A 113303-nucleotide genomic window follows, 5' to 3' on the forward strand; every position below is an offset into this window, starting at 1 on the left:
GGGGCAGCCTCTGGAAAGTCGCTGGCCCAATTACAACAAACCCCCGCTACCATGGCGAGGGTTTGTCAGCAGTCTGAAACCACCGGCGTTTGCCGGTGGTTTTCAGGGTACGCCTGGCTGGGGAGTTACTGGGCCGGCGCGGTGTAGCTCTGGGTCGACATCTCGTCCAGCGCCGGACGGCTCAGGGTGCCTTTGGCCTCGACGTAGTCGACAAAGGACTGGGCGTAGTCGAGGAAGGTATCGACCGCACGACCGTCGTCGGTGACGGTGCCGAAGGTGACGTAGCCATCACGACCACCGCCGGTGAAGCTGTTGGTCACCACCTTGAGGGTGTCGCTGTCGGCCAGTGCCCGCCAGTCGCTGTCATCCCGGCCTTTCACTTCGATGTTGAACAGACGCTCGCCTGCGGCGCGGGTCATGTCGACGTCCCAGCGCAGGCCGGCGGCGTAGGGGTAGGCACCGCTGGAGCCATCCGGGGTGTGGGCAAAGTCCACCGCCTCGTTGAGCACCTGGCGGATCTCGGCGCCGGTCATGGTCAGGTCCACCAGGGTGTTGGCGAACGGCAGCAGGGTGTAGGCATCGCCAATGGTGATGCTGCCCTGGGCGATGTCGGTCCGCACGCCGCCGGCGTTCTGGATCGACACATCGGCGTCCTTGCTCAGGAACAGGAAGGCCTGGGCCACCAGGTTGGGAATGTGGCCGCCGCGGGCTGCGGTGGCTTCGTCACAGCCGGCAATCTCACTGCGACCGCCGGTGCCGGGAATGCGCTCCAGACACAGGTCTTCGGTGGCGGTGCCCACCACCTTGTTGCGGAAGGTGTCGAGCTGGGCGGTGTAGCCGGCCAGGGAGGCGGCAACGGAGGCGTCTTCGGTCACCAGGCTGAGCTGGGGATCGGCGTCGATGGCGGCAAGGATGGCCTGGCGCTCTTCGCCGGCCGGCTCGTACTCGTCCTCGTTGGCGTCTTCGCGAACGAAGCTGTCGCTCAGCAGCAGGTGCGGTACGCCCTCACAGCGGGTGACCCGGCCATCGGCGTCCCATTCCACCGCCAGTTCGCCCACCACCTGGGAGTACTGCCAGGCCTGGGCAACACAGACCCGATCGCCATCGGCGTTGGTGCGCTCGGTGGGGTAGGGGCCGGCCGCGTTGATGTCGTAGGCATCGAAGTCACCGAGCAGGGTGTGGGAGTCGCCACCGATGATCACGTCCACGCCGGACAGTGCTTCCGCCAGCGCCAGGTCGTTCTGGTACTGGTAGTGGGTCAGCAGGATGATCTTGTCGACGCCGTCGGCTTCCAGTTCGTCGATCATCGCCTGGGCGGTGGCGGTCTCATCCAGGAACTCGGTGCTGTCCAGCGGGCTGGAGCTGTTCTTGGTCTTGTTGGCGATGTCGATGCCAATGATGCCGACCTTCTCGCCATCCACTTCTTTCACCGTGTACGGCTGGATGTAGTCGTCCTGGGCGGTGGGAGCCAGCGGCGTGCCGATGGCCGGTTTGACGTTGGCGGCCAGCACCGGGGTGTTGCAGCTGCCGCTGGCGAGCTGGTCGAGGAAGTCCTTGAGGCCTTCGTCGCCGCGGTCAAATTCGTGGTTGCCCAGGGCAAAGGCATCGAAGCAGACCTGGTTCATCAGGTCAGCGTCCGCCTCACCTTCGAAGGAGGTGAAGTACAGGGTACCGGTAATGGCGTCACCGGCGTGCAGCTTGAGCACGTTGTCCAGCGCCGCTTCCCGCTCCGCCAGCTTGCTGGCGACCCGGGCAAAGCCACCGGTCTCGAACTCGGTTTCCTTGCCGGCAATCTCCAGGGTCTGGGAGCCGGCCTCGAGGTGGGAGTGGTGGTCGTTGATGTGCAGGATGTTGAGGGACAGCGCACCGTTGCGATCGTCGTCATCGCTGTCGCTACAGCCGGCCAGCACCAACGCGGGAATCAGTACCCAGGCGGATTGTCGGATCATTTCCATACTCCTGTTATTACGTCGCCAGAAAAAGAAGGGCCTCTGAGGGGCAATTACAGGAGGATCGTGGAGGGATGTGTCAGCGGCGTGATGGCGTGATGTCAGTCTGATGACGGTTGTGTGTCAGCGTCGACCTCAGCCCGGATCTGGCTGGCAGCGAACCCCCGCCGGTGCCGCGGTTGGCACCGGCGGGGCCGGGTTATGCGGAGGGAGGCGGTGTTGCCGGCAGAAACTTCACCGCGATGAACTTGGAGGTGGGCGTGAAGCTGCCCTCGCCGGTACTGTCCAGCGGCACCAGCGGGTTGGTTTCCGGGTAGTAGGCCGCCGCCTGGCCGGCGGGAATGTCGTAGGGAATCAGGCAGAAGTTGCGGATGCGGCGTTCGCGGCCATCTTCCCACAGCGAAATCACATCCACCCGGTCGCCTTCCTGATAGCCCAGCCGGGCCATGTCGTCGGCGTTGATGAAGATGACGTCGCGCTGGTTCTGCACCCCCCGGTAGCGGTCGTTGAGGCTGTAGACCGTGGTGTTGTACTGATCGTGGGAGCGCAGGGTCTGCAGCACCAGGTCCGGTTGCTGGCCGCTGTTGCGGACGCGGGCGTCGAACAGGTCAGCGGGCAGGGCGTGGGCGTGGAAGGTGGCCTTGCCGGCGGCGGTGTTCCAGCTCAGCTCACGGGCGCTGTTGCCCAGGTGGAAACCACCGGGTTCCGCCAGTCGCCGTGCCATGCCTTCAAACCCGGGAATGGTGCGCTCGATCAGCTCGCGAATCCGGCGGTAGTCCGCCGCCAGCGCATCCCAGTCCACCGGCCGGTTACCCAGGGTGGCTTTGGCCATGCCGGCGACGATCGCCGGCTCTGATTTCAGGGTGTCCGCCAGTGGCTCGAGCTGACCATAGGAGGCGTGGATCATGCTGAACGAGTCTTCCACCGTGACCGCCTGGGGAATGCCGTTCTGGCGGTCGATGTCGGTGCGGCCGAGGCAGGGCAGGATCAGCGCATCGCGGCCGGTGACCAGATGGCTGCGATTGAGCTTGGTGCTGATCTGCACGGTCAGGTCACAGCGGCGCAGGGCGTCGTGGGTCAGTTCTGAGTCCGGGGTGGCCTGGGCGAAGTTGCCGCCCAGGGCGATGAACACCCGGGCCTGGCCATCGAGCATGGCGCGGATGGCTTCCACGGTGTTGTGGCCCTGATGGCGGGGCACCTCGATGTCGAAGTTGCTGGCCAGGTTGTCCAGCAGCAGTTGCGGTGGCCGTTCGTTGATGCCCATGGTGCGGTCACCCTGAACATTGCTGTGGCCCCGCACCGGGCACAGGCCGGCACCGGGTTTGCCAATGTTGCCCCGCAGCAGTTGCAGGTTGACGAATTCCTGGATCATCGCCACCGAATGGCGGTGCTGGGTGATGCCCATGGCCCAGCAGATGATCACCCGACCGGCCCGACAGTACATCTTGGCGGCGTGTTCGATATCGATGCGGGAGAGCCCGGACTGCTGCTCGATGTCGCCCCAGTCGGTGGCGTCCACCGCGGCAACGTAGGCCTCCATGCCGTCGGTGTGGGTGGCAATGAAGTCCCGGTCCAGCAGTCCCGGCTTGCCGTTGGCGAGGGCGTCCCGGTCCCAGGCCAGCAGCGCCTTGGCGATGCCGCGGACGGCGGCCATGTCGCCACCCAGGGCCGGGCGGAAGAACGCGGTGTTGAGGGGCTCGGAGTCGTTCGCCAGCATCTCCCGCATGTCCTGCGGGTCCTGGAAGCGTTCCAGACCGCGCTCCTTGAGCGGGTTGAAGCACACCACATCGGCGCCGCGTCGGACCGCCCGGCTCAATGGTGCCAGCATGCGCGGGTGGTTGGTGCCGGGGTTCTGGCCAAAGATGAAAATGGCGTCGGCTTCCTCGAAATCCTCCAGGGTCACAGTGCCCTTGCCGATCCCGATGCTGCTGCCGAGGGCAACGCCGCTGGCCTCGTGGCACATGTTGGAACAGTCGGGGAAGTTGTTGGTGCCGTAGCTGCGGACAAACAGCTGGTACAGGAACGCAGCCTCGTTGCTGGCCCGGCCGGAAGTGTAGAACTCGGCCTGGTCCGGGCTCTCCAGCCGGTTGAGGTGCTCGGCGATGAGGGCAAAGGCCTGCTCCCAGCTCACCGGCTCATAGCGGTCACTGTCGCGGTTGTAGCGCATCGGTTCCACCAGCCGGCCCTGGTGCTCAAGCCAGTGGTCGCTCTGCTTGAGCAGCTCGCTGACCGGGTGGGCGGCGAAAAAGGCCGGGTCCACCGCACGACTGGTGGCTTCCCAGTTCACTGCCTTGGCACCGTTTTCGCAGAACTGGATACGGCCACCCTTGGGATCGTCTCCCCAGGCGCAGCCAGGGCAGTCAAAGCCGCCGTTCTGGTTGGTCTTGAGCAGGGCACGAACGTTCTTGATCGGCTGCTGGCTGTCGAGCCAGTGGCGAGTCACGCTGCGCAGGGCGCCCCAGCCACCGGCGGGACCGTCATAGGGTTTGTGATCGCGTTGGGTCATGGTCGTCTCTCTGTGTGCGTATCGTCGGTCAGGGCGTAGGGGCTGTAGACGCGCGGTTCACCCTGGCGTGACAGGTGAACCAGGTTGAGGTTGTGGCGCCGGGCCCAGTCCACCGCCAGGGTGGAGGGCGCGGAAAAGCTCACCAGGGTGCCGAGGCCGGCGCGTACGGCTTTCTGGATCAGTTCCTGGCTGCAACGGCTGGTGATCACCGCCAGGCCTCCGGGCAGAGGCCGGCGTTGGCGGGCGAGCGCGCCGATCAGCTTGTCGAGGGCGTTGTGGCGGCCGATGTCCTCGCGGCAGGCCACCGCGTGGTTGGCGGCGTCAACAAACAGCGCCGCGTGCAGGGCGCCACTGGTCTGGCCCAGGGTCTGGGCGCTGGCCATGCGATCTCGCAGCGTGAGAAAGCGATCCGCCGGCGGCAGTGGCTGTGGGGGCAGTGGTGCCAGCTCTGGCAGTGCCTGTTGCAGCGAATCGACTCCGCAGAGTCCGCAGCCGGTGGTGCCGGCGAGCTGGCGGCGATGCTGGCGCAGGGCCCACTGGGCCCGGCTGGTGACGGTGATGACCAACTCCAGGCCGTCGCCGGCAGAGCTGATCTGCAGGTCGAGAATGTCATCGACGGTATCAATGAAGCCCTGGCTGAGGCTGAAGCCCACCGCAAAGTCTTCCAGATGCACGGGGGAGAGCATCATCACCGCCTGGCTGATGCCGTTGTAGCTCACCGCCACCGCCGTTTCCTCCACCAGGGGAACCGGCCGGCTGGGGTCGGGCGAGGCACAGCCGCGGTAACTGAAGGTGCGGATGCCGTCCTGGCCCGGGTGACTACGACTGGCAACCCGGTTTTTGTTGTTGTCCGCGTCGTTCAAGGTCGTTGGTCTCTGACTGTCAGTCTGTCTGGGTGTGACCGCTGCCGGGGCGCAATGGTTCACCCCGGCTCGGTTTTGCTTGCATTCAAGCATGCCGTCTCGACCGCCAATGGAAAAGCGTGGGCCATGATTTATGTCAAGGATGGCGGGCAGTGGCGTCTGACAGGACTGTAATGCCAAGCATTGCCCGGGCGCGGTATGTTGGATGAAATCCGTCGAAGTTGTTGCATTGGGAAGGAAAAGCACATGAAAAGGAATCGACTTGTCTTGATGATGGCGGCCTGGTTGCCACTGCAGGCCCTGGCCGACGTCACGGCTGTTACCCTGTATCCGGGACAGGCATCCGTCACCCGGGAAGAGAGCGCTACCCTCAAGCCGGGCGCGGGCACCCTGGAAATCGCCGACCTGCCGGCCGGGCTGATGGAGCGTACCCTGCGGGTCTCCCTGGCGGGCACCGACGCCGCGCTGGTGCGGGATGTACGGGTGGTTCGCAAGCAGACCAGCGAAGCACAGGCCAGCAAACTCCGTGAGCTGCGGGACCAGCTGCAACAGGTCAATGACAGCATTGGGGCCCACGACGACGCCGTTCGCGCCTGGCGCTACCGTCTCGACCTGTTGGACCGCTGGACCAGCGGCGACGGCGAGGTGACCCTGCCGGACAACCTCAACACCACCGCCGACAGCGTGTTTGACCAGGCCCAGAAATCCCTCACCAACATCCGTCGCATCGAACAGGAAAAGCGCGACCTGGTCCGCGAGCAGGACCGTCTCAAGCGTGAGCTGGCGGCGCTTGGCGACCGCCCCCGGGAAGTGGCCCACCTCAGCGTCGGCTATACCGCCGACCGGGCCGCCGATGTTACCGTGAAGCTGGAATACCAGACTCGCAATGCCGGTTGGAGCAGCGCCTACGAGGCCCGTCTCGACAGCGAGGACGAACGCCTGCAACTGATTCACCAGGCGGTGGTGCACCAGAACACCGGTGAGGACTGGAACGACGTTCAGGTCAGCCTCTCCACCGGCAACCCTGCCGTCGGTGGTCGGCTGCCGGAGCCTTCACCGTGGATACTGCAGCCGCGGCCCCAGCCGCAACCGGAGATGCTGAGCAAGTCCATGGTGATGGACAGTGCGGCACCGGCCTCGGCGGAGATGGAAGCCCGTGGCTTTGCCGGCCGTCAGACGGCGGACCTGGTCAGCACCGGACTGACCCAGCAATACCAGCTGGCCGGCACCCTGAGCCTGGCCGATGGTGTGCGGGACCAGCGCCTGACGGTCAGCGAGCATGACCTGGCGGCCCGTCTCAGCCGCCGGGTGGTGCCGGCGTTGTCGAGCCTCGGCTACGTCTTTGGCGAGGCCGACTACCAGGGTGAGGCCACCCTGCCTGCGGCGGAAGTGGCGCTGTACCAGGATGGCCAGTACGTGGGTCAGCACTGGCTTGAGCAGACCGAACCCGGTCAGCCCCTGGCGATGGCTTTCGGCGTCGACGACCGGCTCTCGGTCAAAGTGGTGCGGGAGCAGGACCAGCGGGGCGAGAAGGGCATCCTCAGTGGTCGGCCCTACCTCGAGCGGATGAACCGTTTCGAGATCACCAACGCCCACGACCAGGCGGTCGACATCCGGGTGATCGACCGTTTGCCGGTGTCCCGTCATGACGACATCGAGGTGAGCTACCAGGGCATTTCCGAACCCTACCAGTCGGACATCGACGACAAACCCGGGGTGATTGCCTGGGATCGCCAGATCGGCGCCGGTGAGACCCTGACCCTGAAGGCCGGGTTTGAAGTGAAGGTGCCGGAAGGACAGGAACTGCCGTACCTGCCCTGAACCGGCTGATGACTGTCCCGTCAGCGAAGTCGCCAGACGGGACAGCAGACAATATCAATCGACAAAGAAGGCCTCCCGGTGAGGCCTTCTTTGCGTTTGGGTCAACGCTCGCGGATCACCTGCAGGATCGCCCGCAGGTCGTGGCGGTCCACCCGGCCATCGGCGTTGACGTCGTAGTGCTCAACATCCGCCCGTCCGAACAGATAGGCAAGGATGAAGCGGGCGACGTCGCGGCCGTTAACCCGGCCATCGCCGTTGAGGTCGGCCCGGTCCGCCGGCTCGTCTGCCGCCAGGGTCAGCGACACCAGCACCGGATCATGGTCGGAGGCCCGGTAGGCGTCCGGGGCGTAGTAGCTGGCCTGTTGCTGCGGCGTCTGGAACTCGGTGTTGTAGTCCAGCGCCCGCGGTTCGTCGGCATTGATATGCCAGACCGTGGCGTCGGCAATCTTCGCCTGCAGCGGGCTGTTGGCCAGAGCGTGGTCAAGGTAACCGGCCTGGCCATAGAACACGTAGGAGTAGGCCTGCTCACCGGCAAACCGCGCCACCAGGTCCTGGTAGCCATCGCCGACGAGGCTCTGGATCGGGTCTTCCTTGGCGTAGCTGTTGAGGTCGCCGATCACCAGCACGTCTTCCTCTCCGGTTCCGGTGGCGTCGTTGGCCAGCCATCCGGCCAGTGCCTCAGCGGCCTGGGTCCGCATCGGGTTCCAGCAGCCCTGGCCATCGCCCTGATCGGCGTTGGTACCGTCGGCACCGCGGCAGCCTTTGGACTTGAAGTGGTTCACCACCACGGTGACGCCGTCATCACCGGCGACTGGCACGAAGGTCTGGGCCAGGGGGCGGCGGTTGAGCTCGGCGAAGGCGCCCTCTGCAAGAGTCGCGGCGGCACCCTGGGGGGTTACCCGGTCGCTGCGGTACAGCAGACCAACGGCGATGTCGTCGTTACCCAGCTGCTCCAGCCCCGGATCGATGTAGGCCCAGCTGCCACCGAGGGCGGCGGCGAGTTCGGCAATGGCGCTGGTGTCGCCATAACCGTCGTTCTCGATTTCCATCAGACCGATAATGTCGGCATCCAGGGCGCTGATTGCGCTGACCAGCTTGGCGGTCTGGCGCTGCAGTTCCTCGGCGGTGTCGGCGCCGCGGGCGGTGGGGAAACCACCACCGAAGCCGTCACCATTGAAGAAGTTGAGCACGTTGAAGGCCGCCACCACCAGGTCGCCGCGGTCCGCCAGATCCGGGCCGGCGGGGCGGTTGTTGGCGCTGATGAAGCCGGGGGCGGAACTGGGGTGCAGTCGCCATTCGTCGTAGCGGTAGTCGAGAATGCCGGTCAGGTCGGTGACCTGGTCTCCGGCACGTACGGTCTGGGCGGCGCTCAGTTGCGGTGTCGGGTAGGGCACCAGCGCCGGGTTCTGCTGGTTGCTGCCATCGTCGAGGATCAGACGGTCGCGGGCGTTGAGTTCCGCCACCACCGCGGCGTCGTCACCGGGGGCGACGATGTTGGTGGGAATGAAGTGGCGGTCGCTGCCCAGGGTCAGGCTGCCGTAGCGGGCCAGATCGTAGGTGTCGTTGACGGTGAGCGGGCGGCTGAAGCTGACCCGCATCGACTCATAGGCCTCCGGGGCGTCCAGGGTATCCCAGGGCAGTGCCAGGGTGGCGGCGGCGGGCAGGGTGGCGCTGCCGCAGTCGGCCAGGCCGCTGAGGTCGGTCAACTCGGTGAGGCCGCCGTACTCGGTGATGGACCCGGCCACCCGCACCCGCTGGCCGACGCTCACGCTGGCATCGGGGGCGTAGACAAACAGGCCTTCGGAGCTGAGGGGGTTGTCGTCACGGTCGCTGGCTTCCTCTTCCACGAAGAATCCGCCCAGGCCGCCGTCACCATTGAACACGCCGGTCACCACGGCTTCGATCACCAGGCTGTCGCCAGCCAGCGGGCTGTCGGTGGTGGTGCCCTGAATGGCGGAGATCGGGGTGGCGTCCGCACCGCAGCTCAGGTTGGGCTGGTCCGGATCGCTGCCGTCATCGCCGCCGTCGTCGCCATCACCGTCTCCCACGCCAAGGTCGTCAAAACTGTCCTGGGGGAAGCCGGCGAAGGTTGCCGCGGGATCGTAGGCATCGAACGGGTCGGTGTCGGCGGCGCTGCCGTCGAGGCGACGCAGGGTGGCGTTCTGGGTGCGGGTCTCGCCGCTGCCCCAGGCGCTGCCGGGGTCAACGCCAACCTGGCCCAGGCTATCGGCGACCACGCCACCTTCGAGCAGGGTGATGGCGTCATCGCCATTGAACAGGCCGGCGCCGGTGGTCTGGTCGGCCACCGCCAGGATTGCCGGATCAGCAGCGCTGTGGGCAAAGACAAAGTGACCGCCGGCGGCCACTTCACCCGCCAGATCGATGGTCAGGCCGGGGGTGCTGCTGCCATTGAAGTAGACCTGCAGTTCCCAGGCGGTGAGATCCACCGGGGCGCTGCCAGTGTTGCGAAGCTCCACCGCCTTGTTGTTGCTGGAGCCTTCCACGTACTCACTGATCACCAGGCCGGCGTGGCCTGGCGTCGCCAGCATGCCGCCAATGGCGACCGCAAGCGCGGTCTGTTTAATCGTCATGGTTCTTTCCCTGATTTGTTGACATGAGGTTGACTGGGTGACCCCCAGACGGGGCACCAGTGTGGAAAAGAACTATGACGGGGGAATGTTCATTTTATGACGCTGGCAGCCTACTGCCACGTTTGCGAAAGCTAACTTGCTGACAGGCATAAAAAAGCCCCCGCACGTGGGCGTGGGGGGCAATGGCAACAAAGAATGGAGATAACCAATTGGCAGGAGCTTTGAGGGGCAAAAATTAAAAGAGTTCACTTTCTGATCAACGAATTTTGCCCGCTGGCCGGGGGGAGGGCGTGTGGGTTGAAGATGGTTCGGGTTGAGGGCCGTCCGGGCTTTGCGAGAACATAGCGCCGAACTCATTACCCTGACCGTCCCATGCGCCTGATCCTCAGCCGTAAAGGCTTCGATTCCTCCGCCGGTGGCTGCCCCAGCCCCTGGTTTGCCGATGGCCGCGCCTATGCCCTGCCAATTCCCGATGCCCGCTCCCGCCTGCGCTATCGCGATATTGAACATCAGGGCGTCAACGTTGGCGACCTGGTGGCGGGGCTGACCGGTGATCCTGGCCGTCGGGATGCCGGCGCCCACCTGGACCCGGATCTGATCGCCGATGATTACCCGCGCCAGCAGGGCTGGCGGCCACTGCTGGGCCAGACCGGTACCGCCCAGAGCCACCTGCGCAACCAGGGCGTGGGGGAGGGTGACCTGTTTCTGTTCTTTGGCCTGTTCCGGGCGGCGGAGCAAAGCACTGATGGCTGGCGCTTTGTCCGTGGCGCCAAGCCGTTCCATGGGCTTTGGGGCTGGCTGCAGATTGGCGCGGTGGTCAGCGTCGATGAGCTGGCGCCGGATGCCTGGCCCTGGGCGCGCTATCACCCCCACCTGCAACAGGCCACGGATCGCAACAACACCCTTTACCTGGCCGCCGAGCGCCTGCGGTTGCCGGGGCTGGACACTGACATCGCCGGCGCCGGCACCTTTGCGCGGCTGCAACCACAGCATCGGCTGACCGCTCCCCAGGCGCCGTCCCCAACCCACTGGCGGTTGCCCCGGGCGTTCTTCCCGGGCCCTGAGCAGACGCCGCTGAGCTATCACTACAACCGGGACCGCTGGCACCTGGCCGACGACCACTGTGACCTCCGCTGCGCCGCCCGTGGCCAGGAGTTTGTGCTGGACACGACGGCCTATCCCGGGGTGCAGGCCTGGCTTGCCGAGCTGTTGACCAGAGGCAGCACTGATTGACTGGAAAACTGAACCATGATTCACTTCATTCAATAAAGTGAATCCGGGTTCATGGCTTGCTGTGCCCGGAGGCTCCAAAACAACAACCGCATCAGCGAGGAGACCCCCATGAGCCAGCACCTTGGCGACCTGCTTGCCTCCCGGGCCGCACTGACCCCGGACCATGTTGCCGCCATTGGCGATCAGCAGCGTTACTGCTTCCGGGAACTGGATACCCGTGCCAGCCAGTGGGCGGGCTACCTTCACCAGCAGGGACTGAAGCCCGGGGACCGCATCGCGATTCTCTGCAAGAACAGCGAACAGGTGGCAATGGCCCTGTTCGGCGCCAGTCGGGCCGGGGTGGTGGTGGCGCTGTTGAACTGGCGGCTGCAGCCCCAGGAGCTGGCCTACATTCTCAACGACTGCGGCGCGGACACCCTGGTCTATGACCGGGAGTTTGCTGACATGGTCACCGCCCTGGCGCCGCAGGTGGGGCTGTCGCGGCAGCTGGTGGTGGATCGCCAGCGCGATGATGATGACTTTGAGCAGGCCCTTGCCAGCGCCGGTGGAGAACTGCCCGGGCACGACCCTGACCCCGACCAGGTGGCGGTCCTGATGTACACCTCCGGCACCACCGGACGGCCCAAGGGGGTGATGCTCACCCATCGCAATCTGTACGCGGCGGCGGAGAACTGCTGCTTCACCATCGGCTGGCCGTTCCAGGCCCGCTACCTCACGGTCACCCCGATGTTCCACATCGCCGGCCTGATGCCGGTGTTTGCCAACGTGCTAACCGGCAGTGCCACGGTCTACCTGGCGGATTTCCACCCGGTCACGGTGTGGGAAATTCTGGAGCAGGAACGCATTACCCACTTTCTGGCGGTGCCGCAGATGCTGGAAATGATGCTGCAGGCACCGGGTATCGGCGAGCGCGACCTCAGCTCGCTGCGCTTCGCGGTGTCCGGGGCGTCGGCGGTGCCGTCAGCACTGATCGCCCGCTACGCCGAACTGGGCATCTCGATCTACCAGGTTTACGGTGCCACCGAAGTGGCCGGTTCCGCCAGCTTCTGGATGCCGGCCATGGGTATGGACGTGGTGGCCAGCGTCGGGCCTGGGGTGATGGCCGGCAGCCTCAAGATTGTCGATCCGGACACCGGCGCAGCGCGGCCAGCGGGGCAGGTGGGGGAGATCTGCTTCGGCGGTCCCCAGGTCTTTGCCGGTTACTGGAACAACCCGGACGCCAGCCGCACGGCCATCGTGGACGGCTACTACCACACCGGTGACCTCGGCTACCTGGACGACCGCGGCTTTCTGTATGTGGTCGACCGGCTCAAGGACATGATCATAAGTGGTGGTGAGAACATCTACCCGGCGGAACTGGAAGCGGCGCTGATCCAGCATCCGGAGATCGTCGAGGTGGCGGTGGTGGGCCGTGCCGACGAGCGATGGGGGGAGGTGCCGGTGGCCTTTGTGGTACGCCTGCCGGGCAGCCAACTGGATGAGACGGCGGTGATCGAGCATTGCCGGAGCCAACTGGCGGCCTTCAAGAGCGTCAAGGCGGTGGTGTTTGCCGACTCGCTGCCCCGCAATGCGTCGTCCAAGCTGCTGAAGCACCAGCTTAAAGCCCAGCTGGAAACGGCTGAACCCGCCTGAGGGGAAGCGCCCGGGTTGGCATTGGGGGCCATTGGCCGCTTCGGACATCCGCCGGATAACGGGATGAGACCTGGTTCAGATTTTCGGCAACCGCTATGGGTTGTCGCGTTTGGCGTCATGATCGTTTAATAAAACCGCAACCTGAGGGCGGTACGTTTTTCTGGTCTAGACCAGATTGGCGGACCGCCGTCATTGCGTCAGACAACGATAACAACATTGCCGACCAAACAGGGGAACCCCATGTCTCATCCCTCTCTCCGCCCATCGCCCTGGCGATGGCTGGCGCTGGCCGCCCTGGCACTGACCGGGAGCGTCCAGGCCGACAGCTACCTCTACATCACCAACTCCACCAACGAAACCGTCCAGGTCCGGGTCAATCACTACGGTGATGACACCCTGGCCGAAGGCAGTGAGTGGCGTCAGGAAGCCCAGGAAATCGCGCCTTACGCCACCGCCCGGGTGCTGGCGTTCAACCGTTATGAAGGCCTGAAGAGCGGCAAGACCTACCGCTTCGATACCCAGTTGATTGGCGCCGACTCGGTGGTAACACTGGAACAGAAGATGCGCGGTACCTGGTACGGCAGCACCATCGAGCACAGTGCCCAGGGCAGTGATTTCAACGCCCCATGGCAGGCGGACCGCAGCATCCACCGTTACGATACCCAATACGATGGCCTGCCCAGCCGGCTGGGCTTCAAGGCCAAGTTCACCGGTGGTTACGACGACTTCTACTACACCGTGCGCAATCAGAACCTGGCGGAGCCGCGTTCCGGTGAGGATGCCCTCAAGGTGCTGAGTTACAACATCTGGGCGTTGCCGCTGCTGGCCTCTAACATTGGCGACCGGTTGCAGGAAATGCCAGCGGTACTGCAGGGATACGATGTCCTGCTGTTACAGGAGGCGTTCGATGCCGCCAGCCATGACCTGCTCGATGCCCTGGCCAGTGAGTACCCCTACCAGACCGAGATCCTCGACAAGCCCGGCTTCAATATCCATAACGGTGGGGTGGTGATTGTCAGCCGCTTCCCCATTGCCGCGACCGACTACCTGGTGTTTGATGACTGCACCGGCACCGACTGCTTTGCCGACAAGGGGGTGGTCTACGCCGAGGTAATCCGTGACGGCAAGGCCTATCACGTCACCGCCACCCACACCGCGTCGTTCGACAGCGATGAGGCCCGGGCACTGCGGCAACAGCAGTTCCGCCAGATCCGCGCGCTAGTGGACGACAAGCAGGTACCCGCCTTCGACGCGGTGATGATGGGCGGTGACTTCAACGTCAACAAGCTCAAGTTCCCCGGTGACTACCAGCAGATGCAGGCCAACCTCAAGGCCACGGCGCCGCCGTCCACCGGCTACAGCCGTTCCACCTATGATCCGACGGTGAACCAGAACGCTGAGGGGGCACTGTCCCTGGGGGTGGAATACCTGGATTACGTGGTGGTCAGCAACACCCATCGCCAGCCGCTGAGTGCCCGCAATGACGTCCGGGTGCCACGGTCGGATTCGGCGGATCTGTGGGGTGTGTGGGACCTGTCGGACCACTTTCCGGTCCTGGGCGACTTTCAGTTCTGATGCGCCGCTGGTATCTGGTCACCGGGGTCTGCGCCAGCCTGGGGCTGGGCTGGTGGGCGCTGTCCGGGGCTGAATCGGCCGTTGCCGACGCCGGCGCCACGGTCGCGCCGGTAACGGCTGGTGCCGCTGCCGTGGCGCCGGCACAAACCGCGCCCGCGGTAGCGGCGGCGGAACAGCCGGTGGTCGCCCGTGCCGGTGAGGACGAAGCGGCCGCCAGCCAACGGCTGCGCCGACAGCAGGACCGGGCCTACTGGCATCAGCGGCTGGACGGCTACCGTCAGCCCGGAGGCAACCTGCAGCAGTTCTTCGCCGAGCTGCTGGCCCAGTGTGGTGGTGAGCCGGACCTGTGCCAGGCCTTGCTGGAACAGCGGCTGGCGGAGTACCCGAACCAGGCCTTCGCCGACCGTCTGCGCCGTATCCTGGCGCGCCAGCCGGCCTACCAGCAGACCATGCAGTCGCTGGTGATGTCCACCGAGGTGCCGGCGCAAACCCGATACCAGCGCATTGATGCCTTGCGGGAGCAACACTTCGGGGCCCAGGACGCGGAGCTGCTGTATGGCCAGGAGCGGGCCTGGGCGGACTACCAGTTCGGTTTCCAGACGTTACTGGCGGAAGCGCCCTACCTGTCGCCGGCTCAGCGTCTGCAACAACTGCAGGCCCTGCGCCAGCGCAGCTGGCAGGATTACCCCCAGGCGCTGGCGCAACGTGAGGGTGACCAGGCCCGGTACCGGCGGGAGCGCGACCTGCTGCTGGCCGGGGTGGATGATCCGGACGAGCGTCAGGCGCTGGTGGCCGGCCTGCGGGAGCAGCATTTCGGTGCCGAGCGTGCCCGGCGGATGGCGGCCCGCGACCACCAGCTGGCGCAGCAACAGGCGCAGCAACAGCATTACCAGCAGGCGCGGGAGGCGTTGACGAGGGAGATGACCGCACTCAGGGGGCAGATGTCCGACAGCGTCTGGCAACAGCAGTACCAGCAGCGGCTGCAACAGTTGCGGGAGGAGGCGTTTGCGGAGCCTGATGGCGGGACACCCTAGCGGGCAGGGGCGTGAGGCTGTGATGTGGCTCAGGATCGACTATCTTTGTCTGTAGGGCAGGGAAGCTGGCCCGGTAGCTGTGCGGCCATCCGCCAACCCCGGTCGCGTCCCTGAAAGTCACGTCCTTGAAAGTCACCCTCGACAGGAGTATCCCGCACATGTCCATCAGTGATCACGCCCTGGATATCGACTTTCCCCAGTTCAAGTCCCGCATCCTCGATTTGCGCAAGAATGACCCGGCCTTCCGCCAGCTCAGTGACGACTACGACCGCCTCGACAAGAAAATCCGTGGCCTGGAAGTGCGCGAGGTGCCCACCGACGACCAGCATTTCAGTACCCTGAAGATGGAGCGCGCCAGCCTCAAGGACCGGCTCTACCAACAGCTCGCCAAGGGAGCCTGATCACCACCGCCGTAGCCTGGACACTAAGCGTCGGCTGCGGCGGATTCCTCCTGAAATTGCGCCCGCGCCTGCAGGATCTGTGGCAGGCAGCGGAAGAACACCTCCACCAGCTCCGGATCGAAGTGCCGGCCGTTTTCCTCTCGGATCAGTGCGCTGGCATCGTCGATGCTCCAGGCCTTCTTGTAGGGGCGCTCGCTGGTGAGAGCATCGAACACATCGGCCAGCGCCACGATGCGGGCCTCGGTGGGGATGTCGGTGCCGCTGAGGCCGTAAGGGTAGCCGCTGCCATCCCATTTCTCATGGTGGTAGAGGGCAATGTCCCGGGCCATCCGCAGCAGCCGTGAACCGTCCTCGCCAATGATGCGGGCGCCGATCTCGGCGTGCTGGCGCATGATCTGCCACTCGTCCTGGTCCAGCCGGCCCGGCTTCAGCAACACCGCATCGGGAATGCCGATCTTGCCAATGTCGTGCATGGGGGCGGCGTTCAGCAGATCGTCGGCGTAGTCTTCGCTGAATCCGGCCTCGCGGGCAATCAGTTGGGAGAACAGGCTCATGCGGATGACGTGGAGGCCGGTTTCGTTGTCCTTGAATTCGGCGGCCCGGCCCAGGCGCTGGACGATCGACAGCCGGGTCTGGTGCAGTTCTTCCATCCGCACCAGCGACAGGTGGTTGCGCACCCGCGCCTGCACGATGGCCGGACTCACCGGTTTGGTGAGGTAATCCACCGCACCCAGTTCAAAACCCAGAGCTTCGTCCTCCACATCCGACAGCGCGGTCACAAAGATCACCGGGATGGCAGCGGTGGCGGCCTCGGCCTTGAGCCGGCGACAGACGTCGTGGCCCGACAGCCCGGGCATCATCACGTCCAGCAGCACCAGGTCCGGGGCCTCGCTGGCGGCCAGTTGCAGCGCGCGTTCGCCATCGCGGGCGAACAGCAGGCGATAGTCGGCGGCGAGGATGTTCTTCAGTACCTGCAGGTTGGTGGGCTCGTCGTCCACCACCAGTAGCGTCTTGCGATCAGTCATCGTCGGTCAGGGCTCCGAGCCGGGTGGTCAGGTGCGTTGCCAGAATCTCAGCGGCGGTGTCGGGTTCAAAGCCATCGATGGCTTCCTCCAGCGCAGCTGCCACCTCGGCGGGCAGTTGCGGAAGCAGTTGTTGCAGGCTGTGTTCCGGCAGCTCGCCCTGGTTCAGCTGGCGAATCAGCGGGCGCAGGGCGTCGATGTCCAGGTCCGGGCCAGTCTGGTCAACGGACGCGGTTGCTTCCGGTTCGGCCGGCGCGCTGTCCGCCACTGCCGCCTGTAATACGTCAAGGTGTTCGGAATAGCCCACCGGGTCGACGCTGCGGTGCTGGCGCCGATCGTTTTCGGCCCGGGTCAGCCAGCCCGCCAGTGCCGGCAGGCAGAGATTGCCGGCCAGGCCCTTGAGGCGATGCAGGGTGGCCAGGCCGTCGTCGGTATCCTCGGCGCGGTCGCCGGGTTGCGCAAGTGCCGCGGCCAGGGCCGCAGGCTGGTTGTCGGCATCCGCCAGGAAACGCACCAGGGCCTGATGGTGCCTGGCGTGGCTGCCCCACAGTTGGCGGCCCCGATGGTGGTCAATGACCGCCGTGGAGGCCGCGCCCGGGGTGGCCTCCGGTGCTGGCGTGGTGCCGCTGTCGAGCGCCAGCACTCGGGCAATCTCCCGGGTCAGCGCGGCCCGTTCCAGTGGCTTGCTGGCGAAGCCGTCCATGCCCGCCTCCCGCGCCAGTTGACGGTCCTGTTCCAGCACACCGGCGGTGAGTGCCAGGATCGGCAGGTGAGGGTGACCACCACGGCGCTCCCAGTCGCGGATACGGCGGCAGGCCTGGTGGCCGTCCATCACCGGCATCTGGACATCCAGCAGCGCCAGGTCGAAGGTGCCGCTCTGGGCTTCGGCTACCGCGTCGACGCCGTTGGCCACGGTGACGACGGTGTGGCCCTGGGGTTCAAACAGCGCTTCCAGCAGGGCGAGGTTCTGGGCCACATCGTCGGCCGCCAGAATACGCAGCGGCGGCAGGGTGACGGCGTCCGGCTCGGCCTCGGAACTATCCGGAGAGCGGTCCGGGTGCTGACCAGGGGGCAGCGGCAGTTCCACGGTGAAGCATGATCCCACCCCGACCTTGCTGGAGACGTGGATGTCGCCATCCATCAGCTCCACCAGCTGGCGGGCGATGGTGGTGCCAAGACCGGTGCCGCCAAACCGGCGGGTCATGCTGGAGTCGGCCTGGGAGAAGGGTTCGAAAATGGTGTCCAGGCGGTCCGGCGGAATGCCGATGCCGGTGTCCGCCACGGTCAGGATCACGCCCTTGCCGTTGGTGCCGGGGGCCACGGTTACGGTGACCCTGCCCTGTTCGGTGAACTTGACCGCGTTGCTCACCAGATTCAGTACCACCTGCTGTATCCGCAGGGCGTCGCCACGAAAGTCCTCCGCCAGCCCGCTGCGGTAATCGAGCACCAGGTCGATGCCCTTCTTGTCGGCGGCCAGCTTCTGGGTGGCGATCAGCTGCTCGCAGGTCTGACGCAGGGAAAAGTCGCGGATCTCCAGTTCGGTGGAACCTGACTCGAACTTGGCGGTGTCGAGGATGTCGTTGAGCAGAGCCAGCAGCGAGCGGGCGGAGTTGCGCACCACTTTCAGATTCTTTGCCTGGTTGGTGTCGAGCGGGGTCTCCTGCAGCAGGTCGGTGAAGCCAATGATGGCGTTCATCGGGGTGCGGATTTCGTGGCTCATGTTGGCCAGGAACGCGCTGCGGGCCTCGGCAGCCTGTTCCGCCTGCTCCTTGGCCCGGCGCAGGTCGGTCTCCATGCGGTAGCGCTCGGTGATGTCGGTGAGGAAACCGACAAAGGTGCTGATGCCCCCGAGTCGGGATTCACCGATCGCCAGGCGGATAGGCACCTCGTGGCCGTCTTTGTGGCGGGCGAACACTTCCCGCCCGGAGCCGATGATGCGGGCCTGGCCGGTGCGCAGGTACTGCTTGAGGTAGCCGTCGTGGGCCTCGCGGTGGGGCGACGGCATCAGCATGCTGACGTTCTTGCCCAGCACCTCCACCTCGCGGTAGCCCAGGATGCGTTCGGCGGAGTGGTTGAAGGACAGGATGATGCCGCGGTCGGAGATCTTGATGATGCCGTCCACCGCGGTGTCGAACATCGCCCGCAGCTCGCTGGCGGATTCCTCGCTGCGTTTGAGCAGGGCGCGGTAGCGCACCAGCGCGTTGAGTCCGGCGATCAGCATGCTCAGCAGTACGGTGACGGCACCGATGGTGACCGCCAGGGTGTAGTGGTTGTGGCTGCCAGCGATGTGATCCGGGTCGGCCTCACCGACAAACCGCGCCGCTTCCATGGCGGTGTAATGCATGCCGGCGATCGCCAGCCCCATCACCACCCCGGCGATCAGGCGAATGGTGTTGCCCGGCAGTGCCAGGCGCTTGCGCAGGCCGAAGCTGATCCACAGCGCCAGGGTTGCAAGGCCGGCGGCCACCACAATAGACAGCGCAAACAGCCAGGGGTCGTAGCGCAGCGTCGGGCCCAGGGTCATGGCGGCCATCCCCAGGTAGTGCATGGTGCCGATGCCCAGGCCCACCGCCAGACCGCCAGCCAACAGCCGTTGCCAGCTGAAGCTGTGGCGGGCCAGCATGGTGAGGGTGACCCAGGAGGCCAGCACCCCGGGTACCGCCGATAGCAGGGTGAGCCCCGGGGTGTAACTGACCGGGGTGCACAATTCGAAGGCCAGCATGCCAATGAAGTGCATGGACCAGATGCCAGCGCCGAGGGAACCGGCGCCGGTCAACAGGTGCAGCCGCTCCATCCTCCGAGACGTGCTGCGTTTGGCGGCCGCGGCCAGGGTCAGAGCCATATAGGCGGAGCTGACGGCGATCAGCAACGACAGCGTGACCAGCCAGCCGTCGTAGTCGCCAATCAACAGCATGGAAGGGTCCAGGTCGCTGACCAGGAAATAGTCTGAAATGGTCACAGCTAGCGAATCCAGTACCGGTGTGCAGCACCCCCAGAACAGCGCGGGGCATGCCGGTGGGGAATTTGGATTCAGAGTATGTCAGATACTTGCAGGCGGCAATCAGTGCCTACCGAAGGGTTGTTGGACACAACCAGATGGGACACCGGGAAGACGGGGCGAGGATAAAGCGCCGGGTCTGGCAGGAAGACGCAAGCGCCAGCCCGGCGGTAGTGATCGCAAATCGGTCCGAGGCTCCCTAGAACTGGAAGCGCATGCCCACACGGGCGGTGTCAAAGTCCGGCCCGTCGTTGGTGACCTGGCCGTTGAAGTCTTCCTCGTCGATCTCGACGTTATAGCGGTTGTACTCGGCAAAGGCTGTTAACTGGTCGCTGATGCGGAAGTCGGCGCCGGCGCCGACAAAGGGGCTGAGTTCATCGTAGGTTTCGGACTGCTCGAAGGCCTCCACGTCCAGGGAGTAGGCAAACACCCCGGCGCGGCCGTAGATGCCGAACGTCTCGGTCAGCGGCAGGCGGGCGCGGGCGGCAATGCCTAGGCCCTTGAGGTCGCCGTTGACCTCGTCATCCTCGCCGAACTCGCTGAAATCCAGATACTCCGCTTCGGCGGCAAACCAGTCGTTGAACTGGTAGCCGAGGGTGCCGGCGAAGAAGTCGTTGTTGTCCTCGAACTCGCCGCCGTGGGCCTTGAACCAGCCGTAGCTGCCGCCGAGGTAGAGCCCGGAATCGTTGCGCTTGTCCGCCAGCGCGGGCGCACTCGCCACCGAGGCGGACAGGATGGTGGCACACATCAGATGGGTACGGGTTTTCATGGTGAAATCTCCCTTACTCTGGTCAGGCTTGCGGGCCGTTGATCGACCCGATTGCCTGATACGGTAACGGATTCCCCGCCGCGGGCGGGTTACATCACCACTAACGTGTTGTCATCAAACGGAAAGGCGGTCGTCCAGGTCGATCCGGAAGCGCTCCTGGGGCCAGCGCACCTTGGCCTGCCCCGCCAGGTAATCTGCCTCCGGGTCGCGGTAGCCGACGGTCATCACCACCACGCTGCGCAGGCCTCGCCCGGACAGCCCCAGGGCCTGGTCGAGGGCGGCGGGATCAAAGCCCTCCATGGGGGTGGCGTCGACCCTGGCCATCGCCGCGGCCGTCAATGCCAGCCCCAGGCCCAGGTAGGCCTGCCGGGCGGCCCACTGATGCCTGGCCTGGTCGTTGTCGAAACCATTAACGGTGTCTTTGATCATCTGGCTGTAGTCGTCCAGATCGGAGACCGGAATCTGACGGGTGTCGGCGGTGAGCTGGATCAGCTCGTCCACCTGACGATCCCCCACCTGGTCCCAGATGGCAAACACCAGCAGGTGGGAGCCTTCGGTGACCTGTGGCTGCGGGATGGCCTGCTGGTGCAGTTGTGACCGCAGTTCCGGGTCCGACACCACCAGTACCGAGTAGGGTTGCAGGCCAAAGGATGAGGGCGCCAGGTGGGCGGCATCGACGATGGTGTCGATGACGTCATCGGCAACCTGGCGATGGTTCATCCGTTTGGCGGCGTAGCGCCAGTTGAGGGCGCTGATCAGGGTGTTGCGGGCGTCCGCGGTACTGGCCAGGGTGGCTGGACGGATATCGGTGGTCATGGGTTCGCTCCTGCGCTGTGTGATCGATGGGGCACAGCTTGTCGCGAACCCGGCCGGCGATGTACCCCGGTTCTGGAAAAACGGTTTTTACGGAGCGGCAACGGTGGCTGCAAGCTCGGTCTTGAGAAAATCGATGAACAGCCGTACCCGCTGGGGCAGGTGGCGACGGTCGGGATAGACCGCATAAATGGTGCGGGAGACCGGTTCCGGCTGCAGATCCAGCGCCACCAGCTCGCCACTGGCCAGCTGTTGGCTGACGTAGCCCCGGGGTACCAGCACAATGCCCAGACCGTGGCAGGCCGCTTCCACCAGCATCAGCGAGTTGTCGGAGACCAGCGGGCCGCTGACCGCCACGGTTTGTGCGGTTTCACCTTCACCAAACTGCCAGTGCTGGCTGTCCTGACTGAGGCTGAAAATCAGGCAGCGATGCTGGCCAAGCTCCTCCAGAGTGGTGGGTGTTCCGTGGCGGGCCAGGTAATCCGGGGCAGCGACCAGGCAGCGCGGCATGGTGCCGACGGCGATAGCGACCAGCGCGGAATCGTCCAGGCTGGCGGTGGCGCGGATCGCCAGGTCCACCCCTTCGCTGATCAGGTCGGTCATGGCGTCGCTCTGGCGCAGACGAACCACCAGCTCCGGATGGGCTTGCTGGAATCGAAACAGCACCGGCGCCAGGATGGTCAGCGACATCGACACCGGGCACGCCACCACCAGCTGGCCGCCGGCGCGGTCGTCCTGGCGCAGGTCGTCCATGACCCGGGCGGTGTTGCTGAGCACGCCTACGCAGTAGTCATAGAACGACTGGCCTTCCTCAGTAATGCTGATGGTGCGGGTGTTGCGGTTGACCAGGCGGGCGCCGGTCCAGTCCTCCAGGAACCTGACGTATTTGGAGATGACCGCGTTGGAACAGCCAAATTCCTCGGCCACAGCGGTGAACGAGCCGAGTTCAACAATGCGCTTGTAGTATTCCAGGCCTTTGAGGCGATCCATGGTGATTCCTGGCAGTGGGGCGAAGGCCTGAGTTTCTCACAGATAAAAACTGTTTTTCCAAACTGCGGGGCGATAACCGCACCTGCGGACAGGACAATGGCGCCATCATTCATTACTCAAGGAGCCTGCCATGCTGGCCAATGCCGCTGTTCCCATTCCCCGTCCCGATCCCGTGGCCTACCTGCTGTTGCTGATGGTGGGGGGGATGATCGCGTTGACGCTGCCGCTGGCCAAACTGGCGATGACGGCCGGGCTGTCGCCGCTGGCCTATGCCTTCTGGCAGGCCTTGGGGGGCGGCGTGCTGTTGTGGTTGTGGAACGGTCGGAGCGCCACCCGGCCAGCCGGAACCTGGCGCTACTGGCTGGTGAGCGGGCTGACGGCGATCGCCATTCCCAATGCCCTGGCGTTCATTGTGGTGGGCCACGTTGGCTCGGGACTGACCGCCACCCTGTACGCGCTGCCCTCCCTGGCGACCTACGCCCTGTCCCTGCTGTTGCGGCTGGAGCGGCTCAGTGCCCTGCGCACCGTGGGGCTGCTGTTGGGGGTGGCGGGCTGCATCCGCATCATGTCGCCGGACACCGACGGTGTCGGCAGCGATGACCTGCCCTGGTTGTTACTGGGCCTGCTGGTGCCACTGTCGCTGGCGTTTGGCAATGTTTACCGCTCCGTGGCCTGGCCCCAGGGTGCCAGTGCCAGTCAGTTGGCGCCGGGCATGCTGCTGGGGGGCGCGCTGGTGCTGGGTGTCGGGTTGGTGGTGACCGGCCGGGTGTCGGAACTGTGGCTGCCGAGCCTCGAGGTCGGCGCGATCCTGGCGGTGCAGGCAGTGCTGGCCGCGCTGACGTACCGTGCCTTCTTCGAGTTGCAGCGGCGCTCGTCACCGGTGTTCCTGAGCCAGATCGGCTTTGTTATTGCGCCGGCGGGTTTGGTACTGGGCATGCTGTTCTTTGATGAACAGTTTGGCGCCGCGGTGTGGCTTGGCGTGGGGATCGTCCTGCTGGGTGTGTTGCTGGCCAACTGGAAGAAGTGATGGCAGGGGCTTCTCGCTTTCCCATCTAATATAACAAATAGATCTATGCTTAGATCAAAAAACTAGGATAGGATGAAGGCATGACCATAAATTAACCGCTACAGGGATGCGTCCATTGCCTGTGGCGATTTAGCCATCGACAGGAGAGCGGGTCATGTCGCATCCGGAAGTCACTCACTTTTTCGACGAACCCACCAACACCTTCAGCTATGTGGTCCGCGACCCGGGCAGCCGGGCCTGCGCGATCATCGACTCGGTACTGGACTTCGACTACGCCGCCGGTCGCACCGATGTGCGCTCGGCGGACGCCATCATCGAGTTCGTCCGCTCGCAGCAGCTGGAAGTGGCGTGGATTCTGGAAACTCACGTTCACGCCGACCACCTGTCGGCGGCCCCTTACCTGCACCAGGCCCTGGGCGGCAAAACCGGTATCGGCGAGCACATCGTGGATGTGCAGGCGATCTTCGGCAAAGCCTTCAATGCCGGCACCGAGTTTGCGCGTGACGGCAGCCAGTTCGACCGCCTGTTCGCGGAGGGCGATGCGTTCAGCATTGGCCAGCTTCAGGGCCGTGTACTCCACACCCCGGGCCACACCCCGGCTTGCCTGACCTATGTGATCGGCGATGCCGCCTTTGTCGGTGACACCCTGTTTGCGCCGGACTCCGGCACCGCCCGCTGTGATTTTCCCGGCGGCGATGCCCACACCCTGTACCAGTCGATCCAGAAAGTGCTGGCGTTGCCCGATGACACCCGCGTCTTCCTCTGCCACGACTACAAGGCGCCGGGGCGCGACCAGTTCCAGCATCAGACCACGGTGGCGGAACAGCGGGCCCGCAACATCCATGTCGGTGAGGGCATCAGCGAGGACGACTTCGTCCGCATGCGCACCGAGCGGGACGCCACCCTCGACATGCCCCGGCTGATCCTGCCCTCGGTGCAGGTAAACATGCGGGCAGGGGAGATGCCGCCGCCGGAAGACAACGGCCAGGTCTACCTCAAAGTCCCTCTCAACCTGTTTTAGGAGCCTGCGATGAAGATCCAATACCTCGAACCCACCGTGGCGATTGCCGACGCCCTGACCCCCGCCGATCTGGATGAGGTCAAGGCCCAGGGATTCCGCTCGGTTATCTGTAACCGTCGTCCCGGTGAGGCGGACGACTACCCCGGCGCGGATGCCTTCGAGCAGCGGGCCAGGGCACTGGGCCTGGCTTGGTGCTGTGTGCCGGTGGCACCGGGAGAGTACAGCGAGGCCGATATCGAGGCTTTTGGCCAGGCGCTGGAGCAGTCGCCGTCGCCAGTGCTGGCGTTCTGCCGCACCGGACGTCGGGCGGTGCACCTGTGGGCCCAGAGTCGGGCCCGCCAGCCCGGTTGTGACATTCCCGGGTTGCTGGCGAAAGCTCACGAGGCTGGCCACGACCCGCAGCCGATCCGGGCCATGATCGAGGGCTGAGCCGGCCGGAAACAACGGCAGATCAGGAACACGCGGGGCAGGGAAGTCCAGTTCGATGACAGCTGTCGTCCCAACAACGGTGTCCCGATAACAGTGTCCCGACAACAACGCCAAACAGGGGGAACACACGATGTCTGTACCAGAACACACCAGTCACGACCACGATGTGGTGATCATCGGTGGCGGCTCGGCCGGTATTGCCACCGCCGCCAGCCTGCTCAAGCGCCGGCCGGGACTGGACATTGCCGTACTGGAGCCCAGCGGGGACCACTATTACCAGCCGGGCTGGACCATGGTCGGGGGCGGCGTGTTCGACGTTGCCACCACCTGTCGGAGCACCGCCAGCGTGATGCCCCGGCACTGCCACTGGTACCGCCAGGCGGCCACGGCGGTGGAGCCGGAGCTGCGACGGGTCACCCTTGGCAATGGCGACACTTTGGGTTACCGGCGGTTGGTGGTGGCACCGGGACTGGTGCTGGACTGGGATGCCATCGATGGCCTCAGTGACACCCTGGGGCGGAACGGCGTGACCTCGAACTACCGCTACGACCTGGCGCCCTACACCTGGTCGCTGGTCACCGGCCTGAGTCGCGGCAAGGCACTGTTCTCGCAACCGCCGATGCCCATCAAGTGTGCCGGTGCGCCGCAGAAGGCAATGTACCTGTCGGCAGATCACTGGCGTCGTGAGGGCTGCCTGGAGAACATCGAGGTGTCGTTCCACAACGCCGGTGCGGTGTTGTTCGGGGTGCCGGACTATGTGCCGGCGCTGCAGCACTACATCGACCGCTACGGCATTGATGTGCACTTCCAGGAGCGCCTGGTGGCGGTGGACGGCGATAACAGGGTGGCGCATTTCCTGCGCAACGGTGATGACGGCGAACAGGCGCTGGAGCGGCCATTCGACCTGCTGCACGTGGTGCCGCCCCAGCGGCCGCCGGCGTTTATTGCCGAATCCGGCCTGGGTAACGCCGACGGCTGGCTGGAGCTGGAGCCGGATACCCTGCGTCACGCCCGCTACGCCACGATTTTCGGGCTGGGGGATGCCAGCGCGACCAGCAACGCCAAGACCATGGCGGCGGCGCGGAAACAGGCGCCGGTGGTGGCGGAGAACCTGCTGGCATCGCTGGATGACCAGCCCCTGCCGGCGGCCTATCTGGGCTACGGCTCCTGCCCGCTGACGGTGGAGCGGGGGCGCATCGTGCTGGCGGAATTCGGCTATGGCGGGCAGTTGCAGCCGACCTTTCCGGGTTGGGTCAACGAGGGCACCCGCGCCACCCGCCGGGCCTGGTGGCTGAAGGCCAAACAACTGCCCTGGGTGTACTGGCACGGCATGCTCAAGGGCCATGAATGGTTTGCCCGACCGGCGAAGCGGTCGGCGCACTGACGGGAGATCAACGAATGCTGCAGCGCCTGGCGCGATCCCTGCCCCTCCTGGGCTGGCTCAAGGACTACAACGGCTCGGTGTTCGCCAGCGATGCGCTAGCGGCGGTGATCGTGACCCTGATGCTGGTGCCCCAGGCCCTGGCCTATGCCCTGCTGGCCGGTTTGCCGCCGGAGGTGGGACTGTATGCCAGCATGCTGCCGCTGGTGGTCTATGCGTTGCTGGGCACCAGCGCCACCCTGGCGGTGGGGCCGGTGGCGGTGGCGTCGCTGATGACGGCGTCGGCGCTGGGGGGCATTGCCACCGTGGGCACGCCGGAGTATCTGGGGGCGGCGCTGGTGTTGGCGACGTTGTCGGGGCTGGTGCTGTTTGCCATGGGGTTGCTGCGGCTGGGGTTCCTGGCCAACTTTCTCAGCCACCCGGTGATCTCTGGGTTCGTGACCGCCTCCGGCCTGCTGATTGCCGCCAGCCAGTTGGGGCAGATGCTCGGGGTTTCCGGCGGTGGACACAACCTGCTGGAGATGGGCCATAACCTCTGGCAGCAATGGCCCCATACCAATCTGGCCACCCTCGCCATCGGGGCCGGGGTACTGCTCTATCTCTATTTGTGCCGGCGATCCCTCAAGGCGACGCTGGTTCGCTTGGGCGTGCCGGCCCGTGGCGCCGACCTGGCGGCCAAGGCGGCGCCGGTGTCGGCGGTCATCGTCACCACCGCGCTGGCATTCGTTCTGGACCTGGGCAGCGCCGGCGTCAAGCTGGTGGGTGAGGTGCCCGGCGGCCTGCCCAGCCTGGCCTTACCGTCCCTGGACGCCGATACCTGGTCGGCGCTGGTGCCGGCGGCGGTGCTGATCAGCCTGGTGGGCTTTGTGGAATCGGTGTCGGTGGCCCAGACCCTGGCGGCCAAGCGGCGCCAGCGCATCGACCCCAATGCCGAACTGATTGCCCTTGGCCTGGCCAACGTCGGCGCCGGTGTCAGTGGGGGTTCACCGGTGTCTGGCGGTTTCTCTCGCTCGGTGGTGAACTTTGAGGCCGGCGCCGCCACCCCGCTGGCCGGCGCTTTCACCGCCCTGGGCATTGCCCTGGCGACCCTGACCCTGACCGACCTGCTGGCGTTCCTGCCCAAGGCGACTCTGGCCGCCACCATCATGATCGCCGTCAGCACGCTGATCGACCTGCCGGCGATCCGCCGTACCTTTGCCTACTCCCGCACCGATGGTGTGGCGATGCTGGCGACCCTGGTGCTGACTCTGGCCCACGGGGTGGAAAGCGGCATCCTGGCGGGGGTGGGACTGTCGATCGGGCTCTACCTCTATCGCACCAGCCGACCCCACTGCGCGGTGATTGGCCGTATGCCCGGCAGTGAGCACTTCCGCAACGTTGAACGCCACCAGGTAGAGACCGATGAACGGGTGCTGATCCTGCGGGTGGATGAGAGTCTGTATTTCGCCAACGCCCGCTACCTGGAAGAGACAGTGATGGCGCTGGTGGCAGAAAGGCCCAGCCTCAAACACCTGGTGCTGGCCTGCCAGGCGGTGAATGACATTGACGCCTCGGCACTGGAGAGTCTGGAAGCCATTAATCGCCGGCTGGAAGACGCCGGCCTGAAACTGCACCTGGCAGAAGTAAAGGGGCCGGTGATGGACCGGCTCAAGCGCACACCTTTTTGTGAGGAACTGACCGGCCAGGTTCACCTCAGCACCTTCGATGCCTGGCAGCGCCTGACCAGCCCGGCGCTGGCGGTGGTCAGCAAGACTCAGTCGGCGACGGGATACTCCAGCACCACCGGCGGATTGTCCGGCCGGTAACGGTCGGTGCAGGTACTGGCGTTGACATAGAGACTGCCACTTTCCCGGTGCTGGCCGTAATGCTCGTGGATATGACCGAACAGCACCAGCGGCACCGGGCGTTCCAGCAGCCGGGCCCGCAGCGCCTCGCAGCCGACCTGGCCACCGCCGAAGTGTTCATTGACCCGATCCAGGATGCCGTGGGGCGGGCCATGAACGATCAGCACATCGGTGTGTTCGGGGATCTGCGCCCATCGTTGCGCCAGGGCGTCGCCACGGGGCAGGTTGAAGGCCCAGTCGTGAAACTGCGGAGTCCAGGGGGTGCCCCAGAAATGCACGCCGTCGATGGTAACGCCGCTGTCCTGCAGGTAATGGGCCGCGGTGACCCGGCGGCGGGCTTCCTCGGGGTGGTCCTGGAAGCACCAGTCATGGTTGCCGGCGATGAGGATCTTGTGGCGGTGGGGCAGGGTGCCCAGCCAGTCATTGAGGTCTTCGAGCTCTTCCAGGGTTCCCACACCCAGGCTGTCGCCAGCGTGGATCAGCACGTCGCCGTCCGGTATCGACTCGATCTGCCGGTGCAGGCTGTGGGTATCGGAAATCACGGTCAGTCGCATAAAGCTTCCCTGTGTAGAGGTCGACATACGGAGGCTCCGTAGAAAAAAACAACGTACCATAGCCTCTGGGGATTGCCAGACAGACTGTGGGAAGGGCTGTGAGCGGAGCGTTGCAAAGAGGTTTGGGACGAGCGTGCGTGAGGCGGTACCTCAGGATTTTGGGGCTGCTGGCCTGTGGCTGCCTGAGCGCTCCGGTACTGGCCGATTGTGCGGCCAGTGCCCGCACCGCGCTGGAACACGCCTACTGCGAAGTGGTGGCAGCGGGCGGAGGCCAGAGGCTGCCACGGTTCGAGGACTTTCGCCGCAACACGCCGCGGGTGCAGGCGCTGTTGCTGAAACGACCGGCCCGGCGGGTGGGCGTCGCAGTGCCGGAGGGGGCGGGGAATGCCCCGACAACCAAGCCGGCCGATGTGCCGTCGGCTGCCACCGCTGTGCCGTCTTCGTTACCCGCGAAGCCGGCACCGGTCCCGGACCCGCAGAGCGAGCCGGATTCGCCAGCCGAGCCAGTGACCCCGGGGCTGGCCCGGTGCCAACTGGCCGGTGATCGCATCGACTGCCCGAACCGCCGTTTCCAGCTGGCCCGCAACCAGCCCAATCACCGTCTGGCCGAGGGCGTGCTGGCAGCGGGGAATCGTCTGGGGCTCGCCACCTACCAGGGTGATCCCGACGACGAAGCCGCCCTGCGCCGCTATCTGTCAGACGCCTATGATCGCTACATCCACAAGATGCTGGGAATTGGCCTGGGCGGGGTCACCCTCAGCTTCACCGAGTTCTACCACGGCTATCACCGTCACTGGGCGAGTGGCGTGGAGTATGCCCAACGCCTGGAACACACTTTCCAGCTGCTGAAACAGGACAAGCGCACCCGGGCGGTGCCGGCGCGCCTGTCGGCGTCGTTACCCGAAGACCTGGCCTTTTGCGACACCATCGCCGCAACCGTGGTGGTGTGCGATGGCGGCAGTGAAAACTGGGTATTCGTCGCTCCCTGAGCCGGTTGTAAAAGTTCTGAAAGACATGCTTTTTCTTGCCTCCCCGTTCTGATAGATTCTCGTTTCCTTTTTGTAATGATAATTATTATTGATTGTCGAGGGTGACGAACGATCAGTAACGGAGGATCCAGATGTCCATACACCACTCCATGCCCACCCGCCGCACGGCGTTATCGATGGCGATCTCCCTGTCTCTGGCGGGCCTGCCAACCTTCGCCCAGGCCCAAGCCCAGACTCAGGACGGCTCTGCCCGGAGCGGGGCGGAGGCTGAAACCGTAACCCTGGCCCCGGTGGAGGTGACCGCCGAGGGCCAGCGCCGCAGTACCGAAGGCGTCGACTCCTACACCACCGGCGTGATGCGTACCGCCACCCCGCTGTCCCTGTCTGTCCGTGAGACACCCCAGTCCGTCAGCGTGGTGACCCGTCAGCAGATTGATGACCGTAAACTGGATGACATCACCGACGTGGTGAAAACCGTCACCGGTCTGCACAGCCGCCAGTACGACACCTCCCGTGCCGCCTTCAACGCTCGTAGTTTTGATATCGACAATCTGATGGTGGACGGTGTGCCCACCAGTTGGCGTTCCGGCTGGTCCGCCGGACAGACCCAGCGTGCCATGGCGATCTACGATCATGTTGAAATCGTCCGTGGTGCCACCGGTCTGACCACCGGCTTCGGCAATCCCGCCGCCGCCATCAACCTGGTGCGCAAGCACGCCGACAGCCGTGAACTGACCGGCGAGGTGTCGGTGTCAGGCAGTCGCTGGGACACCTACGGTGCCACCGCCGACGTCAGCACGCCGCTGAACCGCAGTGGCAGCGTTCGCGGGCGGGTGGTTGCCAGCCACGAGGAAGGCGACTCCTACCAGGACCTGCTGGAGAACAAGCGCTCGGTGGTGTATGGCGTGGTGGATGCCGATCTCACCGACGCCACGGCTTTCAGTCTTGGCCTGAGCTATCAGGATAACGCGCCCACCGGCTCCACCTGGGGTGGCCTGCCGACCTGGTATACCGACGGCACCCGTACCGACTGGGGTCGTTCCAAGACCACGGCGGCGGACTGGACCAAGTGGGCCTCCACCGAAACCGCCTACTTCACCACGCTGACCCATCGCTTTGACAGTGGTTGGGCGGTGGAAGCCCGCTACGACCGTTCCGAAACCGACGGTGACCAGAAACTGCTGTACCTGGGCGGCGCACCGGACCGGCAGACCGGCCTGGGGCTGCGGGCGTCACCCTCGCGCTACGACACCGAGCGGGTGCAGGATACCCTGACCCTGGCGGTGAACGGTCCGTTCGAGTTCGGCGGTCAGCAACACGAGGTGGCGCTGGGCTACATCTACAGCAACATGGATTTTGAGGCTGTGAACTACGCCCGTACCGGTACCGATCCCGGTGATTTCAATCGCTGGGATGGCAGCTACCCCGAGCCGGCCTGGGGCGCGACCAGCGTCAGCGATGCCCGTGAAACCACCGAGCACAGCGTCTACGCGGTGACCCGGCTGTCGCTGTCTGACCGGCTCACCGCCATCCTCGGCGGCCGCTTCGCGAGCTATGACATTGAAGGCATGAACTGGCTGGGGCCGTTCGAGTACGAGCACAGCGACGTGGTGACCCCCTACGGCGGTCTGGTGTTCGACATCAACCGGGACATCTCGGCTTACGCCAGCTACGCCGACATCTTCAACCCCCAGGATGCCACCGACATTAATGGCGATGCCCTCGATCCGAAGAGCGGCGAAACCTACGAGTTGGGGGTGAAAGGCACGTTCTTTGATGATCGCCTCAACGCCTCGCTGGCGCTGTTCCGGATTGAGCAGGACAATGTGGCGGCGGAAGCCGGCACGCGGGAGAACGATCAGGGCATGCAGGTGCCCTATTACCGCAGCCAGGACGGTGTGGAGAGCGATGGCTACGAGATCGATCTGGCCGGTCAACTGGCACCGGGCTGGGAGGTCAGCGCCGGCCTGTCGGTGTTCTCCGCCCGCGATCAGCAGGGTCAGGAAGCCAATACCGAGTTTCCCCGCCGCTCCTTCAAGCTGTTCACCCGCTACCAGTTCCAGGACGCCCTGGCGCCGCTCACAGTCGGCGGTGGCCTGACCTGGTTCAGCGAGGGCTACAAGGAAACCAACAACCCGGTCACCTCCGAGTCCGAACGACTGTCCCAGGGCACCTACCGGCTGATCAGCCTGATGGCCCGTTACCAGTTCGCGGCCAACCTGACGGCCCAGGTCAATGTCGACAACCTGATGGACGAGAAGTACTACAGCCAGACCGGCTTCTACAACCAGCACTCCTTTGGCGAGCCGCGCAATGTGACGGCGACGCTGAAGTACCGCTTCTGAAAACGGTTCTGCTGAATCGGGCACCTGCACGCGGCGTTTGCGGCGAGCCGGTGCCCGCCCGCTTATCGGTAGACGGGAAAGTCCCGGGTCAGGGCGGCAACACGGTCCCGGACCCGGGCCACGACCTCGGCGTCTTGTGGCCGGTCCAGCAGGTCGGCGATCAGCTCGCCCACTTGCCGGCTTTCCGCCTCCCCGAACCCCCGGCTGGTGATTGCCGGAGAGCCCAGGCGGATGCCTGACGTCACAAACGGTTTCTCGGGATCATTGGGAATGGCGTTCTTGTTGACGGTGATGTGAGCCTCGCCGAGCAGGCGCTCCGCCTCCTTCCCGGTAATCTGCTTGGCCCGCAGATCCACCAGCATGACGTGACTCTCGGTGTGACCGGAGACGACCCGCAACCCGCGTTGGACCAGCGTATCAGCCAGCACTGCCGCGTTGCGGAGCACCTGTTGCTGGTACTGTTTGAAATCCTCGGTCATGGCTTCCCTGAACGCCACCGCCTTACCGGCAATCACGTGCATCAGCGGGCCACCCTGAATGCCGGGGAAGATGGCGGAGTTGATCTTTTTCTCGAACTCCTCGCGCATCAGGATCACCCCGCCCCGTGGGCCGCGCAGACTCTTGTGGGTGGTGGTGGTGACAAAGTCGGCGTGGGGGACCGGGTTGGGATAGACGCCGGCGGCCACCAGGCCGGCGTAGTGGGCCATGTCCACCATATAGTAGGCGCCGACCTCCCTGGCAATGCGGGCGATGCGTTCGAAGTCGATGTGCAGGGCGAAGGCGGAGGCCCCGGCGATGATCAGCTTCGGCTTGCTCTCCCGCGCCTTGCGCTCCAGTTCCTCGTAGTCGATGTCTTCATCGGCGTTGAGGCCGTAGCTCACCACATTGAACCATTTGCCGCTCATGTTCAGCGCCATGCCGTGGGTCAGGTGACCGCCTTCGGCCAGGTTCATTCCCATGATGGTGTCGCCCGGTTCCAGCACTGCGAAGAATACCCCCTGGTTGGCCTGGGAGCCGGAGTTGGGCTGGACATTGGCCGCCTCCGCGCCGAACAGGGCTTTCGCCCGGTCAATCGCAAGCTGTTCCACCACGTCCACATGCTCGCAGCCGCCATAGTAGCGCTTGCCCGGATAGCCTTCCGCGTATTTGTTGGTGAGCTGGGAGCCCTGGGCGGCCATCACCGCCGGTGACGTGTAGTTCTCCGACGCGATCAGCTCGATGTGATCTTCCTGGCGCTGGTTTTCTTTTTCGATGGCCTCGAACAGTTCGGGGTCGAGACGATCCAGGCGGTAGTGTTCCCGGTCAAACATAGTCAATCCTCAGAAAAGAATCCCGGCGCAGGGCCGGGATCAAAGCGTGACAGCAAACTTGGTCAACCGGCGATCAGTTCGCCTGTTCGCGCAGGGCCGTGGCGGCGGCAACCATGTGCTCAAGAGCCGGGGTTACCTCCTGCCACTGACGGGTTTTCAGGCCGCAGTCGGGGTTTACCCACAGGCGATCGGCGGGAATCCGCTCGGCGGCCTTGGTCATCAGTTTGACGATCTGCTCCACCGTGGGAATGTTCGGGGAGTGGATGTCGTAGACGCCCGGACCGATTTCATTCGGGTACTCGAACTCCTCGAACACATCCAGCAACTCCATGTCGGAACGCGAGGTCTCGATGGTGATCACATCCGCGTCCATATGGGCGATGGCCTCGATGATGTCATTGAACTCGGAATAACACATGTGGGTGTGGATCTGGGTTTCGTCACTGACGCCGTTGGCGGTGATCCGGAACGATTCCACCGCCCAGTCGAGGTAGCCCTGCCATTCGGACTGGCGCAGTGGCAGGCCTTCACGCAGGGCCGCTTCGTCGATCTGGATGATGTTGACACCGGCGGCTTCCAGGTCCTGGACTTCCTGCCGCACGGCCAGCGCCAACTGCAGGCAGGACTCGCTGCGGGGCTGATCGTCACGCACGAAGGACCAGTTAAGGATGGTCACCGGACCGGTCAGCATGCCCTTCATGGGCTTGTCGGTGAGGGACTGGGCGTACTTGATCCAGTCGACGGTCATGGCCTTGGGCCGACTGATATCACCAAACAGGATCGGCGGCTTGACGCAGCGTGAACCGTAGGACTGTACCCAGCCAAACTGGCTGAACACATAGCCTTCGAGCTGCTCGCCGAAGTACTCGACCATGTCGTTGCGCTCGGCTTCGCCGTGAACCAGCACGTCCAGACCCAGCTTTTCCTGCTCACGCACCGCATGCTCGATCTCGGCCTTCATCTGTGCGGTGTAATGGTCGACGCTGATCTCCTGCTTCTTGAACGCCAGCCGGGCCTTGCGGATGTCCGGGGTTTGCGGGAAGGAGCCGATGGTGGTGGTCGGGTACAGCGGCAGCTTGAGGTGGGTGCGTTGCCTGTCGGCACGCTCACCGTAGGGGCTCTTGCGCTGGCCCAGTTCGGCGGTGATGTTTTTGACCGCCGCCTTCACCGCCGGGTTATGCACCCGCTCAGAGTTATTGCGGCTCTCAATGGCCGCCTGGTTGGCTGCCAGTTCATCGGCGACGGCGGCGTAGCCCTCGTTGAGGGCGCGGGTCAGCACCGTCAACTCCGCCAGTTTCTGTTTGGCGAAAGCGAGCCAGCTGCGGATGTCGTCATCCAGCTTGGCCTCGCTGTCCAGGTCCACCGGCACATGCAGCAGGGAACAGGACGGAGCCAGCCACAGTCGGTCACCCAGCTTCTCGGCAATCGGCGTCAGCCATTCCAGCGCGGCGTTGAGGTCGGTCTTCCAGATGTTGCGACCATCGATGGCGCCAACGGACAGCACCTTGTGGGATGGCAGCCAATCAACCACTTTCTCGATCTCCTGACGACCACGGACCGCATCCACGTGCAAACCCGCCACCGGCAGGTTGCAGGCCAGTTGCAGGTGATCCTGCAGGGTGCCGAAGTAGGTCGCCAGCAGCAGTTTCGGCTGGGTGGCTTTCAGGGTGTGGTAGGCCGACTCCAGCGCGTGTTTCCAGTCGGCATCCAGCTCGGTCACCAGGGCCGGCTCATCGATCTGTACCCACTCGGCGCCCGCTGCCGCCAGTTTCTCCAGCAGCTCGCTGTAGACCGGCAACAGCTTCGGCAGCAGGTCCAGGCGGTTGGAGCCGTCCTTTTCCTTGCTCAGCCACAGGTAGGTCACCGGACCGATAATCACCGGTTTGGCATTAACGCCAGCGGCCTGGGCTTCCGCCAGTTGGCTCAGCAGGCGCTCCGCATTGAGGGCAAAGGTGGTCTCCGCGGTGACTTCCGGCACGATGTAGTGGTAGTTGGTATCGAACCACTTGGTCATCTCACCGGCGTGGACGCAGTTGCAACCGCTGTCGTTGGCGGAGCGCCCGCGGGCAACCCGGAAGTAGCTGTCCAGCTCGCTGCCTTCAAGGCCCTCAACCCGGGAGGGCAGGTTGCCCAGGGTAAAGCTCATGTCCAGCACCTGGTCGTAGAGCGAGAAATCACCCACCGGCACCAGGTCCAGCGCCGCCTGGGTTTGCCAGTTAGTGGCACGCAGTTCCTTTGCCAGGGCAAGCAGCTCCGCCTCGGAGCTCTGACTTTTCCAGAATGCCTCCTGGGCAAATTTCAGTTCGCGCTTTGCGCCGATGCGCGGAAAGCCCAAATTATGAACCAACGCCATGATCGTCACCTTTTCCATGAATAGTTTGATAGGCGAGAAGCGTAGCGAGGTTTATAAATGAGGAAAAATGGTTTATTTTCACTATTTCATTAATTCTGTTCATGGATGGTTATGCTCGAACGCAATCACCTCAGGGTCATTCAGGCCGTCGATCATCACGGGTCGGTGACGGCCGCGGCCAAACAGCTGCATCTCACCCAGTCGGCGCTGAGCCATACCATGCGCAAACTCGAACTCAGCGCCGGTACCGCGATCTGGCTGCGGGAAGGGCGGCGTTTGCGATTAACCCAGGCGGGGGAGTTTCTGCTGGATGTGGCCAACCGTCTGCTGCCGCAGCTTGAACATGCCGAGGCCAAGCTCAGGCAGTTTGCCGAAGGTGAGCGCGGAACCCTGCGTATCGGCATGGAATGCCACCCCTGCTATCAGTGGCTGCTGAAGATCGTCTCGCCGTTTCTGGCGGCCTGGCCGGACGTGGATGTGGATGTGAAGCAGAAATTCCAGTTCGGTGGTCTGGGCGCTTTGCAGGATTTCGAGATTGATCTGCTGGTCACGCCGGACCCCTTCTACCGGCCCGGGCTGGTGTTTGAGCCGGTGTTCGATTACGAGCAGGTGCTGGTGGTGCCGGCCGATCATGCCCTGGCGACCCGGGAGCATGTCATTGCGCAGGATCTGCGCACCGAAACCCTGCTCACCTATCCGGTGGCGCTTGATCGGCTCGATGTCTACACCCGTTTTCTGAACCCCGCTGCCGTCGCCCCCAGGAGCCATAAGTCCATTGAGACAACGGACATCATGTTACAGATGGTGGCCGGTGGCCGGGGCGTCGCGGCACTGCCCCGGTGGCTGGCGGAGGAGTACTGCCAGAAGCTGCCGCTGGTTGCCCTGCGCATGGGACCGCAGGGGGTCGATAAACAGATCTTCCTGGGGTCCCGCGAAAGCGACGGTGACACCGAATACCTGCAAGCCTTTATCCGCCTGGCTCGCAGTTTTGATCTGACCGACGCCAACGGCCCTGTCTGAGTTCGAGAACGCCCGGTGACAGGCACTCATGCTGCGCTTGTCAGTATTCTGGGTGTGATTGGCAGTCAGAAGCTTTGGACGTCTGCTGTCTTGTGCCCTTTTTGTAGGATTCGTTGATGGCGAATGCCATGGTTAGGGCAAATACAAAAACGGTCAGAGTATCCAGATGCCTGCTCTCAAGAAATTCGTGCGAGAGAAAGTTGGCCAAAAAGAGCAGCAAGAAGGATATCGCGATGTACTTTATGAAAATCAGCAGCGTTGTTCGGTTCTCAGTGGTCATACTCTGCGTGCTCGGGGAGAGTGGCTGAAAATTGTCCCAACCTAGCAAAAGCTTGCGCTGACTGCCTACCTGTCAGTTCCTACAGTGGCATCAGCGCTATTGAGCGTTTGGTAAGCATCAATCGGCAGTTCGAACGCTTCCTTCACCTCTTCCTGACTGCTCTTGTGAGGAGAGCCTGTCGGTGCGTTCGCGATCAGCAGGCCCGGGAGCCTCCAGACGGCAACCATCAATCGCAATTAATAATCATTATTGATTGTGTTTGTGTAATGTTATAACGTTGTTTTTCAGCGAGCATGCAGATGAGGATTTGTTCAATGAAACCGAATATTCACCCCAAATACCGCGACGTCTTGTTCCACGACACGTCGTCGGATAGCTACATCGTGATTGGCTCGACGCTCCAAACCGAGCGCACGGCGGAGTACCAAGGAAAAACCTACCCCTATATGACGATCGACGTCTCCAGCGCATCGCACCCGTTCTATACCGGGAAACAGAGGGAAGCTCAGTCCGAGGGCCGTATTGCCCGGTTTAGGAACCGCTACAAGCGCAGGGAGATGCAATAATGCAAGTACTCAGTTCATTGAAAAGTGCCAAACTACGGCACCCGGACTGCCAGGTTGTTAAGCGTAGGGGGCGCCTGTACGTGATCTGCAAGTCCAACCCCCGCTTTAAAGCTGTTCAGGGAAAAACCCGGAAGAAACGCTGACAGTTTTCATGCCAATGCTGATACGCCGCTCCGGGCCGTTTGCCAACCGGTCGCCGCCAGGCGTTTCAGTACGCATCAATCGGCAGTTCGAACGTTTCCTTCACCTCTTCCATGACGATATAGCTCTTCGAGTTCTTGACCCCGGGCAGCTTGAGCAGCATGTCGCCCAGCAGGGCGCGGTATTCGGAGATGTCGGTGATCCTGGCCTTGATCAGGTAGTCGGCATCACCGGACACCAGGTGGCACTCCAGCATGAACGGCAGGCTCTCGACCGCCTCGTTGAACTTCTCGAAGGCGTCGCGGGACTGGTAGGAGAGCGAGATCTCAACGAATACCAGCATGGAGTACCCCAATAGCTGGGGGTTCAGGCGGGCGTAGTAGCCTTCGATGTAGCCGTCGTTCTCAAGGCGTCGCACCCTCTCCACGCAGGGGGTGGCGCTGAGCCCGACCCGCTCCGCCAGTTCCACGTAGCTCAGGCGGCCGTGCTTCTGCAGTTCCAGCAGGATTTTCCGGTCCAGGCGGTCCAGGCCTTTCTTGCGGCGACCTTCCGATATCGGCATAACGTCATCCTCGGTAGTGAGTGGCTAGTGACTGCACGGGACGCTGGCAGGCAGTGATTACCACTGATTCTGGGTTGGATTGCAGCTTTTATCGCTGAATACGTCCGTAATAAAACAAATAGCCATGGCGTGGGCAAGCTAGAATTAGGGTCGGAAGATCGATCCGTGCCATCGCGGCGCACTGATCCATCCACCGCTGATCCATCCACCGCTGATCCATCCACCGCTGATCCATCCACCGCTGATCCATCCACCGCTGACCCACCCACCACAGAAAGAGAGCGACATGTCAGAGATTCAACGCGTGCACTCCACCGACAGAATGAGCCGCATCGTCAAACACAACGGTACGGTCTATCTGTGCGGGCAAACCGCCGGCGACGCATCCTGGGACATCGAGAAACAGACCGAAGAATGCCTGAAGAAGGTGAAGGGCCTGCTGGAGGAAGCCGGCAGCGGGATGGACCGGATGCTCTCCGTCACCATCTATATCCGCGACATGAAGGACTTTGCCGCCATGAACTCGGTGTGGGATGCCTGGGTTCGTGAGCTGCCCAAGCCTGCCCGTGCCTGTGTCGAGGCCCGCATGGCGCGTCCGGAAATCCTCGTCGAAATGACGGTGGTTGCCGCTGCCAACGACTGATCCGGTGCCGAACCGCGACGTCACCCGCCGTCGCGGTTCGGGCCCCTGAATCTCCTGCGACTTCCTTTCTACCTTTCTCTCTTTCTTCCTGTCTTCCACCCCGTCCTGACCGGTTCTGTCCTGCCAAAGGTTGCCTACCGTCGAACGAAGCCTCACGCCTGCCTGGGCGATACGGCCGTGACTGGAGACGGCTGGCTATTGGTCATTATCTGGCAAAGTGGTTAAATCTTTATTTTTTTAATTTTTCAGTATTTATCCCTGTTTTTGGTCAAATAAAGCAGACTTTTACTGGTCAATATTCATTACCATCAGCTGATAACGAGGTTTGATATTGCAGTGCCCGCTGGGGCGGAAGGAGAGAGCAGCTATGAAGATCGTTGTATTGGGCGGCGGCGTCGCCGGAGTCTCGACGGCCTGGTACCTGGCCCGGTCCGGGCATGAGGTGTCAGTGATTGAACGGCGCTCAGAGGTGGCGGATGAGACCAGCTATGGCAACGCGGGCATGCTTTCCTACGGCTACACCAGTCCCTGGGCCGCACCGGGCGTGCCTTTCAAGGCGATCAAATGGGCGATGCAGGACATGGCGCCGATCCTGATCAGCTCGTCATCGTTCAACCTGCGGACCGCCCGCTGGATGACCAAGATGCTCGGCCAGTGCACCGAGCAGGCTTACCGCATCAACAAGGAGCGGATGCTGCGGATCTCACAGTACAGTCGCACCTGCCTGAACGAACTGATCCGTCAGCTGCCGCTGGCGTTCGATCATCGCGCCAAGGGCACCATCGAGCTGTTCCGGGACCAGGCGAAGATGGACGCCATCGGCGCGGACCTTGAATCGCTGAAACAGTGCGGTGTCCGCCATGAGGTAATTGGCCCGGCGGACTGCATTCAGCATGAGCCGGCACTTGCCAATGTGCGGGAGAAGTTCGTTGGCGGGCTGCGCTTCCCGGAAGACGAGACCGGGGACTGCAACCGCTTTACCGCCGCCCTCGCTGAGCAGTGCCGGGCCATCGGCGTCGAGTTTGTGTTGGACACCACGGTCGAACGGCTCAACCGGGATTCGAACCGCATTGCCAGTGTTCATACCTCCCGTGGGGAGGTTACCGCCGACGCCTTTGTGGTGGCGCTCGGCAGCTATTCCTCCGCACTGCTGAATCCGGTGGGGTTCGATCTGCCGATCTATCCGATCAAGGGCTACTCCCTGACCCTGCCCATTGTTGACCCTGCCAGGGCGCCCCAGTCCACGGTGATGGATGAGTCGTTCAAGGTGGCGGTTACCCGTTTCGATGACCGCATCCGGGTGGGGGGAACGGCGGAAATCGCCGGGTTTGACCTGAGCCTGGATCAGAAGCGCCGGAAACCGACGGAGTTTGTGATTCAGGATCTGTTCCCGGGCGCCGGTGACCTCAGCAGGGCCGAGTTCTGGTGTGGTTTGCGACCGATGACGCCGGACAGTGTGCCGGTGGTTGGGACGACGCCGATCGCCAATCTGTTCACCAATACCGGCCATGGCACCCTGGGCTGGACCATGTCCCAGGGCTCCGCGCGGCTGCTGTGTGACGTGGTGAACGGGCGGCAGACCGAGATCGATACTGACGGCCTGTCCATTCACCGGTACGTGAACTGAGGCTTGTAGCGCGGAATCTCCCAATACCCTGACCGGTTGGTCAGGCTCCCGGAACAACAGAAGGTGTATCCCATGGCCAGGCCTGTAACGGCGAACATTGACCTCGGCAGCATTCGGCACAACTTCCAGTGTGCGACGTCGTTACGTCCGCAGGGGCGGACCCTGGCGGTGGTCAAGGCGGATGCCTATGGCCATGGGGTGGCGGAGGTGACCGGTGCGCTGGCAGATCTGACCACCGCGTTTGCCACCGCCTCGATCGAAGAGGCGCTGGCGATCCGGGCCGTCGGACTGCCGCATCCGGTGCTGCTGCTGGAGGGCTTTTTCGACGCCGAGGAATTGCCGGAGATCTCCCGTCAGGGCTTCTGGAGCGCCATCCACCATGACTGGCAGCTGCAACAGCTGGAGCGGGCGGTGCTGCCCTCGCCGATCTCGGTCTGGCTGAAAGTGGACACCGGCATGCATCGCCTCGGGTTTACCCCGGCGCAGGCGCTGGATGCCTTCCGCCGCCTGCAGGCGCTGCCTCACGTGGACCGCATTGTGGTAATGAGTCACCTGGCCAACGCCGATGTACCCGACTCGCCAGGCATCTCCGTGGCAGCGCAGCTCGCCCGGCTACCGCGTGAGTTTACCGAAGCGGGCGTCGAGCTGAGCCTGGCCAATTCCGCCGGTGTGCTGGCTCATGAGCTGGCGTGCCGGCAATGGCAGCGCCCCGGCATCATGCTGTACGGCGCCTCGCCACTGGCGCAGCAGAATCCCCACAGCCGCCAACTGCAGCCGGCAATGACACTGACAAGCCGGATCATTGCCACCCGCTGGGTGGAGCCGGGGGAGCAGGTGGGTTACGGCGGCCGCTTCATCGCCAGTCGCCGCTGCCGGGTTGGCACCGTGGCCATCGGCTATGCGGATGGCTACCCGCGCCAGGCGGTCGAGGGCACGCCAGTGCTGGTGAGTGGCCAGCGTACCGGCATTGTGGGGCGGGTCTCGATGGACATGCTGACGGTGGATCTGACCGACCTTGCCGATTTCACCAAAGCCGATGTCGGGACCGAGGTGGAGCTGTGGGGCAAGAACCTGCTGGCCACGGAAGTAGCCAGCGGCTGCGATACCATTCCCTATCACCTGTTTACCGGGGTGACGGCGCGGGTGCCTCGGGTTTACAGCGGGAACCGATGCCCATAGGCGGCTGCTTCCGCCTCAAAGTTTGGTGGGGTTGGGGGCATCGCCATACACCGCAACCGGGTCGAAGCGTTTCTCACGTTCAACGAATTCCAGCTTGTCTGAGTGTGTTCTGTCTCCTGCAACCGGCACTTTCCGGTAGAAACAGGAGTGGTAACCAACATGACAGCTGGCACCCGAACCCGCCACGCTGACTTTCAGCCACACCGCATCCTGATCGTCGTCAATCCGCATTTCAACAACCCGCTGTACCAGGCCGCTGGTTGCACCTTTGTGCCAGAGCACTTCACGGCTGCGGCTCCAGTAGTGGGCCTCGCCGGTAGCAATGGTTTTCTGCAGAGCCTCTTCATTCATGTATCCCAGCATAAGCACTTCGCCAGTGTCGGCTTCAGTTGTTACGCAGGTAATGAGGCCATTGGCGTCGAACCTGGGGGCCAGTTCCACCCCTTCCTCGACCTGTTCGATGGAGCGTCTGGTCGCAAACGTTACCGTATCCGGTGTTGGTGCCTGAGTGGCAGTTGGGGCGGTCTTCATGGTGGCGTCTCTCAAAATGGTGTTGTTAACAGGGAGCGGAAGGCCCTTCCGGGGTTTCAAGAAATTCAATGGCCTGACCTGACGGGCTGCCGACAAGTTGTTCATCGCGCACAACCGCCTGGCCGCGGACGACGGTATGGATGGGCCAGCCTGTGATGGTTTTGCCATGGTAAGGTGTCCAGCCACTGCGACTGGCAATCCAGCGGTTCTCAATCGTTCGTTGTGCGGCCAGATCGACCAGCGTCAGATCGGCATCGTACCCAACCGCGATGCGTCCTTTACCCTCGATCCCGAATACGCGCGCCGGCCCGGCACTGGTCAGATCGACCAGTCGCCGCAGGCTGAGGCGACCGGCATGAACGTGATCCAGCATCACCGGTAACAGGGTCTGGACGCCCGTCATGCCGCTGGGGGATTGCGGATAGGGTTGTGCCTTTTCCGCCAGGGTGTGAGGCGCATGATCACTGCCGATTACATCCACGATGCCCTCGCGAATCGCCTGCCATAACGCCTCCTGATGGCGCTGTTGCCGAACCGGTGGGTTCATCTGCGCCAGGCTTCCGAGGCGCTGGTAGCACTCGGGTGCGGTCAGGGTCAGGTGATGCGGTGTCACTTCCACCGTTACCCGGCGTTTGTGCCGCGCCAGGTATCGCAATTCCTCGGCGGTGGAGACATGCAGAACATGCAGGCGACGCCCTGCCTCCTCGGCCATGGCCACGATGCGTTTTGTCGCCAGCAGCGCAGAGTCGACGTCTCGCCATTGCGGGTGCTGGCAGACATCGCCGCTGGCTTCGACAATCGATTTGCGCTGCCGCAGCCGGGCCTCGTCTTCGGCATGCACGGCCAGACGCCGGCGTCCATGTCGCAGAATGCGGCGCAACACCGCGTCGTCGTCCGCCAGCAGGTCGCCAAACGAACTGCCCATGAACACTTTGACACCGGCACACCCGGGCAGGGCCTCCAGTCGCTCAAGCTGGCCGGCGTTGACTCCGGAACCGCCGATGTAGAATGCGTAATCACACCAGCTCCGATCCTTGGCTGCGTCCAGTTTGGCCTGCAGATCCGCCTGCCCCAGTGTCAACGGGTTGGTATTCGGCATCTCGAAAACTGCGGTGACACCGCCCAGTACCGCCCCCCGGGTTCCGGCTTCAAGATCTTCCTTGTGGGTCAGGCCCGGCTCGCGGAAATGGACCTGGCTGTCAATCACGCCCGGCAAAATGTGCAGCCCCTGCGCCTCAATCGTCGACCTGGCGGTCCATCGGTGCCGCAGTGATCCGATGGCCACAATGCGGCCGTCGCGGCTGGCGATGTCTGCCGTTTCGGCGCCATTGGGCGTTATGACCGTGCCGCCGACAACCAGAAGGTCGGCGTGCTGTTGCAGGGGCTGTGTCGCTGTGCTCATGGTGACGGTTCCCGGTCCCGACTCAGAATTCGTTCTGGATAAGCTTGTAACCACGCACCAAGTCGTTATTGGTTCGTGCGACATCTTCGGAAAACTCGCTGGCGGACACGGAAACCTGGGGCAGGGAGGTTAGATCGGTGCTTTTGCCGATCTGCGTCGTGGAACGGACATAGAACCCCGGGGGCAGGTGGCAGCCATCCACCACGGCGTTATGACGCACCACACAGCGGTCCTCCACCGTACAGTTGAAGAGCACGCTGTTGAATCCGATAAAGACGCCGTTTCCGACCGTGCAGGGGCCATGCACGATGGCCCGGTGGGCGATGGAGGTGTGTTGCCCTATGGTCACTCTGGCGCCGGACTTGGAATGAATGACCACGCCATCCTGGATGTTGGAGTGTGCTCCGATCACAATCGGGTCGATGTGCCCATCGCCATCCATTTCATCCGCACGTATCACGGCATAGGGCCCAATAAAAACATTGGCCTCAACGATAACCAATCCACACAGGATGGCGGTGGGATCGACAAAGGCATCGGGGTGAACCTGAGGCAGGTCGCCGCGAGGGTTCTTGCGAATCATCCGGGGGTTCCTTGATCGTGTGATTTTCAGAGTTCACGTCTGGCGCGCTCGAACCAGTCGAGCGTCCTCGCACGCTGTTCATCGCCATACAGCTGGACGAACTTGGCCGTCATGTGATCTGTTGGCGTATTCAGCGCCCTGATTCGCGCTTCGATAAAGGGGCGTGTGAGTCGCTGGTCACAGATCACCGTGATGCAGTGTCGCCATTCTTCGTAACTTTGAGGGATCATCAGGCGTTCTCCTTATGGGTGGGCTGCGATGGCATTTGTCACGTCTCGGCATTGCCCGCGCCGACTATGGCCACATCCTGACGCTCAGGATGGTTCATCCCTGCAGGTCTCCGGCCCGATGCCAACGCGCGCCTTCGGGGGTGTCTTCAATCAGCGCACCGTTCTGGTCCAGCATCGTTCTCAGCGCATCTGCACGGGCGAAGTCGCGCTGATCACGGGCCTCCTGCCGCTGGCGGAGCATCGTCTCAATACGCTCGGGTGACAGTTGGTCGGCGTCGGATTCGGCGTGTTTTCCACGTAACTCACGGACCGCCTGGTGTGCGGGGCGCTGCAGCAAACCAAGCATGGCTGCCGACGACCGGAATGTGCGCGCCGCCGCCTGTGCCAGCTCATCCGTTTCGGCGGCTTCCAGCCGATGGCAAAGTTCATGCAGCCGTTTCAGGGCCCGGGAAACGTTCAGGTCATCCCGCAGGGCGGCCACAGCCTCTGGGTCGGGCAGAGCTGGACCCTGTCCGTTGCCATCAGCGGCTCCCCTGATACTCAGCACTGGCGGCGGCAACGGCGTCATGAGAGTGCAGGCTTTCCAGGTGGCGAACGTGGGTGTGGAGGTTGTCGTAACGGCCGGACAGTGCGCTCTGGATGCGCCGTGCGGCATCCTCCACATACATCAGGTTCTGGCCATTGAGCGAGGCAAAGGCCTGCTCATCCACTCTTTTGACTGCGGTCTGGACCGGCGTTGCCAGGATGGCCTCGATCTGATCAATGAGCGCCATCAAGCCGAAGTCCCGGGCCGAGGCGGGAATGTTCACGCTCACGCTGGCTTCGCTGCGCTGGCTGTGGGGCGTGGCAAGCGTGGCATGCTGTTCCAGCCATACCGCCACATCCTCACTCTTGAGCCCGGTGTCTTCAGGAAAGGCGCTTCTGAAACCATCGGCGATCAGCTGCCGGGACAAGGCCGCCGAGCAGGGGCAGGTTGAGGAGTACTCCACCTGGACGGATGCGCTCAGTGAAAACGAACCCCGTTCCAGCCTTGCTTCAAGCTGAACCGGATACGCTTTCCAGCCCGCCAGATCCGATGAACGCAGTGCCGGGCGTCGGCTGAGGAGACTGAATTCCAGGGCCACCCGTGCGCCATCGGTATGGCAGTCCTGATGGCTATCAATCATCCGTTCCAGCAGCGCCCTGAGATCTCCGGGAGCCACGGTCTCCAGACGCGATGTTTGATCAAGCATGCTGTAGATGCGTGACATGTGGATGCCTTTCACGGTCACCCCCGGCAAGTTGACCAGCGCGTCCACAACGGCGTGAACCGGTCCCGGGCAGCCAGGTTCAGACAGCTGCAGGGGCAGATCAATCCGGCTCATCCCGACCCATTCCAGCGGGGTGCGGATTGGCGACGTTTCGTTGCTGGCAACATCGGGCAGGTCTTTGTTCATGCTAAAGCTGTTGCGATCTCATGGAGGTAAACGGCTGTTCAGTATCCGCGGGGCAGGGCGGTAGAGGGTCGCAGGTGACGCTGCTTGCGGCCGAGCCTCGACCGCCCTGTGCTGATCTGATGTCAGGCTATAAGTGTTATGTTATAACATTTCCTTGTGTTTGGAAACCCACCGCCCTTTATTGGCGCTCCCTTAGTCGGTCAGCGAATCCGCCGGGCCAGACAGCCGTTACTCCAGAATCGTCAGTCCGCCTTGGCTGATCGTTACGCTGGCGGTTGCAATCTCGCGTTCCACGTTGCTGGCTTCCCGCAGGCACTGAGCACGGAACAGCTCCGCTTTCTCGGGATTTTTCGCTTCCTGGTTCAGGCGACGACGCAACCACAACAGAACGTCGAGTGGCCGCTCGGGTGCGCCGTTGTGGTGGCAGGCATCGCGCAGCGCCAGAGCCGCGGCGATAAAGTGCCTCAGTTGCCTGATCGTGGTATCCCTGAAGACCAGCGGCAGGCTTGCGATCGCCAGTTCCGAGCGTGCATTCTCATAGCGCTGGGTGATGGACTTTGGGGCGGAATCTGATCGCCCGCAGCGTTTGGCATCCATGGTTTGATCCCTGTTACTGAAGAGAAAATTTTGGCAGCCTCGGCACACTACTTTTTGAGAATACTAATGTACATGAAAATCATTAACATCAATACTGTGGCAGCTTCGCTTCGGCAACCGCTGTCGGCGCTCCGGCCAAAATGAGCGCTACGGCGTTATTGTTCAATTCAACAAAGGAGAGATTTCCATGGCGACGACGATTCACAGTGTCAGAGCAGAAAACCAGAGCGGCGATCTTGCGCGTCATGATCAACTGGCATGGAAGCTGGCCGAGCTGGCCACTCAGGCCAAGTCACAACCGCTTGATGCGGCGTCCGTCGAAATGGCGAAAAACCGCATCATTGACAATGCCGCTATTGCCCTCGGTGCCGCCAATGAGCGAGCCGTGGTGGTGGCTCGTGGCGAAGGGCGGCTGGTTGCTGGTGCCGGCAAGGCCACAATCTGGGGGCTGAAAGGGGGCTTCCATCCGTTGGCGGCGGCGTTTGCCAATGCCGTGGCGGTCCGCTTTCTGGACAATGATGACACGTATCTGGCGGCGGAATACTCCCATCCAGACGACAACATCTCGCCCGTTATTGCGGCGGCTCAGCAAGCGGGTGTGTCCGGCGAGGATCTACTTCGTGGCATCATCGTGGCGTATGAGGTGCACGTTGCCCTTGTTGGTACCGGTAACGGCACCGGCATCTGTCTGCACAAGCACAAAGTCGATCACATTACCCATATTGCGGCGGGCACTGCGGCGGGCATTTCATCCATGCTGGGGCTGTCCACGGAGCAGGCGTATCACGCCATCAACTTCGCTGTGCACAACGCCATTTCCTCACGTCAGTCGCGTAAGGGGGATATCGGTGCTCAGAAAGAATTCGTACCGGGCTTTTCCGCTGAAATCGCACTCAAAGCCGTGCATCATGCGATGCACAATCTGAAAGGACCGAATCCGGTGTATGAGGGGGTGGACAGCATCATCCGCCGCTTCCTGGATGGCCGGGACAACCCCGAGGCGGTGTACAGGGTTGAGCTGAACGATCCCGCCCAGGCACCGATGCGCAATATCCTCAAAACCTACCCTAAACAGCACGCCTTCGAATACCAGGGACAGGCGATCATTGACCTGGCGCTGCAAATGCGTGAGCAACTGCCACGGGATGCCAGCGGCAACGTCGACATGGCGCAAATCGCAAACATCGTGCTTCAAACCAGCCACCATACCCATCATGTGATTGGTACAGACGCGAATGATCCACAGAAGATCGATCCCGATTCGCCGCGTGGCACGCTCGACCACAGCATAATGTTCGCGATTGCACGGTGTATCCAGACCGGAGAATTCCACAAGGACCGCGCCTACCAGATGACAGCGGATGAGAAGGTCGCTCTACGCAGCCTGATGATGAAGATCGAGACCCGGTTTGATCAGCACTGGGAAGATCTCTATCACGATCAGGACCCCAATGTTCAGGCATACGGCGGCCGCATGACGATCACCACCAAAGACGGCGAGACGATCACCGACGAAAAAACCCGTGCCAATGCCCACCCTGGTGGCGATACCCCATGGCAGCGCCCGGACTACATCGCCAAGCTTGAGGATTACACGGCAGGCCTTGTAAGCGATGCCGAGCGCAACCGGTTCCTGGCACAGGTCGATCGACTGGAGCAGCTGTCAGGCGAGCAACTGATGGAGGTGAACCTGGTCGCCGATCAAGCCAGCCTGATTGTCCCTGAGACCATCGGAATTCTTGACCCGCAGTAGTGCTGCGCGGAGTTACCACCGCTACCCGGCCAAGTCCCGCAAACTGGGTGGATGACCGCTCAGTTGCGGGCAGCGTGGCCTGACATCGCCATATCTGCGCAGTCAATCCGCCGGCAGGCCTGAGAAAATCATTGTTAATCGAACTTACTTGTTAGTTTAAATGCTAAAAGTTATCATTACCGTCTCGTCATAACGATGTGGTAGTCCCCATGGTCCCTGGCCACCCCAATTCCCACGACAGCTGTGCTCTGAATCCAGGCCGAGAGATAGAAACCCTTTATCGGGAGCACCAGCCCTGGTTGCGGAACTGGCTCAGGGGCAAGCTTGGCTGCCCCGCCGATGCCAGCGACCTGAGCCAGGACAGCTTCCTCCGCCTGTTGACCGTGGACCTGTCGTTGTTGCAGGAGCCCAGGGCCTACCTGCTGGTCATCGCCAACCGGTTGATGATCAATCGCCATCGGCGCCGGCAGCTTGAGGCAGACGTTCTGCGCCAGGTCGCCCACACCGTTGAGACCCAGAATCAGCAGGGGCCGGCAGAAATCGTCGCAGCGCGGGATCTGCTGCACCAGGTGCTGATGATGCTTACCGAGGAACTGCCGGACAAACCCCGTAAGGCTTTTCTTTGGGCCCGCACCGAGGGCATGAGCTACCGCGAGATAGCCGAACGCCTCGACGTATCCCAGAGCAGTGTCAAACAGTACATTGCCAGGGCCCTGGTCCACTGCCACGCCCGCCTCTACGATGACTTCCGGGATCACGGCCAATGAGTGAGATGAATACCATCCGGGAGCAGGCCGCCGAGTGGCTGATCTATCTCGATGCGGGCGGCCCCGGCGATCTCAACCGGGACCCGGGATTCCGCGAGTGGCTCGAGCAGGACCCCAGACATCCGCGCGTGTTCCAGCAAATGCAGCAACTGTGGTCGGGGGCCAGCCCCGTGCCTTCACCATCTCGCCTTGGGCGGGCGTTTGGCACTGTGGGTCTTTGCCTGCTGCTGGCTGTCTGTGGCGTGCAACTGCCCTGGCAAACCTGGCGGGCGGATTACCGCAGCGACGTTGGTGAAGTGGTCAGCTATCAGCTTGCCGATGGCAGTCGACTCACGCTGAATACCAACAGCGCCGTCAACGTGGACTTCGAGCAGGGCCGGCTCCACATCGAGCTGATCCGGGGCGAGGTGTTGGCGGATGTGGAATCGGACCCCGAGCGCCCGTTTGTCGTTGCCACCAGCAACGTGTCGGCGGAAGCCCTTGGGACGCTTTATAGTGTGCAGCACCACGACGACCACAGCCGGGTCACCGTGTACGAATCACGGGTGCGGGTGACCCGCCCGGGCACCAACGAATCACTGCAGCTGTCGGCTGGACAGTGGGCCAGGGTGGGCGTCGACATCCAGTCCGGCACTGGAACCTTGCCCGCCACTCCGGACTGGAGTCGTCATCAGTTGATCTTCAACGGCGCATCCCTCAAGAGCGTGGTTGAGCGGCTGGGGCATTATCATCCCGGCGTGCTGATGTTGAGTGACGCTCTGGCCTCTGGCTCCCGACGCTTCACCGGGGCGCTGCCCACCGATGACAGTGAGGCGGCACTGGCGCTGCTCGCCGCGTCACTGAAGATCGACATCGGCGGCTTGCCGCCCTATGTCGTGTACCTGGACGAAGCCCCCTGAAAAAAATTGTGGGTCGTGACTGCCCGATTCTCTGCCCCGATTGTCATTACCGGTAAAAACATCACTGAATGACAATCAGGAGCATTCCGATGCACAAAGCCAGACCCCTCCATGCCGCACTATTGGCCCTTGGTCTTGGCATGGCGACACCCGCCATGACTCAGGCCCAGGATGCCACGGTCCCGGTCAACATCACCGCCCAGCCCCTGGATCAGGCAATCACCCGCCTGGCCGAGCAGACCGGCCTCAATATCGGCGGCGATGCATTCCTGCTGGAGGGGCGGACCGCGGCCCCCCTGAGAGGCGACTACACCCCTGAGCAGGCGTTACAGAATCTGCTTCAGGGCACGGGTGTGACCTATGAGCGAACCGGCAGCAACTCGGTTCTGCTGAAGCCGCAGGTGCAGGGCAGTGACGAGGTGTCCTCGCTGCCACCGGTGCAGATCTCCGCGGCCACTGACGTCAATCCCACCGACACCCTGGACTACGGCCGGGCCGAACTGGAAACACTGCAGCCCCAGGACATGAAGGATCTGTTCAGCGAAGAATCATCGGTGTCCGTTGGTGGCCCGATCGCCATAAACCAGAAGGTGTACGTGCGCGGTGTTGAGGAAACCGCTATGGCGGTGTCCGTGGACGGCGCCCGTCAGAACAACAAGGTGTTCCACCACAACGCCACCAACCTGATTGATCCGGCACTGCTCAAGGCGGTGCGGGCTTCCGCTGGCGTGGCCCCGGCCGACGACGGCCCCGGCGCCATTGGTGGCAGCCTGGTGTACGAAACCATTGACGTGGATGACGTACTGGCGCCGGACCGCACCGTTGGTGGTTTCGTGGATGGACGATACGCCAGCAACGGCGAGGTACTGACCACCTCCGGCTCTGTTTATGGTCGGGCCGGCGATGTGGAGCTTCTGGGCTATGTGAAGCATATGGACGGCGATGACTACGAGGACGGCAACGGCGACACCGTCAACTACTCCACGCCGGCCCTGCTCAGCGGCCTGGTAAAAATCGCCTACGAGAACGACAGGGTCGGCCGTTTTGAACTCAGCCATGAACAGGTGAACGACGACTCTGAACGACCCTACCGCGCCAACTTTGGGGGCCTGACGGCCGGCCGCCCGGTACCGGAGTCCCGGGAGTACGACCTGACCCGCACCAACACCGTGTTCAACTACAGCCGTGATCGCGGGGAAGGTCTCTGGAACCCGAAGTTCACCCTGGCACAGAACGAAACCGACCTGGAAACCCGGGAGGTCCCCCTCACCGCGCCTGACGTCACCCTCGTCTACAACGGCATCACCGGGAGTGATTCCGCCAGTGTCGAGAACCTGTTCCATACTCCGTTCGCCACGATCTCCACCGGTGTCGATTATTACGACGATTCTGCCATTTTCCGTTTTGCCGGAGACCCTGATCTGGAGGAAAGCGCCGAGAATGTCGGCGCCTTTGTTCAGCTTCGCCAGCCCGTGGGTGACTGGCTGTTCCTGTCCTATGGTGCGCGATACGATCGCCAGCAATTTACCGGTGTCGATGGCTCCGACCATGACGATTCCGGCGTCAGCGCCAACCTCTCCGGTGAGGTCTTCCTGAACGAGTACGTTTCCATCAACGCGGGCTACTCCGATGTCTGGGGTGGTGTGGCGCTGGCGGAAAACTTCATCCTCAACGGCGCCTGGGCCTACGGCGACGTCAAGCCCGTGGAGTCCAGCAACTACACCGTTGGCCTGCGAGCCCAGGCAGACGGCTTCTTCGGCGAGTTCAATGTCTATGAGACCCGCATCGAGAACGGCCGTACACCCAGCTGGGGTGGTGGCCCCGATCAGTTCGCCGACTTCGACATCGAAGGCTTTGACGTGGCCGCCGGCTACCAGCACGGGCGGGGAGCGCTGTCCGTCAAATACTCCGACATCCGGTCAGAGAAGGATGGTCAGGAAGCCACTTCCTATGACGGCAACTACTTCACCGTGCCGCTGGGCAAGATCATTACGGTGAATGGCTCTCTCGCCTTGCCGTCAGCCAAAGCCAGCCTTGGTATGAGCGCCGAGGTTGCGCTGGAAAACGAGGTGGCCGGCGGCGACGCCAAGCAGCAAAGCTACCAGGTAGTGGATATCTACGCCGACTACCGTCCTGTCGAGGCGCTGACCCTGCGGCTGTCCGTCGACAACCTCACCGACGAGGCCTACACCGACCGGGCCAGTTACGGGCATGAATTTCCCACCGTGGTAACGCTTCTGGAGCCGGGCCGTTCGTTCGCCCTGAGTGCACGGTATACGTTCTAGCGCAAAGCCAGACCGCAAAGCGGCGCCTTGCGGGGCGCCGTTTTTCATTGGGGCTTACTTACGGCAAGCAGACGTTTTGGGGTGGAGTGCAGGGTTTTTCATTGTCGGAGAATCTAGCTGCGGGGTCGAGTTCTTGGCCCGACAGTGGCAGTGGGCAGGAAGAAAGCGGGATTGGTTTGTCGGTAGAGGTGTGATTCGTTGCGTGCCGTAAGCTGGCACTGAAGAATCCATGGCTTTCGCTGGCGAGGGGCGTTTTGCTGGAGGTCTGGGAAAACATGGTAAGAATGGCCCGCCCGAGAGGATTCGAACCTCTGACCTCTGCCTCCGGAGGGCAGCGCTCTATCCAGCTGAGCTACGGGCGGTTATCTGGATCATTCAAGCTTCGACTGTTGGCAGCCTGGCTCAGCTTGCGGCGCACTGGATGGAGCGCTTGGCGCTCCCCCTTCAGGGGCCAGTCCCTTGCGCTGCATCGCAAGGGCCGCTCCAGCGGACGAAAGCTGCGCTTTCGTTGATTCCGCTTCCGCCCAGCTGAGCTACGGGCGGAAGAAATGCCGTGGTTGGACGGCGATTTCGAGTGCGCAATCATACGTGCGTGAGCGGGGTCTGTCCAGCCCCTGCGGTGGGTTATCGCAGCGGCAGTTCTTCCGGGTCGAGCTGAACGTGGCGTTCGCCGTCGCTGATGCCGATGCTGCCATCCTGAATGGTGATCTGCAGGTGCATGGAGCGGGCGGCGAGGGCGGCCAGTTCGGTGCTGGTGTCCTGGGGGAAGTTGTAGAGCGCCAGGTTGTCGAAGCGGGTGAGCTTACCGTGGATCTTGTCCCACCACAGCGGCACGGCGCGACCGCCGTAGGTGTAGAGAATCACCCGGTCGGAGCGGCCGCAGGCCTTGCGGATGCGGCTTTCGTCGGGCAGGCCCAGGTCGACCCAGAGCTCGATCTCGTCACTCAGGCTTTTCTGCCACAGGTCCGGTTCGTCGTCGGTGCTGATGCCCTTGGTGAATTCCAGGGTGTCGCTGGCGTTGAGGGCAAAGGCCACCAGGCGCAGCATCATCCGCTCTTCGGTTTCGGACGGATGCAGGGCGATGGTGAGCTGGTGATCGGCGTAGTGCGATCGGTCCATGTCGGCAATGTTGAGTTCTGCCTTATAGATGGTGGCCTTCAGTGCCATGGTCGGTTCCTTTCCTCAATGTTGGCCCCAAACGGGACTCCAGTGTACACCCGATAACGGTTTTTGCGGATGTTCGCGCCTGATCGGCTCGAGATGTCCGCCGGGTCGATGCCCTTCAAGCCCTTGCGGGGCAAGGGTCATTCGCCTCGCGTATGGGGCTGTGTCGTTATTTCGATTGCCCGTATGGGTAAGAGCTGACTAACTTCGTGTGCATCGCATCCGCCGCTGAAGCGCGGATGTACCGTTTTTAAAACTCAATAACAGCGACGGAACACGCGATGAAAAAACTGATGACTGCTGTGCTCGGGAGTGTCGCCCTGGCGGCTGCCCCGATGGCCGTATCGGCCGAAACGACCCACGAAATCAAGCTTGCCTACGATGCCGACCCGGTCACGCTCGATATCCACGAGCAGCTCTCCGGCGGCATGCTGCAACTGTCCCACATGGCCTTCGATCCGCTGATTCGCTGGACTCAGGAGTTTGAGTTTGAACCTCGCCTGGCAGAGAGCTGGGAGCGGGTGGACGATCGTACCATGCGCTTTACCCTGCGGGACGGCGTGCAGTTCCATTCCGGCAACGAACTGACCACGGAAGACGTCAAGTTCACTTTCGATCGCCTCAAAGTCAGCCCGGATTACAAGGCCATCTTCCGGCCGTTCAGCGAGCTGCGGGTGATCGACGAGCACACCTTTGAGCTGGTCACCGACGAACCCTATCCGCTGGTGCTCAATGCCGCAACATACATCTTCCCGCTGGACAGCGAGTTCTATACCGGTGAAGACGCCAACGGCAACGACAAGGCTGCGGTGATCAAGCATGGCAATTCCTTCGCCTCCCGCAACATGTCCGGCACTGGTCCCTATCAGGTGGTTGAGCGCCAGCAGGGCGTGAAAGTGGTGTTTGAGCGTTTCGACAACTACTGGGACTCCGAATCACCGGGCAACGTTGACCGGGTGGTGCTGACGCCGATCAAGGAAAACAACACCCGGGTTTCCGCGCTGCTGTCCGGTGGTGTGGACTTCATCGCCCCGGTACCGCCGACCGATCTGGAGCGTATCCGTCGTGACAGCAACACGGATCTGGTGACCATGAGCGGTACCCGCATCATCCTGTTCCACCTCAACCAGTCCCGGGTTGAGGCGTTCCAGGACCCCCGCGTGCGTCAGGCCATTGCCTATGCCATCAACCAGGAAGGCATTGCCGCCCGCATCATGAAGGGCTTCGCTACCCCGGCGGCGCAGATGTCACCGGAAGGCTACCAGGGCCACAACCCCAGCCTGCAGCCGCGCTATGACGTTGAGCGGGCCAAGGAGCTGATGGCCGAGGCCGGCTATGAGGATGGCTTTACCGTCACCATGATGTCGCCCAACAACCGCTATGTGAACGATGACAAGATCGCTCAGGCGGCAGCGGCGATGCTGGCGCGGATCAACATCAAAGTGGATCTCAAGACCCTGCCGAAAGCCCAGTACTGGCCGGAGTACGATGCCCGTGCTGCCGACATCATGCTGATTGGCTGGCACGCCGATACCGAGGACAGTGCCAACTTCTTCGAATTCCTCACCATGTGCCCCGATGCCGACTCCGGTCGCGGTCAGTACAACGCCGGCAACTACTGCAACGAAGAGATCGACGCCCTGGTGGAACAGGCCAACGTCGAAACCGATCTCGACAAGCGCACCGCGCTGCTGCAGGAAGTGGAACAGCGTCTGTACGACGATGCCGCCTTTGTGCCGCTGCACTGGCAGGATCTGGCCTGGGCTGCACGCAAGAACGTGCGCATCGAGCCGATCCTCAACGTCATGAACTTCCCTTACCTGGGCGACCTGGTCGTCGAGTAACGGGAACCTCCCGACCCGCTGGCCCGTTGGGGCTGGCGGGTGAGTCCACTGCCGGAATTTCAGATCCATGCTAGCGTTTTTGGTTCAGCGCATTTCCCAGGCGATCCTGGTGATGTTCGTGATCAGTGTGATCAGCTTCACCATTCAGGACGGCCTGGGCGATCCGCTTCAGGAACTCGTGGGTATGTCCGTCTCCGATGAGGAACGTGACGCCCTGCGGGAAGAGATGGGGTTGAACGATCCCATGGTTACCCAGTACCTCCGGTTTGCCGGCAATGCCCTGCAGGGCGACCTGGGGGTCTCGTATTTCTATGGTGAGCCCACCATGGATGTGATCCTGCGTCACCTGCCGGCCACCTTGGAGCTGGTGATTGCCGCCAGTCTGATGATCATCTTCCTGTCGGTACCGATTGGGGTCTACGCTGCCATCCGGCCCAAGGCGTGGCTGTCGAAATTCTTTATGGGGGTGAGCACCGTCGGGATCTCGATTCCGGTGTTCCTGACCGCCATCGTGCTGATCCAGCTGTTCTCCATCGGGGTGCAGGTGACGGTGTTCCCGGCCGATACCGGCTGGGGCCAGTGGCTCAACGAGTTTTTCTCCACCGATGGCGGAATGCCGTCCTACGGTCGTGGCGATGACCTGGCCCATCTGTTCGGTACCTGGGAATCCAATTTCTTCAGCCAGACCGGCTGGGCCCACATTTTGCTGCCGGCGGTGTCGCTGGCGTCGATCATGCTGCCGCTGTTCATCCGTCTGATTCGCGCAGAGATGATGGAAGTGCTGCAAAGCGACTACATCCGCTTTGCCCAGGCCAAGGGCATTGCCCCGGCGCGGATCAACTTCCTTCACGCGCTGAAGAACACCATGCTGCCGGTTATCACCGTCGGCGGGGTGCAGATCGGCATCATGGTGGCCTACACCATTCTCACCGAGACCGTGTTCCAGTGGCCGGGTGTGGGCTTGATGTTCCTGGAGGCCATCACCCGCAGTGACATTCCGCTGATCGTTGCCTACCTGATGGTGGTGGGGCTGATCTTCGTGATCACCAACACCCTGGTGGACCTGATCTATGGCCTGGTGAACCCCACCGTGAAACTGACAGGTAAGAAGGCATGAGTGCAGTAACCGCGTCCCGCTGGGAACGCTTCCGTGACTCCTATCTCTGGTACAGCTTCCGTCGCGACAAGGTCGCCATCGTCAGTCTGGTGGTGTTTGTGGCGATGGTGGCGGCGGCCTTCCTGGCCCCGGTGCTGGCGCCCACCGATCCCTACGACCTGGCGCAGATCGACATCATGAACTCGGAGCTGCCGCCGGCGGGGCTGGCCGGCAGTGATCCGGCGTTCCCGCTGGGCACCGACGCCCAGGGCCGGGACCTGATGTCCACCATTCTTTACGGCACCCGGGTGTCGCTGCTGATCGGCTTCGGCGCCGTGGTGCTGCAATCGCTGCTGGGCATTCTGTTCGGGCTGCTGGCGGGCTACCTGGGTGGTCGGGTCGACGCCATCCTGATGCGCATCGCCGACGTTCAGCTGTCGTTCTCCACATTGATGGTGGCGATCATTGTCGGCGCCATCTTCAAGGCCAGCTTCGGCAACCTGATGTTTGGCGAAATCGCCATCTATCTGCTGATCCTGATCATCGGCATCGCTGAATGGCCGCAGATCGCCCGCACCGTGCGCGCCTCGGTGCTGGCGGAGAAGAAAAAGGAATATGTCGATGCCGCCAAGGTGATGGGCTTCGGCACGCCGCGGATCATGTTCCGTCATATTCTGCCCAACACCCTGTCGCCGATCTTCGTCATCGCCACGGTGCAGATCGCCAATGCCATCATTTCCGAGGCGGCGCTGTCGTTCCTCGGCCTGGGCATGCCGGAGACCCAGCCGTCGCTGGGCTCGCTGATCAAATCCGGCTTTGACTACATCCAGAGCGGGTCCTGGTGGATCACCCTGATCCCCGGTCTGGTGCTGGTGGTGCTCGTGCTGGTCATCAACCTGTTGGGTGACTGGTTGCGGGATGTGTTGAACCCACGGCTGTACAAGGGGTAACCATGGCACTGCTGGATGTAAAAGACCTTGATGTCCGCTTCGCGGTGCGCGGCGGCGACCTGCAGGCGCTGCGCAAAATCAGCTTCTCCCTCGACAAGGGGGAGCGGCTGGGCCTGGTGGGGGAATCCGGTGCCGGCAAATCGGTGGCGGCGTTCTCCATCCTCAACCTGATTGCCAAGCCCGGCTACATTGCCGGGGGGCAGATCCTGTTTGAAGGGCAGGACCTGGCGGCGATGAGCGACAAACAGCTGCGCAAGATCCGTGGCAATCGCATCGCCATGATCTTCCAGGACCCGATGATGACACTGAACCCGGTACTCACCATCGGGACCCAGATGGTGGAGGCGCTCAAGGCCCACCGTCGCATCAGTACCCGGGATGCCCGCGCCATCGCCCTGAAGAAACTGCAGATGGTGCAGATCCCGTCGCCGGACAAGCGCCTGGACCAGTACCCCCACGAGCTGTCCGGGGGCATGCGCCAGCGGGTGATCATCGCGATTGCGCTGCTGCTGGACCCGGAGATCATCATTGCCGATGAGCCCACCACGGCGCTGGATGTGACCATTCAGGCCGAGATCATGGCCTTGCTGCTGGAACTGTGTGAGCAGGAAAACGTGGCGCTGATGCTGATCACCCATGACCTCGGGGTGGTGTCCCAGGTGACCCAGCGCATGCTGGTGATGTATTCCGGCCGAATCATCGAACAGGGGCCGACCCGGGAGATCATCAACGATCCCCAGCACCCGTACACCCAGGGCCTGATCAACGCCCTGCCGCAGATGGGTGAGCCCGGGGCCCGGCTGTACCAGATTCCCGGCTCGATGCCGTCACTGAGTCGGGTGCCGTCCGGGTGTCCCTTCAATCCCCGCTGTCCGTTTGCGACCGATCAGTGTCGTACGTCAATGCCGAACTATGTCCATTCCGGTAACGTCGACGTCGCCTGTTATGAGGTGGCCAAGCTGATTGAACAGGAGCAGTCCCTGCAGGAGGAAGACCGGTGAGTACGGCCCAGGAAACACTTGTTGATATTCGCGGGCTGGAGAAGCGCTTCGACCTGTCCGGCGGGCTGCTCGATCAGCTCCGGTTCCGCAATGGCCGCATTGAGCGGCACCAGGAACACGTTCATGCCATTAACGGCGTGGACCTGAGCGTCACCCGGGGCGAGGCCCTGTGTGTGGTGGGGGAGTCCGGTTGCGGTAAGTCCACCGTGGCGCGGACGGTGATGGGGCTGCTGTCGCCGTCGGCGGGGGAGATCCATTACGATGGCAAGCGTATCGACGATCTGGATCACAAGGCGGTACTGCCGTATCGCCGCAAGATGCAGATGATCTTCCAGAACCCCTATGCCTCGCTGAATCCACGCATGACCATTCGCCAGACCCTGGAAGAGCCGATCCGGTTCCACCAGCCCGAGCTGTCAGCCAGTGGGGTGGAAGACAAGGTGGCCGAGGTGATGCAGTCGGTGGGCATTGATCCGGACTGGGGCAAACGCTTTGCCCATGAGTTTTCCGGCGGTCAGCGCCAACGCATCTCCATTGCCCGCGCGCTGGCGGTGGACCCGGAATTCATCGTGGCCGATGAGCCGATCTCTGCGCTTGATGTGTCCATCCAGGCCCAGGTGCTGAACCTGATGATGGATGCCCAGGAATCCCGCGGTCTCACCTATCTGTTCATTACCCACGATCTGGCGGTGGTGGAGCACTTTGGCACCCGGGTGGCGGTGATGTACCTGGGACGGGTCTGTGAGCTGGCGGACACCGCCACGCTGTTCAGCTCGCCCCGGCATCCCTACACCCAGGCGCTGCTGTCGGCGATCCCGCGGCTGGAAGACGACCGTCCCAACCATATCCGCCTGCATGGCGAGGTGCCAACGCCGGTGGAACTGCCCAGTGGCTGTGTCTTCCATGGCCGCTGTCCGTACGCCAATGACCGCTGTCGTCAGGAGATACCGCAGTTGATCGCCACCGACGGTGGTGGTCAGGTAGCCTGTCACGCCGTTGAAGAAGGACGCCTTTAGCCCCGCGCTCGGCAGTGAACTATGCTGCTGAGAAGCTCGTAGGGTGGGTGCTCAGAGGCGTCCCTGTCGGGCGCAGGTCTTGATTGGTTAGAGGACATCATGGAAGTACGCTGGTTGGAGGATTTCCTGGCGCTGGCCAGGACGCGTCATTTCTCCCGTGCAGCCGAGCTGCAGCATGTAACCCAGCCGACGTTCAGCCGACGGATCAAGCTGCTGGAAGAAACCATGGGCACAACCCTGGTGGACCGCCAGACCCTGCCGTTGTCGCTGACGCCGGCTGGCGAAGTGTTTCGTGAGATGTGCGAGCGGGTTACCCGCGATGTGCGGGACACCCGGGAACGCATCGCCCAGTTGGAGTCTGAGGCCTCCAACCGCTTCAGTGTGGGCGCGACCCAGGCGCTGTTCTCCCATTTCTTTGCCGGCTGGCTGGCGGAAACCGGTCTGGAAGAGCGCCTGCAGTTCAACCTCAAAGCCACCAACTGGCTGGGGGAGGACTTCTTTGATGCCCTCGACAGCGGCGACTGCGACCTGGTGCTGTGCTACTGGCACGATCAGCTGCCCTGGCAGGAGCGCTGGGACAGCGACTATTACCAGTGGCTGACCCTGGCCAGTGAGTGTGCGGTGCCGTTGTCGGTGGCGGATGACCAGGGCCAGCCCCGGTTCACCCTGCCGGGCACCGAAGACCAGCCGGTGCCGGTGATCGCCTACCATCCCCGGGGCTTCATCGCGCCGGCGGTGGCCGCCCGGACTGCCGCCAGTCGCCCGCCGGCCCATCTGTTGCCACTGAACGAGAGCGCCCACTCTTCCAGCGTGAAGACCCTGGTGGCCCAGGGTTTTGGCATGGGCTGGCTGCCGCATCGGGTGACCGAAAAAAGTGAACACTATGGCCGGCTGGTGCGCGCCGGCGACGAACGCTGGGACATCGCCTTGGAAATCCGCCTGGTGCGGCTGAGAACGCCCCGCAGCGACGGCCTCGCCACCCTTTGGAACGAACTGGAAGACCACTATGCCCGAACAGGAACGCCACGCCCGACAATGCCTGCATCTTGAGACGCTGCAGCAGCGTTACAGCGACGCCCTTGAGAGCCACGGCTACGATGCCCTGCTGATCGCCTCCGGTGCCGCGCCCATGCGCTACGCCGACGATCACGGGTATGCCTTTCAGGGGTTTGGGCCGTTCGTGCACTGGACCGGCCTGACCGATGTGGAACACAGCTGGCTGCTGATTCGCCCTGGCCGCCAAGCGTTGCTGCAGCTGTATACCCCGGTGGATTTCTGGCACGCCACGGCCTCGCTGCCGGACGAACCCTGGGCCCGGGAGCTGGAGCTGACCGCCTCACCGGAGCGCCGGCCACCGGCACTGGACGGCCTTGGCCAACTGGCGGTGATCGGCGATCCGGCAGCGCTGACGGATCTGCCGGGGACGCACAATCCTGCCGACCTGCTGGCGGATCTGGAAGCCACCCGGATCCTCAAGACCGGTTACGAAATCGAATGTCTGGACCTGGCCAATGCCCGTGCTGCCGATGGTCATCGGGCGGCACGCGAGGCCTTCCTGGCCGGAGCCAGTGAGTTTGAAATCAGCCTGGCCTACCAGCAGGCCACCGCGCAGCGGGAAGTCGAGGCGCCGTATCACAGCATCATCGGCCTCAACGACCATGCCGGCATCCTGCATTACCAGTACTACGACACCGTGCGCCCGCAACAGCCCCGTAGCCTGTTGATTGATGCCGGCTACCGTTTCCGTGGCTATGGTTCCGACATTACCCGGACCACTGCGGCGCCGGGGGAGGGCATGTTCCAGGCTCTGGTGGCGGGGGTGGAATCCCTGCAGAAACGCCTGTGCGATGCGGTGGTGCCGGGCATGGACTTCGTTGAGCTGCACCGCAAGACCCATCTGGGGCTGGCGGCGCTGTTGTCTTCCGCCGGTCTGGTGCGAGGGCTGGATGAGGAAACCCAGGTCGCCGAAGGCATTACCCGGGCCTTCTTCCCCCACGGCCTGGGCCACATGCTGGGAGTGCAGGTGCACGATGTGGGTGGCCGGCCGGTGCCGCCGCCGGAGGACGCGCCGTTCCTGCGTCTGACCCGCCGGCTGGAGCCGGGCATGGTGGTGACGGTGGAGCCGGGGTTGTACTTCATCCCGTCGCTGTTGAAACCGGTGATGCAGGGACGGCTGGGGAGCCAACTCGACCACGGCTTGATCGATGAACTCTGGGGCTGCGGTGGTATCCGCATCGAGGACAATGTGGAGGTGACAGACAATGGCGCGTGCAACCTGACCCGTCGCCATCTGCCCTGATGCTGCCTTGCCTTGCCTTGCCTTGCCTTGTCATGTCATGTCATGTCATGTCCGGCGGCTGGGGGGCATTCGCTGCCTGCCGGTCACCGCAGGGCGATTTGAAAAAAGCAGTCAGGGCAAGGGGTTATAGAGGCGCTGGAAAACGTTCATTTTTCGGGCAGAAAAAGCTTGCATTCGGGCATGTGAATAACAATAATTATCACTAAGTTTGATCGTCCCGAGAGTTTTTGACTATGTACGTTTGCCTCTGCCACGGTGTGACCGACCGCGACATTCGCGAAGCTGCTGAGAACGGTGTCAGTTCCATGCGCCAGTTGGGCAAGGAGCTCGGGGTCGGTCGTCAATGTGGTCGCTGTGCCTGCCACGCCCGGGAAATTCTCCGCGAAATCAATACGCCGGACTACCTCGCCCTCGCCGGTATGCTGGCCCAGCCTGCCTGAGTCCGGTTACCCCCGCCGCAGCTTGCCTGGCTGGGGCACTTGCCTTTCCGGCGCCTTCCTAAGTTGCTGAAACCTCTCTGATTGAGACGTATTTTCTGCTGCGATTTTTTATTGCGGTGGTTCGGTCTATCCTGAGTGTTCAGGCCGATCATGAGAGAGAGGAGACCCCGGCAATGAAAGGTGACAAGAAGGTCATCCAGCATCTGAACAAGGTGCTTTGCAACGAACTGACTGCAATCAACCAGTACTTCCTCCATTCCCGGATGTATAAGGACTGGGGCATCACCAAGCTGGCGGCAAAGGAATACGAAGAATCCATCGACGAGATGAAGCACGCCGATGCGCTGATCGAGCGGATTCTGTTCCTCGAAGGCCTGCCCAACCTGCAGGACCTCAACAAGCTGCTGATCGGTGAGAACGTCGAGGAAATGTTGGCGTGTGACCTCAAGCTGGAGCAGACTGCCCACGAGGATCTGATCGAAGCGATCACTTACTGTGAGCAGGTGAAAGACTACACCAGCCGTCAGCTGTTCCGCTCCATTCTCGACAGTGAAGAAGAGCACATCGACTGGCTGGAAACCCAGATGGAGCTGATCAGCCAGATGGGCATCCAGAACTACGTCCAGCTCCAGTCCAGCGCGGCGGAGTAAGGATCTAGTGTCCCGTCTGGTTAATTCGTTGACTTACTGAGCCGCTGACAACCCGAAGGGCTAGGCGTGCTGGTGACGGTTTGGTGGTTCCAAATCGAGACAGTACAACGACGCTATTCGGGTTGTCAGTGGCGCCCGAAGGGCTTGTCTCTGAGGGCTCTGAGCCTGTGTTGCCACTGTTTGATGTGGAACCACCACATCGGCACAGCGGCGCCTTGGTCAGAACCCTCAGAGACAAGCAGTCAGTTAACGAATTAACCAGACGGGACACTGGGGGCCGTTTACTGCCCCTTTACGCCCGGGCCGACACTGTCAGCCCGGGCGTTTTCGTTTCAGATGGCGGCTTGCTCCCGGTCACATCGTTTCTTCGAGTGCTTTCTGTTCGAACGCTCCTTGTTCGAGCACTTCCTGTTCGACACTTCCTGCCCTGCACGGCCCGGCAAATACCGCTAGAATGGCGGCTCCGATCACCCATGCCCTTCCGGGCAAGCCTGGAGACCTGCTGAAATGGATCTGTCCTGTTTCAAAGCCTACGACCTGCGTGGTCGTGTGCCCGAGCAACTGAACCCCGAACTGGCGGAACGTATCGGCCGAGCCTATGTGGACGTCACCGGCGCCCGTCGGGTGATCGTTGGTTACGATATCCGGCTGTCCAGTCCGGCCATCGCCGAGGCCCTAACCGCTGGCCTGGTGGCGGCCGGCGCCGATGTCTATGACATCGGTCTGGGCGGCACCGAGCAGGTGTACTTCGCCACCAGCCACTATGGTATGGACGGCGGCATCATGGTCACCGCCAGTCACAACCCCAAAGATCACAACGGCATGAAACTGGTGGCTGCGGAGTCCCGGCCTATCAGCTCCGACACTGGCCTCAATGACATCCGTGACCGGGTAGCGGGCGATTTCGAGGATGCGGCGGAGCGGGGCAAGGTGCAGTCGCTGGCGGTGATGGCGGACTACGTTGCCCATCTGCTGGGGTACATCGACACCGGCTCACTGGCGCCGATGAAGATTGTGGTCAACGCCGGTAACGGCGGTGCCGGGCTGGTGATCGACGCGCTGGAAGCGAGCCTGCCGTTTGAGTTCATCAAGGTACACCACCAGCCGGACGGCGCCTTCCCCAACGGCGTGCCCAACCCGATCCTGGAAGACAATCGCGCCGCCACCGCCGAAGCGGTGATCGCCCACGGCGCGGCCATGGGCATTGCCTGGGATGGCGACTACGACCGCTGCTTCTTCTTCGACGAGAACGGCCGCTTCATCGAGGGCTACTACATCGTTGGCCTGCTGGCGGACCAGTTCCTGCGCAAGACCGGCGGCGGCAAGGTGATCCACGATCCGCGGCTGACCTGGAACACCCTCGACCTGGTGGCCAGCGCCGGCGGCGAGGCCATCGAGAGCAAGACCGGCCACGCCTTCATCAAACAGCGGATGCGGGATGAGGATGCGGTTTACGGCGGCGAAATGAGCGCCCACCATTACTTCCGCGATTTTGCCTACTGCGACAGTGGCATGATCCCCTGGTTGTTGGTGGCGGAGCGGCTGTGCCAGTCCGGCCAGACCCTGTCGTCACTGATTGATGCCCGCATTGAGGCCTACCCGGCCAGTGGTGAAATCAATCGCACCATCGACAACCCGCCGGCGGTGATTGCTGCGATTGAGCAGCAGTATGGCGCCGACGCGCTGTCTGTCAGCCACGTCGATGGGCTGAGTGTGGAATTTGATCGCTGGCGCTTCAATCTGCGTATGTCCAACACCGAACCGGTGGTACGGCTGAACGTGGAGGCCCGTGCCGATCGCGGGTTGATGCAGGCCAAGACCGACGAACTGCTGGCCGCCATGGAACGACTGAACGGCGAAATCGGTCAGGCCTGAGTCATCGGCGAGAGTGGCCTGTCCCCCGGTGAGTCTGGGTGGCGCCCTGGTTCAGCCCTGGATGCTGAACCAGGTCTGGGCGATGCCATAGCCCCAGACGCCGAGCAGGGTGAGGGCCAGCAGGCCGAACACCAGCTGGTGGCGGCCGCGCCGCTCGGGACTGGCGCTGGCCACCCAGCGCAGGTACATCAGCCCGATGAAGCTGGCGAATACCGCCAGACTGGCGGCCGCAGGGATCAGCAGCCAGCCCGGATGGACCGGGTCGTTGGCCTGGCCCTGCTGACCGAGCAGGGCCATTGAGCCCACCAGCAGCGCCAGTGCGCCGAACTCAACCAGCAGCAGGCGTTTACGCCAGGGCGATGGCTGGGGCGGGGACGTGGCCTGATGCCGGGAACTGATCTGGGACATGGTTGGCTCCATATTTCCGTGACTGTTGGTTTTTTTGCCAGCCCGCAATCGCTATAATGCGCGGCAGAATATTATAACGCTCTGATGCGAGGTGCATTGTGAAGATGAAGAACGTTCTGGCGAGCGCACTGGCTGTCGTGCTGCTCAGTCTGGGTCTGTCAGCTGGTACCGCCCTGGCAAGTGTCGAAGACGATATCCGTGCGCGTATCGCGCCGGTGGGCGAAATCTGCCTGCAGGGTGATGATGAGTGTGGGGCGGCTCCCGCACCCGCGGCGTCTGCCAGCTCTGGCCCACGTTCCGGTGATGCAGTTTACAATGCTGTGTGCACGGCCTGCCATGCCACGGGTGCCGCCGGTGCTCCGGTTGTGGGTGACGCTGGTGCCTGGGGACCTCGCATCGACAAGGGGCTGGACACCCTGATTGGCCACGCCATCAACGGCTTCAATGCCATGCCGGCCAAGGGCGGCTGCGCCAGCTGTCCGGATGAAGAAATCCAGGCTGCCGTTGAGTACATGGTCGAGCAGAGCAAGTAACAACGGCTCAATCGGCCTGCCCGGTGCGGGCCGAAGTTAGCTGGACAAAAAAGGGGTCGGAACCAACGTTCCGACCCCTTTTTTGTTGTTTTGGTTTTCACGTTCCGGCGCTTTTTCGTTTTACCCCTCAAGATCCCCGAGCAGTGCGCTCAGGGTGGCTTTGCCCTTCTTCTGGTTGGCTTCCTGATCCAGGTCGCCGGTGCCTTCCCAGATCACGTCCTCTTCCGGCAACTCATCGAGGAAGCGACTGGGGATGGTCTCGATCTTTTCGCCGTATTGCTTGCGCTGGGCGGCGTAGGTCAGGCTCAGGGTTTCCCGGGCGCGGGTGATACCGACGTACATCAGCCGGCGCTCTTCCTCAATGTTTCCTTCTTCGATGCTGGCGCGGTGGGGCAGGATTTCTTCCTCCAGGCCCATGATGTAGACGTGGGGGAACTCCAGACCCTTGGAGGCGTGCAGGGTCAGCAACTGGACCTTGTCGCTGTCGTCCTCTTCCTCGCGTTGTTCCATCATATCCCGCAGGATCAGTTTGCTGATGGCATCTTCGATGCCGAGTTCATCCGCCGTGCCCTTACCGTCGTCCAGCATGCGCTGGATCGAGTCCACCAGGTACCAGATGTTGGCCATCCGCCGTTCCGCCTGCTTGGGGGTGTTGGCGTGTTGATGCAGCCACTCCTCGTACTCGATGTCGGTGAACAGCTGCTTGATCACCGGAATCGGGTCTTCCTCGTGGATGCGGCGGCAGATGGTGTCGACCCAGTGGGCGAAGCGCCGCAGCCGGTCCAGGCCCTTTTCGGTGACGTGGGTCTCCGCCCCCATGTCGCCCAGTGCGCGGAACAGGCTGACATTGCGGCTTCGGGCGTAGTGGCTCAGCTGCTCGAGCGTGCGTGGGCCGATTTCCCGGCGGGGGACGTTCACCACCCGCAGGAAGGCGGCGTCGTCGTCCGGGTTGACCAGCAGTCGCAGGTAGGACATGGCGTCCTTGATCTCGTTCTTGGAGAAGAACGACTGGCCGCCGGAAATGCGGTAGGGAATCTGGTAGGCCTGCAGTTTCATCTCCAGCAACCGGGCCTGGTGGTTGCCCCGATAGAGCACCGCGAAATCCCGCCACTCCAGGCCCTGCTTGAGTTTCTGGTCGATGATCTCGGTGGCCACCCGTTCCACCTCGGCATCCTCGTTGCGACAGCGCAAGACGCGGATTTCCTCGCCAATGGTGTGGTCACTCCACAGTGCTTTTTCAAACTCGTGGGGGTTGTTGGCGATGACGGTGTTGGCGCAGCGCAGGATACGGCTGGTGGAGCGGTAGTTCTGCTCCAGTTTGACGATCTTCAGGCTGGGAAAGTCCACCTTGAGCTGCGCCAGGTTTTCCGGCCGGGCGCCGCGCCAGGCGTAGATGGACTGATCGTCATCGCCCACCACGGTAAAGGCGGCGCGGTCGGCTACCAGTAGCTTGACCAGCTCGTATTGGCAGATGTTGGTGTCCTGGTATTCGTCCACCAGCATGTAGCGGATCTTGCGCTGCCACTTGGCGAGAATGTCCGGGTACTCGCGAAACAGTTGCACCGGCAGCAGGATCAGGTCGTCAAAGTCCACCGCGTTGTAGGCCTTGAGGTACTCGGTGTACTTGCCGTAAATCAGGGCGATCCGCTGTTCGCGCTCATCCGCCGCCCGGCTCAGCGCGTCGCCGGGGCGGCGCATGGCGTTCTTCCAGTTGGAGATGGTCATCTGAACCTCGCCCACCTCGTCTCCGGCCTCAGCGCTGCCGTCGCTCATCATCAGGTCCTGCAGCAGGGCCTTGGCATCTTCGGCGTCGAACAGGGAAAATCCGGGGTGATAACCCAGGTGGGCATGCTCCTCGCGGATCATGTTCAGTCCCAGGTTATGGAAGGTCGAGACGGTCAGCCCCCGGGCCAGCTTGCGGTCTACCAGCCGGGTGACCCGCTCCTTCATTTCCCGAGCGGCCTTGTTGGTGAAGGTGACCGCAGCGATGTGGCGTCCGGGAATGCCCACTTCCTCAATCAGGTAGGCCATCTTGCGGGTGATCACGCTGGTCTTGCCACTGCCTGCGCCGGCCAGAACCAGCAGGGGGCCGTCGACGTAGTGAACCGCTTCGCGCTGACGGGGGTTGAGCTTGGACACAGGGCACCTGGGGAGTGAAAACGGGATCGGATATTCTACACCAGCCTGGGTTGCTGTACCTTGTTCGGCTTTCAGCTATTCTAGATAGGGAGTTTCCGAAGGTCCTGGCTGTTGCTGTCCCGCGCCTGTCGGAGCATTGAACTGCCATGGGAACGGATCATCCGGTATGACACCGCCACAAGAATCTGCCAGCGCCAGCCAGGTACGCATTCTGGTGCTCACCCCCGAGCACGTAGAGTTCCGTTGGTACAGCGCCCTGCTGGATCGCGAGCCGGAACTGGAGGTGGACCTCACCTGGTGTCCCGATCTGGTGGACTGCGAGGACCTGCTACGCAACGCCCAGTTTGACATCATTCTCTGGGATTGCGTGTTCCATGGTGGGTCCGGCGAGGCCTTCCTGCAGTATCTGGCCGTCTCCGGCCACGACCGTCCGGTGCTGGCCATCAGCGCCGACCACGCCGCCGACCGAGCCCCCGAACTGTTGCGCCATGGTGCCGCCGACTACCTCTGCAAGAGTGAGCTGAACCAGTGGTCCCTGGGTAGGGCGGTACGCTGTCTGTGGTATCGCAGCCAGCTTGGCCGGGCGGAACAGGGCCAGCTGCGGCGGGAAGTGGCCAGCGGCTTCATCAACCGGGATCTATTTTTCGATCGCCTGCAGCAGGCGTTGCTGCGGGCCGAGCGGGGCCGCCACCGGCTGGCGCTGTTGCACATCAATCTTGACGACTTCCGCACCCTGAACGAGTCCTTCGGCTACCAGAAGAGTGACCAGTTGATGCTGAAACTGGCGGAACGCCTGCGCAGCAGCCTGCGGCGGGTGGATTCGCTGATGCGTATCGGCGGTGACGAGTTCGCCATCATCATCGAAAAGGTGGAGGATTCGCTGGATGTGACCCAGGTTATCCGCAAGGTGGTCAGCAGCCTGGATGAACCGCTGACCGTCGCCGGCCAGACCGTGATGGTCAGTGCCAGCGTCGGCGTCGCCACCTACCCGGAAGCCGGGGAAACGCCGGAGAACCTGCTGCGCCGGGCCAATCGGGCGATGTTCGAGGCCAAGCGTGATCCCGGCACCAGTTACCGCTTCTACGACCAGCAGCTGCACATCAGCGCCGGCTACCAGTTGCGGCTGGAAGCGGACCTGCGCAATGCCTTGCGGGGTCAGGAGCTGGAGCTGTACTACCAGCCCCGTATCGACCTGGCCACGGAAGAAGTGCGGGGAGTTGAGTGCCTGATCCGCTGGAATCACCCGGAGCGGGGGCTGGTACGGCCGGATGAGTTTATTCCTGCCGCAGAGCGCAGTGGTCTGATCGTACCGATCGGCTATTGGGTGATTGAGCAGGCCTGCGAACGGCTGAAACAGGCGACGGACCTCGGCCACCCGGGGCTGGTGTTTGCGGTTAACCTGTCGTTCCGCCAGTTCCATGACCGCAAGATGACCGAAACCATCTTCCGCATCATCTACAACGCCAACGTCGACACCAGCCTGCTGGAACTGGAGCTGACCGAAAGCGCGATGATGCACGATCTGGACTACGCCCGCCGTTGCCTGCGGGAGCTGAACCAGCTGGGTGTCAGCTTTGCCCTCGATGATTTCGGCACCGGTTTTTCCTCCCTCAGCAACCTCCAGCACCTACCCATCTCGCTGCTCAAGATCGATAAATCCTTCGTCCAGGACCTGGGCCACACCGCCGATGCCGAGCACATCATCCGTGCCATCATCAGCCTGGCCCACAGCCTTCAGATAAGCGTGGTGGCGGAGGGTGTGGAGACCGAAGGACAGCTTGAATTCCTGCGTCAGCAGCACTGTGATGAGATCCAGGGTTACTATTTCGCCCGCCCGATGCCCTGGGACGACCTGGTCAAATTCCTGCAGAACCAGAGCCAAGCGGCTTGCCTGCAATCATAACGCCCTGTATTTTTGCGCTTTGGTTTTGACGCATCAGTAGAGGTGGCATGAACAGTATTTCCCAGCGCATTGCCGACGAACTCGGAGTCCGTGAACAGCAGGTCGACGCCACGGTGGCCATGCTGGACGAGGGCGCAACCGTGCCTTTCATCGCCCGTTACCGGAAAGAGGTGACCGGCTCTCTCGACGACGGCCAGTTGCGAACCCTGGAAGAACGGCTGCGCTACCTGCGGGAGCTGGAAGACCGCCGCGGTGCCATCCTCAAGAGCATCGACGAGCAGGGCAAGCTCACGGACGAACTCAAGGCGGCGATCGCCAGTGCCGACACCAAGAACCGCCTGGAAGACCTCTACCTGCCCTACAAGCCCAAACGCCGTACCAAGGCCCAGATTGCCCGGGAAGCGGGCCTGGAGCCGCTGGCGGACGCCCTCTATGACGATCCTGCCAACGAGCCCGAGGCCCTGGCGGCAGATTACGTCAACGCCGAGGCCGGCGTGGCCGATACCAAGGCAGCCCTCGACGGTGCCCGCTATATCCTGATGGAGCGCTTTGCCGAGGACGCCGAACTGCTGGGACAACTGCGGGACTTTATCTGGCAGCAGGGCCAGCTCAAGGTGACGGTGGTGGAAGGCAAAGAAACCGAGGGTGCCAAGTTCCGCGATTACTTTGACCATGTCGAACCGCTGAAGAAGGTGCCGTCCCACCGGGCCCTGGCGATCCTGCGCGGGCGTAACGAGGGCATCCTGACCTACAGCATTGTGGTGGGTGAGGGCGAAGACGACCGCCGTCAGTCGCATCCGGCCGAGCAGCGTATCGCTGGCCACTGGAACATCCGTGACAACGGCCGTGCTGCCGACAAGTGGCTGTCGGACGTGGTGCGCTGGACCTGGCGGGTGAAGCTGTCGACCCAGATTGAAACCGACCTGATGGCGCAGGTGCGTGAAACCGCCGAAGCCGAGGCCATCAACGTCTTTGCCGCCAACCTCAAGGATCTGTTGCTGCTGGCACCGGCTGGTCCCCGTGCCACCCTGGGCCTGGACCCGGGACTGCGTACCGGGGTCAAGGTGGCGATTATCGATGGTACCGGTGAGGTTGCCGGTCACGGCGCGATTTTCCCCCATGCCCCGAAGAACCAGTGGGACCGCTCCATCGAGCAACTGGCTGCCTGGTGCAAGCAGTACAAGATCGAACTGGTGGCCATCGGCAACGGCACCGCCTCGCGGGAAACCGAGAAGCTGGTGGCTGACCTGATCAAGCGTTACCCGGACCTCAACCTGGCCCGTATTGTGGTGAACGAGTCCGGCGCCTCCATCTACTCCGCATCCGAGTTCGCCGCCCGCGAGCTGCCGGACCTGGACGTCACCATCCGTGGCGCGGTGTCCATCGCCCGCCGCCTGCAGGACCCGCTGGCGGAACTGGTGAAGATCGAACCCAAGTCCATCGGCGTGGGCCAGTACCAGCACGACGTATCCCAGGTGCAGCTCGCCCGCAGCCTGGATGCGGTGGTGGAGGACTGTGTTAACGGCGTTGGGGTGGATCTCAACACCGCTTCGGTACCGCTGCTGGCGCGGGTGTCCGGTCTGAATCAGACCATTGCCCAGAACATCGTCGATTTCCGCAGTCGCAACGGTGTGTTCCGCAACCGCAAACAGCTGATGGAGGTCAGTCGCCTGGGCGCACGTACCTTCGAGCAGGCTGCCGGCTTCCTGCGCATCGCCACCGGCGATAACCCGCTGGACCGTTCGTCGGTGCACCCGGAGGCCTACGGCGTGGTGGAGGCGATTGCCGCCAAGAGCGGCCGCGACGTCGCCAGCATCGTCGGCGACTCGGCGTTCCTGCGCAGCCTCAAGCCGGAAGAGTTTGTCACCGAGCAGTTTGGTCTGCCGACGGTGAAGGACATCCTTGCCGAGCTTGAGAAGCCCGGACGTGACCCACGGCCGGAGTTCCGCTTCGCCAGCTTTGAAGAAGGGGTGGAAACCCTCAAGGACCTCAAGGCCGGGATGGTGCTGGAAGGCACCGTCACCAACGTCACCAATTTCGGTGCCTTTGTTGATATCGGCGTACACCAGGACGGTCTGGTGCACATCTCGGCGTTGTCGCACCAGTTCGTCAACGACCCTCGTGAGGTGGTGAAGGCGGGGGATATCGTCAAGGTCAAGGTGATGGACGTGGACATTCCCCGCAAGCGTATCGCGCTCTCCATGCGGATGGACGACCAGCCCGGAGAGAAGAGCCAAAGCGACAGCCGTGGTAGTCGCAACGCCGGTCGTGGAGCACAGCCGCGGCAGGGTAAGGGCGGTCGGGACCAGAAAGCGCCCCAGGGCGCGATGGCCGGTGCGCTGGCCCAGGCCCTGGCGTCGGCCCGCAAAGGCAGCTAACTCAGGGAGCCGGCGTGGCCGGCTCCAACGTATTCAACCCCGGTCTGCGGTCCGGGGTCAGCAGGAGTGATTCATGGGGGATTCCCGGCACCAGCTTTTCCGCCAGTTCACCGCCGGCCAGTGGCACGGCTTCCGTAAAGGGGTTGAAAAGGAAGGATTGCGGGCGGACGCCCGGGGCTTTATCGCCCAGACTCCCCACCCACGGGCGCTGGGTTCCACCCTGACTCACCCGCGGATCACCACCGACTACTCCGAGTCCCTGCTGGAGCTGATCACCCCGGTCTGCGACAGTACCGAGGCGCTGCTGGAATCGCTGTGGGAAACCCACCATTTTGTCCACCAGCACCTGGGGGACGAGGTGTTCTGGGCCGCCAGCATGCCCTGCGAGCTTGACGGTGACCCCAGCATTCCGATTGCCGAGTACGGCAGCTCCAATGTTGGTCAGCTCAAGCACGTCTATCGCCAGGGGCTGGCGGTACGCTATGGCCGGATGATGCAGAGCATCGCCGGTGCCCACTACAACCTGTCGTTCCCGGACAGCTTCTGGCAGCAGTGGCAGCAGGCCCTGGGCGACGGGCGTTCGCTGCAGGACTTCAAGTCGGACCAGTATTTCTGGCTGGTGCGCAACTTCCGCCGGCGCAGCTGGTTGCTGATGCTGTTGTTCGGCGCCTCACCGGCACTGGATGCCAGCTTCGTGGACGGTGTCAGCCATCACCTGGAGCGGTTTGACGATCACACCTGGTTTGGGGCTGATGCCACCTCTCTGCGGATGGGCGATCTGGGTTACCACAACAACGCCCAGGCATCCCTCAACATCTGTTTCAACGAGCTGAAGACCTACACCAACACCCTGGCCCAGGCCATCCGTACTCCCTGGCCGGCCTATGAGAAGATCGGTACCCGCGACGGCGACCGATTCATCCAGATCAACACCAGCATCCTGCAGATCGAGAACGAGTACTACAGCGCCATTCGTCCCAAACGCACCACCGAGCGCGAGGAAAAGCCAATACAGGCGCTGGATGCTCGTGGCGTGGAGTATGTGGAGGTGCGCTGCCTCGATCTGGACCCGTTCTCGCCGTTGGGGGTCAGCGCCGGTCAGCTGGACTTCCTGGACCTGTTCCTGCTGGATTGCCTGCTGTCCGACAGTGGCTGGATCGATGACGACGAGTGCGTTCACCTCGACGACAATTACAAAGACGTGGTCAGCCGTGGCCGCGACCAGAACCTCAACCTGGCCTGCCGTAACCAGCCGATGCCACTGATGGATGCCGCCCGGCGTCTGGTGGACGGTCTGGCGCCTTTGGCTGAACAACTGGATCAGTGGCAGGGCGGCGACCGGTACCGTCGGGCCCTGGCGGAGCAGGCGGACAAGCTGACCGACACCGGCCGGTTGCCGTCGGCCCGGGTGCTGGCGGCCATGCGTGAAGAGGGGCTGGGGCACCGTGACTGGGTAATGGCGATGTCGCAGCGGCACCAGGCGGCTTTCCGTTCGCAAGCCCTGGCGCCGGCGACCCAGCAGGCCTATGAGCGGATGACCGAGGCGTCACTGGCGGAGCAGGCGGCAATCGAGGCGGCGGAAACGCAGTCGTTCGAGGACTACCTGGCGGAATACCTGTCAGATCGGTAATGCACTGATTTTGAAGTTCTTTAAAGAGCGTCGCTGATGCCGTTCGGTACCCCGGTCACGGTTGCAGCGGACCTGGTACACAAAAAATGAACAGCTGTTTGTCAACACCCGTAACCACTGTTAGCTTTTGTTACATCGTGTAGTAAGTCTTTCCCAGTCCACACCTCATCAGTGGCTGGCTCAGGCGATGACAGGAGGCGGACATGGCAAGGGATATCAAGCTGGGTTGGGACGTTGAGTCCCTCAACAAGGCGTATCGTCAGGGCAGCATGGCGGCGGAGATGGGCATGCCGCGGGAGCGTTGCCCTTACCGCGGGGACGTGGTGATTGCGGCCTGGGAAGCCGGCTGGGAAGACGCCACCGAGGCCGCGGCTGAAGCAGCGGCGGCCAGACAGGACGATTTCTTCTCCCGCATCGCCTGAACCACCGCGCTCATCCAGGCGCGGAACCGGCCTCTCAGAGGTTCTCTAGCGCTGAACCACGAACGTGGTGAAGATAACGTCGTCAATCCGGGTGCCCGTCTGCTGCTCGTCCAGCACCGCGTTGATGCGGCTCAGGGCTTCCGCCCGCAGGCTGTCCTTGCCTTCGGCCGAGGTCAGCTGATCCAGGTCTGACTGCTCTCCAAACAGCATCACCAGTTCGTGCCGCAGCCTTGGCATGTGGGTTTCCACGGCCGGCCGGGTGTTGGCGCTGGATGCCCGCAGGGTGATCTCCGTTTTCAGGTACTTCAGTTTCCGGTCCGGTGTGCCCACGTTGGTGACGAACGCCGGCTCCATGGCGATGTAGTCGGTGACTTGGGCGGCTTCCTCGCCTTCCTCTTCATCGTCGGCGGCCCAGGCCGGCGTCAGAGCCGTCGCCATCAGGCTGAATGCAAGCAGGGTAAAGCGAAGAAATGACATAACGTTCATAGGCTTGATGTTCTGTAGCGGTTGCGGTTAAGTGGCCAGCACAACGGGTGCGGACAGCATAGCAGGCTGCCGGTTTGCTTGCAGCAGCGTGTCTGGGCGAAGTTTGGGCGGTTGTGGATCTTATCAGCGGGTTGCCGGTCATACCGGCTCGCGCGCCCGTGGTCTGACAGTTACTTCGAGAGGATGGAACGTTTGAATCGTCGATTGGTGTTTTTCCTGGTCTTTGTGGTGTGTGCCGGTCTGCTGGCGACCGCTTTCTACATGGAACACGTGCAGGGACTGGAACCCTGTCCGCTGTGCTGGATGCAGCGCTTTGCGTTTATGGCGGTCGGGCTGGTGAGCCTGGTGGCTGCACTGCATAACCCGGGCCCCCTGGGTGGCCGCATCTATGGCCTGTCGCTGGCTGTCGCCGCCGGTGGTGGTCTGGGGCTGGCAGGGCGCCAGCTGTGGCTGCAGAGCCTGCCGGCGGATCAGGTGCCTGCCTGTGGCCCCTCGGTGGATTACATGCTGGAGGTGTTCCCGCTGGGAGAGGTGCTGGCGATGGCGATCCGCGGTACCGGCGACTGTGCCGAGGTGGTGTGGCGCTTTCTGGGCCTGAGCATTCCGGGCTGGACGGCACTGTTCTTTGGTGTGCTGGTCATCGTTGGTCTGGTGATGCTGGTGCGTCCCGGACAGCGCTGATCTGGCTCCGCCAAAAAGGTCGTTTGCTATCCAAATTTTGCAGTTGCTACCCCGGCGCGGCTTGGGGTAACTTGATTTGCACGGGCCACCGTTATTGGCGGCTCGGCCCGTCTGTGCTGAAAACAACAATCAATTGCAGCAGCAACGGAAGAAGTCACCGGGAGGCGTCATGTTAGAGAATTGCCGCAATGCCAAGGAGCGTTGGGGAGGGGTCAGCGAGCTGATCGACCGTTGGCTCAAGGAGCGACAGGAGTTGATCGTCCATTACTGCGAGCTGTCCGGAGCAGACAGTGACGCGCCTACCGAGGCGGTAGTGGCCAAGTTTGTGCGGCTTTGCGAGATCCTGGTGGACTATGTGTCGGCCGGCCACTTTGAGGTCTATGAGCAGTTGATCCACGAGGCCAAGGAGTTTAACGACGGCGGCCTGGAGCTGGCGGCCAAGCTCTATCCCAGACTGGAGCAGACCACTGAGGTGGCACTGAATTTCAATGATCGCCTGGATGGCGGTGAACTGACGGACACCGAGGTGCGGGAGCTGTTCAGCGAACTGTCCCAACTGGGTGAGACTCTGGAAAGCCGGTTTGAAATGGAAGACGTGCTGATCGAGCAGTTGCACAACGTTCATGCCGATCAGGTGATGTCTTCGTCCGCCTGAGGCGGGAGTGGCCGGCAGCCAGGGACTGACTGCCGGTGAGATAGGCTGGAGTGCGGGTCCGGATCAGGACTCCGGATTGATTTCCAGCAGTTCCACGTCAAAGATCAGGGTTTCGTTGGGACCGATGGCGCGGTTGCCGCCCGGGCCGTACGCCAGATCTGACGGGATATACAGCTTGTAGCGGCTGCCTTCCGGCATCAGCTGCAGGCCTTCGGTCCAGCCCGGGATAACCTGGTTCAGACCGAAGGTTACCGGCTCGCCGCGCTCGCGGGAGCTGTCGAACACCTCGCCTGAGATCAGTTCACCGGTGTAGTGCACCTTGACCTTGTCGTCGGCGGTGGGCATGTCGCCTTCAGCGGCTTCAACCACTTCGTACTGCAGGCCGGATTCGGTGGTCATCACACCGTCACGCTCGGCGTTTTCCTTGAGGAACGTTTCGCCGGCGGTCTTGTTGTCTTCCGCCAGTTGTTCCATCTGCGCAACCTGCTCTTCCTGCATCTGCTTCTGGTAGTCCATCAGCGCCTGCTGGATCTCTTCGCGGGTCATCCGGTTGACATTTTCATCGCCGGCGTGGCCGTGCTGGATACCCTGAAGGAACTGATCCATCTGCAGGTCCGGCAGATCATTGCGCATGCGCTCGCCCAGCACCAGACCCATGCCGTAGCTGACTTTCTGGTGGTTGTCGTTCAGCTCGGGCTCCGGTGCCGGCTGGTTGGCGGCGGTACAACCGCCGAGGATGCCAGCGGTCGCTACGGCGATTAGCGTCTTCTTCATTGGATCGTCCTTAGTGTTGATGCATCGATGATGAATGATGACGGAAAAGGTAACCGGTTCAGCACTCAGATGCCACTGAACGGACGTTAATCGTTTGCCGTGGTCAACAAAGCTGAGAAGTGAGGGCGAGCCTCTCTGAACCTGTTAGCCATCCTTGGCCGTCAGCTATCCTTGCCCGGGCTCAGGGCGAAGGGGGCGTGATAGGGGGATTGCCAGTCGGTTTCCGGGTCGCCGGACGACAGGTTGGGCAGCCCCTGGTTGGGTTCGACCGCGAGGGCATTCCAGGGCCCTTTCTCCGGTGGAGTGTCGGCGTAATGCCAGCCACCGTCGCTGTCCTGCCATTTGAAGATCACATCCGGGCCGTCCAGTGGTACCGGAGATGGCACCAATCCTTCGAAGGCGGGGATCTTTTCGTCGGGGGATTCGGTTGCATCCGTGCTGGCGACGGTCTCCGGGTCGGTGATGCCGAAAAAAATCAGCAGCAACAGCAGCCCAAGAGCCGGAAACGCCAGTCTGATCAGCCATCGCATTATCATGGCCTGCTTGCTCCGTTGGGGGAGAGCCGGAAAAAGTGCCGGCTCAGTTCCGCCAGCCGTCGCTCGGTCTCCGTATCCTGTGGTTCCGGGGGCGCCGCCTTGCGGAGATTGTCCCGGATCAGTTGTTCTGTTGGCGCGGCGCTGGCGGTGGTGGCGAGGGTATGGTGAAACACCAGGGCCAGCTCCATTCGTTCCGCCTCCAGCTCGGCGCTGGCCACTTTGCTGCGCAGGCTGGCGATTGTGCTGTGCTCCCTGGGCAGCTGTTTTCGCAGCTGTCGCAGGGGGGCGGTCACTTCGGTGCGCCACTGCAACACCACTGCTGACTCGCTGGTGAAGGCCTGGCCCAGAGACGCTTGCCAGGCCGCGGCCAGCAGCCGGGTGACACTCCAGCCTCGGCCCTGGAGCGCCAGGCAGTGCTGTTCAACCGCCGGAATTGTCCAGGCCGCCAGCGCAAACCGCCATAGGGGATTGTCCGGTTCCAGGGTTGCCGGCAATGGCGTCCATTGTGCGGTCATGCGGTGCCCACGGCGTTGGTGCGATGGCTGCCGGCTGGGACCTTGATGATCGCCAGTGTTCTGGCATTCAGCGGGTTCCTGATAGAATGCCGGCATGCTTACGATAACAGATCTCAGTTTACAACGCGGCGGCGTCTGGTTGCTAGAGAGCGCCAATCTGACCGTTCAACCTGGCGACCGGGTCGCCATTGTGGGTGCCAATGGTGCCGGAAAGTCCAGCTTGTTCAAGCTGTTGCTGGGCCAGTTGAGTCAGGAGCAGGGGGATGTGTCGCTGCCTGGCGGCTGCCGCATCGCTCACATGGCCCAGGAATTTGAGGCCAGCGAGCGCTCGGCCCGGGACTTTGTCCTCGATGGCGATCTGGAGCTGCGGCGTATGGAAGCGGAGTTGGCGGCTGCCGAAGCTGCCAGTGACGACCATGCCATCGCCCGGCTACACGGTGAGCTGGATCTCTATCAGGCCTGGGATGCTCCCCGGCGCGCCGAAAGCCTGATCCGTGGCCTGGGCTTTGCCGGCAGTGATATCGAGCGTCCGGTGTCGGCGTTCAGTGGCGGCTGGCGGATTCGCCTCAACCTGGCCCAGGCGCTGATGCGGCCGTCCGACCTTTTGCTGCTCGACGAGCCCACCAACCACCTCGATCTGGATGCCTGCCTGTGGCTGGAGGGGTGGCTGCGCCGTTACCCCGGTACCCTGCTGTTCATCTCCCACGACCGGGATTTCATGGATCGGGTGGCAACCCATGTCGTGCACTTTGAGCGCAAGGGGCTGAACGCCTACAGCGGCAACTACTCGGCATTTGAGCGGCAGCGCAGCGAACGCCTGGCCCAGCAGCAGGCCAACTACGAACGCCAGCAGTCCGAGATCGCCCAGATTGAGCGCTTTATCAGCCGCTTCAAGGCCAAGGCCAGCAAGGCCCGTCAGGCCCAGAGCCGGGTCAAGGCGCTGGAGCGGATGGAGAAGATCGCACCGGCCCACGTCGATTCGCCGTTCAGCTTCCAGTTCCCGGTGGCGGACAAGGTGTCCAGCCCGTTGCTGTCGATCCGACAGGGCGAAGCCGGCCATGGCGATCGGGTGGTGTTGTCCGGTCTCAATCTGTCCCTGCTGCCCGGCTCCCGGGTGGGCCTGCTGGGCCCCAATGGCGCCGGCAAGTCGACGTTGATCGATGCATTGCGGGGGGAGGCGACCCTGCTGGCCGGGGAACGCAACCCCGGCGAGAACCTGGCGGTGGGCTACTTTGCCCAGCACCAGCTGGAGGCGCTGGATCTGGACGCCAGCCCGTTCCTGCATCTGCAGCGGCTGGCGCCAACCGCCTCTGAGCAACGGATCCGCAATTTCTTGGGTGGCTTCAATTTCCATGGCGATGAGGCGTTGTCGCCGATCCGGTCGTTTTCCGGGGGGGAGAAAGCGCGGGTTGCCCTGGCGACCATCGCCTGGCAGAAGCCCAACCTGCTGTTGCTGGACGAGCCCACCAACCATCTCGACCTGGAAATGCGCCAGGCCCTGACCATGGCGTTGCAGGACTTTGATGGCGCCATTGTGGTGGTCTCCCACGACCGCCATCTGCTGCGGAACACGGTGGATGAGTTCTGGCTGGTCAACGACGGCGGCGTGACGGAATACGACGGTGATCTGGAGGATTACGAGCGCTGGCTGGCCGAGCGCCGCAAGGACGATGGCGAGCCACCCAGACGTCAGGCCGAGCCGGACCAGGCTGATGCATCACCGGTGCTCGCCGGCCTCAGTGCCGACGAGCGCAAGGCCAAGAAGCGGGCCGAGGCGGCGCTGCGGCAGCAGATCAGCCCCTACCGCAAGCGTCAGACGACGCTGGAAAAGCAGATGGAAAAACTGCAGCAGACCCTTGCTGAACTGGAAGCGGCCCTGTCCCAGCCCGAGGTGTATGAGGCCGAGAACAAGGACCGGCTGAAAACCCTGCTGGCCGAACAGGCCAGTTGCAAGGCCGATCTGGACGAGGCCGAAGCGGAATGGCTGGACGTCAGTGAGACCGTTGAGACGATGGAAGCCGGGTTGGTGTAACCCGGCAATCCGCTTCGGTGCTCACGCCAGAATGAGCTGCAGGTCCTGGCGGGTCAGGTAGTCCCGTTCATTCTCCAGGTCCGCCCGGGTCAGTGGACGGTCTGCCAGCCAGTTGTCCGGCAGTGTCAGGGTCAGGCTGTTGGCGTCGGCGCTGAGTCGGAAATCCGGCGGCGGTTCCTGATTGCGGGGGTGCTGGATCAGCACCGCCAGCCGGATCAGCACGCACAGATAGCGCAGACGGCCATGGTCATCCGGGTCGGCGTTCTCGAACACCGCCGACGAGAACTTGCGGCGGTGACCCCGAACCAGGGTGGCCAGTTCACGCTGGAACTGCTGGGTAAAGCCCGGCAGGTCGGAATACTGCAGCAGGTAGGCGCCGTGCTTGTGGTACTGGCTGTGGGAGATGGTCAGGCCAATCTCGTGCAGGCGACAGGCCCAGCGCAGCACGTCTTCGTCGTTGTCACTGTTGATCTGCCAGCTGTCGGCAACCTGGCGCCAGGCGGCGATGGCGGTCTCCTCGACGGCGCGGCCATGGTCCTGGTCAACGTGGTAGCGTTCCTGCAGCGCCTGAATGGTGCGCTCGCGAACGTCCTCGTGCTGGATACGGCCGACAATGTCATACAGCAGGCCTTCCCGCAGCGCGCCCTCGGCGAAGCGCATTTCCTCAATCCCCAGCGATTCGAACGCCGCGTAGAGAATGGCGAAACCGGCCGGGAACACGCTGTGGCGTTCCGTTCGCACGCCCAGCTCCGACAGCCGTTCCACCCGGCCCATGTCCACCAGCCGCTTGCGCAGCTCCCGCATGGCCTTGAAGGTGATGGTGCCGTCGGTGATGCGCAGCGCTGCCAGAGCATTGGCAATGGCCTTGATGGAGCCGGAGGAACCGACCGCGCTGCTCCAGCCCAGGCGCCGGTACTGGCTGCGGATGTGCAGCAGCTCCTGGGCGGCGTGGGTGATGGCGCGATCCATCTGCCGGCGACTGATGCGGCCGTCGGCGAAGTGGCGGTTGCGGAAAGACACGCAGCCCATGTGGAGGCTTTCCAGCTCCCGGGTTTCAAAGCGTTCACCGATAATGAACTCGGTGCTGCCGCCGCCAATGTCGATCACCAGCCGTCGGCCGGCGTCATCGGACAGGGTGTGGGACACCCCCAGGTAAATCAGGCGGGCCTCTTCGCGGCCGGCGATGATCTCGACCGGAAAGCCCAGTACCTGCTCGGCACGGTGGATGAAACCGGCGGCGTTGCGGGCCACCCTCAGGGCGTTGGTGCCGACGATCTGCACGGCCGAGGCGGGCATGCCGCTGAGTCGCTGGGCAAAGCGGCTGAGGCAGTCGAGGGCCCGCTGCTGGGCGGCTTCGGTGAGATTGTTGTCGGCATCCAGGCCGGCTCCGAGCTGGACCTTCTCACCCATCTTCTCAAGGGTTCGGATTTCGCCGTGCACCAGGCGGGCCACGACCATGTGGAAACTGTTCGACCCCATGTCGATCGCGGCAATGACATCGGGTTCGGTGGCGGTATCGACGGCCATCACGGCTGACTACTTCCTCTTGCCGGCTTGGAAAGGCGTGGGGCCAGGGCGGCCCCGGGGCAGCGGGATACCGGAAGGTTCCCCTAGCGACATCGAATGCTGCGACAACTATAAGGCAATGCCCGGTGGCTGTCAGTAGTCGCTTTCCATGATCCGGCGATAGTCGGCCCCTTCACATCCGGTTGAGCAATCGCGTAAAGTAATAACTAATCTCGTCGGTGGTGCTGGCCGTATTGGTCCGGTGTTCACCGCAGGTAAGCCGGGGCCGTGGCAAGGCCATGCGACCCCGTCCAAATCAGTCCATAGCGTAGCCCCAGGCTGGCCGACGTCGGCTTCATGGGGACAGATGCGCCGTAATCAGGAAAAGGCAATGAGCGGAAATATCGTAAATGTGACCGATGCGTCTTTCGAGCAGGAAGTACTGCAGGCCGATACGCCGGTACTGGTGGATTACTGGGCCGAATGGTGCGGTCCCTGCAAGATGATCGCGCCGGTGCTGGAAGAGATTGCCGATGAGTACGACGGCAAGCTCAAGATCTGCAAGCTCAACATTGATGAGAACGAGCAGACTCCGCCCAAATTCAACATTCGCGGTATCCCGACCCTGATGCTGTTCAAGAACGGCAACGTCGATGCCACCAAAGTGGGCGCCCTGTCCAAGTCACAGCTGGCAGCCTTCCTCGACAGCAACCTCTGATCGGTCTGTCGAACCCGACAAAGCCGCCCCTGAGTCGCTTCACGGGCGGCTTTGTTGTGTCTTGGCGGCAGCCATTGCGGGAGTGAATATGACCATTGCCGGACTGTTGCTGGCCGGAGGGGAATCCCGGCGCATGGGCGGTGACGACAAGGGCCGCCTGGCCTGGCAGGGGACCCCCATGGCAAGCCGGGTGGCGGCCACGATGACGGCGGTGGTGCCGGCGCTGATTGTCAGTGCCAACCGCCATCCGGCGTTCTATCGGTCGCTGGGGCGGTGGCTGGTTTCCGACCCGCCAGGCCTGCGCTGGCAGGGACCGCTGGCCGGGCTGCTGGCAGGGCTGGAGTGTGCCCGTCAGGAGGGCTTTGCGGCGGTGCTGGTCTGTCCCTGCGATACGCCCACGGTGACGCCATCGCTGCTGGCCCATGTGCTGGCGGCCTACCACGAGGCCCCCGAGCGGCCGCTGATGGCGGAGGTGGACGGCCGCGTTCACCCCCTGCACGGGGTGGTGCCGGTGGCTCTGGCGGACGATCTGGCGGCGTACCTGGCAACGGGCGAACGCCGGGTGTTCCGTTTCTTCCGCCAGCACGGCGGGCGGCAGGTGAACTGTGACGTCTTTGCGTCCCAGTTCACCAATCGCAATACACCGGATGACTTATGCTAGTCGTCGCCAGGATCGCTCTGGTGCCAGCGGGCACCGCGTTCGCGGTCGCTGTCTTTCTGCTCCACCCAGTGCTCGCCATCGCGGGTGAGCTCTTTCTTCCAGAACGGCGCTGACGTCTTCAGCGCATCCATCAGGAATTCGCAGGCCGCAAAGGCATCCGCCCGATGGCTGCTGCTGACCCCCACGAAGACGATCTGCTCGCCCAGCGTCAGGGTGCCAACCCGGTGGATCACCCGGGCGCTCTGGATGTCCCAGCGCTCCCGGGCGTCGCCAATCAGCCCGTGGATCACCTGTTCGGTCATGCCGGGGTAGTGTTCCAGGAACAGCCCGGTGACATTGCTATGGTCGCCGTAGTCCCGCACCAGTCCGGTAAAGGTGGCGATTGCACCGGTGGCGTTGCTGGTCTGGCGCAGCTGTTGAAGCTGTTCTGCGGCGTCGAAGTCGGCGGATGCCACCAGGACATGGTCGGTCATGGCTCAGCCTCCGGTGACCGGTGGAAAAAACGCCACCTCGTCCCGGTCCTGCAGGGGCGTGGCGTTCTTGGCCATGGCCTGGTTAACGGCCGCCAGTACCGGCCGCTCGCCGGTCAGCAATTGCCACGGCGCTCCCCGCTCCGCCAGACGCTGTTTCAGTTCCGCCAGGGTCAGGTTGGCGGGGATGGTCACGGTTTCCTGTTCGGTTCCCAGCTGCTCCCTGAGGCGGGCAAAGTAGTGCACGGTGATGGTGACGTCGGTCATCGGTTCACTCCAGCAGGTCGGCAAAGCTGTAGTAGGTGATCAGGTCGCCCTCCGCCACCGTGGTGTGCTCGGGCACCACCGCCAGGCCCTCAGCCCAGCAGGCGGAGCTGAGCATGCCGGAACTCTGGTTGGGGTAGACCACCACCTGCGGCTGACCGTCCTTGAGTTCCTTGCGGGCCCGCAGGAATTCGCGGCGGATGGACGGCACGTCGACGGCAAAACCGGCCGGTAGTGACTGCGCAGAGATCGGATCACCGCTGCGTCCCTGGCGCCGATGCAGGTAAGGCAGGGCCAGCACCAGGCCCGTCACCAGCACGGCGGCCGGGTTGCCGGGCAGCCCCAGCACCGGTGTGCCGGCCAGGTGGCCGTAGGCCAGCGGTTTGCCCGGTTTGATGGCCAGTCGCCACAGCGACAGTTCACCCTGATCCTCGAGAACCGCGCGAATGTGGTCTTCCTCGCCGACCGACACACCGCCGCTGGTGATGATCAGGTCGGCCTCCGCCGCCGCCTCGGTGAGGGCCTGCTCGGAAAAGGCCCGATCGTCCGGCAGGGTCTCGCAGCGCACGACGTTACAGCCGGTGCGCGCCATCAGTCCCAGCAGGGTGAAGCGGTTGGAGTTGTAGATCTGTCCCGGGGCCAGCGCCTGGCCGGGCTCCACCAGCTCGTCGCCGGTGGTGAACACCGCCACTTTCAGGCGCCGATACACGGTGACTTCGGCAATGCCCATGGAGGCCAGCAGCCCCAGCTCCTGGGGACGCAGGCGTACGCCGGCTGCCAGGGCGGTATCGCCCTCGCGCAGATCCTGGCCGCGGCGACGGATGTTCTGTCCCGGCTCCAGATCGGCCAGCAGGTAGACCTGGCCATCGACCCGTTCGGTGCGCTCCTGCATGATCACCGCATCGGCGCCCTCCGGGACCTCCGAGCCGGTGAAAATGCGCGCGGCCGCCCCTTCCGGCAGCGGTTCCGGAGCCTGGCCGGCGGCAATGCGGCCACGCACCGGCAGCGCGCGACCGGCCACCAGGTCGGCGGTGCGCACCGCGTAACCATCCACCGCACTGTTGTCGGCGGGCGGAACATCGGCCGGTACCTGCTGCGCCTCGGCCAGTACCCGTCCGAGGGCGTCGGCCAGGGGCAGGGTTTCGGTGTCTGTTACCACTCCGGCGTCGGCAAACAAGTGCGCCAGGGCGTCGTCAACGGAGGTCAGATTACCGACGGCCATCAGCGCACCGCCTTGTCGCCGATGACTTCCTGCAGCCGCTGCACCGGGCGGTCCGGTTTGCGCTGCAGCAGGCCGACGAAGTTGCAGGGCTTGTGGGTGGCGGTGAGCTGATCCCGCAGGATGCCCTCCCAGCCGGTACGGCAGGCGCCGGTGGAGCCGGGCAGGCAGAAAATCACGGTGTGGTTGGCAAGGCCACCAAAGGCCCGGGACTGTACCGTGGAACTGCCGATGTCGGTCTGGGACAGCCGGCGGAACTCTTCGCCGAAGCCGTCGATGGTCTTGTCCAGCAGCGGCATCACCGCCTCTGGCGTGCTGTCACGCTCGTGGAAGCCGGTGCCGCCAGTGATGATCACGGCGTGAATATCCGGCGCCGCGACCCATTGGGAGATCAGCGCCCGCACCAGGTAGATGTCGTCTGGCAGGATGCGACGGGCGATGAGCTGGTGGCCTGCGGTCAGTACGCTGTCTTCCAGGTACTGGCCGGAGGTGTCCTGCTCGACGCCGCGGCTGTCGGACACGGTGAGTAGGGCGATGTTAAGGGCATGGTTGCCGGCCTGGGTATGACTGGTCATCCGTCACATTGCTCCGAAAGTTGGTTGAGTTCCCGGCCTATTGGCCTTGTCGTAACCGTTGGCTTGCCTTAAGCTCTCAGTATCCCGATCACAGGGCGGGATTGGAAGGGCTGGTATTGACCCCGGTTGTTGCTATAATGATCAACGATTTGAGGCCGCCAGTACTTGACATTGCACAACGACCTGGTGAAAGATCACTCAGTCTGACGGGCTGACATCTCTCTCAGCCTCTGGCCTTTAGCTCCATTTTCTTTATTTTTGGCCCCTGACATGGCCGGGACGGCCAGTTTCGTACCCCCTGTCCCCTCTAACCCTGATTATTTCCATTCTTGAATGCCTAACAACTTATGAATCTTACTGAACTCAAGCAGAAATCCGTGCCCGAACTGCTCGATATTGCGCAGGAAATGGGTCTCGACAACCTGGCTCGCTCCCGCAAGCAGGATGTCATTTTTTCCATCCTGAAGAAGCACGCCAAAAGCGGCGAAGACATCTACGGTGATGGCGTACTGGAGATTCTGCAGGACGGTTTCGGCTTTCTGCGCTCGGCGGACGCCTCCTACCTGGCGGGCCCGGACGACATCTACGTCTCTCCCAGCCAGATCCGTCGATTCAACCTTCGCACCGGTGACACCATTGCGGGCAAGATCCGGCCGCCGAAGGATGGCGAGCGTTACTTCGCGCTGCTGAAAGTCAGCGAAATCAATTTCGACAAGCCGGACAACGCCCGCAACAAGATTCTGTTCGAGAACCTGACGCCGCTGTTCCCGGAAGAGCGTCTGGCGCTGGAAGCGGGTAACGGCAGCACCGAGGACCTGTCATCGCGGGTTCTGGATCTGGTGTCGCCCATCGGCAAGGGCCAGCGGGGGCTGATCGTATCACCACCCAAGGCCGGTAAGACCCTGCTGATGCAGAACATCGCCCAGTCCATCACCCGCAACAACCCTGAATGCCATGTGATGGTACTGCTGATCGATGAGCGTCCGGAGGAAGTCACCGAAATGCAGCGCACCGTGCGCGGCGAGGTGATCGCGTCCACCTTTGACGAGCCGCCGGCGCGTCACGTTCAGGTCGCCGAGATGGTGATCGAGAAGGCCAAGCGGCTCGTAGAGCACAAGAAGGACGTGGTGATCCTGCTGGACTCCATTACCCGTCTGGCCCGTGCCTACAACACCGTGATTCCGTCGTCTGGCAAGGTGCTGACCGGTGGTGTAGATGCCCACGCCCTGGAAAAACCCAAGCGCTTCTTTGGTGCCGCCCGGAATGTGGAAGAGGGCGGCAGCCTGACCATCCTGGCCACGGCGCTGGTGGATACCGGTTCCAAGATGGACGAGGTGATCTACGAGGAGTTCAAGGGCACCGGTAACATGGAAGTGCACTTGGACCGTCGCATTGCCGAGAAGCGAATCTACCCGGCGATGAACATCCGTCGCTCCGGTACCCGTCGTGAGGATCTGCTGATGGCCGAAGCCGATATCCAGCGGGTGTGGATTCTGCGCAAACTGCTGCACTCCATGGACGACGATACCGCAGCACTGGAGTTCCTGCTCGACAAGCTGCGGGAAACCAAGACCAACGACGAGTTCTTCCTGTCGATGAAGCGTCGATAAGACCGTCGGCGGTTCTGCCGCAACAGCTTGATTTTGAGATGAGATGGGGAGCTTCTTGTTGATACGGGGCTCCCCATTCTTGTTTTACCGACACCGTTTTTGATTCGCTGGCTGTCCCCGACCCAAGCCCAACCCGGAGCCTGACATGAAGTACCGCGACCTGCGTGATTTTATCGAGCAGCTCGAACAGCAGGGTGAGCTGAAACGCATCCGTACCGAAGTTGATCCCTATCTGGAAATGACCGAAATCTGCGATCGCACCCTGCGGGCGGGCGGTCCGGCGCTGTTGTTCGAAAACCCCAAGGGCCACCGCATGCCGGTGTTGGCCAACCTGTTCGGCACTCCCAAACGGGTGGCCATGGGGATGGGGCAGGACAACGTCACCGCGTTGCGGGAGATCGGCAAATTGCTGGCGTTTCTGAAGGAGCCGGACCCGCCCAAAGGGTTCAAGGACGCCATCGAAAAGCTGCCGGTGTTTCGCCAGGTGATGCGGATGAGCCCGAAGGTGTTGCGGTCGGCGCCCTGCCAGGAAGTGGTGATTGAGAAGGATCAGGTCGATCTCTACCAGATCCCGGTCCAGCACTGCTGGCCCGGCGATGCCGCGCCGCTGGTCACCTGGCCGCTGGTGATCACCCGCGGTCCCCACAAGGAGCGCCAGAACCTGGGTATCTACCGTCAGCAGCTGATCGGGCGCAACCGCTTGATCATGCGTTGGCTCAGCCATCGGGGCGGCGCGCTGGACTTCCAGGAATGGCAGCAGGCGCATCCCGGTAAGCCGTTCCCGGTCACCGTGGCGCTGGGGGCTGATCCGGCTACCATTCTGGGGGCGGTGACGCCGGTGCCGGATACCCTGTCGGAGTATGCCTTTGCGGGGCTGTTGCGCGGTGGCCGTACCGAGCTGGTGCAGGCCGGCGTGGGCGATTTGCAGGTGCCCGCCAGCGCCGAAATTGTGCTGGAAGGCTACATCTACCCGGATGATATGGCGCCGGAAGGGCCATTCGGTGATCACACCGGCTACTACAACGAAGTGGAGCAGTTTCCGGTGTTCACCGTGGAGCGTATCACCCACCGCCGTGACCCCATCTACCACAGTACCTACACCGGCCGGCCGCCGGACGAGCCGGCCATTCTGGGGGTGGCACTGAACGAAGTGTTCATTCCCATCCTGCAGAAGCAGTTCCCGGAGATCGTTGATTTCTACCTGCCCCCGGAAGGCTGTTCCTACCGGCTGGCGGTGGTGACCATGAAGAAGCAGTACCCCGGTCATGCCAAGCGGGTAATGATGGGGGTATGGTCGTTCCTGCGTCAGTTCATGTACACCAAGTTCGTGATCGTTACCGATGACGACGTCAATGCCCGGGACTGGAACGATGTTATCTGGGCCATCACCACACGGATGGACCCGGCCCGGGATACCACCCTGGTGGAAAACACCCCCATCGATTACCTGGACTTTGCCTCCCCGGTGGCGGGCCTGGGTTCCAAGATGGGGCTGGATGCCACCAGTAAGTGGCCGGGCGAGACCGACCGGGAGTGGGGTACCCCCATTGAAATGACCGCGGAGGTCCGCCAGCGCGTAGATGAGCTCTGGGACGAGCTGGGTATTGACGTCGTGGCCAGGGATGGCAGCGGATTATACTGACATGGCTGACATGACGGGGGCGCGGTTTCGCGTTACCCTGCGCCCCGCCGACTTGCGGTACCACGTCGCCCACGGAGAGGATCTGCTGACGGCGGCCACCCGGGCCGGCATTGCGGTACCCGCGGCCTGCCGCAACGGGGTGTGCGAGCTGTGCGAGGCACGGCTGCTGTGCGGGCAGGCGCGAAACACCCGCAACCAACAAGACATTGCCCCTGGCTCGCGGCTGATGCTGTGCCGGACGGTGGCGCAGGGGCCGCTGGAACTGGAGATTGACGCCGTTATGGCAGCAGGACAGAGCAAGCCGAACACCATGCAGGTCTCGGTGGTGGACATCGAACCCATCAGTCACGACGTCTACCGGGTCACCCTGAAACTGCCCCGGCGGCGGGAGCTGACCTTCCACGCCGGCCAGTACCTGTCGTTGCAGGTTCCCGATGCCGAGCCCAGCTACTTCTCCATCGCCAGCAGTCCGTCGGCCAGCGACATCGAGCTGCACATCCAGGTGTCGCCGGACTGGGGCTCTTCCCAGCGCATTATCGATGCCCTGAAAGCGTCCGACACGGTGACCCTGACCCTGCCCCACGGCAAGGCCTGTCTCGCCGCCGTTCCTGAACGTCCGTTGCTGCTGGTGGCGGCCGGTACCGGGTTCGCCCAGATGAAGAGCCTGGTGGACTACCTGCGGGAAAATAACTGCCAACAGCCGGTACGGCTGTACTGGGGGGTACGCCGCCACGAAGACATGTACCTGCGCACGCTGGCCCAGCAATGGCATGAAGAGTGGGCGCCGTTGAGCTTTGTGCCGGTGGTGGGTGACAACGAGGACAACGACTGGGCCGGTCACCATGACCAACTGGTGCGGTCGGTGCTCGCCTCCGGAGCGGACTGGCAGAATGTGGAAGTGCATGCCAGCGGCTCACCGGCGATGGTGTATACCCTGCTGGACGCCCTGCTGGACGCCGGGTTGCCACAAGACGCCTTCTTCTCCGACGTGCTGGAATACGCGCCGCGTTAGTACCGGGCGGCGCGCCCTTCTTTCAGCCTGGTGGTTTACGCCTTGGGCATCGGCAGGTCGGGCAGGCCGCTGTCTTTCACCAGCCCCTGCATCAGCAGCTTGACGCTGGTCTCGTCCTCGCCCATGTGGGCGTTGAGACGGCTCAGTTCCGCCATGGTTTCGCGGCTGCGACGCAGTCGCAGGCTGGTTTCAAAATACTCCCGGGCTTTGCCCCAGAGCTGGTTGCGCAGGCTGAGTCGGCCCAGCGCCAGCAGCAGTTCGGCGTTGTTGGGGCGGTCCTGTAACCAGCGTTCCGCCGCCAGCAGCTGTTCATCGGGCTTGTCACCCTGGAGCCGGCCATAGAGGTTGATCAGCTCGTCGCTCCAGTGATTGCGCAGTACCTTGCGCAGCAGGGTTTCGGCCTGGGCTTCGTCACCCAGCTCCGCCAGCAGTTGGGCGTATTCGCGGATGGTCTGCTCATCCCGGCGGACGCTGCCGGGCACTTCATCCCACAGCCGGGTCAGCGGCGTGAGTGAGCCTTCACCGGCTTCCGCTGACTGCCGGCGGCAGTCGGCCGCGGCCTTCTGCATCAGGTTGTGCCAGATGGTACGCTCCAGTTCCTCCCGCTCATCGTCGTCCACCAGCCCGCGTTTGCGCAGCTCTGGCAGCAGCTGGGACAGCTCGCGCCAGTCCTCCAGGCGGACGTAGGTATTCTTGAGCAGTTTCAGTACGAATGGGTGATGGGGTGCCTGCTTGCGCAGCCGTACCAGGGTGGCCAGAGCCGGCTCGAGACGGTTACCCGCCAGTTGCAGCTGGGCCTGGGTGATGCCCACGGCCATGTCTGATCCCGGGGTGCTGTCGAAGGCCTGACGCAGCAGTTCATCAACATTGTCGTGGTCGCCGGACTCGAAGGCCGCCTGGGCCGCCGCCAGATAGTTGATCAGTGGGGTATCGGCGTGGCTGGCGGAGGCTTCCAGCAGCTTGCGGGCCCGTGGCCAGTTGCCCTCGGCCAGGGCCAGTAGGCCCTGGGTGGTGCGACGGCGGGCGCGGCGGGCGTTGCCCTGGGCCAGCCAGCCGGTAACCAGGCTGGTGCGGTGAAACAGCCGTCGACTGAGGTTGGCCAGCATCAGCAAGGTCGCCACCAGAACCACCAGCAGGAACAACCCAACCCAGAAGTTGGTCTCGATCAGCCGGTTGCCCAGGCTGATGCGAATGTAGCCCAGGTCGTACTGGATGCCCATGCTGAGGGCGGTCCCCAGCAGCAGGGCGAACAGGATCAGCAGCAGGTAGCGGATCATTGGCCGTTGCCTCCCTCGCTGTCTGCCGACTCACTGCTTTCGGTGTTCAAGCGGCCGGACAGGCGGGCCTTGAGCAGCGCCAGGGATTCACTGATATCCGGCAACTCGGGGTCGACCTGTTTGCCTTCCAGCTCGGCCAGGGTGTCCAGCAGCGCGGTGATGCGGTTGTCGGTGCCATCGTACCACTGCTCGAGGGCGCCTCGGGCCTTGGCCAGGGCGCGGTCATACAGCACCTGGTTGCCCCGCAGCACCGCCAGTTCCGCTTCTTCCAGCATCAATTGCATGTTGAGGCGGGCGTAGGCGGCCTGTTCCGGCGACATCAGGGGCTGTACCGGCTGGTCCAGGCGCCGGTAGGAGACGGCGTTGCCCACAGTGGTCTTGACCTGTTGCCAGGCCCGGGCCCAGATGCCGGGATCGCCGGCGGCCGGGGTGGCCGGCTGGTCCTGGAACAGCGCAGGCCCTTCGCCCTGATAGAGTGTGTCGTCCGTCAGCTCCTGCATGCTGGCGATGGCGGCCTCCAGGGTGAGGTAGAGTCCGGTTCGATCAACGTCGCTGATGGCCTTGAGGGCCAGGACTTCCCGGGCCAGCTGCTTGCGGATGGTGAATACGCCGACGTCATCGGATTCCCGCAGCACCTTGTCGGCCTCGTTGAGCGCGGCCAGGGCGCCGCGAATGTCCTTCTCTACCTGCAGCCGCTGATTGGCAATGCGCATCAGGTATTCGGCTTCCGCCAGCAGCCAGTCGGTGCGGGTACGGTTGCCGGTGGCCAGCAGTTCGCGGGCGTTGTGGTCAATCTGGCGCTGGAAGGTGGCGAGCTGGCTTTGCTGGTTGCTCAGGCGCTGTTCCAGTGACTGCAGCCGGTCGGCCTGGCGGTCAGCGCCGGCGCCATAGCGCTGATCCAGTTGCTGATCGCTCTGTTGCAGTTCGCCCACGGTCTGTTGCAGTTGCTGTCGCCACTGCCACTGCTGCCAGTTCCAGACCGCCAGGGCGACCACAAGAATGAAGGTGAGCAGGGCCACCAGCCACAGCGGCCAGAGACGCTGACGCGGGCTGGGGGTGGATTCCACGGGCGCGGGCAGTTGGCTGTTTGAGTCAGTCACAGGCTTCCTTACTTGCTTGTCAGGCCCCGCTGGTGGGGCAAACCCGATTACCGGGCCGGAATGTCGGTATCCGGTGCGGTCGGGGCCAGATGCTGGGCAACGGCGGCAATCACCTGGTGGTCACTCAGCTCCGGGGGGATGCACAGGTTGTGGAATCCCGCCCGGGCTGCCTGATCGGCCACCCTCTGCACCGGCACAACCAGCAGTCGCTGGTACAGAGTATGGTCACTATTCTCACCCAGCGCGATGAAATTGTTCAATGTTTCTCCAGACAGCAGCACCACGGCATGAGGGTCGAAGTCCCGCAACAGGGTGTCCAGCTGCTGACCGGCATCGGCCGGACACTGGCGCCGGTACAGCGCCAGCGGTGTCACCTGGGCGCCCCGTTGCTGGAGGGTATCCCGCAGCAGCTCACGGCCGTTTTCGCCCCGGGCAAGCAGGACTTTCTGCCCGCTCAGCCGGGCCAGTTCCGGCAGCGCCAGCAGCGCTTCACTGTCTACCCCGGTGCTGGGCCAGTGAGGCTGGAGCCCGGCCTGCTGCAGCACCCGGGCGGTACCCTGGCCGACACCGTACCAGTGCAGGCCCAGTGGCAGCTGTGGCCACCAGGTGTCGATCAGTGCCAGTAACTGGCGGGCGGCGTAGGGGCTGACCGCGATGACGTGGTGGAACTGGTCGAGATTCTGGATCGCGGTCCGGGTGGCCGCGGTGTCCGGCAGCGGCAGTCGCTCCAGCAGGGGCAGGGCGCGGGCCTCGGCACCGGCGGCGTGAAACGCCGCCACCAGCCGGTCGGCTTCCGGCTGCGGTCGGCACACCAGCACCCGGCACCCGCGCAGGGGCGACTCAGCGTGGGGTGTGGCCATAGATCTCGGCCAGAATCCGGTCTGCACCCAGCCGCAGCAGGTCTTCGGCCAGTTCGCGGCCGAGGCGTTCACCCTCGCCACGGGGCGCCCGACCCTCGGCGCGGAGAATCTCGGTGCCATCGACGGAGCCCACCAGGCCGCGCAGCCACAGGGTGTCATCGTCTTCGAGCAGGGCATAGGCGGCGATGGGGACCTGGCAACCGCCTTCAAGGCGGTGGTTGAGGGCCCGCTCGGCGCGCACCCGGTCGGCGGAGTCCGGATGGTCGAGGGGCGCCAGCAGATCGATCAGCTCCTGGTCGTCGAGGCGGCACTCGATGCCGAGCGCGCCCTGGCCCACGGCCGGCAGCGACACGGTGTCCGGCATGGCGTTGCGGATGCGATCTTCAAAGCCCAGACGCTTGAGGCCGGAGCTGGCCAGGATGATGGCGTCGTAGTCGCCGGCGTCGAGCTTGGCCAGGCGGGTGTTGACGTTCCCCCGCAGGGTCCGAACCTGGAGGTCGGGGCGATGGGACCGCAACTGGGCTTCCCGGCGCATGCTGGCGGTGCCGACCACGGCGCCCTGGGGCAACTCCTCCACCGAGTTGTAGTGATTGCTGACGAAGGCATCGGTGGGGTCTTCCCGTTCACAGATCGCCACCAGACCGAGGCCTTCGGGGAATTCCATGGGCACGTCCTTCATCGAGTGCACCGCGAGATCGGCACGACCGTCGAGCATGGCTTCTTCCAGCTCCTTGACGAACAGGCCCTTGCCGCCAATCTTCGCCAGCGGCACATCGAGGATCTTGTCGCCCTGGGTCTTGATGCCCAGCAGCTCGACGGTGATGTGGTCGTGCAGGCGTTCCAGTTCCGCCTTGATGAATTCGGCCTGCCACAGCGCCAGGGCGCTGTTGCGGGTTGCAATGCGTAGGGTGCGTTTAGCCATGGTTGAATCGTTCGCCAAGTCGGTGAAAAGTTGCCGACAAGGTTAACGCGTTGAGTGGCAAATGTCCCGCCATCCGCGGCCGCGGATTTCGCCTCAGAGGCCGGCTCCGTCACCGTCCTGCAGGCGTTCGCGCACCGCGCTGGCATGACGCCGGCTGACCGGCAGGCGGGTGTCGTCCGTCAGCCGGGCGAACCAGTGGCCGCGACCGTCCCGCACCAGGCCCTGCAGGTAACGCAGGCCCACCAGGGTGTGACGATGGATCCGCAGTAGCCGTTCCGGGTACCCCTGTTCCAGTTCCTTGAGGGTGTGGTCGGTCACCGTTTCGCCGCGGTCGTGATGAATGGTGACGTATTTCTGGTCGGCCTGGCAGTAGTGCACCTGGTTGATGTCGATCAACTCGGTACCGCGGTGGGTTTTTACCGCCAGTTGGCCGGCATCGTCGTCCTGGCGTTGTTGCAGTGCCCGCAACTGCACCCGGTTGACGCGACCGGCGCGGGCCAGGGCATCGGCCAGCGCCTGTTGCCGTACCGGTTTGAGCAGGTAGGACACCGCCTGGACGTTGAAGGCATCAATGGCGTAGTGGTCAAAGGCGGTGCAGAAGATCACTGCCGGCGGATTGTCGAGGTTGCTGAGGTGTTCCGCGGCTTCCAGCCCGTCCATGCCGGGCATGCGGATATCCAGCAGCACCACGTCCGGGGCCAGTTCGGCCACCCGGGCGAGGACGTCGTGGCCGTCTGCCGCTTCGCCGCAGACGTGGAACCCGGGCAGGGCGTCCACCAGGCGGCGCAGCCGGTCGCGGGCCAGGGGTTCGTCGTCGGCAATCAGAAGGCGTTGGTCGGTGGTCATGGCGTTGTCATGGTCAGGGGGTTCGGGTGGATCGGTGGCTGGGTACCCGCTGTCGGGGCAGCCTCAGGGTGACGGTATAGATGTCGTGCTGGTGGCTCTGCTTGAGCACCGCCGTTTCGCCGAACAGCGCCTGCAACCGGGCCTGGATGTTGGCCAGCGCCATGCGGTTGCCGTCGTGGCGGCTCTGGTCGGTCTGGGGGCGGGGGTTCTGTACCAGCAGGTAGGCGAACTCGCCGCGCTGGTAACCTTCAATGCGCAGGGTGCCGCCGTCGGGGCAGGGCTGAATGCCGTGGTAAATGGCGTTCTCCACCAGCGGCTGCAGCGTCAGTGGCGGAATGGCCTGCTGGTCGAGCTCCGGGGCCACCTGCCAGTCGACGGTCAGGCGATCGCCGAGCCTCAGCCCTTCCAGCATCAGGTAGTTGCGACACAGGCCCAGTTCCTCGGACAGGCTGATCAGCCGGTCCTGGGCCTTCAGGCTGGCGCGGAACAGTTCTGACAGGTCCAGCACGGCGTCTTCCGCCAGGTCCGGCCGGCTGCTGATCAGGCTGGCGATGGTGTTCATGCTGTTGAACAGGAAGTGCGGGTGGATGCGGGCCTGCAGGGCCGCCAGCCGGGCCTGCATCTCGGCCTGCTTCTGTTGCTGCCACTGGGCCTGCAGGTAAAAGTAGCGCAGCGCCATCAGGGTGATGATCAGTGCCGCCAGCAGCTTCTTGCCGATGGCCATCCAGCCGTTGACGCCGGGTTCCGGGTGCAGCATGTTGTCGGCGAACAGGCTGAAGATGAACACGTCGGCGAGCACGATCAGGGTGATCAGGGTGCTGGCGCGGGCCACCGACAATCGGGCCAGCAGGCCCCGCAGCGGGCAGATAATGGCGGCGCTGGTGAGGGCGGTCCACTGCACGAACAGCGACAACAGGCCAAAGTAGTTCCAGTCGATCCAGGTGTTTTCACTGTGCATCACCGCCAGCAGCAGCACCATCAGCTCGCTGCTCACCAGCAGCAGGAACACCGCCCGCACCCGACACAGGTCGGGGACGAAAAAATCATTGACCGGGTCATCCCGGCGGGGCGTGGCTCGGCGTTGCCGTTGGCTCATGGGCATCCTGTCGCTGTCGGTTCCTTGTTCGCTGGCGCCCGGGTGGGCGAGCGGTCCGTCGAGAGTGCTATAATCCCCCGATTTCACCCATGTCCGCAAATGCCGGGCCCTCTGCAGGAACGAGAGACCATGACGGATTCCAACACCACCTCCGAGAAACCCTGGGGCGGTCGCTTCAGCGAACCCACGGACGCTTTTGTTGAACGGTTCACCGCCTCGGTCGGTTTTGACCAGCGGCTGTACCACCACGATATTACCGGGTCCATCGCCCACGCCACCATGCTGGCGGAAGTCGGCGTGCTGACCGCCGAGGAGAAAACCCAGATCATCGAGGGGCTGGAAGCGGTCAAGGCCGACATCGAAGCTGGCGAATTCCAGTGGTCGGTGAGCCTGGAGGACGTTCACATGAACGTCGAGGCGCGACTGACCGACCGTATCGGCGTCACCGGCAAGAAACTCCATACCGGCCGCAGCCGCAACGACCAGGTCGCCACCGACATCCGCCTTTACCTGCGTGACGAAATCGACGTCATCGCCGAGGAACTGCAGCGTCTGCGCGCCGGTCTGCTGGATCTGGCGGAGCGGGAAGCCGACACCATCATGCCCGGCTTCACCCATCTGCAGACCGCCCAGCCGGTCACCTTCGGCCACCACCTGCTGGCCTGGTACGAGATGCTGGTCCGGGATGCCGAACGGCTGCTGGACTGCCGCAAGCGGGTCAATGTGATGCCCCTGGGCGCAGCGGCGCTGGCGGGCACCACCTACCCGATTGATCGCAGCATCACCGCCCGTCTGCTGGGCTTCGACCGACCCACCGAGAACTCCCTGGATTCGGTCAGTGATCGCGATTTCGCCATCGAATTCTGCAGTTTCGCGGCCCTGCTGATGACCCACCTGTCCCGCTTCAGCGAAGAGCTGGTGCTGTGGACCTCGGCCCAGTTCGACTTCATCGACCTGCCGGACCGCTTCTGCACCGGCTCATCGATCATGCCGCAGAAAAAGAACCCGGACGTGCCGGAACTGGTCCGTGGCAAGACCGGTCGCGTCAATGGCCACCTGATCAGCCTGCTGACCCTGATGAAAGGCCAGCCGCTGGCCTACAACAAGGATAACCAGGAAGACAAGGAGCCGCTGTTCGACACCGTCGACACCGTCAAGGGCTGCCTGAAAGCCTACGCCGACATGGTGCCGGCGATTGTCGCCAAGGCCGACAACATGCGCGAAGCCGCCCGCAAGGGCTTCTCCACCGCCACCGATCTGGCGGATTACCTGGTGAAAAAAGGCGTACCGTTCCGTGATGCCCACGAAATCGTTGGCAAGGCGGTGGCGTTCGGGGTGGCAGAGTCCCGCGACCTGTCCGAGATGACCCTGGCGGAGCTGCAGAAATTCTCCGACATCATCGCCGAGGACGTGTTCGAGGTGCTGACCCTGGAAGGATCGGTCCAGGCCCGGGATCACCTCGGCGGCACCGCGCCGGACCAGGTCCGGGCCGCGGTGGCACGGGCACGCCAGCAGCTGGGCTGAGCCCGGACTGCGGGTGCGGTATCGGCCGCTGGCGCCCGTCAGCCGCCGATACGGCCGGTTTCCAGGTCCACCACCGCCGGCGTCAGGTCGGCCAGGGGCCTGGGTCGATGCAGGCGGTAGCCCTGGCCGAAGTGAATGCCCAGGGCCCGAATCCGCCGCAGGGTGTCGTCGTCCTCAATGAACGGCGCCACCGTTGCCTTGCCCGCGCCTTCGGCGATCTTGTGCAGGGCCTCCACCATCACCTGCTGGACCGGGTCCCGCTCCAGCTGCTGCACCATTTTCTGGTCAAGCTTGATGATGTCCACCGGCAATCGCGCCGCCAGGGTGTAACTCTCCACCGATGCACCGGCGCCGTCGAGGGCAACCCGACAGCCGAGCTCGTGGAGCGCATCGCAGAGCACGGCCACCTCATCCGGGTACTGGGTGGCGTGAGCCTCGCTGACTTCCAGACAGAAACTCTGATTGGGAAACGCCGAGGCCGCCAGCTGGGTCTGGAGGAATTCGGCAAAGCCGTCGTCCAGCACCGAGGCCAGTGACAGGTTGAAGCCACAGTACTTCAGCCGCGGCTCCAGCAACCGGTGTCGGCCGAGCCAGTCCAGGGTCTGGCGAATCACCTCGCGGTCGATGCGTTTGGCCAGATCAAAGCGTTCCGCCACCGGCAGGAAGTCCCCCGGTCGCAGCAGGCCGTCGCCGTCCGGGTTCTGGAATCGCGCCAGGATTTCAATGTGATCGCCCCAGGTGACGCTGCTGACCGGACGCAGTGACTGGTATTCCAGCACCAGGGTGTGCTGGTCCAGGCACTGGTGGATGTGGCTGAGCAGGCGTCGGGCCTCGGATTCCTGCAGTGCCTCGGAGTCGGCGTAGGCCGCGTGCAGGCGGTTGCGGCCCGCCACCTTGGCGGTGTGGCACAGGTCTGCCGCCTGGGACAGCAGATCCTTGGGTGCTTCTGCCAATCCTTCCCCCATCAGCAACAGGCCGGCGCTGGCGGTGGTGGACAGCTGCTGACCCTGCCATTCAAAGACAAACTCTTCGATCAACTCGAGGATGTTGGCGGCCACTTTGCGGGCCTCCGCCTCGGCGCAATTCTCCAGCAGCAGTGCAAAGGTGTCGCCGGCCAGGCGGGCGAGGGCGTCCCGCTGCCGCACCTTGAGTCCAATGGCGGAGGCCAGCTCCCGCAGGTAGCGATCGCAGGTGCCGCTGCCGGCGGTGTCGTTGAAACTGGTGAAGTGGTCGAGGTCAAGGTAGAGCAGGGCGCCGCCCTGGGCATGGCCGCTTTCCAGCCATTTGCCGGTGCGGGCGAGGAATTCCCGCCGGTTGAGCAGTCCGGTGATGGGGTCGTGGCTGCTGAGATAGGCCCGCCGCCCGCCACTGCGAACCTTGTCGGTAATGTCGCGGGCGACATGTACGGCCCCCAGGGTTTCGCCGTCCCGGCTGCGCAGCAACTGGTAATGCACTTCAAACACCGGCGCGCCACTGTGGCGGGTGGTCAGCGGCATTTCCACGGTGAAGCCTTCGCGTTCGAAGGTGCGATGCCAGAGTCGCTCCAGCAGTCGGCGGTCGTTGGGCCAGGCCTGCAACAGTTCCGCCAGGCTGTCGCCCACTTGCGGCAGGCATTCATAGGTCGCCTCGAAATGATGGCGGTAGGCGTCGTTGCAGCAGATCAAACGCAGCTCGCGATCCACCGCCACGACCAGGTCCTGGCTGGCGCCGAGGATGGCGCCGAGCAGCTCCCGGGCTTCGTTGGCGGCGCGTTCCTGCTGCTGGGTGGCTGTCTGGTCCACCAGGGTGCCGGCCAGACGCACGACCTGGCCGTCCTCGTGAAAGGCGCGGCCGGTGAGCCGGACCCGACGCAGATTCTGGCGGGCGGTGATCAGATCAAAGGTGTGGTCGAAGCCCTGCCCGGTGCGGATGCAGCGGCGGAACAGGGCGCGTACCCGGGGCTGGTTGCCCTGGCAGTAGAACAGCGCCTGTTCGGGGGTGATGTCGCAGCCCGGGCGCAGTTCCAGCAGGCTGAACAGACCTTCGCTCCAACTGACCTGATTGCTGGCCAGGTCCAGTTCCCACAGCCCCAGCCCGGCCGAGGTTTCCATCATCTGTAGTAGCCGCGGGTCCAGCTGCAGGCCGTCCCGCCACACAATGCGGGCATCGGCGGGCTGGTCGGCGTCACGCTGCTCCAGGCGGAGGGCGACTTCGGCGGTAAAGAAGTAGCCGTCGTTATGACGCAGGGTAATGGTGACCGGATGGCCGAGGCGGAACTGGTGACGATGACCGCTGGCGAAGGGGTCGTCCTGGCGGGTGGCAATCAGGCGGCTGACCGGGCAGTCGCGCAGGTCGCCGTGGCCATAGCCCAGCAGGACTTCGGCGTCGGCATCGGCGTAGGTGATGCGACCGGTGTCATTGACCCGCAGCAGGCCACGGCGACCGCTGGTGTCCTGCGGGTCGCTGCGGTAGCGGCGAATGTAAAATTCTTTCACGGCGTCGGCTCCTCCGGAGGGCAGAGGTTTCTTTCTTATTCTGAATTTGCCACGATGCAGTCATCATACTGATTCCAGTCCCAGAAAGAACCTCTCCCGCGGAGATACCGTGACCGCCCACACACGCCCGATCGCGCTCGACTTTGACGAGGGCATAGACCGCAAGACCCTGCGCCGGTTGCGGGACCGGTTTCTGGTGGTCAATCGCGCTCGCTGGCAGCGGGCGCATTCGGCGCTGACCTACCGCCAGCAGGTGGTGCTGGATATCCTGCCGCTGGTGTTTCACCTCAACCACCCGTCGCTACCTGGTTACCTGGACCGGGACTGTCCCTATGGTCTCAGCCATTACCAGCCGGGTGACGAGGCGCTGGGAGCGGCCCAGCGGCTGGCGCGGTCGTTTGCCTACCGCGATACCGGCAAGCGTCGCCCCGATCTGCACGGGTTGTTCCTGATGGGCAGTCCCGGCTCGCTGGGGCATTCGGTGGCCAGCGATCTGGATGTCTGGCTGTGCCATGACCCGCAGCTGCCGGCGGGGGCGGTGGCCCAGCTCGAACGCAAGGCCGAGGCGGTGTCGGCCTGGGCCGAGAGTTACGGTGTCGAGCTGCATGTCTTTGTATTTTCCGCCGACGACTGGCGCCAGCGCCAGCAACGGGCGGAGGTGACCGGCGAAAACTGCGGCAGCGCCCAGCACTACCTGTTGCTGGATGAGTTCTACCGTACCGGCATTCACCTGGGCGGGCGTTATCCGCTGTGGTGGCTGGTACCGGTGGCGGACGAGCCGGACTATCAGGCCCGGCTGCGGCAACTGGTGGACTGTCGCTTCATCCGTGCGGACGAATACATCGATTTCGGTTCGGTGCCCCGGATTCCGGAGGAGGAGTTCCTCGGTGCCGGGGTCTGGCAGCTCTACAAAGGCATCGATTCGCCCTGGAAGTCGATTCTCAAACTGCTGCTGATTGAATGCTACGCCAGCCACCGGGACGCCGGCCCGCTGGCGCTGACCTTCAAGGCGGCGGTCTACGGCGGTGAGACCCGGGCCGATTACCTTGATCCCTATGTGTTGCTGTACCAGCGCCTGGAGCAGTGGCTGCTGGCGGAAGAGGCGCCGGACCGCCTCGAGCTGGTGCGGCGCAGCCTGTACCTCAAGGTGGGGCTGCCGCTGACCCGCACCGAACACAGCGCCGAAGGCTGGCAGGGCTGCCTGCTGAACCGGCTGGTGGCGGCGTGGGAGTGGGATCGCAAGACCCTGTCGTTCCTCGATAACCGCCAGCGCTGGCGGGTGGAGGACGTGATCCAGATGCGGCGGCTGGTGGTCAACGAGTTGACCCACAGTTATCGGCTGCTGTCGCGCCTGGCCCGGGACCACGGCAGCGCCGCGGCCATCAGCCAGCGTGACATGAACCTGCTGGGCCGCAAATTGTACGCGGTGTTCCAGCGCAAGGCCGGCAAGGTTGAGCTGATCAACCCCAACCTGGCGCCGTCGCTGGAAGAAGAGAACCTGTCGTTCCACCACGCCTCGGAGCAGGGTGGTAACGCCAACGGTGGCTGGCGTCTGTACCGGGATCTGGAGAACCCGGCCGACGCCTTCTGGCAACCGGTCATCCGGCGGGCCCAGAGTCTTACCGAGCTGGTGCTGTGGTGTCACTGCAATGGCCTGCTCTCCCGTGCCACTCGTCTGAATGTCCGGGCCGGGGAGACCGCCGCCAGTGTTGCCGAAACCCGGGAAATGCGGGAGGCGCTGGAGGCGGCCCTGCCAGTGCCGCTGCAACCGCCATCGCGGGAGGCGCTGCAACGGCCGGCCCGTCCGGCACGGCTGGTGCTGCTGGTGAACGTGGCGCTGGACCCCCAGGCCCGGCTGACCGAACGGGGACTGCACAAGCTCAGCAGTCGCAGCGATTCGCTGGGCTTCAGTGGGGGCCGTGAAAACCTGGTCCAGGGCATCGACCAGGTGACCTTCAATACCTGGCACGAGGTCAGCCTGCAGCATTACGCTGCCGGCGACACCCTGATCCAGTGCCTGAAGAACGTGCTGGCGATGGTGGCGGCGACACCGGAAGCGATGCCGGAACTGACCGTGCACAGCGACAGTTCCGGCCATGGCCCGATCATCGCCCGGCGAGTGTCGGCGCTGTTTGCTGATGTCATGCGTCAGTTCTTTGCCGGTGGCCTGGGGCCGCACCCGCTGCGCTACGTCATCGAGGTGGACCGGCGTTACTTTGTATTGCAATTCAGTGACCGCGAACCCGGTTTCACCGTGGTGGACAGTGTCGAGGCGTTGCTGACGCATCTGGGCAGTCCGCAACCGGGTTATGTGCCGGTGGTGTTCGATCGCCAGGCACTGCTGGACGACCCGGCGCTGCGCGCTGTGTGCCAGGCCAGCGAGCCGGAATCGGTGCAGGTGTTCTATCAGGTTCAGGGGCGCCGGGTGCGGTTGTGGGTGGTGGATGAGGTCGGGTCGCTGTTCCACTGGCAGCAGGCCTTTGTTTCCCGTCGCCAGTTGCTGATGCCGTTGTTGCGTTTTCTCGATACCCTCATTGAGCGTCGTCAGTTGCGGCGTTCGCTGGGCGGATTTGGCGATATCTCCGGTATCCGCTGCTACGAACTGGTGGCCCGGGATGGCCAATGGCTGGCGGAGCGGCGCCAGGTGTCGGCCGACGAGCCCGCCCGCCGGGTGCTGGAGGTGCAGGCGGTTGGGGTGCGCCAGGATGGTGCCGGGCTGGCCTTCGATCTGTACTGCAACGACCAGGAGTTCGCCGCCCAGGAATATGGTGACCGGCTGATGGCCGCGGTGGCCCACTACATTCGCTCGCTTCGTCCCAGCGGTGAACCCTACCCGGTCTATCTCAATGACGTGCACCTGCCCCATGACCTGGAACCCATGGCCTATCAGCAGGATCTGCAGACCTGTCAGTACCTGTCCTACCGCCACCGGCTCGAGACCGAACTCAACCGCGCCCTGGGCAATGCCTGACCTCGCCCCGTGATGGCGGACTCAGGTATACTCGATTCAATTTGCAACTTAGGGGTGGCCGTCAATGAGGCTTCAACGACTTGCCATGATTCTGCTGCTGTTCACCGCCCTGATCGGCTGTGGCCAGAAAGGCGCCTTGTACCGGGACGCCGGGCCTGAACAGGCGCCCGCGGCGGCGGCAGAGCCGGCCGATCGCGACGGGCGCCAGCGCTGACGCCGACCCCGCAACCTGTCAGGACTATCGATGGATCATTTCAACTACCGCAACGGTGAGCTGTTTGCGGAAGACGTGGCGGTGGCCGACCTGGCCGAGCGCTTTGGCACCCCCGCCTATATCTATTCCCGCGCCACCCTGGAGCGCCATTACCAGGCCTATCACAAGGCCCTCGGCGATCGACCGGGGTTGATCTGTTACGCCGTCAAGGCCAACAGCAATCTGGCGGTGCTGAACGTGCTGGCACGACTGGGTGCCGGTTTTGACATCGTCTCTGCCGGTGAGCTGGAACGGGTGATCCGTGCCGGCGGTGATCCGGCCAAGGTGGTGTTCTCCGGGGTGGGCAAGCAGCCCTGGGAGATGCGTCGGGCGCTGGAAGCCGGGGTGCATTGCTTTAATGTTGAATCCGACACCGAGCTGGATCGTCTCAACGTGGTGGCGGCGGAGCTTGGCGTCAAGGCGCCGGTGTCACTGCGGGTCAACCCGGACGTGGACGCTGGCACCCACCCTTACATTTCCACCGGGCTCAAGGAAAACAAGTTCGGTATCGATATCACCCAGGCGCCCGCGGTATACGCTCGCGCTGCGGCCATGAGTAACCTGGAGATCATCGGGGTGGATTGCCACATCGGCTCCCAGCTCACCACGGTGGCGCCGTTCCTCGACGCCCTGGATCGGGTGCTGGCGCTGGTGGACACGCTGGCGGAGCAGGGCATCCACATCCGGCATCTCGATATGGGCGGTGGCCTGGGGGTGCGGTATCAGCAGGAGCAACCACCGGAGCCCTACGAGTACGTCAGCCAGCTGGTTGAGCGTCTGGGTGACCGGTCGCTGGCGCTAGTGCTGGAGCCGGGGCGGTCGATTGCCGCCAACGCCGGCATCCTGGTGACCCGGGTGGAATTCCTCAAGCGTACCGAACACCGCAATTTTGCCATCATCGATGCCGCCATGAACGACCTGATCCGGCCGGCCCTGTACAGCGCCTGGCAGGACATCGTGCCGGTGCACCAGCGCGAGGATGAGCCCGAACAGCAGTGGGATCTGGTGGGGCCGGTGTGTGAAACCGGCGATTTCCTCGGCAAGGAGCGCCCGCTGAAACTGCGGGACGGCGACCTGTTGGCGGTCCGCTCCGCGGGCGCCTATGGTTTTGTCATGAGTTCCAACTACAACACCCGTAACCGGCCGCCGGAGCTGATGGTGGACGGCGCTGATGTGCACGTGGTGCGGCGCCGGGAAACCCTGGACGACCAGCTGGCGCCAGAAAGCTGCCTGCCGGAGTAAACGGGATGAGCCAGAATCGACGGGGGCCGCGTTCGCCCCTGATCACGTTTACCAAGATGCACGGTCTGGGCAACGACTTCATGGTGATCGACGCCATCAGCCAGCCGTTCCGGCTGCGCCCGGAAATGATCCGCACCCTGGCGGACCGGCATTTCGGGGTCGGTTTTGACCAGCTGCTGGTGGTCGAGCCGCCCGGCCAGCCGGACGTGGATTTCCGTTACCGCATCTTCAACAGTGACGGCTCGGAAGTGGAGCAGTGCGGCAATGGCGCCCGCTGTTTTGCCCGCTTTGTGCGTGACCGCCGGCTCACCAACAAGAAGGTGATCCGGGTCCAGACCGCCAAGGGCGTGATCGAGCTGCGGCTGGTGAAAGATGGCCTGGTGGCGGTGGACATGGGCGTACCCGAATTAGAGCCGGCTGCGATTCCGTTTGTGGCGGACAGCCGTCAGCACACCTACCCGGTGCGGGTGGGCGAGCAGACCGTGACCCTCAGCGCGGTGTCCATGGGCAATCCCCATGGCGTGCTGCTGGTGGATGACGTCGATACCGCGCCGGTTGCCACCCTGGGGCCGGCACTGGAAAGCCACACCTGTTTCCCGGCCCGCGCCAACATCGGTTTCCTGCAGATTGTCGATCGCGGCCACGCCCGTTTGCGGGTTTTCGAGCGCGGCAGCGGCGAAACTCTGGCATGTGGCAGTGGCGCCTGTGCCGCGGTGGTCGCCGGCCGGTTACGGGGGCTGCTCGATGAGCGAGTGGAGGTTCGCTTACCTGGCGGCCCGCTGATCATCGAATGGCGGGGTGACGGGGCCCCTGTTATGATGGAAGGTCCGGCCACCAGCGTCTTTGAGGGACAGTTGCGACTCCCGGCCGAACCCGCCAGCCGTGGTCGCCGTCAGCGGCGCCCCGCTGACAACAAGCGTAAATCCGAGACAAAACGCCCACCCGAGGGCCGGGGCCGATCACGCCAGCGTTCGCGGGTGAGCGCTGAAGCCGGTCCCGCACGGGACTGATCCTGAAAGGAGAAGGCAATGACAGATCAAACGGCCCGCAAGAAGGCCGGGGACCTGAGCCGCGAGGCGGTCGCCGATTACCTGCGTGACCACCCGGATTTCTTCATCGGCCAGGACGAGTTGCTGCGCAGCCTGACCCTGCCCCATGACAGCGGACGGGCGATCTCCCTGGTGGAACGGCAGGTTCACCTGTTCCGGGAACAGCGCGACACCCTACGCAAGGAGCTGGTGGAGCTGGTCGCCATCGCCCGCCACAATGACCGCCTGTTCGAGAAGAGCAAGCGCCTGGTGCAGCAGGTGATTGAGGCCGGTAGTCTGAACGAGATGGCGGCAGCGATTGACGACAGCATCCGTGGCGACTTCGGCCTCGATGCCGCGTCGGTTCTGCTGTTCAGTGACCAGCCGCTGCCGGTCAGCCCCCAGGGGCCGTTGCAGGTGGTGTCTCCGGAACAGGCGGAAGCCCGCCTCGGTAACTGGCTGGACGGTGACCGGGCGGTGTGTGGGCAGTTCAAGGAAAGTGAACGCAATTTCCTGTTCCCGGACCGGGACCAGCCGGTGGCGTCGGTTGCCCTGGTGCCGCTGCGGGACGCCAAGGTACGTGGCGTGTTTGCCATCGGCAGCTGCCAGCCGGGTTACTTTGACCAGAGCATGGGGTCGCTGTTCCTGACCTACATCAGTGATACTCTCAGCCGACTGTTGCCTTCCATGATGCATCGTCACGGCGTGCCCCCGACGGTCGTCGATGTGGTGGCGGAGAACCCCTGACCGTGCCCCAGCGAGCACCCGAGCCCGAACCCGCCTGTTCACCTTCGATGCCGACGGCGCTGACCGCCGGCATCGATCGTTTTATCGACCACCTGGCTTCGGAACGCCGCCAGGCAGAACACACCTGTAGCAACTACCAGCGCGACCTGCTGCGCCTGGCCGGGTTTGTGGCGGCGCGCCAGGGCGAGTGGGCCGGGCTCGACAGTCACCAGTTGCGCCAGTACATCGCCCAGCTGAGCCGTGAGGGTTTGTCCGGTCGCTCCATTGCCCGTCACCTGTCGGCCATCCGCCGCTTTTACGATTTCCTGTTAAGGGAACGACTGGTGGCCGATAACCCCGCCCTTGGCCTGAAAGCACCGAAATCGCCCCAGCGTCTGCCCCAGGTGGTGGATGTGGATCAGCTCGGCCAACTGCTCGACGCCGGTGCCGACGATCCCCTGGAATGTCGGGACCGGGCGATGTTTGAACTGATGTACTCCTCCGGTCTGCGGCTGGCGGAGCTGGTTGGCGCCGATCTCACGGCGCTGGACCTGCGCCAGGGGGAAATCCGGGTACTGGGGAAAGGCGGGAAAGAGCGCCTGCTGCCGGTGGGTGAGCAGGCGCTGAAGGCCTTGCGGGCCTGGCTGGCGCTGCGCCACGGGCTGGCAGCCGAGGGTGAGACCGCGCTGTTTGTCAGCCAGCGCGGGCAGCGACTTGGCCGCCGCAGTGTCCAGCTGCGGCTGCAGCGCTGGGGCCTGCGCAAAGGGGCCAGCCAGCGACTCTACCCTCACTTGTTGCGGCACTCCTTCGCCAGCCACCTGCTGGAATCGTCCGGTGATCTGCGCGCCGTGCAGGAGCTGCTCGGCCACGCCGATATCAGCACCACCCAGGTTTACACCCACCTGGATTTCCAGCATCTGGCCCGGGTCTACGATCGCAGTCATCCCAGGGCCAAACGGCAGAACGGACGCGGAGGCAGCAAAAGTGACCGCGGCTGATTCGATGATCCCGGAGGGCAGGGCTATAGTTTACAGAATCCTGGCAATACAGATCACAGGGGAATGGCATGTCATCAGCTGAGTCATGGAAGGCCAAGTACCTCAGGGAGATCGAAGAGGCCGAGGTCCGCGAGCAGCGGTGGCAGGAAGAGCGACACACCCTCGGCCGGATGCTGGTGCGTACCAGTCTGGCTTCCGAGGGTCAGGGCCCGCACCTGGACAGCCTGCTCGGGCAGTTGCGGGATCTGCTGCGCAAAGACCATTACGACCTGGAACGCCTGCGGCAGTTGCAGGCGTCTATTGATCGTCAGCTTACCCAGCTGGATGACCGCAAGCAGCAGACCTTCGGTCAGCTCAAGGAACGGGTGGATGCGCTGGTGGAAACGGCTCGCCGCCATCCCCAGTTTCAGCCTGAGAAAGACGGTCTGCGACGACTGGAAAAAGCCTTCCGCAAGCCCGATCAGTTGCGGGAAACCCTGCCGCAATGGTTCTGCGAACTGGCGGAGCTGGTCGCGCGGGCGCTGGCGGCGGACCCGGCGACGGAGCACAAGCCCGGATTGCTGGGGCGCTGGTTCGGCAATGGCGACGAACACCACGACGAGACGCCGGAATTGGCGGCCCCGCTGGAGCTGAGCGACGAGGATCTGGCCCAGCGGCTGCGGATCGCCCGCCGGATCTCGGAGCTGCTGGGGCAGATGTTGGCCCAGCTTGCCCTCGATCCTCATGCCCACGCCCGTGCCGAGACCCTGCGGGATCACCTGGCGGTGAGCAACGACTGGGCTGAACTGCGGGCCTCCCTCAACGAAGTGGCGGACCTGCTGATTGCCGCCGTGCGGCGCGGCCAACAGGAATTCGAGGCATTCCTGAAACGGCTGGATGAGCGGCTGCTGGCGCTGCAGGACCATTTCCTGGACCAGTCCGACATGCTGGCCGGTGCCCAGACCGCCTCACAGGCGTTTGACCGCGGCTTGCGGGAGGGCCTGGAAGAACTGGGGGAACGGGTGAAGGCATCAGAAGATGTCCACGAGCTGAAGCGTTCGGTCAACGACCATATTGAAACCATCTCGGTGGTGGTGGCCCGGTATCGCGAGGAAGAAAGTGAGCGTGAGCGCCGGCTGGCCAGTCAGGTGGCGACCATGCAGGAAAAGCTGGCAGCGCTGGAGGCCCATTCGGAACAGATGCAGGAGCGCCTGCGGGAAGAGCGCAGCCGAGCCCTGACCGATGTGCTGACCCAGTTGCCCAACCGCGAGGCCTGGCAGGAGCGGCTGGCGTTCGAGTTCAAGCGCTGGCAGCGTTACCGCCATTCGCTGACGGTGGTGATGCTGGATATTGACCACTTCAAGCGGATCAACGACTCCTATGGCCACAAGGCCGGAGACCGGGTTATCCAGCTGCTGGGCAAGACCCTCAGTGAGCGTTTGCGCAGCACCGACTTTGTTGCCCGCTATGGTGGTGAGGAATTTGTGGTATTGATGCCGGAAACTGACAACGACGGCGCCAGCAGGGTGGTGGAAAGCCTGCGCGAGCACATCGCCCAGTTGCCGTTCCACTTCCGCGGTGAGCCGGTCTCGATTACCTTCTCCGCCGGCGTGGCGCAACTGCGCGACGGCGATGACCAGGACTCGGTGTTCGACCGTGCCGACAAGGCCCTGTACCAGGCCAAGGACGGCGGTCGTAACCGGGTGCAGGTGGCCGGTTAGGGCGGCACCTCAGTGCCGCAGCATGGCGTCCAGTTCGTCGATGACTTCCGCCCAGTCCGAGTCATCCGCCAGGCCCTCGGCAAGGAAGTGCGCCTGGCCCTCGTTCCAGAACGGCGCCTTGGCCAGCGTGGTGTCCTGGCGCAGCGGCGCGTGACGGCGGACAAACTGCTCAATGCTGGCTTGATCCGCGGGCAGGCCGAGTTGCTCAAACAGGGTGGTCAGGGTGTGTTTGCTGGTGTCCATTGGGGTCCTCGTCAATCCGTGTTGCGGCAAGTCGAAGCGGGCCAGTGGCTCGCGGGCACCCCTGAACAGGGCACCTCTGACTAAATCTAGCGGATGGACTGGTGTCCTGTCAGGTTATTTCGATAATCTGCCCTCAGGTGTCTGGCGGTGCCTGAAATGGCACTCATGGATGGTGTATTAAACGCGTAGCGGCACCCCGGGTTGCCGATGAAGAGGTTTCAGTGAAGGGTTTTCGGTGAGCGGGTTGTTGGGTCGTTGGTTGCGTTGTTGTGCGTGGTGGTTGTTGGTTCTGTCTCTGCCGTTGGCCGCGGAACCGCCGCTGGAATCCCCGCCACCGGTGCTGGGCATTGAAGACCTGAGCTGGCTGCAGCAGCAGACCGGCTTCACCGTCGGTGTCCGCAGTGATCAGGTGCCGCTGGCGTTCCGCGCCGGAGGCACCGGCATGGCCGGCACCTACATCGATTACCTCAACCGCATCGCCAGCAAGCTCGACAAGCCCCTGGAGCAGACCGGGGCGCCAGCGGCGGAACTGGATCAGTTGCTGGCCACCGGTCAGATTGATGCCCTGGTCACCACCCTGCCGCCGGGCAAGCAGCCGCCGGAGGGCCGGGTGGTGACGCCACCGCTGATGAGCCTGACCTACGGTCTGTTTGTTGATGCCGGTGATCCCAGCATCCGCCAGCTGGCGGATCTGGAGCGCCGACGCATCGCGCTGATCGACGACGATGCCAACCAGTTCCTGATGCTCGACCCGGTGGAGAACTTCCAGCCGGTGCCGGTGGCCAACGTCAGCGAGGCGGTCAGCAAGGTGCTGTCGGGCCAGGCCGATGCCTTCGTTGGCCCGGTGCCGGTGGTGTCGGATTACCTGCAGTCGGCGATGATCAACGGCATCGGGCTGGCGGTACTGCTGGACAGCCAGCCGGTGGACGTGGTGCTGGAGATGATGGCCAACCGGCCGCAGCTGCATCGGGTACTCAACCGGGCGGTGGAGTCCATATCCCACAATGAACACCGCTCCATCCGCCAGGCCTGGCTGCCGTTTTCGGTGCCGGAAGCCGGCGAGCAGGTGGCGGTGGCGCTGACCGAGAGCGAGCAGGGCTGGCTCAAGCGCAATCCCAACCTGCGGGTGGCGTATCGCACCCTGTGGCCACCATTCGAGTTTCTGGAGGACGGCAAGGTCCGCGGCCTGGTGCCGGATCTGGTCACCCGCCTGGAGAGCCAGCTCGGCATCACCATGGCCCGCAGCCAGTTGACCGACCTGGCGGACGCCGAGGCCAAGCTGCGCAGTGGCGAGATCGACATTCTGCCGGCGTTGTCCCTCACCCCCCAGCGCGAAGGTGAGTTCCTGTTCAGCCGACCCTACCTGACCCTGCCGATTGCGCTGGTGATCCGCGACGATGGCCGCTTTATCGGCGATCTGCGTGAGCTGCGCCAGGAGCGGGTGGGTGTCGTGGGTGGCCAGGCCGGCCACGATTACCTGCTGATCAATCACCCGGATCTGGACCTGTATCCCATGGAGACCGTGGAGGAGGGTCTGCTGGCGCTGTCCAATGGCGACCTGGATGTGATGGTCACGCAGATTCCCGCGGTCAGCTACACCGTGGCCCGGCTGGGGTTGTCCAACCTGCGCATCACCAGCATCACCCCCTACCAGTACGAGCTGCGGTTTGCCGTCAACCGGGATCGGCCGGAGCTGTTGCGCATCATCAACAAGGCCTTGGGTAGCCTGACCCCGGAGGAAACCGAAGCGATCTACAACCGCTGGATTCACCTCGACATCAAGCAGGAGACCGATTACACCGCGGTGCGGCGGGTGATCCTGATCGCGCTGGTGGTGGTGATGATCTTCCTGTACTGGAACCGCAAGCTGTCGCGGGAGGTGGACGAACGAATCCGCTCGGAAGAGGCGCTGCGACGCAGTGAGGACGAGCTGCGGGCAGCCAAGCTGGAAGCCGAACGGCTGGCCAACGAGGCCGAGGGTGCCAACCGCGCCAAGAGTGAGTTCCTGGCCAATATGTCCCACGAAATCCGCACCCCGATGAATGCGGTGATCGGCTACAGTGACCTGCTCGACAAGTGCGTGACCGAACCCCAGCAACGCAGTTATCTGGAGGCGATCCGGGCCGGCAGCCGCAGCCTGCTGATGCTGATCAACGACATTCTCGACCTGTCCCGGATCGAGGCGGGCAAGATGCGGCTGGAGTACGCCCCGCTGACCGTGCGGCGGCTGCTGGACGACGTCCGCCACATCTTCGATCTGCGGGCCCAGGAGCAGGGCATTGCCCTGGATGTGTCCGTGGACAGCGATACCCCGGCGGTGATGCTGCTGGATGAGACCCGGTTGCGCCAGGTGCTGTTCAATCTGGTGGGTAATGCCATCAAATTCACCCACGAGGGTGAGGTGACCGTACAGGCCCGGGCCAGTGACTCGCTGGAAGCGAAGGGTCCGGACGGGGCCCAGTTCTGCTGCCTGGTGCTGACCGTGACCGATTCCGGCATCGGCATTGCCGAAGACCAGCTGGAGCGGATCTTCGATGCCTTCGAGCAGCAGGAGGGCCAGAGCAGCCGCAAGTACGGTGGTACCGGACTCGGCCTGGCCATCAGCCGCAAGCTGGTGCACATGATGGGCGGGGAACTGTCGGTGGAAAGTGAGCAGGGGCGTGGCTCCACCTTCACCGTGACTCTGCGCAATGTGGAGATTGTGGAGCAGGCCGCAGAGGTGGACGAGTCCGCCCAGGAAGTCGAACACCCACTGGTGGAAACTCTCAACATGCAGGAGCGCGGCTGGCTGCGCAATCAGTTGGCGGATGACTTCGGTGATGAGTGGCAGTCGGTGCGGGAAAGTGGCGATCCGGAGCAGATGCGCTACTTTGCCAGCCGGGTACTGTCCTGGGGTCAGCGGTTCCGCTCCCGCACCGTGACGCTCTATGCCGAACGGCTGCTGGCGGACATCGATGCCTTCAACCTGGACGCCATCAACAGCGCGCTGGACGGGTTTCCGAAACTGCTGGGTGAGGACTGATCGCCGTCACGACGATCGCTCCGGAGGGCTTACAGGCAGTCGTACTGGCTGTTGCGGTCGAACGCCACGGACACCATGTCGTAACCGGCGTCTGAGAGGGTACGAATCAGCTCCCGGTCCTTCAGCAGGGTCATACAGACCTTGTGGACGCTGGCCTGCAGCTGGGCGTCTTCCGGAGGCGTCGGGAAGCGGAAGTCGACAATCAGGTACTTGCGGTCCACCGCTGCGGTCACTGGAATGTCCATCCGTTCGACGCTGTCGTAACCGATGTAAGTGGCTTCCCCGCCGGGAAACAGGTCCGACATCAGCACATCGATGTTCTCGGCTTGGGCCTGGGAGGCGGTGGCGACTCCCGAAGCCATCAGCAGGGCACAGAGCTTGGCGATCCTGGTCATAATGATCTGTCCGTACGCGGTGTAACGATTCGCAAAATTGCGTTACAAAGATTGTTACAGATCGTGAGCAACCTTGCCTGTCTCCTACCCCTACTTTTTTCAATTGTTTGCAGTTGGCACACAATGCCCGGGCCGGTGTTGGCGCTTCCGACCGCGTCGGCGATCAACTATGATGGGGAAAAACCGGTGTAAGGAGAGCCCGTTAGATGTTCCAGCTGATCTTCAAGGGAGAGTGTGCCCCGGGTACCGACCTGGCCACTGCCCGTAACAACGCCCGCAGCCTGTTCAAGGCGTCCCTGGACCAGGTGGACAAGATGTTCAGTGGTCAACGGGTGGTGATCCGCAACAAGCTGGATGAGGCCCAGGCAGAGAAGTACCGCGCGGTGCTCGCCAAACACGGCATGGTGGCCCATGTGGAGCCGATGGCGGCAGCGGCTCCATCGCCCCAGCCGGCCTCTCAGTCCGTCTCACCCCAGCCTGCGGCGCAGCCCGCCTCACCACCGACAAGCTCACCACAGCCAGGCTCCGCCCAGACAAGCCCGCCGCCGGCGGACTCTGCTCCCGTGTCGAAACCGGCCGAGCCTGCCGCTTCCGGCGGGGAGGGCGTCAAGGTCGAGCCCGGGGACCGCCTGCAGGTGGCTGGCGACAAGGTGGACGACATCCTTGCCAGCAGTGGCCTGACCCTGGACCCGGTCGGCGTCGACCTGGCCGAGGTGGACGAGGTGGAGCCGCCGATGTTCGAGCACCTGGACGAGTGGACGATTGCGCCGGCCGGCAGTGACCTGGCAGAAAAGAAAGACACACCGCCGCCGGTGGTGCCAGACACCTCCCATCTGTCGATCGACAAGGGCCCGTCGGACGATGACCGCAAGGATCATTGAGCCGAACAACGCTGAGCCGAGGAACAACCGCCGCCCGTGCCCATCTTCCTGATTCCGCTGCTGTGCCTGGCGTTCTGGTGCGTTTATCCCCAGACCGCGGGCGCGGCTGATTCCGCCGAAAACAGGGCGGCTGTCGCTGCGCCGTCTGACTGGCAGAGCACGGAACGCCCCAAGGTGGGGCTGGTGCTCAGTGGTGGCGGTGCCAAGGGGCTGGCCCATGTCGGCGTCCTGCGGGTGCTGGAAGAAATCCGGGTGCCGGTGGACTACATCGCTGGTACCAGTGCCGGCTCGGCGGTGGCGGCGATGTACGCCCTGGGTATGCCGGTGGATGAAATCGAGCAGCGCTTCATCGACATGAACTGGTTGTCGAGCTTTCGTGACAACCCGGGCCGTATCTACCGACCGGTACGCCGTACCCGTGAAGACTGGCGTTACCCGGTGGTGCCAGGCATTGGCGTCAGCGCAGACGGCGTGCACCTGGGACAGGGGCTGATCTCCGGTCAGAACCTCGGCTTCATCCTCAACGAGCTGACCCGCGATGCCGCCCTGGTGCGGGATTTTGACCAGCTGGCGATTCCCTTCCGCGCCGTCGCCACGGATCTGGAAACCGGTGAGGAAGTGGTGCTGCGGGAGGGCAGTTTGGCGGATGCGGTACGGGCCTCCATGAGTATCCCCGGTGTCTATGCGCCG

General features: G+C 63.5%; 98 protein-coding genes and 1 tRNA gene (1 of these 99 running past the window's edge). 57 read left to right on the forward strand and 42 right to left on the reverse strand.

Annotated elements, in window-relative coordinates; translation table 11 throughout:
* Window positions 1–125: 125 nt before the first annotated feature.
* From nadN to fdhD, 3 genes are all read right to left on the reverse strand, one after another.
* On the reverse strand, window positions 126–1949 hold the full coding sequence (gene nadN / locus MLD24_RS14065) for an NAD nucleotidase (protein ID WP_248167281.1): 1824 nt from the start codon (window positions 1947–1949) through the stop codon (window positions 126–128).
* A gap of 199 nt (window positions 1950–2148) precedes the next feature.
* Window positions 2149–4455 (reverse strand): FdhF/YdeP family oxidoreductase, encoded by a 2307-nt coding sequence (locus MLD24_RS14070; protein ID WP_248167283.1) that lies wholly within the window; start codon window positions 4453–4455, stop codon window positions 2149–2151.
* On the reverse strand, window positions 4452–5318 hold the full coding sequence (gene fdhD, locus MLD24_RS14075) for a formate dehydrogenase accessory sulfurtransferase FdhD (protein WP_248167286.1): 867 nt from the start codon (window positions 5316–5318) through the stop codon (window positions 4452–4454). The genes MLD24_RS14070 and fdhD overlap by 4 nt, the downstream gene beginning before the upstream one ends.
* A gap of 246 nt (window positions 5319–5564) precedes the next feature.
* Between fdhD and MLD24_RS14080 the strand changes: the two genes are divergently transcribed.
* Entirely contained in the window at window positions 5565–7139 is a 1575-nt protein-coding gene (locus tag MLD24_RS14080; protein ID WP_248167288.1) for a mucoidy inhibitor MuiA family protein, read from the forward strand.
* Window positions 7140–7240: 101 nt separating this feature from the next.
* Here MLD24_RS14080 and MLD24_RS14085 read toward each other — a convergent pair whose 3' ends face one another.
* Window positions 7241–9730, reverse strand: a complete 2490-nt coding sequence (locus tag MLD24_RS14085) for an ExeM/NucH family extracellular endonuclease (protein WP_248167291.1) — start codon at window positions 9728–9730, stop codon at window positions 7241–7243.
* Between the two features lie 372 nt (window positions 9731–10102).
* Here MLD24_RS14085 and MLD24_RS14090 point away from each other — a divergent pair, with 372 nt between their 5' ends.
* From MLD24_RS14090 to MLD24_RS14110, 5 genes are all read left to right on the forward strand, one after another.
* Window positions 10103–10963, forward strand: coding sequence for an Nmad3 family putative nucleotide modification protein (locus MLD24_RS14090; protein ID WP_248167294.1), 861 nt, complete (start codon window positions 10103–10105; stop codon window positions 10961–10963).
* Window positions 10964–11071: 108 nt separating this feature from the next.
* Entirely contained in the window at window positions 11072–12595 is a 1524-nt protein-coding gene (locus MLD24_RS14095) for a class I adenylate-forming enzyme family protein (protein WP_248167296.1), read from the forward strand.
* Window positions 12596–12835: 240 nt separating this feature from the next.
* Window positions 12836–14170 (forward strand): sphingomyelin phosphodiesterase, encoded by a 1335-nt coding sequence (locus MLD24_RS14100; protein WP_248167298.1) that lies wholly within the window; start codon window positions 12836–12838, stop codon window positions 14168–14170.
* Window positions 14170–15204: a lipase chaperone gene (locus MLD24_RS14105; RefSeq protein WP_248167300.1), complete on the forward strand. Its 1035-nt coding sequence runs from the start codon at window positions 14170–14172 to the stop codon at window positions 15202–15204. Before MLD24_RS14100 ends, MLD24_RS14105 begins: the two co-directional genes overlap by 1 nt.
* Window positions 15205–15362: 158 nt before the next feature.
* Entirely contained in the window at window positions 15363–15605 is a 243-nt protein-coding gene (locus MLD24_RS14110; protein ID WP_248167302.1) for an HP1242/YdcH family protein, read from the forward strand.
* Window positions 15606–15628: 23 nt separating this feature from the next.
* Here the strand turns inward: MLD24_RS14110 and MLD24_RS14115 are convergent, their stop codons facing one another.
* The 5 genes from MLD24_RS14115 to MLD24_RS14135 form a co-directional block, all read right to left on the reverse strand.
* Window positions 15629–16630: an HD-GYP domain-containing protein gene (locus MLD24_RS14115; protein WP_248167304.1), complete on the reverse strand. Its 1002-nt coding sequence runs from the start codon at window positions 16628–16630 to the stop codon at window positions 15629–15631.
* Window positions 16623–19586, reverse strand: a complete 2964-nt coding sequence (locus MLD24_RS14120) for an MHYT domain-containing protein (protein WP_248167305.1) — start codon at window positions 19584–19586, stop codon at window positions 16623–16625. The genes MLD24_RS14115 and MLD24_RS14120 overlap by 8 nt, the downstream gene beginning before the upstream one ends.
* Before the next feature lie 238 nt (window positions 19587–19824).
* Window positions 19825–20394, reverse strand: a complete 570-nt coding sequence (locus MLD24_RS14125; RefSeq protein WP_227173471.1) for a porin family protein — start codon at window positions 20392–20394, stop codon at window positions 19825–19827.
* Between the two features lie 114 nt (window positions 20395–20508).
* Complete coding sequence (locus MLD24_RS14130) at window positions 20509–21210, reverse strand: NAD(P)H-dependent oxidoreductase (protein WP_227173473.1); 702 nt, start codon at window positions 21208–21210, stop codon at window positions 20509–20511.
* Between the two features lie 87 nt (window positions 21211–21297).
* A complete protein-coding gene (locus MLD24_RS14135; protein WP_248167309.1) occupies window positions 21298–22197 on the reverse strand; it encodes a LysR family transcriptional regulator in 900 nt (299 codons plus the stop codon).
* A gap of 130 nt (window positions 22198–22327) precedes the next feature.
* On the opposite strand from MLD24_RS14135, the gene MLD24_RS14140 reads away from it, so the two are divergent.
* The 5 genes from MLD24_RS14140 (at window position 22328) to MLD24_RS14160 (ending at window position 27860) form a co-directional block, all read left to right on the forward strand.
* Window positions 22328–23224 carry a DMT family transporter gene (locus MLD24_RS14140; protein ID WP_248167311.1) on the forward strand — a complete coding sequence of 299 codons (897 nt, stop codon included), beginning with the start codon at window positions 22328–22330 and terminating at the stop codon, window positions 23222–23224.
* Window positions 23225–23378: 154 nt separating this feature from the next.
* Window positions 23379–24245 (forward strand): MBL fold metallo-hydrolase, encoded by an 867-nt coding sequence (locus MLD24_RS14145; protein WP_248167313.1) that lies wholly within the window; start codon window positions 23379–23381, stop codon window positions 24243–24245.
* A 9-nt stretch (window positions 24246–24254) separates the two neighbouring features.
* Window positions 24255–24674, forward strand: a complete 420-nt coding sequence (locus tag MLD24_RS14150) for a protein tyrosine phosphatase family protein (protein WP_248167315.1) — start codon at window positions 24255–24257, stop codon at window positions 24672–24674.
* Window positions 24675–24804: 130 nt separating this feature from the next.
* Complete coding sequence (locus MLD24_RS14155; RefSeq protein WP_248167318.1) at window positions 24805–26058, forward strand: NAD(P)/FAD-dependent oxidoreductase; 1254 nt, start codon at window positions 24805–24807, stop codon at window positions 26056–26058.
* Between the two features lie 14 nt (window positions 26059–26072).
* A complete protein-coding gene (locus MLD24_RS14160) occupies window positions 26073–27860 on the forward strand; it encodes a SulP family inorganic anion transporter (protein ID WP_248167321.1) in 1788 nt (595 codons plus the stop codon).
* Here MLD24_RS14160 and MLD24_RS14165 read toward each other — a convergent pair.
* Complete coding sequence (locus MLD24_RS14165) at window positions 27809–28480, reverse strand: metallophosphatase domain-containing protein (protein ID WP_425562350.1); 672 nt, start codon at window positions 28478–28480, stop codon at window positions 27809–27811. The genes MLD24_RS14160 and MLD24_RS14165 overlap by 52 nt on opposite strands.
* A gap of 110 nt (window positions 28481–28590) precedes the next feature.
* Between MLD24_RS14165 and MLD24_RS14170 the strand changes: the two genes are divergently transcribed.
* Together MLD24_RS14170 and MLD24_RS14175 are read left to right on the forward strand one after the other, a co-directional pair.
* Window positions 28591–29442 (forward strand): hypothetical protein, encoded by an 852-nt coding sequence (locus MLD24_RS14170; RefSeq protein ID WP_248167324.1) that lies wholly within the window; start codon window positions 28591–28593, stop codon window positions 29440–29442.
* 131 nt (window positions 29443–29573) lie between these two features.
* Window positions 29574–31787: a TonB-dependent siderophore receptor gene (locus tag MLD24_RS14175; protein ID WP_248167327.1), complete on the forward strand. Its 2214-nt coding sequence runs from the start codon at window positions 29574–29576 to the stop codon at window positions 31785–31787.
* A gap of 62 nt (window positions 31788–31849) precedes the next feature.
* On the opposite strand, the gene glyA is transcribed toward MLD24_RS14175, so the two are convergent.
* Together glyA and metE are read right to left on the reverse strand one after the other, a co-directional pair.
* Entirely contained in the window at window positions 31850–33097 is a 1248-nt protein-coding gene (gene glyA, locus MLD24_RS14180; protein ID WP_248167329.1) for a serine hydroxymethyltransferase, read from the reverse strand.
* Window positions 33098–33170: 73 nt separating this feature from the next.
* A complete protein-coding gene (gene metE, locus MLD24_RS14185; RefSeq protein ID WP_248167331.1) occupies window positions 33171–35450 on the reverse strand; it encodes a 5-methyltetrahydropteroyltriglutamate--homocysteine S-methyltransferase in 2280 nt (759 codons plus the stop codon).
* A 111-nt stretch (window positions 35451–35561) separates the two neighbouring features.
* On the opposite strand from metE, the gene MLD24_RS14190 reads away from it, so the two are divergent.
* From MLD24_RS14190 to ykgO, 3 genes are all read left to right on the forward strand, one after another.
* Complete coding sequence (locus MLD24_RS14190) at window positions 35562–36470, forward strand: LysR family transcriptional regulator (protein ID WP_248167334.1); 909 nt, start codon at window positions 35562–35564, stop codon at window positions 36468–36470.
* Window positions 36471–37064: 594 nt separating this feature from the next.
* Entirely contained in the window at window positions 37065–37316 is a 252-nt protein-coding gene (locus MLD24_RS14195; RefSeq protein ID WP_248167335.1) for a type B 50S ribosomal protein L31, read from the forward strand.
* The gene (gene ykgO, locus MLD24_RS14200) at window positions 37316–37459 is read left to right on the forward strand and encodes a type B 50S ribosomal protein L36 (protein ID WP_248167337.1); all 144 of its coding nucleotides are present in this window, start codon (window positions 37316–37318) and stop codon (window positions 37457–37459) included. The genes MLD24_RS14195 and ykgO overlap by 1 nt, the downstream gene beginning before the upstream one ends.
* Before the next feature lie 65 nt (window positions 37460–37524).
* On the opposite strand, the gene MLD24_RS14205 is transcribed toward ykgO, so the two are convergent.
* Window positions 37525–38019 (reverse strand): Lrp/AsnC ligand binding domain-containing protein, encoded by a 495-nt coding sequence (locus MLD24_RS14205; protein ID WP_248167340.1) that lies wholly within the window; start codon window positions 38017–38019, stop codon window positions 37525–37527.
* 286 nt (window positions 38020–38305) lie between these two features.
* Here MLD24_RS14205 and MLD24_RS14210 point away from each other — a divergent pair, with 286 nt between their 5' ends.
* From MLD24_RS14210 to alr, 3 genes are all read left to right on the forward strand, one after another.
* Window positions 38306–38662, forward strand: coding sequence for a RidA family protein (locus MLD24_RS14210; protein ID WP_248167342.1), 357 nt, complete (start codon window positions 38306–38308; stop codon window positions 38660–38662).
* Window positions 38663–39029: 367 nt separating this feature from the next.
* On the forward strand, window positions 39030–40289 hold the full coding sequence (locus MLD24_RS14215) for a D-amino acid dehydrogenase (RefSeq protein WP_248167344.1): 1260 nt from the start codon (window positions 39030–39032) through the stop codon (window positions 40287–40289).
* A 72-nt stretch (window positions 40290–40361) separates the two neighbouring features.
* Entirely contained in the window at window positions 40362–41468 is a 1107-nt protein-coding gene (alr, locus tag MLD24_RS14220; RefSeq protein WP_248167347.1) for an alanine racemase, read from the forward strand.
* Window positions 41469–41483: 15 nt separating this feature from the next.
* On the opposite strand, the gene hisI is transcribed toward alr, so the two are convergent.
* The 7 genes from hisI to MLD24_RS14255 form a co-directional block, all read right to left on the reverse strand.
* Window positions 41484–41999, reverse strand: coding sequence for a phosphoribosyl-AMP cyclohydrolase (gene hisI / locus MLD24_RS14225; RefSeq protein ID WP_248167350.1), 516 nt, complete (start codon window positions 41997–41999; stop codon window positions 41484–41486).
* Window positions 42000–42024: 25 nt separating this feature from the next.
* The gene (locus MLD24_RS14230; RefSeq protein ID WP_248167352.1) at window positions 42025–43401 is read right to left on the reverse strand and encodes a dihydroorotase; all 1377 of its coding nucleotides are present in this window, start codon (window positions 43399–43401) and stop codon (window positions 42025–42027) included.
* Between the two features lie 22 nt (window positions 43402–43423).
* Window positions 43424–43984, reverse strand: coding sequence for a gamma carbonic anhydrase family protein (locus tag MLD24_RS14235; RefSeq protein WP_248167355.1), 561 nt, complete (start codon window positions 43982–43984; stop codon window positions 43424–43426).
* Between the two features lie 26 nt (window positions 43985–44010).
* The gene (locus tag MLD24_RS14240) at window positions 44011–44214 is read right to left on the reverse strand and encodes a hypothetical protein (RefSeq protein ID WP_248167357.1); all 204 of its coding nucleotides are present in this window, start codon (window positions 44212–44214) and stop codon (window positions 44011–44013) included.
* Between the two features lie 94 nt (window positions 44215–44308).
* Entirely contained in the window at window positions 44309–44695 is a 387-nt protein-coding gene (locus MLD24_RS14245) for a DALR domain-containing protein (RefSeq protein WP_248167360.1), read from the reverse strand.
* A gap of 40 nt (window positions 44696–44735) precedes the next feature.
* Window positions 44736–45650, reverse strand: a complete 915-nt coding sequence (gene folE2, locus MLD24_RS14250; protein WP_248167362.1) for a GTP cyclohydrolase FolE2 — start codon at window positions 45648–45650, stop codon at window positions 44736–44738.
* A gap of 228 nt (window positions 45651–45878) precedes the next feature.
* The gene (locus MLD24_RS14255; protein ID WP_248167365.1) at window positions 45879–46247 is read right to left on the reverse strand and encodes a hypothetical protein; all 369 of its coding nucleotides are present in this window, start codon (window positions 46245–46247) and stop codon (window positions 45879–45881) included.
* Window positions 46248–46434: 187 nt separating this feature from the next.
* On the opposite strand from MLD24_RS14255, the gene MLD24_RS14260 reads away from it, so the two are divergent.
* The 4 genes from MLD24_RS14260 to MLD24_RS14275 all read left to right on the forward strand — a co-directional run bounded on the left by MLD24_RS14260 (window position 46435) and on the right by MLD24_RS14275 (window position 51951).
* Complete coding sequence (locus tag MLD24_RS14260; protein WP_248167367.1) at window positions 46435–48000, forward strand: MmgE/PrpD family protein; 1566 nt, start codon at window positions 46435–46437, stop codon at window positions 47998–48000.
* A gap of 209 nt (window positions 48001–48209) precedes the next feature.
* Window positions 48210–48767 (forward strand): sigma-70 family RNA polymerase sigma factor, encoded by a 558-nt coding sequence (locus tag MLD24_RS14265; protein ID WP_227173516.1) that lies wholly within the window; start codon window positions 48210–48212, stop codon window positions 48765–48767.
* On the forward strand, window positions 48764–49666 hold the full coding sequence (locus MLD24_RS14270) for a FecR family protein (protein WP_248167369.1): 903 nt from the start codon (window positions 48764–48766) through the stop codon (window positions 49664–49666). The genes MLD24_RS14265 and MLD24_RS14270 overlap by 4 nt, the downstream gene beginning before the upstream one ends.
* A gap of 89 nt (window positions 49667–49755) precedes the next feature.
* Window positions 49756–51951: a TonB-dependent receptor gene (locus MLD24_RS14275; protein ID WP_248167371.1), complete on the forward strand. Its 2196-nt coding sequence runs from the start codon at window positions 49756–49758 to the stop codon at window positions 51949–51951.
* A gap of 285 nt (window positions 51952–52236) precedes the next feature.
* Here the strand turns inward: MLD24_RS14275 and MLD24_RS14280 are convergent.
* Window positions 52237–52313 (reverse strand) — tRNA-Arg (locus tag MLD24_RS14280).
* A 262-nt stretch (window positions 52314–52575) separates the two neighbouring features.
* A complete protein-coding gene (locus MLD24_RS14285) occupies window positions 52576–53118 on the reverse strand; it encodes a YaeQ family protein (RefSeq protein ID WP_227173522.1) in 543 nt (180 codons plus the stop codon).
* A 278-nt stretch (window positions 53119–53396) separates the two neighbouring features.
* Here MLD24_RS14285 and MLD24_RS14290 point away from each other — a divergent pair, with 278 nt between their 5' ends.
* The 10 genes from MLD24_RS14290 (at window position 53397) to MLD24_RS14335 (ending at window position 64286) form a co-directional block, all read left to right on the forward strand.
* Complete coding sequence (locus tag MLD24_RS14290; protein ID WP_248167374.1) at window positions 53397–54959, forward strand: ABC transporter substrate-binding protein; 1563 nt, start codon at window positions 53397–53399, stop codon at window positions 54957–54959.
* 67 nt (window positions 54960–55026) lie between these two features.
* Window positions 55027–56076, forward strand: coding sequence for an ABC transporter permease (locus tag MLD24_RS14295; RefSeq protein WP_248167377.1), 1050 nt, complete (start codon window positions 55027–55029; stop codon window positions 56074–56076).
* A complete protein-coding gene (locus tag MLD24_RS14300; RefSeq protein WP_227173527.1) occupies window positions 56073–57005 on the forward strand; it encodes an ABC transporter permease in 933 nt (310 codons plus the stop codon). The genes MLD24_RS14295 and MLD24_RS14300 overlap by 4 nt, the downstream gene beginning before the upstream one ends.
* A gap of 2 nt (window positions 57006–57007) precedes the next feature.
* Window positions 57008–58006 (forward strand): ABC transporter ATP-binding protein, encoded by a 999-nt coding sequence (locus tag MLD24_RS14305; RefSeq protein WP_227173529.1) that lies wholly within the window; start codon window positions 57008–57010, stop codon window positions 58004–58006.
* Complete coding sequence (locus tag MLD24_RS14310) at window positions 58003–59022, forward strand: ABC transporter ATP-binding protein (protein WP_227173531.1); 1020 nt, start codon at window positions 58003–58005, stop codon at window positions 59020–59022. Before MLD24_RS14305 ends, MLD24_RS14310 begins: the two co-directional genes overlap by 4 nt.
* A 99-nt stretch (window positions 59023–59121) precedes the next feature.
* Complete coding sequence (locus tag MLD24_RS14315; RefSeq protein ID WP_248167380.1) at window positions 59122–60072, forward strand: LysR family transcriptional regulator; 951 nt, start codon at window positions 59122–59124, stop codon at window positions 60070–60072.
* On the forward strand, window positions 60029–61321 hold the full coding sequence (gene pepQ / locus MLD24_RS14320) for a Xaa-Pro dipeptidase (RefSeq protein WP_248167382.1): 1293 nt from the start codon (window positions 60029–60031) through the stop codon (window positions 61319–61321). Before MLD24_RS14315 ends, pepQ begins: the two co-directional genes overlap by 44 nt.
* 233 nt (window positions 61322–61554) lie before the next feature.
* Window positions 61555–61761: a bacterioferritin-associated ferredoxin gene (locus MLD24_RS14325; protein ID WP_227173537.1), complete on the forward strand. Its 207-nt coding sequence runs from the start codon at window positions 61555–61557 to the stop codon at window positions 61759–61761.
* Between the two features lie 173 nt (window positions 61762–61934).
* Window positions 61935–62411, forward strand: a complete 477-nt coding sequence (gene bfr / locus MLD24_RS14330; RefSeq protein WP_227173538.1) for a bacterioferritin — start codon at window positions 61935–61937, stop codon at window positions 62409–62411.
* A 507-nt stretch (window positions 62412–62918) separates the two neighbouring features.
* Window positions 62919–64286: a phosphohexomutase domain-containing protein gene (locus MLD24_RS14335; protein WP_248167384.1), complete on the forward strand. Its 1368-nt coding sequence runs from the start codon at window positions 62919–62921 to the stop codon at window positions 64284–64286.
* A 51-nt stretch (window positions 64287–64337) separates the two neighbouring features.
* Here MLD24_RS14335 and MLD24_RS14340 read toward each other — a convergent pair whose 3' ends face one another.
* Window positions 64338–64694, reverse strand: a complete 357-nt coding sequence (locus MLD24_RS14340) for a hypothetical protein (protein WP_227173542.1) — start codon at window positions 64692–64694, stop codon at window positions 64338–64340.
* A gap of 104 nt (window positions 64695–64798) precedes the next feature.
* Here MLD24_RS14340 and MLD24_RS14345 point away from each other — a divergent pair, with 104 nt between their 5' ends.
* Window positions 64799–65227: a c-type cytochrome gene (locus MLD24_RS14345; protein ID WP_227173544.1), complete on the forward strand. Its 429-nt coding sequence runs from the start codon at window positions 64799–64801 to the stop codon at window positions 65225–65227.
* 120 nt (window positions 65228–65347) lie between these two features.
* On the opposite strand, the gene rep is transcribed toward MLD24_RS14345, so the two are convergent.
* Complete coding sequence (gene rep, locus MLD24_RS14350; RefSeq protein ID WP_227173546.1) at window positions 65348–67366, reverse strand: DNA helicase Rep; 2019 nt, start codon at window positions 67364–67366, stop codon at window positions 65348–65350.
* 166 nt (window positions 67367–67532) lie between these two features.
* Here rep and MLD24_RS14355 point away from each other — a divergent pair, with 166 nt between their 5' ends.
* The 4 genes from MLD24_RS14355 (at window position 67533) to rmf (ending at window position 73699) form a co-directional block, all read left to right on the forward strand.
* Window positions 67533–69269, forward strand: a complete 1737-nt coding sequence (locus tag MLD24_RS14355) for a GGDEF domain-containing response regulator (RefSeq protein WP_248167386.1) — start codon at window positions 67533–67535, stop codon at window positions 69267–69269.
* Window positions 69270–69316: 47 nt separating this feature from the next.
* Window positions 69317–71647, forward strand: a complete 2331-nt coding sequence (locus MLD24_RS14360) for a Tex family protein (RefSeq protein WP_248167388.1) — start codon at window positions 69317–69319, stop codon at window positions 71645–71647.
* Between the two features lie 73 nt (window positions 71648–71720).
* Window positions 71721–73277, forward strand: coding sequence for a glutamate--cysteine ligase (gene gshA / locus MLD24_RS14365; protein ID WP_248167390.1), 1557 nt, complete (start codon window positions 71721–71723; stop codon window positions 73275–73277).
* Between the two features lie 203 nt (window positions 73278–73480).
* Window positions 73481–73699, forward strand: coding sequence for a ribosome modulation factor (rmf, locus tag MLD24_RS14370; protein ID WP_248167392.1), 219 nt, complete (start codon window positions 73481–73483; stop codon window positions 73697–73699).
* A gap of 45 nt (window positions 73700–73744) precedes the next feature.
* Here the strand turns inward: rmf and MLD24_RS14375 are convergent, their stop codons facing one another.
* Window positions 73745–74176 (reverse strand): flagellar basal body-associated FliL family protein, encoded by a 432-nt coding sequence (locus MLD24_RS14375; RefSeq protein WP_227173554.1) that lies wholly within the window; start codon window positions 74174–74176, stop codon window positions 73745–73747.
* 192 nt (window positions 74177–74368) lie between these two features.
* Between MLD24_RS14375 and MLD24_RS14380 the strand changes: the two genes are divergently transcribed.
* A complete protein-coding gene (locus tag MLD24_RS14380) occupies window positions 74369–74866 on the forward strand; it encodes a disulfide bond formation protein B (RefSeq protein WP_248167393.1) in 498 nt (165 codons plus the stop codon).
* 169 nt (window positions 74867–75035) lie between these two features.
* Window positions 75036–75521, forward strand: coding sequence for a sigma D regulator (gene rsd / locus MLD24_RS14385; protein WP_227173558.1), 486 nt, complete (start codon window positions 75036–75038; stop codon window positions 75519–75521).
* Window positions 75522–75584: 63 nt separating this feature from the next.
* On the opposite strand, the gene bamJ is transcribed toward rsd, so the two are convergent.
* The 3 genes from bamJ to MLD24_RS14400 form a co-directional block, all read right to left on the reverse strand.
* Window positions 75585–76295 carry a BamJ family beta-barrel-assembly machinery protein gene (gene bamJ / locus MLD24_RS14390; protein WP_227173560.1) on the reverse strand — a complete coding sequence of 237 codons (711 nt, stop codon included), beginning with the start codon at window positions 76293–76295 and terminating at the stop codon, window positions 75585–75587.
* A 161-nt stretch (window positions 76296–76456) separates the two neighbouring features.
* A complete protein-coding gene (locus MLD24_RS14395; RefSeq protein WP_227173561.1) occupies window positions 76457–76831 on the reverse strand; it encodes a DUF4124 domain-containing protein in 375 nt (124 codons plus the stop codon).
* On the reverse strand, window positions 76828–77346 hold the full coding sequence (locus tag MLD24_RS14400) for a TIGR02444 family protein (RefSeq protein WP_248167396.1): 519 nt from the start codon (window positions 77344–77346) through the stop codon (window positions 76828–76830). Before MLD24_RS14400 ends, MLD24_RS14395 begins: the two co-directional genes overlap by 4 nt.
* A 94-nt stretch (window positions 77347–77440) precedes the next feature.
* On the opposite strand from MLD24_RS14400, the gene MLD24_RS14405 reads away from it, so the two are divergent.
* The gene (locus tag MLD24_RS14405) at window positions 77441–79378 is read left to right on the forward strand and encodes an ATP-binding cassette domain-containing protein (RefSeq protein WP_248167399.1); all 1938 of its coding nucleotides are present in this window, start codon (window positions 77441–77443) and stop codon (window positions 79376–79378) included.
* A 21-nt stretch (window positions 79379–79399) separates the two neighbouring features.
* Here MLD24_RS14405 and ppx read toward each other — a convergent pair whose 3' ends face one another.
* Window positions 79400–80905, reverse strand: a complete 1506-nt coding sequence (gene ppx, locus MLD24_RS14410; RefSeq protein WP_248167457.1) for an exopolyphosphatase — start codon at window positions 80903–80905, stop codon at window positions 79400–79402.
* A gap of 370 nt (window positions 80906–81275) precedes the next feature.
* Between ppx and trxA the strand changes: the two genes are divergently transcribed.
* Window positions 81276–81602 (forward strand): thioredoxin TrxA, encoded by a 327-nt coding sequence (trxA, locus tag MLD24_RS14415; protein WP_227173566.1) that lies wholly within the window; start codon window positions 81276–81278, stop codon window positions 81600–81602.
* Between the two features lie 88 nt (window positions 81603–81690).
* Window positions 81691–82263, forward strand: coding sequence for a molybdenum cofactor guanylyltransferase MobA (gene mobA / locus MLD24_RS14420; RefSeq protein WP_248167401.1), 573 nt, complete (start codon window positions 81691–81693; stop codon window positions 82261–82263).
* Here the strand turns inward: mobA and MLD24_RS14425 are convergent.
* From MLD24_RS14425 to moaB, 4 genes are read right to left on the reverse strand one after another with little or no spacing between them, the layout of a single operon-like run.
* A complete protein-coding gene (locus MLD24_RS14425; protein ID WP_248167404.1) occupies window positions 82260–82736 on the reverse strand; it encodes a molybdenum cofactor biosynthesis protein MoaE in 477 nt (158 codons plus the stop codon). The two genes, mobA and MLD24_RS14425, sit on opposite strands and share 4 nt — an antisense overlap.
* A gap of 3 nt (window positions 82737–82739) precedes the next feature.
* The gene (gene moaD, locus MLD24_RS14430; RefSeq protein ID WP_248167405.1) at window positions 82740–83000 is read right to left on the reverse strand and encodes a molybdopterin converting factor subunit 1; all 261 of its coding nucleotides are present in this window, start codon (window positions 82998–83000) and stop codon (window positions 82740–82742) included.
* Between the two features lie 4 nt (window positions 83001–83004).
* A complete protein-coding gene (locus MLD24_RS14435; protein WP_248167406.1) occupies window positions 83005–84219 on the reverse strand; it encodes a molybdopterin molybdotransferase MoeA in 1215 nt (404 codons plus the stop codon).
* Window positions 84219–84791 (reverse strand): molybdenum cofactor biosynthesis protein B, encoded by a 573-nt coding sequence (gene moaB / locus MLD24_RS14440; protein WP_227173575.1) that lies wholly within the window; start codon window positions 84789–84791, stop codon window positions 84219–84221. The genes MLD24_RS14435 and moaB overlap by 1 nt, the downstream gene beginning before the upstream one ends.
* A gap of 347 nt (window positions 84792–85138) precedes the next feature.
* Between moaB and rho the strand changes: the two genes are divergently transcribed.
* The 3 genes from rho (at window position 85139) to MLD24_RS14455 (ending at window position 89055) form a co-directional block, all read left to right on the forward strand.
* Window positions 85139–86401: a transcription termination factor Rho gene (rho, locus tag MLD24_RS14445; protein ID WP_248167407.1), complete on the forward strand. Its 1263-nt coding sequence runs from the start codon at window positions 85139–85141 to the stop codon at window positions 86399–86401.
* A 145-nt stretch (window positions 86402–86546) separates the two neighbouring features.
* A complete protein-coding gene (ubiD, locus tag MLD24_RS14450) occupies window positions 86547–88043 on the forward strand; it encodes a 4-hydroxy-3-polyprenylbenzoate decarboxylase (RefSeq protein ID WP_248167408.1) in 1497 nt (498 codons plus the stop codon).
* Window position 88044: 1 nt separating this feature from the next.
* Window positions 88045–89055 carry an FAD-binding oxidoreductase gene (locus MLD24_RS14455; RefSeq protein WP_248167409.1) on the forward strand — a complete coding sequence of 337 codons (1011 nt, stop codon included), beginning with the start codon at window positions 88045–88047 and terminating at the stop codon, window positions 89053–89055.
* Between the two features lie 35 nt (window positions 89056–89090).
* On the opposite strand, the gene MLD24_RS14460 is transcribed toward MLD24_RS14455, so the two are convergent.
* From MLD24_RS14460 to MLD24_RS14485, 6 genes are all read right to left on the reverse strand, one after another.
* A complete protein-coding gene (locus MLD24_RS14460; protein ID WP_227173583.1) occupies window positions 89091–90332 on the reverse strand; it encodes a heme biosynthesis protein HemY in 1242 nt (413 codons plus the stop codon).
* Window positions 90329–91432 carry a uroporphyrinogen-III C-methyltransferase gene (locus MLD24_RS14465; protein WP_248167410.1) on the reverse strand — a complete coding sequence of 368 codons (1104 nt, stop codon included), beginning with the start codon at window positions 91430–91432 and terminating at the stop codon, window positions 90329–90331. The genes MLD24_RS14460 and MLD24_RS14465 overlap by 4 nt, the downstream gene beginning before the upstream one ends.
* A gap of 47 nt (window positions 91433–91479) precedes the next feature.
* Window positions 91480–92292, reverse strand: a complete 813-nt coding sequence (locus MLD24_RS14470; RefSeq protein WP_248167411.1) for a uroporphyrinogen-III synthase — start codon at window positions 92290–92292, stop codon at window positions 91480–91482.
* On the reverse strand, window positions 92273–93214 hold the full coding sequence (gene hemC, locus MLD24_RS14475) for a hydroxymethylbilane synthase (protein WP_248167412.1): 942 nt from the start codon (window positions 93212–93214) through the stop codon (window positions 92273–92275). Before hemC ends, MLD24_RS14470 begins: the two co-directional genes overlap by 20 nt.
* Window positions 93215–93307: 93 nt before the next feature.
* On the reverse strand, window positions 93308–94060 hold the full coding sequence (locus MLD24_RS14480) for a LytR/AlgR family response regulator transcription factor (RefSeq protein ID WP_227173590.1): 753 nt from the start codon (window positions 94058–94060) through the stop codon (window positions 93308–93310).
* A gap of 13 nt (window positions 94061–94073) precedes the next feature.
* The gene (locus MLD24_RS14485) at window positions 94074–95162 is read right to left on the reverse strand and encodes a sensor histidine kinase (protein ID WP_394373253.1); all 1089 of its coding nucleotides are present in this window, start codon (window positions 95160–95162) and stop codon (window positions 94074–94076) included.
* Between the two features lie 123 nt (window positions 95163–95285).
* Between MLD24_RS14485 and argH the strand changes: the two genes are divergently transcribed.
* A complete protein-coding gene (argH, locus tag MLD24_RS14490) occupies window positions 95286–96680 on the forward strand; it encodes an argininosuccinate lyase (RefSeq protein WP_248167418.1) in 1395 nt (464 codons plus the stop codon).
* Between the two features lie 38 nt (window positions 96681–96718).
* On the opposite strand, the gene MLD24_RS14495 is transcribed toward argH, so the two are convergent.
* The gene (locus tag MLD24_RS14495) at window positions 96719–99154 is read right to left on the reverse strand and encodes an EAL domain-containing protein (RefSeq protein WP_248167420.1); all 2436 of its coding nucleotides are present in this window, start codon (window positions 99152–99154) and stop codon (window positions 96719–96721) included.
* A 109-nt stretch (window positions 99155–99263) separates the two neighbouring features.
* Here MLD24_RS14495 and MLD24_RS14500 point away from each other — a divergent pair, with 109 nt between their 5' ends.
* The 7 genes from MLD24_RS14500 (at window position 99264) to MLD24_RS14530 (ending at window position 108072) form a co-directional block, all read left to right on the forward strand.
* Entirely contained in the window at window positions 99264–102125 is a 2862-nt protein-coding gene (locus MLD24_RS14500) for a class I adenylate cyclase (protein ID WP_248167423.1), read from the forward strand.
* 64 nt (window positions 102126–102189) lie between these two features.
* Window positions 102190–102339 carry an LPS translocon maturation chaperone LptM gene (gene lptM / locus MLD24_RS14505; protein ID WP_227173598.1) on the forward strand — a complete coding sequence of 50 codons (150 nt, stop codon included), beginning with the start codon at window positions 102190–102192 and terminating at the stop codon, window positions 102337–102339.
* Window positions 102340–102369: 30 nt separating this feature from the next.
* Entirely contained in the window at window positions 102370–103620 is a 1251-nt protein-coding gene (lysA, locus tag MLD24_RS14510) for a diaminopimelate decarboxylase (protein WP_248167425.1), read from the forward strand.
* Window positions 103621–103625: 5 nt separating this feature from the next.
* Entirely contained in the window at window positions 103626–104630 is a 1005-nt protein-coding gene (gene dapF, locus MLD24_RS14515; RefSeq protein ID WP_248167427.1) for a diaminopimelate epimerase, read from the forward strand.
* A gap of 18 nt (window positions 104631–104648) precedes the next feature.
* On the forward strand, window positions 104649–105395 hold the full coding sequence (locus tag MLD24_RS14520; RefSeq protein WP_248167429.1) for a DUF484 family protein: 747 nt from the start codon (window positions 104649–104651) through the stop codon (window positions 105393–105395).
* Window positions 105396–105442: 47 nt separating this feature from the next.
* Window positions 105443–106372, forward strand: a complete 930-nt coding sequence (gene xerC / locus MLD24_RS14525; protein WP_248167461.1) for a tyrosine recombinase XerC — start codon at window positions 105443–105445, stop codon at window positions 106370–106372.
* Window positions 106373–106440: 68 nt separating this feature from the next.
* Entirely contained in the window at window positions 106441–108072 is a 1632-nt protein-coding gene (locus MLD24_RS14530; protein ID WP_248167431.1) for a GGDEF domain-containing protein, read from the forward strand.
* A 9-nt stretch (window positions 108073–108081) separates the two neighbouring features.
* Here MLD24_RS14530 and MLD24_RS14535 read toward each other — a convergent pair whose 3' ends face one another.
* Window positions 108082–108315, reverse strand: a complete 234-nt coding sequence (locus MLD24_RS14535) for a DUF2789 domain-containing protein (protein WP_227173604.1) — start codon at window positions 108313–108315, stop codon at window positions 108082–108084.
* Between the two features lie 280 nt (window positions 108316–108595).
* Here MLD24_RS14535 and MLD24_RS14540 point away from each other — a divergent pair, with 280 nt between their 5' ends.
* Complete coding sequence (locus MLD24_RS14540; RefSeq protein WP_248167433.1) at window positions 108596–111337, forward strand: transporter substrate-binding domain-containing protein; 2742 nt, start codon at window positions 108596–108598, stop codon at window positions 111335–111337.
* Window positions 111338–111366: 29 nt separating this feature from the next.
* Here MLD24_RS14540 and MLD24_RS14545 read toward each other — a convergent pair whose 3' ends face one another.
* Entirely contained in the window at window positions 111367–111732 is a 366-nt protein-coding gene (locus MLD24_RS14545) for a hypothetical protein (protein ID WP_248167435.1), read from the reverse strand.
* 206 nt (window positions 111733–111938) lie between these two features.
* Between MLD24_RS14545 and MLD24_RS14550 the strand changes: the two genes are divergently transcribed.
* Together MLD24_RS14550 and MLD24_RS14555 are read left to right on the forward strand one after the other, a co-directional pair.
* The gene (locus MLD24_RS14550; protein WP_248167437.1) at window positions 111939–112613 is read left to right on the forward strand and encodes a hypothetical protein; all 675 of its coding nucleotides are present in this window, start codon (window positions 111939–111941) and stop codon (window positions 112611–112613) included.
* Between the two features lie 36 nt (window positions 112614–112649).
* Window positions 112650–113303, forward strand: the beginning of a protein-coding gene (locus MLD24_RS14555) for a patatin-like phospholipase family protein (RefSeq protein ID WP_248167439.1). 1605 nt of this gene lie beyond the right edge of the window; the window shows 654 of its 2259 coding nt (coding positions 1–654); the start codon lies at window positions 112650–112652; its stop codon lies beyond the right edge, outside the window.

Origin of the sequence: Marinobacter xestospongiae (assembly GCF_023156385.1) — a bacterium.
Taxonomy (GTDB): Bacteria; Pseudomonadota; Gammaproteobacteria; order Pseudomonadales; family Oleiphilaceae; genus Marinobacter; species Marinobacter xestospongiae.

What these genes read in the sequence shown, in the direction of transcription:
- nadN (WP_248167281.1), bottom strand. Translation starts at nt 1,949, where the DNA reads ATGATCCGACAATCCGCCTGGGTACTGATTCCCGCGTTGGTGCTGGCC.
- MLD24_RS14070 (WP_248167283.1), bottom strand. Translation starts at nt 4,455, where the DNA reads ATGACCCAACGCGATCACAAACCCTATGACGGTCCCGCCGGTGGCTGG.
- MLD24_RS14080 (WP_248167288.1), top strand. Translation starts at nt 5,565, where the DNA reads ATGAAAAGGAATCGACTTGTCTTGATGATGGCGGCCTGGTTGCCACTG.
- MLD24_RS14085 (WP_248167291.1), bottom strand. Translation starts at nt 9,730, where the DNA reads ATGACGATTAAACAGACCGCGCTTGCGGTCGCCATTGGCGGCATGCTG.
- MLD24_RS14090 (WP_248167294.1), top strand. Translation starts at nt 10,103, where the DNA reads ATGCGCCTGATCCTCAGCCGTAAAGGCTTCGATTCCTCCGCCGGTGGC.
- MLD24_RS14095 (WP_248167296.1), top strand. Translation starts at nt 11,072, where the DNA reads ATGAGCCAGCACCTTGGCGACCTGCTTGCCTCCCGGGCCGCACTGACC.
- MLD24_RS14100 (WP_248167298.1), top strand. Translation starts at nt 12,836, where the DNA reads ATGTCTCATCCCTCTCTCCGCCCATCGCCCTGGCGATGGCTGGCGCTG.
- MLD24_RS14105 (WP_248167300.1), top strand. Translation starts at nt 14,170, where the DNA reads ATGCGCCGCTGGTATCTGGTCACCGGGGTCTGCGCCAGCCTGGGGCTG.
- MLD24_RS14110 (WP_248167302.1), top strand. Translation starts at nt 15,363, where the DNA reads ATGTCCATCAGTGATCACGCCCTGGATATCGACTTTCCCCAGTTCAAG.
- MLD24_RS14115 (WP_248167304.1), bottom strand. Translation starts at nt 16,630, where the DNA reads ATGACTGATCGCAAGACGCTACTGGTGGTGGACGACGAGCCCACCAAC.
- MLD24_RS14125 (WP_227173471.1), bottom strand. Translation starts at nt 20,394, where the DNA reads ATGAAAACCCGTACCCATCTGATGTGTGCCACCATCCTGTCCGCCTCG.
- MLD24_RS14130 (WP_227173473.1), bottom strand. Translation starts at nt 21,210, where the DNA reads ATGACCACCGATATCCGTCCAGCCACCCTGGCCAGTACCGCGGACGCC.
- MLD24_RS14135 (WP_248167309.1), bottom strand. Translation starts at nt 22,197, where the DNA reads ATGGATCGCCTCAAAGGCCTGGAATACTACAAGCGCATTGTTGAACTC.
- MLD24_RS14140 (WP_248167311.1), top strand. Translation starts at nt 22,328, where the DNA reads ATGCTGGCCAATGCCGCTGTTCCCATTCCCCGTCCCGATCCCGTGGCC.
- MLD24_RS14145 (WP_248167313.1), top strand. Translation starts at nt 23,379, where the DNA reads ATGTCGCATCCGGAAGTCACTCACTTTTTCGACGAACCCACCAACACC.
- MLD24_RS14150 (WP_248167315.1), top strand. Translation starts at nt 24,255, where the DNA reads ATGAAGATCCAATACCTCGAACCCACCGTGGCGATTGCCGACGCCCTG.
- MLD24_RS14155 (WP_248167318.1), top strand. Translation starts at nt 24,805, where the DNA reads ATGTCTGTACCAGAACACACCAGTCACGACCACGATGTGGTGATCATC.
- MLD24_RS14160 (WP_248167321.1), top strand. Translation starts at nt 26,073, where the DNA reads ATGCTGCAGCGCCTGGCGCGATCCCTGCCCCTCCTGGGCTGGCTCAAG.
- MLD24_RS14165 (WP_425562350.1), bottom strand. Translation starts at nt 28,480, where the DNA reads ATGTCGACCTCTACACAGGGAAGCTTTATGCGACTGACCGTGATTTCC.
- MLD24_RS14175 (WP_248167327.1), top strand. Translation starts at nt 29,574, where the DNA reads ATGTCCATACACCACTCCATGCCCACCCGCCGCACGGCGTTATCGATG.
- glyA (WP_248167329.1), bottom strand. Translation starts at nt 33,097, where the DNA reads ATGTTTGACCGGGAACACTACCGCCTGGATCGTCTCGACCCCGAACTG.
- metE (WP_248167331.1), bottom strand. Translation starts at nt 35,450, where the DNA reads ATGGCGTTGGTTCATAATTTGGGCTTTCCGCGCATCGGCGCAAAGCGC.
- MLD24_RS14190 (WP_248167334.1), top strand. Translation starts at nt 35,562, where the DNA reads ATGCTCGAACGCAATCACCTCAGGGTCATTCAGGCCGTCGATCATCAC.
- MLD24_RS14195 (WP_248167335.1), top strand. Translation starts at nt 37,065, where the DNA reads ATGAAACCGAATATTCACCCCAAATACCGCGACGTCTTGTTCCACGAC.
- ykgO (WP_248167337.1), top strand. Translation starts at nt 37,316, where the DNA reads ATGCAAGTACTCAGTTCATTGAAAAGTGCCAAACTACGGCACCCGGAC.
- MLD24_RS14205 (WP_248167340.1), bottom strand. Translation starts at nt 38,019, where the DNA reads ATGCCGATATCGGAAGGTCGCCGCAAGAAAGGCCTGGACCGCCTGGAC.
- MLD24_RS14210 (WP_248167342.1), top strand. Translation starts at nt 38,306, where the DNA reads ATGTCAGAGATTCAACGCGTGCACTCCACCGACAGAATGAGCCGCATC.
- MLD24_RS14215 (WP_248167344.1), top strand. Translation starts at nt 39,030, where the DNA reads ATGAAGATCGTTGTATTGGGCGGCGGCGTCGCCGGAGTCTCGACGGCC.
- alr (WP_248167347.1), top strand. Translation starts at nt 40,362, where the DNA reads ATGGCCAGGCCTGTAACGGCGAACATTGACCTCGGCAGCATTCGGCAC.
- hisI (WP_248167350.1), bottom strand. Translation starts at nt 41,999, where the DNA reads ATGAAGACCGCCCCAACTGCCACTCAGGCACCAACACCGGATACGGTA.
- MLD24_RS14230 (WP_248167352.1), bottom strand. Translation starts at nt 43,401, where the DNA reads ATGAGCACAGCGACACAGCCCCTGCAACAGCACGCCGACCTTCTGGTT.
- MLD24_RS14235 (WP_248167355.1), bottom strand. Translation starts at nt 43,984, where the DNA reads ATGATTCGCAAGAACCCTCGCGGCGACCTGCCTCAGGTTCACCCCGAT.
- MLD24_RS14240 (WP_248167357.1), bottom strand. Translation starts at nt 44,214, where the DNA reads ATGATCCCTCAAAGTTACGAAGAATGGCGACACTGCATCACGGTGATC.
- folE2 (WP_248167362.1), bottom strand. Translation starts at nt 45,650, where the DNA reads ATGAACAAAGACCTGCCCGATGTTGCCAGCAACGAAACGTCGCCAATC.
- MLD24_RS14255 (WP_248167365.1), bottom strand. Translation starts at nt 46,247, where the DNA reads ATGGATGCCAAACGCTGCGGGCGATCAGATTCCGCCCCAAAGTCCATC.
- MLD24_RS14260 (WP_248167367.1), top strand. Translation starts at nt 46,435, where the DNA reads ATGGCGACGACGATTCACAGTGTCAGAGCAGAAAACCAGAGCGGCGAT.
- MLD24_RS14265 (WP_227173516.1), top strand. Translation starts at nt 48,210, where the DNA reads ATGGTCCCTGGCCACCCCAATTCCCACGACAGCTGTGCTCTGAATCCA.
- MLD24_RS14270 (WP_248167369.1), top strand. Translation starts at nt 48,764, where the DNA reads ATGAGTGAGATGAATACCATCCGGGAGCAGGCCGCCGAGTGGCTGATC.
- MLD24_RS14275 (WP_248167371.1), top strand. Translation starts at nt 49,756, where the DNA reads ATGCACAAAGCCAGACCCCTCCATGCCGCACTATTGGCCCTTGGTCTT.
- MLD24_RS14285 (WP_227173522.1), bottom strand. Translation starts at nt 53,118, where the DNA reads ATGGCACTGAAGGCCACCATCTATAAGGCAGAACTCAACATTGCCGAC.
- MLD24_RS14290 (WP_248167374.1), top strand. Translation starts at nt 53,397, where the DNA reads ATGAAAAAACTGATGACTGCTGTGCTCGGGAGTGTCGCCCTGGCGGCT.
- MLD24_RS14295 (WP_248167377.1), top strand. Translation starts at nt 55,027, where the DNA reads ATGCTAGCGTTTTTGGTTCAGCGCATTTCCCAGGCGATCCTGGTGATG.
- MLD24_RS14300 (WP_227173527.1), top strand. Translation starts at nt 56,073, where the DNA reads ATGAGTGCAGTAACCGCGTCCCGCTGGGAACGCTTCCGTGACTCCTAT.
- MLD24_RS14305 (WP_227173529.1), top strand. Translation starts at nt 57,008, where the DNA reads ATGGCACTGCTGGATGTAAAAGACCTTGATGTCCGCTTCGCGGTGCGC.
- MLD24_RS14315 (WP_248167380.1), top strand. Translation starts at nt 59,122, where the DNA reads ATGGAAGTACGCTGGTTGGAGGATTTCCTGGCGCTGGCCAGGACGCGT.
- pepQ (WP_248167382.1), top strand. Translation starts at nt 60,029, where the DNA reads ATGCCCGAACAGGAACGCCACGCCCGACAATGCCTGCATCTTGAGACG.
- MLD24_RS14325 (WP_227173537.1), top strand. Translation starts at nt 61,555, where the DNA reads ATGTACGTTTGCCTCTGCCACGGTGTGACCGACCGCGACATTCGCGAA.
- bfr (WP_227173538.1), top strand. Translation starts at nt 61,935, where the DNA reads ATGAAAGGTGACAAGAAGGTCATCCAGCATCTGAACAAGGTGCTTTGC.
- MLD24_RS14335 (WP_248167384.1), top strand. Translation starts at nt 62,919, where the DNA reads ATGGATCTGTCCTGTTTCAAAGCCTACGACCTGCGTGGTCGTGTGCCC.
- MLD24_RS14340 (WP_227173542.1), bottom strand. Translation starts at nt 64,694, where the DNA reads ATGTCCCAGATCAGTTCCCGGCATCAGGCCACGTCCCCGCCCCAGCCA.
- MLD24_RS14345 (WP_227173544.1), top strand. Translation starts at nt 64,799, where the DNA reads ATGAAGAACGTTCTGGCGAGCGCACTGGCTGTCGTGCTGCTCAGTCTG.
- MLD24_RS14355 (WP_248167386.1), top strand. Translation starts at nt 67,533, where the DNA reads ATGACACCGCCACAAGAATCTGCCAGCGCCAGCCAGGTACGCATTCTG.
- MLD24_RS14360 (WP_248167388.1), top strand. Translation starts at nt 69,317, where the DNA reads ATGAACAGTATTTCCCAGCGCATTGCCGACGAACTCGGAGTCCGTGAA.
- gshA (WP_248167390.1), top strand. Translation starts at nt 71,721, where the DNA reads ATGGGGGATTCCCGGCACCAGCTTTTCCGCCAGTTCACCGCCGGCCAG.
- rmf (WP_248167392.1), top strand. Translation starts at nt 73,481, where the DNA reads ATGGCAAGGGATATCAAGCTGGGTTGGGACGTTGAGTCCCTCAACAAG.
- MLD24_RS14375 (WP_227173554.1), bottom strand. Translation starts at nt 74,176, where the DNA reads ATGTCATTTCTTCGCTTTACCCTGCTTGCATTCAGCCTGATGGCGACG.
- MLD24_RS14380 (WP_248167393.1), top strand. Translation starts at nt 74,369, where the DNA reads ATGGAACGTTTGAATCGTCGATTGGTGTTTTTCCTGGTCTTTGTGGTG.
- rsd (WP_227173558.1), top strand. Translation starts at nt 75,036, where the DNA reads ATGTTAGAGAATTGCCGCAATGCCAAGGAGCGTTGGGGAGGGGTCAGC.
- bamJ (WP_227173560.1), bottom strand. Translation starts at nt 76,295, where the DNA reads ATGAAGAAGACGCTAATCGCCGTAGCGACCGCTGGCATCCTCGGCGGT.
- MLD24_RS14395 (WP_227173561.1), bottom strand. Translation starts at nt 76,831, where the DNA reads ATGATAATGCGATGGCTGATCAGACTGGCGTTTCCGGCTCTTGGGCTG.
- MLD24_RS14400 (WP_248167396.1), bottom strand. Translation starts at nt 77,346, where the DNA reads ATGACCGCACAATGGACGCCATTGCCGGCAACCCTGGAACCGGACAAT.
- MLD24_RS14405 (WP_248167399.1), top strand. Translation starts at nt 77,441, where the DNA reads ATGCTTACGATAACAGATCTCAGTTTACAACGCGGCGGCGTCTGGTTG.
- ppx (WP_248167457.1), bottom strand. Translation starts at nt 80,905, where the DNA reads ATGGCCGTCGATACCGCCACCGAACCCGATGTCATTGCCGCGATCGAC.
- trxA (WP_227173566.1), top strand. Translation starts at nt 81,276, where the DNA reads ATGAGCGGAAATATCGTAAATGTGACCGATGCGTCTTTCGAGCAGGAA.
- mobA (WP_248167401.1), top strand. Translation starts at nt 81,691, where the DNA reads ATGACCATTGCCGGACTGTTGCTGGCCGGAGGGGAATCCCGGCGCATG.
- MLD24_RS14425 (WP_248167404.1), bottom strand. Translation starts at nt 82,736, where the DNA reads ATGACCGACCATGTCCTGGTGGCATCCGCCGACTTCGACGCCGCAGAA.
- moaD (WP_248167405.1), bottom strand. Translation starts at nt 83,000, where the DNA reads ATGACCGACGTCACCATCACCGTGCACTACTTTGCCCGCCTCAGGGAG.
- MLD24_RS14435 (WP_248167406.1), bottom strand. Translation starts at nt 84,219, where the DNA reads ATGGCCGTCGGTAATCTGACCTCCGTTGACGACGCCCTGGCGCACTTG.
- moaB (WP_227173575.1), bottom strand. Translation starts at nt 84,791, where the DNA reads ATGACCAGTCATACCCAGGCCGGCAACCATGCCCTTAACATCGCCCTA.
- rho (WP_248167407.1), top strand. Translation starts at nt 85,139, where the DNA reads ATGAATCTTACTGAACTCAAGCAGAAATCCGTGCCCGAACTGCTCGAT.
- ubiD (WP_248167408.1), top strand. Translation starts at nt 86,547, where the DNA reads ATGAAGTACCGCGACCTGCGTGATTTTATCGAGCAGCTCGAACAGCAG.
- MLD24_RS14455 (WP_248167409.1), top strand. Translation starts at nt 88,045, where the DNA reads ATGGCTGACATGACGGGGGCGCGGTTTCGCGTTACCCTGCGCCCCGCC.
- MLD24_RS14460 (WP_227173583.1), bottom strand. Translation starts at nt 90,332, where the DNA reads ATGATCCGCTACCTGCTGCTGATCCTGTTCGCCCTGCTGCTGGGGACC.
- MLD24_RS14470 (WP_248167411.1), bottom strand. Translation starts at nt 92,292, where the DNA reads ATGGCCACACCCCACGCTGAGTCGCCCCTGCGCGGGTGCCGGGTGCTG.
- hemC (WP_248167412.1), bottom strand. Translation starts at nt 93,214, where the DNA reads ATGGCTAAACGCACCCTACGCATTGCAACCCGCAACAGCGCCCTGGCG.
- MLD24_RS14480 (WP_227173590.1), bottom strand. Translation starts at nt 94,060, where the DNA reads ATGACCACCGACCAACGCCTTCTGATTGCCGACGACGAACCCCTGGCC.
- MLD24_RS14485 (WP_394373253.1), bottom strand. Translation starts at nt 95,162, where the DNA reads ATGCCCATGAGCCAACGGCAACGCCGAGCCACGCCCCGCCGGGATGAC.
- argH (WP_248167418.1), top strand. Translation starts at nt 95,286, where the DNA reads ATGACGGATTCCAACACCACCTCCGAGAAACCCTGGGGCGGTCGCTTC.
- lptM (WP_227173598.1), top strand. Translation starts at nt 102,190, where the DNA reads ATGAGGCTTCAACGACTTGCCATGATTCTGCTGCTGTTCACCGCCCTG.
- lysA (WP_248167425.1), top strand. Translation starts at nt 102,370, where the DNA reads ATGGATCATTTCAACTACCGCAACGGTGAGCTGTTTGCGGAAGACGTG.
- dapF (WP_248167427.1), top strand. Translation starts at nt 103,626, where the DNA reads ATGAGCCAGAATCGACGGGGGCCGCGTTCGCCCCTGATCACGTTTACC.
- MLD24_RS14520 (WP_248167429.1), top strand. Translation starts at nt 104,649, where the DNA reads ATGACAGATCAAACGGCCCGCAAGAAGGCCGGGGACCTGAGCCGCGAG.
- xerC (WP_248167461.1), top strand. Translation starts at nt 105,443, where the DNA reads ATGCCGACGGCGCTGACCGCCGGCATCGATCGTTTTATCGACCACCTG.
- MLD24_RS14530 (WP_248167431.1), top strand. Translation starts at nt 106,441, where the DNA reads ATGTCATCAGCTGAGTCATGGAAGGCCAAGTACCTCAGGGAGATCGAA.
- MLD24_RS14535 (WP_227173604.1), bottom strand. Translation starts at nt 108,315, where the DNA reads ATGGACACCAGCAAACACACCCTGACCACCCTGTTTGAGCAACTCGGC.
- MLD24_RS14545 (WP_248167435.1), bottom strand. Translation starts at nt 111,732, where the DNA reads ATGACCAGGATCGCCAAGCTCTGTGCCCTGCTGATGGCTTCGGGAGTC.
- MLD24_RS14550 (WP_248167437.1), top strand. Translation starts at nt 111,939, where the DNA reads ATGTTCCAGCTGATCTTCAAGGGAGAGTGTGCCCCGGGTACCGACCTG.